The 115,343-nt window shown below is 37.6% G+C and carries 94 protein-coding genes and 1 tRNA gene (2 of these 95 only partly in view); 68 read left to right on the top strand and 27 right to left on the bottom strand.

Annotated elements, in window-relative coordinates; translation table 11 throughout:
* The 13 genes from ACZZZK_RS18850 to ACZZZK_RS18790 form a co-directional block, all read left to right on the top strand.
* Positions 1-371: the 3' portion of a transketolase gene (locus tag ACZZZK_RS18850; protein ID WP_056851842.1), read on the top strand. It extends 475 nt beyond the left edge of the window; 371 of the gene's 846 nt are visible here — the last part of the coding sequence; its start codon lies off the left edge, out of view; the stop codon is at positions 369-371.
* Positions 372-443: 72 nt separating this feature from the next.
* Complete coding sequence (locus tag ACZZZK_RS18845; RefSeq protein ID WP_056851843.1) at positions 444-1,403, top strand: transketolase family protein; 960 nt, start codon at positions 444-446, stop codon at positions 1,401-1,403.
* 166 nt (positions 1,404-1,569) lie between these two features.
* A complete protein-coding gene (locus ACZZZK_RS18840; RefSeq protein WP_056851844.1) occupies positions 1,570-2,130 on the top strand; it encodes an RNA polymerase sigma factor in 561 nt (186 codons plus the stop codon).
* Between the two features lie 33 nt (positions 2,131-2,163).
* A complete protein-coding gene (locus tag ACZZZK_RS18835; RefSeq protein WP_463485473.1) occupies positions 2,164-2,814 on the top strand; it encodes a hypothetical protein in 651 nt (216 codons plus the stop codon).
* A gap of 6 nt (positions 2,815-2,820) precedes the next feature.
* On the top strand, positions 2,821-3,261 hold the full coding sequence (locus ACZZZK_RS18830) for a hypothetical protein (RefSeq protein ID WP_265800948.1): 441 nt from the start codon (positions 2,821-2,823) through the stop codon (positions 3,259-3,261).
* 69 nt (positions 3,262-3,330) lie between these two features.
* On the top strand, positions 3,331-4,530 hold the full coding sequence (locus ACZZZK_RS18825; RefSeq protein ID WP_463485472.1) for an aspartate aminotransferase family protein: 1,200 nt from the start codon (positions 3,331-3,333) through the stop codon (positions 4,528-4,530).
* A 116-nt stretch (positions 4,531-4,646) separates the two neighbouring features.
* Complete coding sequence (locus tag ACZZZK_RS18820; protein WP_265800950.1) at positions 4,647-5,324, top strand: response regulator transcription factor; 678 nt, start codon at positions 4,647-4,649, stop codon at positions 5,322-5,324.
* A 110-nt stretch (positions 5,325-5,434) separates the two neighbouring features.
* Positions 5,435-6,739, top strand: a complete 1,305-nt coding sequence (locus ACZZZK_RS18815) for a sensor histidine kinase (RefSeq protein ID WP_463485471.1) — start codon at positions 5,435-5,437, stop codon at positions 6,737-6,739.
* A 61-nt stretch (positions 6,740-6,800) separates the two neighbouring features.
* Complete coding sequence (locus ACZZZK_RS18810; RefSeq protein ID WP_463485470.1) at positions 6,801-8,702, top strand: 7TM diverse intracellular signaling domain-containing protein; 1,902 nt, start codon at positions 6,801-6,803, stop codon at positions 8,700-8,702.
* 292 nt (positions 8,703-8,994) lie between these two features.
* Positions 8,995-11,907, top strand: coding sequence for a SusC/RagA family TonB-linked outer membrane protein (locus ACZZZK_RS18805; RefSeq protein WP_463485469.1), 2,913 nt, complete (start codon positions 8,995-8,997; stop codon positions 11,905-11,907).
* An 11-nt stretch (positions 11,908-11,918) separates the two neighbouring features.
* Positions 11,919-13,343 (top strand): RagB/SusD family nutrient uptake outer membrane protein, encoded by a 1,425-nt coding sequence (locus ACZZZK_RS18800; protein WP_463485468.1) that lies wholly within the window; start codon positions 11,919-11,921, stop codon positions 13,341-13,343.
* 152 nt (positions 13,344-13,495) lie between these two features.
* Complete coding sequence (locus ACZZZK_RS18795; RefSeq protein ID WP_463485467.1) at positions 13,496-14,938, top strand: glycoside hydrolase family 30 protein; 1,443 nt, start codon at positions 13,496-13,498, stop codon at positions 14,936-14,938.
* A 120-nt stretch (positions 14,939-15,058) separates the two neighbouring features.
* Positions 15,059-15,523: a hypothetical protein gene (locus ACZZZK_RS18790; protein WP_463485466.1), complete on the top strand. Its 465-nt coding sequence runs from the start codon at positions 15,059-15,061 to the stop codon at positions 15,521-15,523.
* A 47-nt stretch (positions 15,524-15,570) separates the two neighbouring features.
* On the opposite strand, the gene ACZZZK_RS18785 is transcribed toward ACZZZK_RS18790, so the two are convergent.
* The 3 genes from ACZZZK_RS18785 to panB all read right to left on the bottom strand — a co-directional run bounded on the left by ACZZZK_RS18785 (position 15,571) and on the right by panB (position 17,712).
* On the bottom strand, positions 15,571-15,987 hold the full coding sequence (locus ACZZZK_RS18785; RefSeq protein ID WP_463485465.1) for a hypothetical protein: 417 nt from the start codon (positions 15,985-15,987) through the stop codon (positions 15,571-15,573).
* Between the two features lie 152 nt (positions 15,988-16,139).
* A complete protein-coding gene (locus ACZZZK_RS18780) occupies positions 16,140-16,826 on the bottom strand; it encodes an RluA family pseudouridine synthase (protein WP_463485464.1) in 687 nt (228 codons plus the stop codon).
* Positions 16,827-16,896: 70 nt separating this feature from the next.
* Entirely contained in the window at positions 16,897-17,712 is an 816-nt protein-coding gene (gene panB / locus ACZZZK_RS18775; protein WP_056851862.1) for a 3-methyl-2-oxobutanoate hydroxymethyltransferase, read from the bottom strand.
* Between the two features lie 309 nt (positions 17,713-18,021).
* Between panB and carA the strand changes: the two genes are divergently transcribed.
* The 3 genes from carA to ACZZZK_RS18760 all read left to right on the top strand — a co-directional run bounded on the left by carA (position 18,022) and on the right by ACZZZK_RS18760 (position 21,319).
* Complete coding sequence (gene carA, locus ACZZZK_RS18770) at positions 18,022-19,134, top strand: glutamine-hydrolyzing carbamoyl-phosphate synthase small subunit (protein WP_056851863.1); 1,113 nt, start codon at positions 18,022-18,024, stop codon at positions 19,132-19,134.
* A gap of 201 nt (positions 19,135-19,335) precedes the next feature.
* On the top strand, positions 19,336-20,100 hold the full coding sequence (locus ACZZZK_RS18765; RefSeq protein WP_056851864.1) for an ABC transporter ATP-binding protein: 765 nt from the start codon (positions 19,336-19,338) through the stop codon (positions 20,098-20,100).
* 142 nt (positions 20,101-20,242) lie between these two features.
* Positions 20,243-21,319, top strand: coding sequence for an ABC transporter permease (locus ACZZZK_RS18760; RefSeq protein ID WP_463485463.1), 1,077 nt, complete (start codon positions 20,243-20,245; stop codon positions 21,317-21,319).
* A 3-nt stretch (positions 21,320-21,322) separates the two neighbouring features.
* Here the strand turns inward: ACZZZK_RS18760 and ACZZZK_RS18755 are convergent, their stop codons facing one another.
* Entirely contained in the window at positions 21,323-22,153 is an 831-nt protein-coding gene (locus ACZZZK_RS18755; protein WP_463485462.1) for a DUF3667 domain-containing protein, read from the bottom strand.
* A gap of 498 nt (positions 22,154-22,651) precedes the next feature.
* Between ACZZZK_RS18755 and ACZZZK_RS18750 the strand changes: the two genes are divergently transcribed.
* A complete protein-coding gene (locus ACZZZK_RS18750) occupies positions 22,652-23,608 on the top strand; it encodes a Fic family protein (protein WP_463485461.1) in 957 nt (318 codons plus the stop codon).
* 55 nt (positions 23,609-23,663) lie between these two features.
* On the top strand, positions 23,664-24,347 hold the full coding sequence (locus tag ACZZZK_RS18745) for an XAC2610-related protein (RefSeq protein ID WP_463485460.1): 684 nt from the start codon (positions 23,664-23,666) through the stop codon (positions 24,345-24,347).
* On the opposite strand, the gene ACZZZK_RS18740 is transcribed toward ACZZZK_RS18745, so the two are convergent.
* From ACZZZK_RS18740 to kbl, 4 genes are all read right to left on the bottom strand, one after another.
* Complete coding sequence (locus tag ACZZZK_RS18740; RefSeq protein WP_056851867.1) at positions 24,344-24,919, bottom strand: TetR/AcrR family transcriptional regulator; 576 nt, start codon at positions 24,917-24,919, stop codon at positions 24,344-24,346. The two genes, ACZZZK_RS18745 and ACZZZK_RS18740, sit on opposite strands and share 4 nt — an antisense overlap.
* The gene (locus ACZZZK_RS18735) at positions 24,919-25,326 is read right to left on the bottom strand and encodes a Rieske (2Fe-2S) protein (protein WP_463485459.1); all 408 of its coding nucleotides are present in this window, start codon (positions 25,324-25,326) and stop codon (positions 24,919-24,921) included. The genes ACZZZK_RS18740 and ACZZZK_RS18735 overlap by 1 nt, the downstream gene beginning before the upstream one ends.
* Before the next feature lie 2 nt (positions 25,327-25,328).
* A complete protein-coding gene (pheS, locus tag ACZZZK_RS18730) occupies positions 25,329-26,369 on the bottom strand; it encodes a phenylalanine--tRNA ligase subunit alpha (protein WP_056851869.1) in 1,041 nt (346 codons plus the stop codon).
* 149 nt (positions 26,370-26,518) lie between these two features.
* Positions 26,519-27,706 (bottom strand): glycine C-acetyltransferase, encoded by a 1,188-nt coding sequence (kbl, locus tag ACZZZK_RS18725; protein ID WP_463485458.1) that lies wholly within the window; start codon positions 27,704-27,706, stop codon positions 26,519-26,521.
* 251 nt (positions 27,707-27,957) lie between these two features.
* Here kbl and ACZZZK_RS18720 point away from each other — a divergent pair, with 251 nt between their 5' ends.
* The 42 genes from ACZZZK_RS18720 (at position 27,958) to ACZZZK_RS18515 (ending at position 72,143) form a co-directional block, all read left to right on the top strand.
* The gene (locus tag ACZZZK_RS18720) at positions 27,958-30,405 is read left to right on the top strand and encodes a DUF5686 and carboxypeptidase regulatory-like domain-containing protein (RefSeq protein ID WP_463485457.1); all 2,448 of its coding nucleotides are present in this window, start codon (positions 27,958-27,960) and stop codon (positions 30,403-30,405) included.
* Between the two features lie 125 nt (positions 30,406-30,530).
* Positions 30,531-31,484, top strand: a complete 954-nt coding sequence (gene trhO / locus ACZZZK_RS18715; protein WP_463485456.1) for an oxygen-dependent tRNA uridine(34) hydroxylase TrhO — start codon at positions 30,531-30,533, stop codon at positions 31,482-31,484.
* Between the two features lie 325 nt (positions 31,485-31,809).
* Complete coding sequence (locus ACZZZK_RS18710) at positions 31,810-34,209, top strand: GumC family protein (protein ID WP_463485455.1); 2,400 nt, start codon at positions 31,810-31,812, stop codon at positions 34,207-34,209.
* 477 nt (positions 34,210-34,686) lie between these two features.
* On the top strand, positions 34,687-35,190 hold the full coding sequence (locus ACZZZK_RS18705) for a UpxY family transcription antiterminator (RefSeq protein ID WP_463485454.1): 504 nt from the start codon (positions 34,687-34,689) through the stop codon (positions 35,188-35,190).
* 461 nt (positions 35,191-35,651) lie between these two features.
* Positions 35,652-37,442, top strand: a complete 1,791-nt coding sequence (asnB, locus tag ACZZZK_RS18700) for an asparagine synthase (glutamine-hydrolyzing) (protein WP_463485453.1) — start codon at positions 35,652-35,654, stop codon at positions 37,440-37,442.
* On the top strand, positions 37,439-38,545 hold the full coding sequence (locus ACZZZK_RS18695; protein ID WP_463485452.1) for a glycosyltransferase family 4 protein: 1,107 nt from the start codon (positions 37,439-37,441) through the stop codon (positions 38,543-38,545). The genes asnB and ACZZZK_RS18695 overlap by 4 nt, the downstream gene beginning before the upstream one ends.
* 137 nt (positions 38,546-38,682) lie before the next feature.
* Complete coding sequence (locus ACZZZK_RS18690; RefSeq protein ID WP_463485451.1) at positions 38,683-39,543, top strand: ABC transporter permease; 861 nt, start codon at positions 38,683-38,685, stop codon at positions 39,541-39,543.
* A 146-nt stretch (positions 39,544-39,689) separates the two neighbouring features.
* A complete protein-coding gene (locus tag ACZZZK_RS18685) occupies positions 39,690-40,055 on the top strand; it encodes a four helix bundle protein (RefSeq protein ID WP_463485450.1) in 366 nt (121 codons plus the stop codon).
* A 28-nt stretch (positions 40,056-40,083) separates the two neighbouring features.
* A complete protein-coding gene (locus tag ACZZZK_RS18680) occupies positions 40,084-41,328 on the top strand; it encodes an ABC transporter ATP-binding protein (protein WP_463485449.1) in 1,245 nt (414 codons plus the stop codon).
* A 4-nt stretch (positions 41,329-41,332) separates the two neighbouring features.
* Positions 41,333-42,055, top strand: a complete 723-nt coding sequence (locus ACZZZK_RS18675; RefSeq protein WP_463485448.1) for a TylF/MycF/NovP-related O-methyltransferase — start codon at positions 41,333-41,335, stop codon at positions 42,053-42,055.
* Positions 42,042-42,767, top strand: coding sequence for a class I SAM-dependent methyltransferase (locus tag ACZZZK_RS18670; RefSeq protein WP_463485447.1), 726 nt, complete (start codon positions 42,042-42,044; stop codon positions 42,765-42,767). Before ACZZZK_RS18675 ends, ACZZZK_RS18670 begins: the two co-directional genes overlap by 14 nt.
* Complete coding sequence (locus ACZZZK_RS18665) at positions 42,764-43,750, top strand: glycosyltransferase (RefSeq protein WP_463485446.1); 987 nt, start codon at positions 42,764-42,766, stop codon at positions 43,748-43,750. The genes ACZZZK_RS18670 and ACZZZK_RS18665 overlap by 4 nt, the downstream gene beginning before the upstream one ends.
* 30 nt (positions 43,751-43,780) lie before the next feature.
* Positions 43,781-44,524, top strand: coding sequence for a glycosyltransferase family 2 protein (locus tag ACZZZK_RS18660; protein ID WP_463485445.1), 744 nt, complete (start codon positions 43,781-43,783; stop codon positions 44,522-44,524).
* On the top strand, positions 44,517-45,461 hold the full coding sequence (locus ACZZZK_RS18655) for a hypothetical protein (RefSeq protein WP_463485444.1): 945 nt from the start codon (positions 44,517-44,519) through the stop codon (positions 45,459-45,461). The genes ACZZZK_RS18660 and ACZZZK_RS18655 overlap by 8 nt, the downstream gene beginning before the upstream one ends.
* The gene (locus tag ACZZZK_RS18650) at positions 45,439-46,212 is read left to right on the top strand and encodes a glycosyltransferase (protein WP_463485443.1); all 774 of its coding nucleotides are present in this window, start codon (positions 45,439-45,441) and stop codon (positions 46,210-46,212) included. Before ACZZZK_RS18655 ends, ACZZZK_RS18650 begins: the two co-directional genes overlap by 23 nt.
* Before the next feature lie 5 nt (positions 46,213-46,217).
* Positions 46,218-46,904 (top strand): glycosyltransferase family 25 protein, encoded by a 687-nt coding sequence (locus tag ACZZZK_RS18645; RefSeq protein WP_463485442.1) that lies wholly within the window; start codon positions 46,218-46,220, stop codon positions 46,902-46,904.
* 2 nt (positions 46,905-46,906) lie between these two features.
* On the top strand, positions 46,907-47,914 hold the full coding sequence (locus tag ACZZZK_RS18640) for a class I SAM-dependent methyltransferase (protein WP_463485441.1): 1,008 nt from the start codon (positions 46,907-46,909) through the stop codon (positions 47,912-47,914).
* 1 nt (position 47,915) lies between these two features.
* Complete coding sequence (locus ACZZZK_RS18635) at positions 47,916-49,235, top strand: glycosyltransferase family 4 protein (RefSeq protein WP_463485440.1); 1,320 nt, start codon at positions 47,916-47,918, stop codon at positions 49,233-49,235.
* The gene (locus ACZZZK_RS18630; protein WP_463485439.1) at positions 49,232-50,170 is read left to right on the top strand and encodes a glycosyltransferase family 2 protein; all 939 of its coding nucleotides are present in this window, start codon (positions 49,232-49,234) and stop codon (positions 50,168-50,170) included. Before ACZZZK_RS18635 ends, ACZZZK_RS18630 begins: the two co-directional genes overlap by 4 nt.
* Positions 50,163-51,122: a glycosyltransferase family 2 protein gene (locus ACZZZK_RS18625; RefSeq protein WP_463485438.1), complete on the top strand. Its 960-nt coding sequence runs from the start codon at positions 50,163-50,165 to the stop codon at positions 51,120-51,122. The genes ACZZZK_RS18630 and ACZZZK_RS18625 overlap by 8 nt, the downstream gene beginning before the upstream one ends.
* A 109-nt stretch (positions 51,123-51,231) precedes the next feature.
* Positions 51,232-51,720, top strand: coding sequence for a class I SAM-dependent methyltransferase (locus ACZZZK_RS18620; RefSeq protein ID WP_463485437.1), 489 nt, complete (start codon positions 51,232-51,234; stop codon positions 51,718-51,720).
* Positions 51,721-51,938: 218 nt separating this feature from the next.
* Positions 51,939-52,904, top strand: a complete 966-nt coding sequence (locus ACZZZK_RS18615; protein ID WP_463485436.1) for a hypothetical protein — start codon at positions 51,939-51,941, stop codon at positions 52,902-52,904.
* A 17-nt stretch (positions 52,905-52,921) separates the two neighbouring features.
* A complete protein-coding gene (locus tag ACZZZK_RS18610; protein ID WP_463485435.1) occupies positions 52,922-53,869 on the top strand; it encodes a glycosyltransferase family 2 protein in 948 nt (315 codons plus the stop codon).
* Entirely contained in the window at positions 53,862-54,866 is a 1,005-nt protein-coding gene (locus tag ACZZZK_RS18605; RefSeq protein ID WP_463485434.1) for a glycosyltransferase, read from the top strand. Before ACZZZK_RS18610 ends, ACZZZK_RS18605 begins: the two co-directional genes overlap by 8 nt.
* Positions 54,844-55,863 carry a glycosyltransferase gene (locus ACZZZK_RS18600; RefSeq protein WP_463485433.1) on the top strand — a complete coding sequence of 340 codons (1,020 nt, stop codon included), beginning with the start codon at positions 54,844-54,846 and terminating at the stop codon, positions 55,861-55,863. The genes ACZZZK_RS18605 and ACZZZK_RS18600 overlap by 23 nt, the downstream gene beginning before the upstream one ends.
* Before the next feature lie 19 nt (positions 55,864-55,882).
* Complete coding sequence (locus ACZZZK_RS18595; RefSeq protein ID WP_463485432.1) at positions 55,883-56,881, top strand: glycosyltransferase; 999 nt, start codon at positions 55,883-55,885, stop codon at positions 56,879-56,881.
* A 21-nt stretch (positions 56,882-56,902) separates the two neighbouring features.
* Entirely contained in the window at positions 56,903-58,138 is a 1,236-nt protein-coding gene (locus tag ACZZZK_RS18590; protein WP_463485431.1) for a glycosyltransferase family protein, read from the top strand.
* The gene (locus tag ACZZZK_RS18585; protein ID WP_463485430.1) at positions 58,135-59,415 is read left to right on the top strand and encodes a glycosyltransferase family protein; all 1,281 of its coding nucleotides are present in this window, start codon (positions 58,135-58,137) and stop codon (positions 59,413-59,415) included. Before ACZZZK_RS18590 ends, ACZZZK_RS18585 begins: the two co-directional genes overlap by 4 nt.
* Before the next feature lie 206 nt (positions 59,416-59,621).
* Positions 59,622-60,245, top strand: a complete 624-nt coding sequence (locus ACZZZK_RS18580) for an FkbM family methyltransferase (protein ID WP_463485429.1) — start codon at positions 59,622-59,624, stop codon at positions 60,243-60,245.
* A gap of 30 nt (positions 60,246-60,275) precedes the next feature.
* Positions 60,276-61,436, top strand: coding sequence for a glycosyltransferase family 4 protein (locus tag ACZZZK_RS18575; RefSeq protein WP_463485428.1), 1,161 nt, complete (start codon positions 60,276-60,278; stop codon positions 61,434-61,436).
* Positions 61,423-62,835: an exosortase Y-associated Wzy-like protein gene (locus ACZZZK_RS18570; protein ID WP_463485427.1), complete on the top strand. Its 1,413-nt coding sequence runs from the start codon at positions 61,423-61,425 to the stop codon at positions 62,833-62,835. Before ACZZZK_RS18575 ends, ACZZZK_RS18570 begins: the two co-directional genes overlap by 14 nt.
* Positions 62,836-62,850: 15 nt before the next feature.
* Entirely contained in the window at positions 62,851-64,044 is a 1,194-nt protein-coding gene (locus ACZZZK_RS18565) for an XrtY-associated glycosyltransferase XYAG1 (RefSeq protein ID WP_463485426.1), read from the top strand.
* Entirely contained in the window at positions 64,034-64,891 is an 858-nt protein-coding gene (locus tag ACZZZK_RS18560; RefSeq protein ID WP_463485425.1) for a glycosyltransferase family 2 protein, read from the top strand. The genes ACZZZK_RS18565 and ACZZZK_RS18560 overlap by 11 nt, the downstream gene beginning before the upstream one ends.
* Before the next feature lie 74 nt (positions 64,892-64,965).
* The gene (gene xrtY / locus ACZZZK_RS18555) at positions 64,966-65,586 is read left to right on the top strand and encodes an exosortase Y (protein WP_463485424.1); all 621 of its coding nucleotides are present in this window, start codon (positions 64,966-64,968) and stop codon (positions 65,584-65,586) included.
* Between the two features lie 24 nt (positions 65,587-65,610).
* Positions 65,611-66,162, top strand: a complete 552-nt coding sequence (locus ACZZZK_RS18550) for a WcaF family extracellular polysaccharide biosynthesis acetyltransferase (RefSeq protein WP_463485423.1) — start codon at positions 65,611-65,613, stop codon at positions 66,160-66,162.
* A 223-nt stretch (positions 66,163-66,385) separates the two neighbouring features.
* Positions 66,386-67,573 carry a helix-turn-helix domain-containing protein gene (locus ACZZZK_RS18545; RefSeq protein ID WP_463485422.1) on the top strand — a complete coding sequence of 396 codons (1,188 nt, stop codon included), beginning with the start codon at positions 66,386-66,388 and terminating at the stop codon, positions 67,571-67,573.
* Between the two features lie 138 nt (positions 67,574-67,711).
* Positions 67,712-68,332, top strand: coding sequence for a Crp/Fnr family transcriptional regulator (locus ACZZZK_RS18540; protein WP_463485421.1), 621 nt, complete (start codon positions 67,712-67,714; stop codon positions 68,330-68,332).
* Positions 68,333-68,420: 88 nt separating this feature from the next.
* The gene (gene pepE / locus ACZZZK_RS18535) at positions 68,421-69,113 is read left to right on the top strand and encodes a dipeptidase PepE (RefSeq protein ID WP_463485420.1); all 693 of its coding nucleotides are present in this window, start codon (positions 68,421-68,423) and stop codon (positions 69,111-69,113) included.
* A 62-nt stretch (positions 69,114-69,175) separates the two neighbouring features.
* Positions 69,176-69,610 carry a DoxX family protein gene (locus ACZZZK_RS18530; RefSeq protein ID WP_463485419.1) on the top strand — a complete coding sequence of 145 codons (435 nt, stop codon included), beginning with the start codon at positions 69,176-69,178 and terminating at the stop codon, positions 69,608-69,610.
* 127 nt (positions 69,611-69,737) lie between these two features.
* A tRNA-Ser gene (locus ACZZZK_RS18525) sits at positions 69,738-69,822 on the top strand.
* A gap of 387 nt (positions 69,823-70,209) precedes the next feature.
* Positions 70,210-71,628 carry an MDR family MFS transporter gene (locus ACZZZK_RS18520; protein WP_463485418.1) on the top strand — a complete coding sequence of 473 codons (1,419 nt, stop codon included), beginning with the start codon at positions 70,210-70,212 and terminating at the stop codon, positions 71,626-71,628.
* 284 nt (positions 71,629-71,912) lie between these two features.
* Positions 71,913-72,143 (top strand): response regulator transcription factor, encoded by a 231-nt coding sequence (locus ACZZZK_RS18515; protein WP_056851915.1) that lies wholly within the window; start codon positions 71,913-71,915, stop codon positions 72,141-72,143.
* Positions 72,144-72,284: 141 nt separating this feature from the next.
* Here ACZZZK_RS18515 and ACZZZK_RS18510 read toward each other — a convergent pair whose 3' ends face one another.
* The 15 genes from ACZZZK_RS18510 to ACZZZK_RS18440 all read right to left on the bottom strand — a co-directional run bounded on the left by ACZZZK_RS18510 (position 72,285) and on the right by ACZZZK_RS18440 (position 97,208).
* On the bottom strand, positions 72,285-73,997 hold the full coding sequence (locus ACZZZK_RS18510) for a RagB/SusD family nutrient uptake outer membrane protein (RefSeq protein WP_463485417.1): 1,713 nt from the start codon (positions 73,995-73,997) through the stop codon (positions 72,285-72,287).
* A 10-nt stretch (positions 73,998-74,007) separates the two neighbouring features.
* Positions 74,008-77,160 carry a SusC/RagA family TonB-linked outer membrane protein gene (locus ACZZZK_RS18505; protein WP_463485416.1) on the bottom strand — a complete coding sequence of 1,051 codons (3,153 nt, stop codon included), beginning with the start codon at positions 77,158-77,160 and terminating at the stop codon, positions 74,008-74,010.
* A gap of 61 nt (positions 77,161-77,221) precedes the next feature.
* Entirely contained in the window at positions 77,222-78,319 is a 1,098-nt protein-coding gene (locus ACZZZK_RS18500) for a phosphotransferase enzyme family protein (protein WP_463485415.1), read from the bottom strand.
* Between the two features lie 50 nt (positions 78,320-78,369).
* Positions 78,370-79,722, bottom strand: coding sequence for a Gfo/Idh/MocA family protein (locus ACZZZK_RS18495; protein WP_463485414.1), 1,353 nt, complete (start codon positions 79,720-79,722; stop codon positions 78,370-78,372).
* 239 nt (positions 79,723-79,961) lie between these two features.
* A complete protein-coding gene (locus tag ACZZZK_RS18490; protein ID WP_463485413.1) occupies positions 79,962-81,281 on the bottom strand; it encodes a hypothetical protein in 1,320 nt (439 codons plus the stop codon).
* A gap of 485 nt (positions 81,282-81,766) precedes the next feature.
* The gene (locus ACZZZK_RS18485; protein WP_463485412.1) at positions 81,767-82,069 is read right to left on the bottom strand and encodes a GNAT family N-acetyltransferase; all 303 of its coding nucleotides are present in this window, start codon (positions 82,067-82,069) and stop codon (positions 81,767-81,769) included.
* Positions 82,070-82,156: 87 nt separating this feature from the next.
* Positions 82,157-83,326 carry a mannonate dehydratase gene (gene uxuA / locus ACZZZK_RS18480; protein ID WP_265800099.1) on the bottom strand — a complete coding sequence of 390 codons (1,170 nt, stop codon included), beginning with the start codon at positions 83,324-83,326 and terminating at the stop codon, positions 82,157-82,159.
* A 9-nt stretch (positions 83,327-83,335) separates the two neighbouring features.
* Positions 83,336-84,160: an SDR family oxidoreductase gene (locus tag ACZZZK_RS18475; RefSeq protein WP_463485411.1), complete on the bottom strand. Its 825-nt coding sequence runs from the start codon at positions 84,158-84,160 to the stop codon at positions 83,336-83,338.
* Positions 84,161-84,244: 84 nt separating this feature from the next.
* Positions 84,245-85,411 carry a glycoside hydrolase family 88 protein gene (locus ACZZZK_RS18470; protein WP_463485410.1) on the bottom strand — a complete coding sequence of 389 codons (1,167 nt, stop codon included), beginning with the start codon at positions 85,409-85,411 and terminating at the stop codon, positions 84,245-84,247.
* Position 85,412: 1 nt separating this feature from the next.
* Positions 85,413-86,609 (bottom strand): alginate lyase family protein, encoded by a 1,197-nt coding sequence (locus tag ACZZZK_RS18465; RefSeq protein ID WP_463485409.1) that lies wholly within the window; start codon positions 86,607-86,609, stop codon positions 85,413-85,415.
* On the bottom strand, positions 86,610-89,072 hold the full coding sequence (locus ACZZZK_RS18460) for a glycoside hydrolase family 2 TIM barrel-domain containing protein (protein ID WP_463485408.1): 2,463 nt from the start codon (positions 89,070-89,072) through the stop codon (positions 86,610-86,612).
* Positions 89,073-89,079: 7 nt separating this feature from the next.
* Positions 89,080-91,719, bottom strand: a complete 2,640-nt coding sequence (locus ACZZZK_RS18455; RefSeq protein ID WP_463485407.1) for a glycoside hydrolase family 2 TIM barrel-domain containing protein — start codon at positions 91,717-91,719, stop codon at positions 89,080-89,082.
* A 126-nt stretch (positions 91,720-91,845) separates the two neighbouring features.
* Positions 91,846-92,373 carry a hypothetical protein gene (locus ACZZZK_RS18450; RefSeq protein WP_463485406.1) on the bottom strand — a complete coding sequence of 176 codons (528 nt, stop codon included), beginning with the start codon at positions 92,371-92,373 and terminating at the stop codon, positions 91,846-91,848.
* A 10-nt stretch (positions 92,374-92,383) separates the two neighbouring features.
* Positions 92,384-94,039 carry a RagB/SusD family nutrient uptake outer membrane protein gene (locus tag ACZZZK_RS18445; protein ID WP_463485405.1) on the bottom strand — a complete coding sequence of 552 codons (1,656 nt, stop codon included), beginning with the start codon at positions 94,037-94,039 and terminating at the stop codon, positions 92,384-92,386.
* A gap of 10 nt (positions 94,040-94,049) precedes the next feature.
* A complete protein-coding gene (locus tag ACZZZK_RS18440) occupies positions 94,050-97,208 on the bottom strand; it encodes a SusC/RagA family TonB-linked outer membrane protein (protein WP_463485404.1) in 3,159 nt (1,052 codons plus the stop codon).
* Between the two features lie 440 nt (positions 97,209-97,648).
* On the opposite strand from ACZZZK_RS18440, the gene ACZZZK_RS18435 reads away from it, so the two are divergent.
* A complete protein-coding gene (locus tag ACZZZK_RS18435; protein ID WP_056848753.1) occupies positions 97,649-98,662 on the top strand; it encodes a LacI family DNA-binding transcriptional regulator in 1,014 nt (337 codons plus the stop codon).
* A 3-nt stretch (positions 98,663-98,665) separates the two neighbouring features.
* Here ACZZZK_RS18435 and ACZZZK_RS18430 read toward each other — a convergent pair whose 3' ends face one another.
* From ACZZZK_RS18430 to ACZZZK_RS18415, 4 genes are all read right to left on the bottom strand, one after another.
* Positions 98,666-99,784: an alginate lyase family protein gene (locus ACZZZK_RS18430; RefSeq protein ID WP_463485403.1), complete on the bottom strand. Its 1,119-nt coding sequence runs from the start codon at positions 99,782-99,784 to the stop codon at positions 98,666-98,668.
* Between the two features lie 88 nt (positions 99,785-99,872).
* On the bottom strand, positions 99,873-100,727 hold the full coding sequence (locus tag ACZZZK_RS18425) for a hypothetical protein (RefSeq protein ID WP_463485402.1): 855 nt from the start codon (positions 100,725-100,727) through the stop codon (positions 99,873-99,875).
* A 14-nt stretch (positions 100,728-100,741) separates the two neighbouring features.
* Positions 100,742-102,358 (bottom strand): RagB/SusD family nutrient uptake outer membrane protein, encoded by a 1,617-nt coding sequence (locus tag ACZZZK_RS18420; RefSeq protein ID WP_463485401.1) that lies wholly within the window; start codon positions 102,356-102,358, stop codon positions 100,742-100,744.
* A gap of 9 nt (positions 102,359-102,367) precedes the next feature.
* Entirely contained in the window at positions 102,368-105,559 is a 3,192-nt protein-coding gene (locus ACZZZK_RS18415) for a SusC/RagA family TonB-linked outer membrane protein (RefSeq protein ID WP_463485400.1), read from the bottom strand.
* Positions 105,560-106,129: 570 nt separating this feature from the next.
* Here ACZZZK_RS18415 and ACZZZK_RS18410 point away from each other — a divergent pair.
* The 7 genes from ACZZZK_RS18410 to ACZZZK_RS18380 all read left to right on the top strand — a co-directional run.
* Positions 106,130-106,927, top strand: a complete 798-nt coding sequence (locus ACZZZK_RS18410) for an alpha/beta fold hydrolase (protein WP_463485399.1) — start codon at positions 106,130-106,132, stop codon at positions 106,925-106,927.
* Between the two features lies 1 nt (position 106,928).
* Positions 106,929-108,404: a sensor histidine kinase gene (locus ACZZZK_RS18405; RefSeq protein WP_463485398.1), complete on the top strand. Its 1,476-nt coding sequence runs from the start codon at positions 106,929-106,931 to the stop codon at positions 108,402-108,404.
* Positions 108,405-108,743: 339 nt separating this feature from the next.
* Entirely contained in the window at positions 108,744-109,403 is a 660-nt protein-coding gene (locus ACZZZK_RS18400) for a DUF4136 domain-containing protein (protein ID WP_463485397.1), read from the top strand.
* 14 nt (positions 109,404-109,417) lie between these two features.
* Positions 109,418-112,657 (top strand): SusC/RagA family TonB-linked outer membrane protein, encoded by a 3,240-nt coding sequence (locus tag ACZZZK_RS18395; RefSeq protein ID WP_463485396.1) that lies wholly within the window; start codon positions 109,418-109,420, stop codon positions 112,655-112,657.
* Between the two features lie 10 nt (positions 112,658-112,667).
* Positions 112,668-114,128 carry a SusD/RagB family nutrient-binding outer membrane lipoprotein gene (locus ACZZZK_RS18390; RefSeq protein WP_463485395.1) on the top strand — a complete coding sequence of 487 codons (1,461 nt, stop codon included), beginning with the start codon at positions 112,668-112,670 and terminating at the stop codon, positions 114,126-114,128.
* Between the two features lie 258 nt (positions 114,129-114,386).
* The gene (locus ACZZZK_RS18385; RefSeq protein WP_463485394.1) at positions 114,387-114,713 is read left to right on the top strand and encodes a hypothetical protein; all 327 of its coding nucleotides are present in this window, start codon (positions 114,387-114,389) and stop codon (positions 114,711-114,713) included.
* Between the two features lie 370 nt (positions 114,714-115,083).
* Positions 115,084-115,343: the 5' end (the start) of a YciE/YciF ferroxidase family protein gene (locus ACZZZK_RS18380; protein WP_463485393.1), read on the top strand. 277 nt of this gene lie beyond the right edge of the window; 260 of the gene's 537 nt are visible here — the first part of the coding sequence; the start codon lies at positions 115,084-115,086; its stop codon lies off the right edge, out of view.

Genomic DNA, 115,343 nt, shown 5'->3' with positions numbered 1-115,343 from the left:
GGGAAGCTGCGATGTTTGCCCCTTTCAACAAAGTTGATCATTTAATTGCTTCGGTAGATTACAATGGCCAGCAAATTGACGGACCAACAAGTAAAGTTTTGGCTTTAGATGATTTACAAGCAAAATTCGAAGCTTTTGGATGGCATGTAATTAATACTGATGGTAACGATATGCAAGCCATTGTTGAAGGTTTACATTATGCAAAAACATTAACCGGAAAAGGCAAACCAATTTTAAATTTAATGAGCACGCAAATGGGTGCAGGTGTAGATTATATGGTTGGCTCACATAAATGGCATGGTACGGCTCCAAATGATGAGCAATTGGCTTCAGCTTTAGCGCAATTACCAGAAACTTTAGGGGATTATTAAATCAGATTGGAGATGTGAGTTGTGAGATGTAAGTCTCATATCTGATGTCTAAAATCTCATATCTAAGATATAATGAAAAAATACACTTATACAGAAAAAAAAGATACACGTTCGGGATTTGGTGCTGGCTTACATGAGGCAGGAAAAAAGAACGAAAACGTTGTAGCATTGTGTGCTGATTTAGTCGGATCGCTTAAAATGGATGCTTTTATCAAAGATTTTCCAGAGCGTTTTACTCAGGTTGGTATTGCCGAAGCAAACATGATTGGTATAGCAGCAGGTATGACAATTGGCGGCAAAATTCCTTTTACCGGAACTTTCGCTAACTTTTCTACAGGTCGTGTTTACGATCAGATCCGTCAATCGGTAGCTTATTCTAATAAAAACGTTAAAATTTGTGCATCTCACGCTGGTTTAACTTTGGGTGAAGATGGTGCAACACACCAAATTTTAGAAGACATCGGTTTAATGAAAATGTTGCCAGGCATGGTAGTAATCAATCCTTGCGATTATAACCAGACCAAAGCGGCAACTATGGCCATAGCGGAATATGAAGGTCCTGTTTACTTGCGTTTCGGTCGCCCGGTAATTCCAGTATTTACAGATCCTGATCAAAAATTTGAGATTGGTAAAGCCTGGATGGTTAACGAAGGAACTGATGTAACCATTATTGCAACTGGCCACATGGTTTGGAAAGCAATCGAAGCTGGTGAAAAATTAGCAGAATTAGGTATCGATGCGGAAATTATCAATATCCACACCATTAAACCTTTGGATGATGAAGCGATCTTAAAATCAGTAAAGAAAACAGGTTGCGTGGTGACTTGCGAGGAGCACAATAAATTTGGTGGTTTGGGCGAAAGTGTTGCCCGCTTATTGACTACTGAATTACCTACACCACAGGAATTTGTAGCTACGAACGATACTTTCGGCGAAAGCGGAACACCAGATCAATTGATGTCGAAATATGGCTTAGATGCTGTAAACATTGTTGAAGCGGTTCAAAAAGTAATCGGCAGAAAAAAAGCATAATGTTTTTAGTATAAAAAAGGAAATAGAGAATGGGGAACAGGAAATAGATAATCTGCTAATGCAGCGTAATTTCTGAACACCTATTCCCTACTTCTATTTCCTATTTACCATTTCCTCTTATACAATTCTTACCTTCCTTCAAAAAAAACCTCTCCTAGAAAAATAGATGAAACAAGTTGAAGATTCAGAAATTCTTGCCCTTTTTGCCGTCGAGAAAACCCGAAATGAAGCTTTTAACTTGTTATTAAAAAAATATCAGCAGAAAATTTATTGGCACATTCGCAGGTTAGTGCTCAACCACGATGATTGTGATGATCTATTACAGGAAGTTTTCGTAAAGGTTTGGAAAAACCTCGATAAATTTAGAAGTGATTCTCAACTTTATACCTGGATCTATCGCATCGCTACCAATGAATCCATTACATTTTTAAATAAGCAAAAGCAAAGAAACAACACGCCATTGGATGAAGTATCATCGGAATTGGCTGATAATCTGGTTGCCTCTTCCTATTTTAATGGTGATAAATTGGAGCTTAAGCTACAAAAAGCTATTCTTACCCTTCCCGAAAAACAACGGATCATTTTCAACATGAAATATTTTGATGATATGAAATATGAAGAAATTTCGGAAGTTTTAGGCACGTCAGTTGGCGCCTTAAAAGCATCATTTCATATCGCAGCAAAAAAAATTGAAGCGATTATCACAAATGATGAAATTGATTTTTAAACCTTTTCATCTTAATTCAATCATATATCTGTGATGAACGAAAATATAGAAGATAACGATTGGAAAAAGGATGCACCAAGCTTAGCAGCAAGGGGCAAAAAGAATCCTTTTACTGTTCCGAATAACTATTTCAATAGTGTAGAGGAGATAGTGCATTCAAACATTTTTTTAGATGGATTGAAAGAAAAGGCCAATAATCGCGACTTTGCAGTTCCGCAGGATTACTTTGAAGATTTAACGGAACGTATTGAAACAAATATCAGATTAACGGAACTGCCCAAAGCAGCAAACACCTTCGCTGTCCCCGAAAATTATTTTGACACTTTACAAAACAGAATTTCGGATAAAATTGCAGCTGAAGCACCACAAAAAACTGCGAAAATTGTTCCGCTTTGGAGAAGAAGCCTGGTTAAATATGCAAGTGCAGCCTGCTTCGTTTTAATTGCTTCATTTGGTGCTTACTTTTATCAAAACAGCAGTTCTATTCCTGTTGCTCAAACCCAACCGGCCGATTTTGCAAGCGAGCAAATGTTGTATGACATAGATGAAAGTACAATTATTGAACATTTAGAAGCACAAAATACGACAGCTTCAAAAACTACTTCTGCCTCAGATACAGAAATGGAAAACTATATATTGAGTAATTTCTCTTCGAGTGATTTAACTCATGAATTAAATAATTAATTAGAAATGAAGAATTTATTATTCGTTGCTTTAATGTTTTTATTACCCACTACCCTTTTGGCACAAAGGCCAAAAAATGAGGAGATAGAATCATTGAAAATTGCCTTTTTTACCCAAAAACTTGATTTATCGCCAGAAGAAGCTAAAATATTCTGGCCGATTTATAACGATATGCAAGCAGAGCAAAATGCTTTACGTAAGGAAAGGATGCAAAAAATGATCTCTTACAGGAAAACTACTGAAATTGACAATTTAAGCGACGCCCAGGTACAAAGTTTAATTACCAGCGAGTTTGATTTTAAACAAAGAGATCTTAACCTTGATAAAAAATACTACAACCGTTTAAAGTCTAATCTACCGATCAAAGTGGTTGGAAAATTTTACAGAGCTCAGGAAGGCTTCAAGCGAGAATTGCTCAATCGCTTTAAAGGCGGACCGAGAAACTAATTGAAAGACTTGCTTAAATGCAAGTCTTTTTTTGTTCTAAAGCCTACTGCAAATCCGTACTTTTGTGCCATGCTTACCCAACGTCAGTTGTTTTTACAACACAATGCACAAACCTCTCCAGAACCTTTAATGCTCGAATTTGTAAGGGCTAAAGGCGTGTATATTTACGATTCATCTGATAAAAAACACCTCGATCTTATTGCCGGTATTGGCGTAAGTAATGTGGGCCATTGCCATCCAGCGGTGGTTAAAGCCATACAAAAGCAAGCCGAAACCTATATGCACTTAATGGTGTATGGAGAATATATACAAACGCCACAGGTAAATTTTGCAAAGGCATTAGCCGATATTTTACCCCCAAGTTTAAGCTGTACTTACTTTTTAAATTCAGGAACAGAAGCGGTTGAGGGCGCCATGAAATTGGCTAAACGTTATACGGGCAGGACTGGATTTATTGCCTGTAAAAATGCTTATCATGGCAGTACACAAGGAGCTGAAAGTTTAATGGAAAGCGATTTCTACTCTTCAGGATATGGACCGTTTTTACCAAATGTAAGTTTCATTGAACACAATAACTTAGCTAATCTTGATAAAATAACAGAAGAAATAGCCGCTGTTTTTATAGAACCCATTCAGGGTGAGGCTGGAATTCGCGTTGCCGATTTAAGTTACATGCTGGCATTAAGAGCAAAATGTACCGAAACCAAAACGCTGTTGATTTTCGATGAAATTCAATCTGGTTTTGGCAGAAGCGGAAAAATGTTTGCTTTCGAACATTATAATGTTGTTCCTGATGTTTTACTTTTAGCCAAAGGAATTGGTGGGGGAATGCCCATTGCTGCATTCATCAGTTCGTTGGAAATCATGTCGGTACTATCGCACACACCAATATTAGGCCACATGACAACCTTTGGCGGCCATCCGGTTTGCTGTGCAGCGGGCTTGGCTACCTTAAGAACATTGGTAGACAATAATATAGTAGAGACAGTAGAAGAAAAGGGTCAACTTTTTAAGTCGTTGCTGAAACATAAAGCTATTAAAGAAATAAGAGGCAAAGGTTTAATGCTTGCGGTAGAATTTGAAAGCTTCGAAATCAACAAAAAAATTATAGATGCCTGTATTTTAGATGGCATATTATCGGATTGGTTTTTACATTGCAGCAACTCCATGCGCATCGCTCCTCCTTTGATCATCACCAAAGAGGAAATAGAAGAAGCCTGCCAGATCATTTTAAAAAATATTAACTTAGTTGTTGAGCTGAAAAACTAAAGCTTAATGATCAAAGAAAAAACTTGGTTTAAAACTGACTTGTAAATTCGAAAGCAATAAAACATATATTCTTTACACCCAATCTTGATACTTGCTACTAAATACTTAATACTCATATGAACGTACTCATAGTTGAAGATGAAAAAGGCCTGGCGCTCGAAATGGATGAATTTCTAAGCAAAGAGGGTTTCATTGTAGAGCATGCCTGGAAAAAGTCCTCCGCCGAGGAAAAGATTTTTGTAAACAATTATGACTTCATTTTACTTGACTTAGGCTTGCCTGATGGTGATGGTTTTGAGGTTTTAAAACAGTTAAAAGGGTTAAAAGACCGTGATGACGCAGTGATAATTTTGACCGCCAGAAGCGCAGTAGACGACCGCATTAAAGGTTTAGATGAAGGGGCAGATGATTATTTACCAAAGCCCTTCTCGCTGAATGAGCTATTAGCCCGCATGCATGCCATTACCCGGAGAAAGCACAAGTTAGAAAAAAATGAAATCAACATTCACGATTTCTTGCTGAATATTCAAAATAGAACGGTCTCTTTTGGCGAAGAAAGGCTAAACCTCACCAAAAAGGAATTCGAAATTTTCAATTATCTGGTGCTAAATAAAAATCGGGTAGTTTCAAGGATGAGTTTAACTGAGCATGTTTGGGGCGATATTTTAGAAGTCAATTCTGATTCGAACTTTGTGGATGTGCATGTAAAAAACCTAAGAAAAAAGCTGACTGCGATTAGCCCGATAGATTGGTTTGAAACCGTGAGAAGTATCGGTTATAGGATCAATTGTTGATCAAGTCGGAAGAGTGAAATTCGACGAAGGAAGTTTGAAGCATATTTGAAGCCTATTCCACAAGTACACCAATGAAACAAATGAGTCATTGAACTATTTGAACCAACCAAATGAAGTTACAGGTTAAGTTTTCTTTGTATAATGCCATCACTAAAATTGCAATCATTGTGGTATTGGGAGGGATTATACTATTCTCCCTAGATAACATTGCCTTTAACCAACTTGATAACCGGTTAGTAAAAAAGAAGAATCGAATTATTGAGCACCTCAACGAAAACGAGATTGACAGCCTGCTAAACAAAGAACAATCGTTTACAGATTATAATATTTTAAAAGAAGAATTCATCGTTTTAACAGATATATCTGATAATCAAAAAAAAGCTTCAGCTACAATTATTACTGAAAAACGTGAAATTGAAGGCGATGTTGAGGTATACAGAATTCTCAATTATAAATTTTCATACCACACCAATTGGTACAATTTAGAGATCGGCGAATCGATGACTGCGCTCTCGTCGATTAAAAATACCATTAGATTTTATATGTTGATGGTTTTGTTCGCTGCGTTAATCATCACTTTAATGACCGATTATTTCTTTTCCAATTATTTGCTGAAACCTTTTTATACCATTATCGATAAAAAGATAAACCTCGTTAACGACCCTGCTCATTACAATTACGATAACATTCCAACCAGCACGGATGATTTTAAAATTTTAGACAATAGTATAAATTCTTTGATGAGAAAAATTAGTACGCTGTTTGCACTAGAAAAGCAGTTTATAGCCAATGTTTCTCATGAATTATTGACCCCAATCTCTGTTTTAAGCACTCGTTTCGAGAATATGCTAAATACACCAGATATTCCGGAAGAGCATGAAAACAAAATTTACGCTTCCCTGAAAACGCTAAATAGATTAAAGGTTATTATCAACAGTCTGCTATTGATATCCAAAGTGGAGAATAATCAATATTTGAAAACTGAAGAAATTAGTCTGAAACAAGAGATAAATGATATTTATGAAGATCTGGAAGATAGAATTTTAGATAAGAACATCCGCTATGATTTATCCATTACAAAAGATTTCAAGTTTTTGGGGAATAAAGCACTCATCCATATATTATTGAACAACCTAATTAATAATGCAATAAAATATAATGTGGCCGGCAGTTTCATCAACATTACAGGGCAAACTGTGCAGCATCATTACAAACTGACCATAAGTGATGGCGGCGTGGGCATGAATAAAGAACTATTGACAAATGCCTTCGACCGCTTTAAACGGGGAAATACGGAGGAGAATGGTTTCGGCTTAGGCTTGGCAATTGTACAAAGTATAGCCAAATTTCACAATATTGAAGTCGAAATTCAATCTGAAGAAAATAAAGGCACAAGCATTTCTCTTATTTTTTAAAATGAAATTGCACTGATACGCTTATTGCTAACTGCTTAAGCAAATCGTTACCTTTGTATTAATGCAATTATCGTTTCTGAAGAAAATATTTTTATTATCCTTTACCACTTTGCTGCTGGCCATTTCCGGATTAAAAGCGCAAAAAATTGTGGAGGTAAATGACAGCATTCCGCAGCATATATTCACGTTTAACGAAATAGAATTTTTTGAAGATGCAAAAAACGAGTTTACGTTTGAACAGATAAAAAGTAAAAATTTCGATCAAAAATTCAAAGGAAGCATATCCAGCACACCACAAACTAAAAATCTAAACAAAACTTATTGGTTCAGGATTAAAATCAAGAACAATGAAAAGGCAAGGAAGCCATTTTTGTTAGAATTTTTCGATCAAACGATTGATCAGATTACGGCATATATCCCTCAAAGCGATCAGCGTTATAAAATCGAAATTCTTGGTGATGCAAACGCTTTTAATAAACGCCTGATCCACCATAAAAATTTTGAAATCCCCGTTCAAAATGAGGGTAACGACGCTCAAGTTTATTATTTCAAGATCAGTTCTTCCCAGATTGCGGACGTAATTATCGTGTTAAGATCAGCCGAATGGTTTATATCTTATGCCCTGGATGAATATTTCTATTTTGGAATATTTTATGGGATGATTTTGGTCTTTAGCTTTTATAACCTCATTATGTTTATCGCCATTCGGCAGAAACAGTATTTATATTATGTTCTTTATAATTTAAGTGTTGGCTTTTTCGAAATGAGCAGTGATGGCATTGCCTATCAGTACTTATGGCCAAATTCTCCGGTGTGGAATCAGGTGGCTTATGCGTTCGCACTATGTGCAACCAGCATTTTTGCCTTATTATTTACACGAGAATTGTTGTTTGTTAAAGCCAAAGCACCGAAATTAAATCAGCTCATTGTTGGTGTAATTGTAGTTCGGTTAATCTTTTTTGCTTACTGTTACCTCTTCGACCAAACGCTTTTCAGCTTCAAATTTATCGAGGCTATTCCATTGGCTGTTGCATTTTTTACTGGTATCTACATTTATAAAAATGGTTATCAGCCAGCACGTTTTTTTGTATTGGGCTATACCTTTTTGTTTCTTGGCTTTGCAATGAAATTTCTGATCATGCTAGGTTTTAGCTGGCTGAACTTTGGAGTAGTAAGCTATTATAGTTTGAGCTTTTGTTTCGTATTGGAAATGGTTTTTCTATCGTTTGCCATTGGCGATAAAGTTCGATTGCTGAAGCTAAAGAAAGATAAAGCACAGCAGAAAATCATCAAACAGATGGCAATTAATGCAAAGTTGAAAGACACTGTTAACCAGGAACTAGAAACCAAAGTAGAAGAACGCACGCGGGAGGTTTACCATAAATCGATCATTATCGAGAGTAAAAACCAGGCTTTAGAAGAAGCGAACGCTTTACTGCAAAAACAGGCTGAAGAAATTTCGAGAATGAACGTACTGCTGGAACAGGATAATGAAGAACTTCAAACCAGTGTAGAGAAAGTAACGCGTGATCGGGTGATGAATACCGAGGTCGACTTTGAGGAATTCAGCAAGATCTATCCTGACAAGGAAACCTGTTACCAATTTTTAGCGGAACTGAAATGGAACAAAGGCTATCATTGCCGTAAATGCAGTAACGACCATTATTTTTCCGGCCATATTTTACACAGTCGCCGCTGTAGCAAATGCGGCTATGAAGAATCGGTTACTACTTACACCATTTTTCACAACACAAGAATTCCGATCAATAAAGCCTTCTACATGATCTTCCTGATCTATTCTTCAAAAGGAAAAATCTCCTCGCATAAGCTTTCCGAATTGCTTTCCATTAGGCAAAGCACCTGCTGGACGTTTGGCACCAGAATCAAAAAAGTGATGGATGACCGTAAGAAAACGCTAAAAAAAGGTGGGAAAAATGGGTGGAGCCAATTGGTGATCGAGTAAATCGACATCGAATTCCGCTATTTTCAAGCTGGATTAGCAACAAAATCTTAACAAATAGTTAAGGTATTTAAGCGTATCATTTTCCCACTGGCAGCATGCTTAGTTTAATTGCTTAAGTGCTGATAATCAATGCAAAAACCTAAATTTTAACTGTGGTACTTAAGCGTATCAAAAACAACACAAAGAACTAATTATCAGTAACTTACATCAAATTTAATCTATCAAAAACTTGTTTTTAACATTAAATGAGTAGTAACTTTACATCCTATAACAATTAACAAGAGCAAAAATTATGAGAAAAAAGTTTACATTGCTTATGGTATGTATTCTATGCGGAATCTCTTTGAGTATGGCACAGAATGTAACTATAAAAGGGCTGGTAAAAGATCAAAAAGGTCTGCCCCTGCCTGGAGTTTCTGTAAAAGTTAAAGGAACTAACCAAGGTGCTTCAACCGCAGATAATGGAACATACACCATATCTGCTCCACAAAATTCAACATTAGAATTTTCTTTTATCGGTTTTAAAGCCGTTGAAGAAACAGTAAATAACCGTACAACAATTAATGTGACGTTATCTGATGATAACCAACAATTAAACGAAGTTGTAGTAATTGGTTATGGTACTACTACAAAGAAAGATTTAACCACCGCTGTTGTTTCGGTATCATCAAAAGATCTCGAAAATCAGCCAATTACCAACCCGTTGCAAGCCATTCAAGGTCGTGCGGCTGGTGTACAGGTAAGTTCTCAGTCTGGTAAACCCGGTGCAGGAATTTCCATCAGCATCAGGGGAAATACTTCAATTACTGCATCCAATAGCCCGCTATATGTTATTGACGGAGTAACTTCAAGAGATGCAAGTTTTGTAAATGCAAACGACATTGAGTCGATGACGATTTTGAAAGACGCATCTGCTGCAGCCATTTATGGTTCAAGCGGTGCAAATGGTGTGGTTTTGATTACCACCAAAAAAGGTTCTGCAGGTAAATTAAAAGTAGCGTTCAATGCTTTTACAGGTTTTTCTAACTTCTGGCAAGAACAAGAAGTGTTAAACAGCGATCAATACGTTGGTTTAATGAGAGAATTAGGTTACACCTCTTTTGGAGGCACCAATAATACCGATTGGCAAAAAGAAACCTTTGGAACGGGCAAACAAAATCAATATCAGGTTTCACTTTCTGGCGGTACTAAAAGTGGTCAATACTATTTCTCTACTGGCTACCAGCAAGATCAGGGTGTTGTTGCACCAGCGAAATTAGATCGTTTGACGGCTAACTTCAACGGTACGCAAAACATTACGCCCTGGTTAAAATTAACCGGAAATGCAGTATTGACATCCAGCAACTCTATCGATGTTGGCGATAATAGCAGTGTTTCTCGTGGTGGTGTTATCTTGGGTGCATTAACAACCCCTCCTACCATTGGTATTTTTGCACCTAACGGTCAATACACTACTATTCCGAATGCAGGTGGTTGGGACAATCCTCTGGCTTTAGCATTCGGTTCTGATAACAGAAATAGAAACTTTAGATTTATTGGAGCTTTCGGTGCACAATTGAATTTCACTAAAGATTTATATTTGAAATCTACTATCAGCACTAATAATAACAGAAACTTCTACCGTTATTTTACAGATAATTTCCTGACTACTTATGGTCGCCAGGAAAGAGGTGTTGTACGTGATAACACGACTAGAGAAGGTGTTTGGTTGAATGAAAACATCTTAAACTACACTAAGAATGTAGGCAAAAATGCTTTCACAGCAACAGGTGGTTATACGATTCAATCATCAGATTGGAAATACAACAACAATGAATCTACCCGCTTTTATGATGCAGCAGGCAATCCAACAGCACCATCCGTAGCCTTAACTATTCCACAACGTGCGCAATGGAGCAAGCAATCTTATTTGGCACGTGTAACTTATGCTTACGATAGTAAATACTTGTTCAGTTCAAATTTTAGGGCCGATGGTTCATCAAGATTTGCTAAAGAAAACCGTTTCGGTTATTTCCCTTCAGTTTCTGCTGGATGGAGAATTTCTGGCGAAAACTTTATGAAAGAAAGCAAAACCATTGATGATTTAAAACTTCGTGGTAGTTGGGGTAAAGTGGGTAACGATGAAGGTATTGGAGATTACGCTTACTTAAAACTATACAGCGTAAATGCACAAGGCGAATACAATCTTCAAAATCCGGCTAATAATGCATTAACTTGGGAAAAAACGACCCAAACCAATATTGGTTTGGATTTAACCATGTTTAAAAGCAGAATTACTTTCAGCGCTGATGCTTACTTGAAAAAGACAAATGATTTATTGATCAACGTCCAACTGCCTCCATCGTCGGGTTTTGGAAGCCAGGCTTATAACGTTGGCTCAATGGAAAATAAGGGTTTAGAGTTTACTTTATCCACCAAAAACTTCGATCGTGAAAAATTCAAATGGACTACCGATTTAAACTTCTCACTTAACCGTAACAAGGTTACCGATTTAGGTTCTACAACACAATCGTTGGATTTTGCGGGTATTTATGAGCGTGATGCAGCTGTAAGAGTGGTTACAGGAATGCCATTAGGAAGCTTTTACGGATATCAATTTACTGGTGTTAATCCAGCTACCGGTGCGGCGATGTATGCTGACACGAATAACAATGGTGTAACTGGTTCTGCTGATCCAGGTGATAGAACTTTTATCGGTTCTGCTCAGCCTAAGTTTATCTACGGAGTGACCAATAATTTAACTTACGGGAATTGGAATTTGAATATCTTTTTCCAGGGTGTTCAAGGAAGCCAATTGTTTAATGCAACCAGAATTGACTTAGAGGGAATGTTTGATTCTAAAAATCAATCTGCTGTGGTATTGAACAGATGGACTACCCCAGGCCAGATTACCAATATTCCAAAAGCGCTAAGAAGCAGTTCAGAAAATTCATTAACGTCTAGCCGCTTTGTAGAAGATGCCTCCTACTTACGTTTAAAAACGGCTACGCTCTCTTACAGCTTTGGTCAGTCAGTTTTAGAAAAATTAAAAATGAGCAAAATTACCTTGTTTGCAACAGGTTACAACTTGCTTACTTTCACTAACTATTCTGGTCTAGATCCAGAGGTAAATGTGAGCGATGCAAATGGTCCAAACATGGGCGTTGATTTTGGAACTTATCCTCAATCTAGAAGTATATTATTCGGTGTTAATATTGGATTTTAAGAATTAAGAAAATGAAACTAAAAATATATTCATTAGTAGCCGCAGCAGTATTGACTATTACGATGCAAAGCGGTTGCAAAAAAGATTTCCTTGATAAACAACCATTTAACCAGGTTACTGGCGATGTGGCGTTTACAACAGCTGCTGGAGCAGAGAAACTAATTTCGGGTACTTATGGAGGCATGTATAATGACTACCATATTTGGGATTACATGGTAAATGGCGACGTAACCTCTGATAATGCTTATGCAGGCGGCGATAACCCTGCAAATATTCAAATAGATTTATTCACCACAAACTCCACTAATGGAAACGTTGGCCGGGATTGGAGTGGATTATATTCGAACATTAAAAATGCAAATGAGGTACTGGAAAATGTACCTAACATTCAGGATCCAGCTTTAGATGCCAGTGGTAGAAGAGGTCAGATTTTGGGAGAAGCAGCTACCTTGCGGGCTTATTTTTACTTCCATTTAGTACGTTTATGGGGCGGTGTTCCTTTAGTACTAAAATCGCCAACTACTTTGGAAGAAATGCAAAAATCCCGTTCTTCTGTTGATGAAGTGTATGCTCAAATCATTAAAGATTTAGAATATGCCTTGCCACTGGTACGCACAAGCGCTCCAAACAAAGGAATCATTACAAAAGGTATCGTAAACGCATTATTAGCTAAAGTTTACGCTTCAAAACCTAATCCAGATTGGACAAAGGTGCAGCAATATGCTGATGCAACCATCAATGGAGGTTATTCATTAATTGGTTCTTTTGATCAACTGTTTGATGGCGCACATAAAAACAATAGCGAATCGATATGGGAAATGCAGTACGATGGCTGGGGTGGTCCTTCTGGTCGTGGTAACTGGATGACTGGTGTTATTGTCGGCACAGGATGGAAACGTTTTTGTACACCAACAAATGATTTAGTGGCTGCGTTTGATTCCGAAGGTGATGTGATCCGTAAAAATACGAGTATTAGTTTTAAAAACGTATCTACAGAGGGATGGTCTGATGATTATTGGTCGAAGTCCAATTATCCTTTCATTAACAAATACAGAAATGATGATTTGGCTAACTCTTATATTATTCGTTTGGCCGACATTAAATTATTAAAGGCAGAAGCTTTAAATGAGTTAAGCGCATCAGGATGGTCAGCAGCAGCTCCAATTGTAAATGAAATTCGCGGACGTGTGAAGTTAGGTATTACTCCAGCTGCAAATCAAGCTGATATGCGTTTAGCAATCGAAAAAGAAAGACGTTTAGAATTAGCTTTTGAAGGTCATCGCTGGTTCGATTTATTAAGAACAAATAGAGCGGTTGCAGTGATGAACAACCAAAAAAATGGCAGCGGCGCTAACCTAAATTATAATGTTACTGCGGGAAAATTATTGTTCCCGATCCCTCAGGCAGAATGGGATAGAAATCCGAATATTCGCTAGACGAAAGGTGACGCATTTGATCAGTTCAATCCTACGGATAAGCGTTGATCATAAAATTTTATCACACACAAATCAAATTTAAAGGGCGGAGCTTATAAAAGCTTCGCTCCTTTATATCATCCTACCCTATTTTATAAAAACCGAAAAAGCTAATGAAATCTATCTACAATATTAGCCTTGCTGTAAGTCTATTCTTCGCAGCTTGTGCCTGTAGAAAAAATACCACTACAGCCAATCAAGAAAAGCCAACCAATTCCGATCCCATTAAAACCGAAGTGGGTTTTTGGCTGACCAAGGGAGACCAGTCTCAGCTCTTGAGCAAACAGAATGTGGCGCTAAACTTCAGCGAATCCACAAATTCTAATCCCACGATTGAAGTAGATCAGAATACAACTTTCCAGGAAATTGATGGGTTTGGCTATACCTTAACCGGTGGAAGTGCAACTTTAATTAATGCATTGCCCGCAGCCGAGAAAGATAAACTACTACATGAACTTTTCGCCTCAGCTGATGATGCAATTTCTGTAAACTATATCCGGGTAAGCATCGGTGCATCCGATTTGAGTGCCTACCCTTTTACCTATAACGATTTGGGTGATGGCGAAACCGACGAAGCCTTGGCAAAATTTACCATTGCGAAAGAACAAACGGATTTAATTCCAGTTTTGAAAAAAATTGTAGCCATTAATCCGAAGATTAAGATTTTGGGTTCTCCGTGGACTGCTCCTACCTGGATGAAAACCAATAAAAGTTATATTGGAGGTAATCTAAAACCAGAATACTATCAAGCTTACGCGAAGTATCTGGTGAAATATATCCAGGCAATGAAAGCCGAAGGCATTACAATTGATGCCATTACGCCACAAAATGAACCCCTACATCCTGGGAATAACCCAAGTATGTACATGTCGGCAGAAGAGCAAGCCAGCTTTATTAAAACAGCCTTAGGACCGATATTCAAAAGCAGTGGTATTGCTACAAAAATCATTATTTATGATCACAATGCCGATAAGCCAGAATACCCGATTACTGTTTTAAACGATGCTGAGGCCAAGAAGTATATCGACGGTTCGGCATTTCATTTATATGCGGGGCCAATCTCTGCGCTAACACAAGTTCATAATGCGCATCCAGATAAGAATGTTTATTTTACAGAGCAATGGGTTGGTGGACCAAGTAATTTTGGAGAGGATTTGAAATGGCATGTTTCAACCTTAATAATCGGCGCTACCCGTAACTGGAGCAGGAATGTTTTAGAATGGAATTTGGCTGCCGATCCGAATTACAATCCACATACCGATAAGGGCGGCTGTACATCTTGTTTAGGGGCGATTACCATTGCACCTGCAATTAGCAGAAATGTTGCTTACTATGTTATTGCTCATGCGGCTAAATTTGTTCCGGCTGGTTCTGTTCGGATAGCTTCAAACATTACAAATAACCTTCAAAACGTAGCCTTTAAAACACCAGATGGCAAAAAAGTCTTGATCGTTTGTAATAACAATAGTAACGAAACAAACTTTAATATTCGTTTTGATGGAAAAATAGTAACGAGTACTTTGGATAAAGGTGCCGTTGGAACTTATAAATGGTAAAAATTTTGTTTAATTGTTTAGATGGCCCCGCTAAAGCGGGGTTTTCTATTTAGTGGATATTTATTTCTCATCAAATCTTGGCAGGCTGTTTGCGTTAACTTGTTCATCAATCCTTAAGAAATGAAAAAATTAATCCCTACCCTCAGCATTGCTGTTTGTTTAATGGCGGCTTGCCAATCTAAAAATACCGATTCCGATGCTGGAGATTCAACTTCGGCCAATTCTAAAGAAATTGACCAGTCAAAGCAATGTTATCAATCCATAAAAAACAGAGATACGGCAAATCTATCTTTAAATATGGAAGATGAAAAAGTAACCGGATCGCTATCATATAATCTATTCGAAAAGGATAAAAATAACGGAGTAATCTCTGGAATAGTGAAAGGTGATACCATCATTGCGGATTATACATTTCAATCTGAAGGTACTACCTCTACCCGTCAGGTGGTATGGTTAAAACAAAATGACCAGTTAGTTGAAGGTTTTGGAGATGTAGAAGAAGTGGATGGAAAAACTCAATTTAAAGACTTAGGAAAACTCGGCTTTGGTAAGTCTCTTGTTTTTAATAAAATCGATTGTAAATAAAAAATGGGCTTGTAAAAACAAGCCCATTTTTTATTTCGGAAAGTCGTTTATTTTACTGCTTCTTGTGCTGCAGCTCCCCATTCTTTGCTAACTTTAGTCATGTAGTCGGTATATTTTTGAACTTCATCGGGTTTCAGTTTGGTTGCCCAAGTAGATGCTGTTTGAGCCCAGGTAGAATATTTTGTAGTCAAAGCCTTAACCTGGGTTTCGTTTTTGCTTTTTAATGCGGCAAGATATTCATCTTTCAGCTTCGCATATTCCGCTAAACCCTTATTCACTTCATCACTCGAAAAGGATGGAACATCAGATTTTACTTCTTCAGTCTTAACTGTTGTTTTTACTGTTGTATCTCCACTAACAATCGTAGTATCGCTGCTCTTCGTTGTTTTTGTGGTGTTTTCGCATGAAACAAGCGCAGCAGCTAATAGGCCCACTGCCGCAACTGATAAAATTGTTTTTTTCATAAAATTTGGTTTTGCTTTGCATAACCTATGCAAAAAACAATGCCAAACATTTAAAACTTCCTAAGGCAGCTTTGACTAGCTATTGGCAATGACAATAAAATATCATGGGGATTTGGTGACGTTAATTGGGGAAAAAAAATACCAATACTGAATTACATATTTTCGAAACGCTCCCAAAATCCGTCAATAGGTAATTTGGCAAAAATGTTTACCGGCTCCTTTTTTACAGGGTGCAAAAACTGTAACCTGCGTGCATGAAGGCAGATGCTTCCTTTGCGACTACCTCGTGGATAACCGTATTTATTATCCCCTACAATCGGGCAGTCCATCGACGATAACTGAACCCTGATTTGGTGCGATCGGCCCGTAATTGGATCAACTTCTAAAAGATAATAACCATCTAAATTTCCAATTAAGCGGTAAGAAAGTTCTGCTCTTTGGCTATTGGCTACTTCATTTTTATAATAAGTAACCACATTTTTCTGCGGATTTTTAATTAGCCAGTGAATTAGCGTAGCAGCTTCCTTTTCGGGTTTGTTTCTTACAACGGCCCAATAAGTTTTTTTTACTTCGCGATTTTTAAAAGCAGCATTCATGCGCTCTAAAGCCTTACTGGTTTTGGCAAATAAGATTACGCCGCTAACCGGTCTATCCAAACGATGCACCACGCCTAAAAAGGCGCCGTTCGGCTTATTATATTTTTTAGCAATGTATTTCTTTACCTGTTCATCTAAAGGTTCATCGCCGGTTTCATCCACCTGAACGATATCTCCCGCTCTTTTATTAATGGCAATGAGATGGTTATCTTCAAAAAGTATGTCTTTTTCAGTGATTGGCATAAATCAGTTGTGAGTTATAAGTTTCAAGTTATAAGTCATGTTCCCATAACCTACAACCCATAACCTGTAACTAGTATTGTTCTTTATCGTTAGGGAAATCGTTAGCTTTTACATCACGGATATAGGATTGGGCGGCACCCAAAATTTCTTCGTATAGATTTAGATACTGACGCAGGAAACGTGGTTTAAAACCTTTTGTTAAACCAATCATATCGTTAACGACCAAAACTTGGCCATCGCAATGCGAACCTGCACCAATACCAATAGTAGGAATATGTAAACTTTCAGAAACCTCCTTACCAAGTGCAGCGGGAATTTTTTCTAAAACAATACTAAAACAACCAGCTGCTTGAAGCGCCAATACATCAGATTTTAATTTGTTTGCTTCCTCCTCTTCTTTGGCTCTAACAGTGTAAGTTCCGAATTTATAAATAGATTGAGGCGTTAAACCCAGGTGCCCCATAACCGGAATCCCGGCTGTAATAATGCGTTGAACGGATTCGATAATTTCTTCGCCACCTTCCAGCTTCACACCGTGTGCACCCGACTCTTTCATAATTCTGATCGCAGAATTTAAGGCTTCTTTAGAATTGCCCTGGTAAGAGCCAAAAGGAAGATCGACTACTACGAAAGCACGTTTAACAGCCCTGATAACCGACGCAGCATGATAAATCATTTGATCTAACGTAATTGGTAAAGTTGTTTCATGCCCGGCCATTACATTAGAAGCAGAATCTCCAACCAGTAGTACGTCCAATCCGGCATCATCTAAGATGGTAGCCATGGAATAATCATAAGCCGTAAGCATTGATATTTTTTCACCACGCTGTTTCATTTCCTGCAAAATGTGCGTGGTTATTCTTTTGATTTCTTTATGTACTGACATTGGTTTTATTTTGCTGTTTCAAAAGTATCGTTTTTTCTTTAAAAAGAGGCCGAAGCGCAAAGCTAAAAGACCAAAGCTGCGAGAAATGAAAGCTGGCCAGCAGTTCTGCCTTAAGCTTTACGTTCTCAACTTTATACCTCAAACCTATTTCATATTTTTCTTTACATTTACAATGTTAAACCCTATCTTTGTACCCCGAAATGAAAGGGATTTATTCATCTTTTTTTGCCCCAAGCAAATACGGCTCAATTGCCGAGAGACATCCTTTTTTCAACTCTTTTTTAAATCAAAATCCATATTGTAATTACCATGACTAACTACACCAAGTTACCTGCGATTTTATTACTGGCCGATGGCACAGTTTTTTACGGCAAAGCTGCTGGAAAAATTGGCACCACTACTGGCGAAATTTGTTTTAACACCGGGATGACAGGATACCAGGAGATTTTTACTGATCCAAGTTACTTTGGCCAGATCATGGTAACCACTAATTCCCACATTGGTAATTACGGCATCCAAAGAGAGGAAATTGAATCTGACTCTATTAAAATAGCAGGTTTGGTTTGTAAAAACTATAACATTGTTTACAGTCGTAAACAAGCTACAGAATCTATTCAGGATTATTTCCAGAACGACAATTTAGTCGCTATTTCTGATATTGACACCCGTGCTTTGGTTCGCCACATTCGTGATAAAGGTGCAATGAATGCCATCATCTCATCAGAAATTACTGATCTTGATGAATTAAAAAAGAAATTATCGGAAGTACCTTCTATGGAAGGTTTAGAGCTTTCCTCTCAGGTAAGTACAAAAGAGCCATACTTCTACGGAAATCCAGAGGCCAGCTTAAAAGTTGCTGCTCTTGATCTTGGTATTAAGAAAAACATTCTTCGCAGCTTCGAAAACCGTGATATTTATGTTCAGGTTTTCCCTGCTAAAACTAAGTTTGCTGAAATGGAAAAATTCAATCCGGATGGTTATTTTATTTCAAACGGCCCTGGCGATCCATCGGTAATGCCTTATGCGGTAGAAACAATTCAGGAAATATTAACAGAAGATAAACCATTGTTCGGCATTTGTTTAGGTCACCAATTGCTGGCTGAAGCGAACGGAATCGGTACCATGAAAATGTTTAACGGCCACCGTGGCTTAAACCACCCGGTTAAAAACATTATTAAAAATCACTGCGAGGTGACTTCTCAAAACCATGGTTTCGGTGTAATTCCGGATGAAGTGAGAAACTCAGATAAAGTAGAAATTACACACGTAAACCTGAACGATAAATCTATTGAGGGTATTCGCGTGAAAGGGAAGAAAGCATTTTCGGTACAATATCACCCTGAATCTTCTCCAGGCCCACATGATTCTCGCTACTTATTTGATGATTTTGTAAACGTAATGAAAGGTGAGTTAACCTGGTAGCTTCAAGCTGAAAGATAAAAGCTTAAAGACTAGAGCGAAATATTAAAAATCTGCGAATCTGCGGCTCAAATCAAAGCTGAAGATTCGCAGATTTGCTTTTAACGGATCCCGCATTGGGTTGTTCCATCATCCTGAAAACATTTTACAAAAAGTTCTTAAAAATTCATTTCTAATTCATTTAAAGCTCCTTACATTCGCAACATGGAAACAAAAAAAGCCATCATCACGGTCACAGACCTGGTAAAAAAGTATGATGATTTCGTGGCCGTTCAGGGATTAAGTTTTGAAGTTTATGAAAACGAAATATTTGGTTTGCTTGGACCAAACGGTGCTGGTAAAACAACAACGCTGGAAATCATTGAAACCTTAAGACCTAAAACCTCAGGAGAAATTGTAGTTGATGGCTTTTCAGTTGATAAAAATCCACAGGAAATAAAGCAGATTATTGGTGTGCAGTTACAGGCGGCAGGTTATTACCCAAATCTTAACCTTATTGAGCTGATCGAGCTTTTTGCTGGTTTGTATGGCGCAAATATTAAACCAATGGAAATGCTTGAAAAAGTAAACCTTCAGGATAAGGCAAAGGCAAAATACAAAGCTTTATCCGGTGGCCAAAAGCAAAGGTTTTCCATTGCAACAACGCTGATCAATCAGCCAAAAATTATTTTTCTTGATGAGCCTACCACGGGCTTGGATCCGCAGGCCAGGAGAAATCTTTGGGATTTGATAACGGAAATCAGAGATGCCGGAACTACAGTAGTCATCACCACCCATTATATGGATGAGGCCGAGCAACTTTGCGATCGTGTGGCTTTTGTAGAACGAGGGCAGATAATCGCTTTGGATACACCAGATAATTTAATTGACCAATTGGTGAATAGTGGTTTTGAGCGTAAAAAGGAAGTTAAGAAAGCCAATCTGGAAGATGTTTTTATCAACCTGACTGGAAAAGAATGGAGAGAATAAAAATATTTTTTTTGTAAAGAAATTACAGCAATCAAATTAATGTTACTACCCCTTTACGTTTTAGTCCGGATTTTCATCGGGAGCTGCCACTTAAATCGGGTTTAAGAAAAATAGTAAAATCACTATTAATCATAAATAGTAAATGAAAAAATACAGCAATACTACTGCCACCTTAGCATTAGCAAAAGCAAGTTTCCGTTCTATTATGCGGAGTCCATCTGCGGTGGTTTTTACCCTTGCCTTCCCTTTAATTTTTATTTTGGTATTTGGATTTTTAGGCGGTGGTGGAACCAGAATAGATGTCGGCGTCAATCCAGGGTCGGACGTAAATAATCCGGTTATTGCAATGCTTGCAAAGACGGGCATGATCAGATTGGTGAAAGATAAATCGAAAGAAGATTTTGATAAATTACTGGAGAAGGGAAATATCGATGCCATGATTGATGTTCACAGAAAAGTGAACAGCGCAGCATACTCCGTGAATGTGGTATATACATCAGCTTCAAGAGATAAAGGTGGCATTTTAAAATCGGTACTGAATAGTGTTTTTTATGATAAAACTTTAAAGCCTACCGTTGCCGAAATAAAAGAAAGCACCATCACCGGGCGTGAATATAAAACCATCGATTTTATTTTGCCGGGTCAGTTAGGCTTTTCATTGTTAAGCACAGGAGTTTTCGGAACGGCGTTTGTGTTTTTAAGTTTACGCCAAACACTTGTAATTAAACGTTTCTTTGCTACGCCGGTAAAAAGATCGAGCATTGTTATTGGCGAAGGGATTGCAAGGATAGGTTTTGCGCTAATTGGTGCAGTTTTTATCATACTACTGGGCCATTTCTTTTTTGGCTTCACCCTGGTTCATGGTGCGGTCACGGTCGTCAATATGCTCATATTGGCTACCATGGGCATCATTGTATTTATGGGTTTTGGTTTTATCATTTCAGGCATTGCCAAAAGCGAAAGCATGGTCCCTCCTATTTCTAACATTGTCACCCTTCCCCAATTTTTGTTATCAGGAACATTTTTTTCCATCGAAGCCTTCCCAACATGGCTGCAACCCATCAGCAGAGCGCTGCCTTTAACATATCTGAATGATGCAATGAGAAAGGTGGCTTTTGAAGGCGCTGGTCTTTGGGATGTGAAATTCCAGATTATGATTCTTTTTATTTGGGGAATTGTAATTTATGCAATAGCAGTGAAGGTATTTAAGTGGGAATAGCAATCATTTCATTCTGCTAAAGAACTCAATAAAATGGCTGTTTTGGTAAATGTAAATGGCCATCGCCATCATGGTTAAAGCTACCCAAAGTACTACGGCTATAAACGATTGAAGAAATACTTTTGTTGTGCCAACAACTCCGCTTTGTTGCATAAAACCTTTGTAAGCATAGGTATAGTAGATAATTTGAATAGCTAGACCAATGGAGGGCACAATAGGTAACCAAGGCGTATTTTTAGCCAATGCTTCTAACGGGAAAGCCAGGAAAGTGAAAGCCAGGTTCGAAAAACTAACGAAAAATACATTTGCAACAAAGTGCTCTGCATAATTATACTGCCTTTTATAGTAAATAAGCCAGAAAAATAGTGCAAAAAACGGCACCGCAATCATGGCGAGGATGTTTCCGTACTTCGAAGTAAAATAGCGAACATTAGCACCTCTTTTGATCATCTCTATTACCTCAGCCTTTTTTACTGGATCTGGTATATTTTGAACGCTGACTGGTATCTCAGGATTGTGGCTAACACTTACAGGACTAAAAAAAGTATTTGATAAAACGAAAAGACCAGCAAGAATTAAAAAGAAAGTGAATGGATTAAAGTATTTCTTTCGCTTACCCCCAATATATTCTCTAGCTACTGTACCGGGTTTTACCAGCAACTCTTTCAACAGATAAAAAATTCCCTTATCGGCATGGGTAAAGGCATGAAAGAATTCATGGAAAATATGCCCCAACGTAAACCGATGCACATGAATTTCTTGCCCACATTTACTGCAATACTTATCATCAGTTCTAGCTAAGGCATTACAATTGGAACAATGGCTTACCTTCATCTTCAGTTTAGTTTTGTTTGATAACCTAAACTAGCAAATTTATATCCAAACTTCAAATCAAGAAAAATGCTGATAATCGTTAATAAATTAGAATAGACATTTATACACATTAGTGTCTGATAAAAATAGAACGAGATAACCTAAGCCATCCCTTATTTTAAACCGTTAGTTAATACACAAAAAAGTATGTTTAAAGATATAAATTTTCTGAACAACCGGTATTTTCCCAATTGCTAGGCTCGATCAGCCGCTCGCCTTTTACCACCTTAGTTAATGCTCACGATGCGGATTGTTATAGCTAGCGATGTAAATCGTGGGAACACTTGAAAACGCAATTGCAATAATTAAGCACATAATATTGTATTATTTAAATAGGGCTTTTAAAGCCAGCTTGAAACAATGTGATTAGCTACTGCTGTTTTAAAATACATAATGAACAAAACAATAAATATCGGATAGATTAATTTTTTATAACAAACGATATTAGTATCTTTGTGTGTGTGGAATATTGATTTAACAGATCTCGAGGAATTAAAACCTCATGCTGACAGGCTATTTGAAAAAAAAAGACGTCTGGATGAGTCACGTCCGCTACCTAATAGCGCCTTAACTAGAATAAGAACTGATCTAAGTTTAGAATGGACATATAACTCAAATAGTATTGAGGGTAATACACTAAGTTTAAGGGAAACCCGAATGGTTTTGCAAGAAGGCATCACAATAAAAGGTAAATCACTCGTAGAACATTTCGAAGCACATAATCATGAAAAAGCGATTGATTATCTATACAGCCTTGTCAATAAAAATTACACCTTAAGAAGCATTGATATACTTTCTCTTCACGGCTTGGTTCTTCGCAGTATTGAAGACGATTATGCTGGTCGAATAAGAAATGGTGGTGTTCGCATCCTTGGCGCTAATTTTACACCACCAAATGCTAATAAAGTTTCTGATTTATTAGATGAACTTATCTATTTTGTAAATGAAAATAAAGATGGTTTAAACGACATTTTATTATCCACAATTTTTCACCACAAATTAGTTTGGATTCATCCATTTTTTGATGGTAATGGCCGAACCGTTAGGCTCGCCATGAACTTGCTTTTAATGCGAAATGGCTTTCCTCCGGCAATTATTTTAAAAAATGATAGAAAAAAATATTACGAAGCTTTAAACCAAGCAAACAAAGGTAGTTATCACAAACTTTATTTGCTTATGCTACAAGCTTCAGAACGCTCATTAAATATTTACCTTAATGCTATGCCTGATAGCCTTTATGGTGAATACGAACCAATATCCCAAATCGTTTCCGAGCCCGAGTTTAAGTATGGGCAAGAATATGTAAGTTTATTGGCTCGACAAGGCAAAATTGACGCCTACAAAGAAGGCAGAAATTGGTTAACCACTAGAGATGCCATTAACAACTATATAAAAGCCAGAAAACGTGATCGTTAACGTTTTTTAACTTTTGATGATTAGTTATTAAGGTAATTTTAACGAAAATTATTTAATGAAAAATCTATCTATTTTCTGCATTCTTATTTCATTTACTTTTTCGGCAAAAGCTCAATATAAATTTCTATCTAACAATAGTTCAAACCAGTACAATGTCAAAATTTTTGTTGCCGATTGCGCAGATGGCTTGTGTGGAGGTAAGGCAACCATCATTCTATATGATAAAATATCAGATAAAGAATTGGAAACATTCCACTCTCCTGATTTAGATTTTAGCCTCAATGGCAACCAAGACGCAAAAATAGGCTGGCTCGATTTGGGAAAGTATCAGAGTCCGCTGATTTTTGGTGATTTTAATTTCGACGGCATTGAAGATTTAGCAATACGAAATGGAAGTAAAGGGCTGTACATGAGTCCATCTTATGATATTTATCTGGCGACCAACAACAAATTCTTGTTAAGTAAAGAATTAACCAAGCTGGCAAGTGAAAACCTGGGGATGTTTGGTATTGATAAGAAAAATAAGCTACTCAGCGTTGAGCAGAAAAACGGTTGCTGCTACCAGCAAACGATCAGTTACCGCATTGATAAAAAGAATGTTCTTGCTGAAGTTTCGTCGGTAATTGAAGATTCCAGCATCGGCGATGACGTTACCGTGATTATAACAAAAGTGGTGAATGGCAAAACGCAACGCACTGTGCAAAAATATAAGACCAAGGATTACTATTCAGAAAACTAAAGCGCTGCCTTAACCAAAAACGGAAGTATTTCTTTTTGAAAACTAACAAAGTTTTTGCGAACATCAGAATCGCTTACCGAGGTAAAAGCGAAAGAGAAAACAATGCTTTTACTGGCTTTAAGTAGAAATGCCAAACCTTCTCTCCTTGCGGGATTGTTTTTAAAGGTCTCGAGCTCCAGGTAGGCTGCCAATAAAAGTGCCTCAAGCTGATCAGATAAATGTTTTAAAAACTCTTGTGAGTTGGCATTTTCCCGTACAAAATCCCAACCGATAAATTCATTACAGGCAGTGAAAGAAAGTCTGCTGGTTTTCATCACCAACGCTTTAAGATGCTCCTCCTCCGAGCCGTAGCTTACCTTATTGTTAATTATTTCATGCAGGTTCTGATCCAGATAATCCATTAAGATGCTATCTAAAACCTGTTCCTTACTTTCAAAATATTTATAAATGGTTGCTTTTGCTATCCTTGCTTTTTTTGCAATTTCGTTAACACTTGTTTTGTGATAACCATATTTTCTAAAAAGTTCTTTGGCAGCTTTTTTTACTGTTTCTTTAATTTTTTCAGCTTCCATTAATTCCTGACGTTTATTGTAGTATTGCCTTGTAAAGACACACTATATGTTTTTAAAGTTCTTTCTGCAGGTGCTTTCTGCGGCGTACCATCGAGAAGAGAAAATTTTGCACCCGAACACGGATCTGTAGCCGTTAAACCGCTATCATCGGGAACAATTTTGCATTTGCTATCTGGATTCACGGTGCTGCAGCGATCGAAAGCTACAAAACCACCAAGTGGCGTTCTAACGATCACCAAACCTGCTATTCCATTATTTGGAACCAATAATACATTGTTTACCGCTTTTATTCCGAATTCTACCAAGGTAACATTATAATTAACCGGTACATCTGGAATAAAGTTTTCTTCTTTGCCGCAGCTAACAAACAGAAAACACACGAACAGAATACTAAAGAGATACCTCATGATTAAATCAAGGCAGATTTATACTGGTTCAAAAAGCGAACATCGTTTTCTGAGAAAAGACGTAAATCTTTAATCACATATTTAAGATTTGTAATTCTTTCTATTCCCATACCAAAGGCAAAACCACTGTATTTTTTCGAGTCGATGCCACAGTTTTCCAATACATTTGGATCTACCATTCCACAACCTAAAATTTCTACCCAACCGCTGTACTTACACATGTTACAACCTGCACCTTTACAAATGGTACAAGAGATATCCATTTCGGCAGATGGCTCAGTAAATGGGAAATATGACGGACGGAAACGCACCTGAGTACCTTCACCGTACAATTCCTGAACAAAATAAAATAAGGTTTGCTTTAAATCCGCAAACGACACATTCTCATCTACATACAAACCTTCAATCTGGTGAAAAAAGCAATGTGCTCTTGCAGAAATGGCTTCGTTGCGGTAAACTCTTCCCGGCATAATGGCACGGAAAGGCGGTTGCCCTTGTTCCATCATACGTACCTGAACAGATGAAGTATGTGTACGCAAAGCGATATCACCTTTTTCGCCGCCTTTTTTAATGAAGAATGTATCCTGCATATCTCTCGCAGGGTGTTCCTCAGGGAAGTTTAAGGCAGAGAAATTGTGCCAGTCATCCTCAATTTCCGGCCCCTCGGCAACAGTAAAACCCAGTTTAGCAAAAATCTCCACAATCTCCCTACGCACCAAAGCCAGCGGGTGACGGGATCCGATTTCAAATCCTTCACCTGGTAACGTCAAATCAAGACTAACATCTTCAGTTTTTGAGCTATTACTTTCTGTAGATTCTTTTAAGGTTTGATATTTAGATTCGGCAAGTTGTTTAAACTCATTTAAAACTTTACCTAATGATCTTTTTTCTTCAGTTGAGACAGTTTTGAATTCTTCAAAAATTTCTTTGATAATTCCTTTACTGCCTAAATATTTGATACGGAATTGCTCCAGTTCGTCAGCTTTTTCTGTTACGAAAGCATTTATCTTTTCCGAGTATTGTGTGATTTTATCCTGCAACATGGCTTCAAATATACGGCAAATAATCTAAAATTTTAAGTGATAACGGGTTCAAATAATCAGTTTACAATATCATTATAAAAGAAAATGAACTCAAAACGAAAAAAGCCGCAATTAAGCAGCTTTCTTAAATCATATAAAACTTATAGAAGTTAAATCACTCCTAATTCTTTACCAACTTTTGTAAAAGCAGCAATGGCTTTATCCAAGTGGTGTTGCTCATGACCTGCTGAGAGCTGCACACGGATCCGGGCTTTACCTTGCGGAACTACAGGATAGAAAAATCCGATCACATAAATACCTTCATCTAGCATTTTTGCCGCAAACTCCTGCGCTATTTTAGCATCGTAAAGCATTACCGGTACAATTGGGTGAAAGCCTGGTTTGATATCAAAGCCAGCTTCAGTCATTTTTTGACGGAAATATTTGGTGTTGCTTTCCAGCTTATCCCTAAGCGATGTAGTTTCGCTCAACATATCCAATACCGCGATTGATGCTCCAGCGATAGCAGGCGCTAAAGTATTGGAGAATAAATATGGACGAGAACGCTGACGCAACATATCGATAATTTCTTTTTTACCAGAAGTGAAACCGCCAGAAGCGCCTCCCAATGCTTTTCCTAAGGTACCGGTGATGATATCAATCCGATCCATTACATTGAAATGCTCGTGAGTACCTCTACCCGTTTTACCAATAAAGCCAGAGCAGTGCGATTCATCAATCATGATCAGCGCTTCATATTGATCAGCCAGGTCAGCGATTTTGTCAAGCGGCGCTACTGATCCATCCATAGAAAAAGCACCATCAGTAACAATGATCCTATGTCTGCAATCTTTGGCAGCAATCAGTTGCTTTTCCAAATCTTCCATATCGGCATTTTTATAACGGAAACGCTGTGCTTTACACAAACGAACGCCATCAATAATAGAAGCGTGGTTTAATTCATCAGAAATAATTGCATCTTCAGCATTAAACAAAGGTTCAAAAACGCCCCCATTGGCATCAAAGGCAGCAGCATATAAAATGGTATCTTCCGTACCTAAAAATTGAGATATTTTCGCTTCCAATTCCTTATGAACATCCTGCGTTCCGCAGATAAAACGAACCGAAGACATTCCATAGCCATGATCATCAATCGCTTTTTTTGCCGCCTCGATTACTTTAGGATGCGAAGAAAGACCCAGGTAATTATTTGCACAAAAATTGATCACCTCTGCACCGCCGCTTACTTTAATATCTGCACCTTGTGGTGTTATGATTATGCGTTCGCGTTTAAATAACCCAGCGTTTTCTATTTCTTCAAGTTCTTTTTGGAGAACAGGTTTAAGTGTTTTATACATGGCTTTTTTAATATTTTTTCTTTTTCCAAAGTTATAAAAAAAACTTCTTGGCAACTTAAAACCACCTTGATTGCTTGTAACTATTTAAGCGCAAACGTTTGATATTTTATCAAAATGCGCTTTTGAATCCTTTATAAAAGATATCAAACGGCTAAAAGCTTATTTTTTATTCAACTTAACAAACTTTAACACACCACTATGTGTATAGTGTTAAAACTTATTCGATATTTATAGCTTACTAACTAATAAACATGACCCGACTCTGCGCACTCATCCTTCTTTGTTGTTTAACCCAGCTGGCAATAGCACAACAATATACGGTTAGCGGAACAATTAAGGATACAGGCGGACAACCAGTTCCTTTTGCATCAGTTTACATTAAAAATACCACTACCGGAACATCGGCAAATGTTGATGGGAAATACGCTATTAAACTTGAAAAAGGTGATCATATCATAAGCTACCGGGCAGTTGGTTATAAACAACAGGATTATAAGGTAAAGTTATCGGAAACCATTAACCACGACGTGATCCTGGCATCTGAAAGTTATACCCTTGAAAATGTAACCATTAAAGGCAATGCCGAAGACCCTGCATTTGAGATTATTAGAAAAGCCATAAAGCAGCGCAAAACACATTTAGAAGAGGTAAATGCCTTTACCTGCGATGTTTATATCAAGGGCGTACAAAGGTTAAAAGGCGCACCCAAGAAATTTATGGGCAGAGATATTCAAAAGGTTATGGAATTGGATTCGAACCGACAAGGGATTCTTTACCTTTCTGAATCAAACAGTAAATTTAGTTTCCGCAGACCTAACGATGTTCATGAAGAAATGATTTCTTCGAAAGTGGCCGGAAGAAATAATGCTTTCAGTTTTAATAAGGCTTCTGATTTAATTATCAATTTTTATGATAATTATCTACTGGAAAACAAGCTCAGTGCAAGAGGTTTTATTTCGCCTATTGCTGATAATGCCCTTTTTTACTACAAATATAAGTTGGTTGGCGAATCCAAAGAAAACGGCGAATTGATTCATAAAATTCAAGTGATTCCCCGAAGGGAAAACGATCCTGTTTTTAGAGGCTACATTTATATTATAGATGAAAGCTGGAGAATTTACAATACGGATGTTTACCTGACGGAGAAATCAGGTATCAATTTTATTGACACGCTAAATATTAATCAGCAATTCACGAAAGTTAAAGACACTTATATGCCAACGAACATCAATTTTCAGTTCGCCGGCAGCGTTTTAGGGTTTAAATTTGCGGGCTATTTTGTCGGCGTTTACAGCAATTATGATCTCGACCCTAAGTTTCCTAAAGACCGCTTCAATGGAGAAATATTGAAGATTACCAAAGCGGTGAATAAGAAAGATTCCCTTTACTGGATCAATAATCGCCCTATTCCCTTGACCCCGGATGAGCAGCTAAACTATATCAAAAAAGACAGTATTGCTAAGCGGAAAGAGTCGAAAGTTTATTTGGATTCGTTAGAGAAAGAGAACAATGAGTTTAAGATCACTAAATTATTACTCAGGGGCTATAGTAAAAACGATCGCTACGATAAGCACTATTTAAATTTTGATCCTGTTTTAAAATCCATCTTTTATAATACCGTGGAGGGATTTGCCATTAAATATGGGGTAACTTATCGCCAGGATTTCGAAAATAGACGCTCCTATTCCATCAGACCGGAGCTGAGATACGGTTTTGCCAACAAAAAGTTAACCGGAAGCTTAACCGGAAATTATTATTACGATCCATTGAAACGTGCCTCTTTTGGCGGCTCTTTCGGTAATGGAATTTTTGATTTAAATAACCTGGGTTCGATGACCCCTCTGGGAAATACCATTAACTCTTTACTTTATGAAAAGAATTTCCCGAAATTTTACGAAAAAAGCTTTGTGAGTTTATATACCACAAGAGAGTTGGCCAGCGGTTTGCAGGCCAGTTTAAGTGCAGATTATAGTAAAAGCAACACCTTAACCAACAGTACAAATTTTAAGTTTTTTGATGCGAAAGACAGGGAGTTTACCTCAAACAATCCATTCTCTCCAAATGCAGAAATACCACTTTTTCCTACCTATAAATCATTTAGCGCAACGGCAAGTTTAACCTATACCATCGGGCAAAAATACATTACCCGCCCTGATGGAAAGTTTTATACCGAATCTAACTTCCCTAAAATTACAGTGCTGTATAAAAAAGGATTTAATGGTGTTTTGGGTAGCGATATTGATTATGATTTTGCTAAAGTTGAAATAGCGCAAGACCGGATAGGTTTAGGCTTATGGGGTTATACTTCCTTCCTTGTTGGTGCCGGAAAATTTCTAAATAATGACAAGGTTTACTACCCGGAATACAAACATTTTTCCGGTAACATTTCTACTATCTTCCCACCAAACTTAAGGAAGTTTCAGTACCTCGATTTCTATCAGTTTAGCACCAATCAACAATATTTTGAGGCCCATGTTGAGCACAATTTTGCAGGCTTTTTCTTAAATAAAGTACCATTATTACGCAAAGCGAAGCTTGAGGAATTTATTGGTGGAGGCTATTTATCATCACCTGAAAAAAGAAATTATAAGGAATTTTATTTCGGTATACAACGATTGGTACTAAGAGTGAGTTATGGTTTTGCTTATGATGGCCCAACAAAATTGACTCAAGGATTTAGAATAGCGTACGGTTTTTAAAAGGTAAAAGGTTGAAAGTAGTAAGGTTGATGGTTTTCCTTCAATCTTTTGCCTTTTTACCTTCTGCCTTTTTTTATTATCTTTGCCCCGCTTTAAACGCCGTTTGCAACGGTATCAATAGCGTTATGAAAAAATATCAAACACTTCTTTACTATTGCTATAGTTACATAGCAGAGGCAGAACAATTTGCTGCCGATCACCTAAAATTTTGTAAATCATTGAATTTAGTTGGCCGTATTATAGTGGCTGATGAAGGTTTGAATGGCACTGTTTCTGGTAGCCCCGAATCATGTGAGGCTTACATGAAAGCCATCCATGCAGATGAGCGTTTTGCAAAAACAGAATTTAAAATTGATGAGGTGGAAGAACCATCGTTTCTGAAAATGCATTGCCGTTATAAATCGGAGATTGTTCATTCTGGCTTACGGGATACTTCAATCATCAATCCGAATGAGAAAACAGGAAAACATTTGGAGCCTACAGAATTCATGAAAATGAAAGATGATGAAGACGTCGTGATTCTAGATGTTCGCTCAAATTATGAGCATAATTTAGGGAAGTTTAAAAATGCCATCACCCTTGATATTGAAAATTTCAGAGATTTTCCGGAGCAGATTAACCAGCTCGCCCAATATAAAGACAAGAAGATTTTAACCTATTGCACTGGCGGTATTAAGTGCGAAAAAGCTTCTGCGCTATTGCTTCACCATGGTTTTAACGATGTGTATCAATTGCATGGTGGCATTATCAAATATGGCAAAGAAGCTGGCGGAAAGGATTTTGAAGGCAAATGTTATGTTTTCGATAACCGTATTGCCGTTGACGTTAATGAGGTTAATCCAACTGTGGTTTCAGTTTGTTATAACTGTGGAAAAACCACACCTAAAATGATCAACTGTGCTAATCCAGAGTGTAATGAGCACATTACGCAATGCGATGAATGCGGCGAAGAGTTACAAGGATGCTGTTCCACAGCTTGTACTACAAATCCGCGTAAACGCCCATATGATGGAACCGGATACTATGTAAAAGTGCCACAGCCTGTTGCTAGAAAGACAGCGGAAACATCAGTTGTATAGCTTACCTGTTCATTATTCTGTAGTTGATTATTAATCGATCATAAACTTTGTTTCCATTTTTTTTTGCTTTATCATAGGTAAGATATGTCATTCTGAACCTGTCGAAGGACGCATTGAATTGCCTGCAATAGCGCTTCGACAAGCTCACCGTGACAATGTCTGTGGCAAATTATTTTATAATACAACCTCCCAAAACGACGTTGCGCTTGTCGCAATATCAAATTTAATTTGCTGTTAAATTTGCAGCAACATCACTTCTTTTAAAAAATACCGCTTATCTTTATCACATTATCTTTTTGTCCCAAACAATCTAAAACAGTATACATTGACAGAGTTAGTGCCAGAGAAAAAGGCTGTAAGCCAAAGTATTGATTTCTATAAAATCTTCAGGGTATTTTTAAGTCGCTGGTATTGGGTTGCTTTTACCGTAACCGTTGCGCTTTGCGGCGCATGGCTTTATTTATGGTACACCCCTCCCATTTATCAAACCAGTGCATCATTAAAATTAGAAGATAGCAATCCTGCTATTAGCACAGGTGGCCAGGCAGCCATGCAAAATTATAACTACACCGACAAAATTCAGGCAGAGAGTTTTACCATTCGCAGTAATGAAGTGATTGCAAATGCTGTTAAAACGCTTGATTATAAAATCAGCTATTACTTAAAAGGCCGCGTGAGAACCACGGAGCTTTACCCAAATGTGCCTTTCGTTATCGAAATTATTAAGCAAGACAGCGTAAATTTTGGCAGATCACTATATTCGGTCAAAGGAATTGACAATCAAAGTTTTCAAATTTCTTCAGCTGATAATGAGGATGCCAAATCGACCATAAAGTACGGACAGAGCATAGATATGGGAAATATGACCTTTCGGATTAAAGACAAAATCCCGATTAACAGCACCTACCAATTCAAATTTAATAGCAAAGAAGATTTTATAGGCCGTGCAATGGGCGGCTTAAACATAGGTGAGGCTGCCCGTTTTACCAACGTAATGAGCTTGAGCCAAACGGATGCCAATGCCGTTTTTGCTGCAGATATTCTAAATGCGATCATGAAGGAATACGTGAAGTATGATGTGATTCAGCGAAGAAGATCGGCCAGGCAAACGGTAGATTTTATTGATAATCAACTCGGTTTTATCAATACCGAGGCAGGAAAGTCAGGCAGTACCCTAGCCAATTATAAAACACAAAATAAAATGGTCGACATGAGTTCCTCTACTGCGATGACAGTAGGGAAACTTGCAGACTTTGAAAAACAGAAAACAGAACTCAATCTTAAATTGCTGGGCATTAAACAGTTGGAGGAACAGATCAACAACAACCGAAATAAAGTAGAAATTGGGGTTGATTTAGAAGGCGATTTAAGTACAGGCTTGGGCGCACTGGTTACGCAGCTCAATACATTACTAGCTAATAGGGAAATAAAGCTTAATCAATTTAACCCCGAATCGCAACCCGTTAAACAGGTGGAGCAACAGATCGCTAATGTAAAATCGGGCATTAGAAGCAGCATTCAGGGCATGCGTAAAAATAACGAGGCCACTATCCGCTACATCGATAATCAAATTGCAGGGGTTACCCAAAGCATGAGCACTATCCCGGTAAAGGAGCAAAACTTTGTGAAACTGCAAACCAACTTCGAAGTAAACAATAAAGTAAGATCATATTTATCAGAAAAGAAACTCGAAGCGGAGATGAACGCCGCAGCTATTGTTCCGGGTGCATCCATTGTAAACCCGGCCTACCCTTCTTACTATGCCATTTCTCCAAACAGCAGCAAAGCTTACAGCACAGCACTTATGCTAGGTTTGGCCTCAGGTTTTGGCTTGATTTTATTGGTTCGTTTTTTAAACCCATACATTTACGATAAGGAAACTGTTGAAGGATTGACGCATACGCCTATCATTGGTGTGATCCGCAAATTTCCAGATTATATAGACCAGGATAGCAGACAAGCACTTTCGTTATCAAAACCCAAATCTGTTTTTGCAGAATCGGTGAGATCAGTTCGAACGAACTTAAGTTTTCTGGCAAACCACAAGGCCAGCAAGGTCATTTGTATCACTTCAGAAATTTCAGGAGAAGGGAAATCATTTGTTACGATTAACCTTGCCAGTACTTTGGCCTTGATAGAGAAAAGAGTGATCCTGGTTGCAGCCGATTTGCGTAAATCTAAATTGCACAAGGCTTTTGGGAGTGACAATAAAAAAGGATTGAGTTCATTGCTTTCCGGTCAGGCTAGCTTAGAAGAGGTGATGATTCATGATGAAGTTCATCATATCGATTTTATCCCTTCCGGACCTGTTCCTCCAAATCCTTCAGAATTACTGCACACTGCGGCGATGAAAGATTTACTAAAAAAACTGGAAGCCGATTATGATTATGTTTTGGTAGATACCGCACCAGTTGGTTTGGTTTCTGATGCCATTCCATTAATCCGGTCTTCTGATATTAACTTGTTTGTGATTCGTTCTGGAGTTTCACAACAAAGAGCCGCTAACATTCCCGAGCGTTTATCGAGAGAATATGGATTGAGTAATTTAGCGATCATTTTGAATGCATTCGGCGATGATGCGCTTTATGCTAACTATTATACAACAGATTATTCTCGTGGCGGCGGCAACAGTACCTACTATTATTCTGATTATTCTGGATATTCAGGTTCTGGATATTACGATGACGAAAATAGAAAGTGGTGGATGTTTTGGAAGAAAAAGTAGTTTGAGATCTAATGAAGATTTTGGCAACCAGACCAATTGGAATTGCACAATAGAAAACATTCCGTGGTAGATAAATGACATCAAAGCACTGTCTATGCACACCGATCTATTGGCGTTTTTTCAGCAAGCCCTATTTCTTTAAAATTCGTTTCATTTGATTTTAAAGAAATCGATCAACAATCCAGAAATATTAATTGACATTTCGCAATAATTTAAGAAGAAAAAAAACGGTTTTAACATTAGAATTGAGTAGTTTTGATTCTATATTGCTCCTGACAAATTAAAATTTATAAACCACAATCTCATTGATGATTGCTCGTCCCATTTGGTTAAATTTTTCTTATATCTACAAATTAAGAACCCTTGTAGTTTTCTTACAAGGACAATCTTTGATCTATTCTGTTTTTTTTATCGTAGCTTCCAGTAATCGGGATCAACTCTCCACGATGATCGGAACTTTCAATCTAGATTTCGCTTATGATTGATCAAAACTATAAATGGTTTCCTGTTTATACGCGATCAAGAGCTGAGAAAAAAGCTTATGATGAATTGCTGCGCAAAGGCATTAAGGCTTATCTGCCACTAAAAAAAACATTAAAACAATGGAGCGACCGGAAAAAAATCATAGAAGAGCCTTTAATTAAATCCTATCTCTTCGTCCATATCTCAACTAAAGAGCATAGCGAAGTTTTAATGACGAACGGGATTTCAAGGTTTCTCTATTTTTCTGGAAAAATAGCTTCTATGCCCGACCAGCAAATCGATCAACTGAAGTTATTATTGGCTACCGACGAAGAGTTGGAAGTTTTCGACCATGAGATTAAACCAGGGCAGAAAGTGCTGATTAAAGCTGGACCTTTTAAAGATATGATTGCAGAAATGGTTTCAGTACACAATAAACAACGTATTATTTTACGTTTAGATAATATCGGATATTCCATTGAAATTAATACCTCGATGGCATTTGTGGAACCGATTTAAGTATAGAAAATGTTAAAAGTCGTTATTGCGAGGAGGAACGACGCGGCAATCTGTCTTTTACGCCGTATAACCCTTGAGGGAAAGAAAAAAAACCTCATCCCCCGCTCCCGAAGAAATGTCGGGACAGTCCTCTCCTGAAAAAGAGGGAGCTAGAATGAAGGGCTTTCTGTTAGGTAAAATGCAGACGAGGCTGATGGAATTATTCGTAGTAGAAACAGTGGAAGGCATCGCAGGGCAGTAGATATAAAATCAATAAATTGAACAGTTAGCATAAACTGTTTGGTTTTAGAAAACATAAAAAGATGTTGCGCTTAAGTGAGACAGCATCTTAGCTTAATCAGTTCCTTTTTACAAAAAAAAAATGTGACTGAGAGGGCGAAGCTGTGTTCGGCCATCATCTTTCGTGGTTTTAAGAATAAGCTTAACTCAATCTAAAATCGTCATTCGTACATCGTAATTTAATGTGTCGTATCGCTGGTATAATTGATCAAAACCAAAATCCTGAACAACTTTTTAGAGATGTTCAGCTGATGTGCGACAGCATGAAACATGGCGGGCCAGATGATGAAGGTTTTTTTGCAGCGCCTGCATTGGGTTTGCAGTTTGGCCATCGACGATTGGCCTTGATAGACCTTACCACAAATGGCCATCAGCCGATGAGTGACCCGGATAAAAATTTAACCATCACTTTTAATGGGGAAATTTATAACTATCTCGAATTAAAAAAGGAATTAACCGCTGAGGGATTAATTTTCAATACCCAAAGCGATACAGAAGTAATCCTGGCTGCATATCAATTTTGGGGAGTGGAAAGCTTCAAAAAGTTCGCTGGAATGTTTGCTTTTGCCATTTACGATAAAGTTAAGCAAATCACTTTTTTGGTGAGAGATCAAATCGGGATCAAGCCACTTTATTATACAGCGGCTGACAATCGTTTAATTTTCGCCTCTGAAGTAAAAGCATTCAAAGCATGCTCCTATCCTTTTGAAGAAAACCCTGATTGGAAAATTTATTTCCTGGCTTTCGGTCACATCCCGCATCCCTTCACTACCCTGCAGGAAGTGGAATCACTAGATCCTGGACATTTCTTAAAATGGGATCATCAAGGAAATAACTTCTTTATAGCTTCATTTAAAGAAGACCTCAAGCCGAAAACGGTTTTTGATCAGCAGAAAGCAAGCCAATTGATCGCACAGAAATTGGAACATGCTGTAAAGCAAACTTTGATTGCAGATGCGCCACTTGGTGTATTTTTGAGCGGAGGAATTGACTCCAGTATTATCACCCTTTTGGCAGATCAAAGCATTGGAAAAAACTTAAAAAGTTTGTCTATTAATTTTGAAGAGGAAGCTTATTCGGAGGAACGTTTTCAAAAAATAATTGCCGATCAAATTAATGGAGCGCATCATAGTTACCAGGTTAAGGAAGCAGATTTATCAGCAAACTTTGATCAAATTTTGGAAGCCATGGATCAGCCGACAAATGACGGCATTAATTCCTGGTTTGTTACGCAATATGCAAAAGCTGATGGTTTAAAAGCGGTGCTCTCTGGAATTGGTGCGGATGAACTTTTAGGTGGATATCCTTCTTTCAAAAGAGTGAAATTAATCAAAAGGTTAAAACGCACCCCTCGTTCTCTTTTGAGATTATCGGCATATATCCCTCATGATAAACTCAAGCGAATTTCCTATTTAAGTTACCAAAACCCAATTGGGGAGTATCTTTTTTTAAGGGGATTTTTCACGCCTCAAGCCATTGCCAAAATATTAAATATTGATCAAAAAAGAATTGATCAGTTGTTGGAAGATTTCCCGATTAACAAGTCGATTGATTTATTGGAAGGAGAAGAAAGAATTGCGTGGATGGAAACCCACCTATTTATGCAGAATCAACTCTTAAAAGACACCGATTTTATGAGCATGCATCATGGCATAGAAGTTCGGGTACCGTTTTTAGATCAGGATTTTTTAGCAACAATACACAACATTGCAAATCAACAAAGGTTTCCAGTCCGCCCAAAAGGATTGTTGATCGATGCTTTTAAATATATACTTCCAGAATCCATTTGGAACCGACCTAAAATGGGTTTTACTTTCCCTTTGCAACAATGGTTTTTAAAGAACGAAAAAATTGTAAATGAAAAAAGTTATGATGGGCATACCCTTCAATTGATCAGAAAATTCAAAGCAGGGAAATTGCATTGGTCGAAAGCTTTTGCATTGTACCAGATAGCCAAAAGCGATAATAATTGAAAAACGAAAAGATTCTTTTTTTAAGCTTGTATACCTATAGTTTAACAGGTGGCATTGAAAAGGTCTGCAGAACATTTATCGAGGTTATGGAGGAACTGAAAAGTATCCATAAAATCAAAGGTCATTTGACTTTATCACTGCACGACTTAAAAAATGTTAGCAATCATAAAGGCCTTAACGGCAACAAATTTTTACTTGGATTAGCAATATTAAAAAACGCTTTTACCGCCGATACCATTATATTAAGTCACGTTCACCTTCTACCCTTTGCCAAGCTGATCAGAAAATTGAGCCCTAGAAAACGGATTATTTTGTTTGCGCATGGCATTGAAGTTTGGAAACCCTTAGCAAAATGGAAACGGGAATTTTTAAACGGAATTGAAATTTGGGCAGTAAGTCGATATACAGCGGAACAGCTTCAAAAAATAAACCATGTTCAAAATAAAGACATCAAAATTTTGAATAACAGTTTACCGCGGAGCTATTCTTATTCTTCGACGGAAAGCTTAAAGGCCAATACGCAGGATCGATATCGGATTTCCACAGATGATCAAGTGGTGCTAACCGTTTGCAGATTATCATCATTGGAACAATACAAAGGCTATGACATGGTTTTATTGGCTTTAAAGGATGTAATCAAAACATCTCCAAAGGTAAAATACATTATTGCTGGCAAAGCCGATGAAACAGAAAAACAAAGAGTTTTACAGCTTATTCAAGATTGCAAACTGCAAGACCATGTTATTTTAGCAGGCTATATAAATGATCAAGAATTAAAGGATCTCTATCAACTGGCTGATGTTTTTGCCATGCCGAGCAAGGGTGAAGGCTTCGGGTTGGTTTATTTAGAAGCAATTGCCAGTGGATGTAAGGTTTTAGCAGGTAATGCAGATGGCAGCAGAGATGCTTTATTAGATGGAGAATTAGGCTTATTAGTAGATCCTGAAGATAGCGACGCAATTTATCAGGAATTAATTCAGCTTTTGGCACAACCACTGACTGAAGATGAGATTGCTCAAAGACAGCAAATGGTTGAAACACATTTTGGCTTTGAAAGGTATGTAGAGCAAGTGGAGGAATTGCTGACCTCAGCCCCTGCATAAACTCATTGGTAAACCCGTCATCTCGAACGAGGCACAGGAGAGATCTTTGAAAGACAAATTGCAAAATGAGATCTCTCCAACATAAAAAATGTTGTTCGAGAGGACGACGGAAACAAAAATAGAATTAGATATTAATTTTGGATCATAAAGAAGAACATAGTTGGACCATTGAAGCAAAAGCTTCTTTATTTGATTTGAAATTGAATGAGGTTTGGGCTTACCGAGATTTGTTGTGGCTATTGGTAAGAAGAGATTTTGTTTCTTTTTATAAACAGACCATTTTAGGCCCGCTTTGGTTTTTTATCCAGCCGCTGTTTACCACGATTATTTTCACGTTTATTTTTGGAAACCTCGCTGGTATCTCCACAGATGGATTACCCAAACCTTTATTCTACATGGCGGGTATAACGGCATGGAATTACTTTGCAGACTGCTTAACCAAAACATCTACGGTGTTTAAAGATAATGCGGGGATATTTGGCAAAGTATACTTTCCAAGACTCATTATGCCGCTCAGTATTGTGGTAAGCAACTTAGTTCGTTTTGGGGTGCAAATGCTATTATTCCTTTTAATGATGGGTTATTATCATTTTGTTGTAGGTGCAGCATTCAATGTGACTTGGGCAATTTCCTTATTTCCCATCATTGTAGCATTGATGGCTTTATTGGGTTTAGGCGCAGGAATGATTATTTCCGCCATGACCACTAAATACCGTGATCTGGCTTTCTTAGTTACGTTTGGAGTACAGCTCTTGATGTATGCGACGACGGTAATCTATCCCCTATCCGAAGCTTTTAAAAAATACCCAGCCTACGCATGGATTATAGAATATAACCCCATGACCCCCATCATCGAAACTTTTCGCTATGGCTTTTTGGGAGAAGGAAGTCTTAGCTGGGGGAGTATAGGCTATGCTTGCGGAGTTACGTTTGCATTGCTTCTAATAGGTGTTGTGGTATTTAATAAAGTAGAACGGAATTTTGTGGATACGGTTTAATGAGGTTGAGATCGAGGTTGAGGCCTAATTGAGATTGAGACCAAGGCTGAAATTAAATTTTAAGATTGGTAAACATAAAGCCTACACCGCAACATTAAACTTAACCTTAACCTAAGCCTTAGTCTAAATCTTAACCTTCAACCTCAATGTATTACGATTTCACTGAAATGCCTGTTTGGAAACTATCTATGGAGTATGCTGTTGAAATATTTAAATTAACGGTTGATCTACCTAAGCAAGAAGATTACGCACTAACTTCCCAAATCAGAAGATCTTCCGTTTCAGTTTCGGATAATTTAGCTGAAGGTTTTGGAAGGGAGACAAATCTCGATAAAAAAAGATTTTATGTAACGTCTAGAGGATCTTTATTAGAATCAAAAAACCAACTTATTTATGGACAAAAAGTAGGGCATTTTGATGTACAAAAAGTTAGCAGTTTAATCGTACTTAATGAACAAATACATTTTGAACTTAACAAGCTGATTAAAAGTTTAAGAACTATTTATCCTTAATTTAGTCCTTAACCTCAACCTCATAACCTTGTCAAACATCGCAATAAAAGTAGAAAATTTAAGCAAAGCTTATCAGCTGGGCCAGATTGGAACTGGAACGATCAGTCGTGATTTGGAGCGCTGGTATGCCCGCATGCGGGGCAAAGAAGATCCATTTTTAAGGATTGGTGAAAGCAACAATCAGAATACCAAAAGTGAAAGTGATGTGGTTTGGAGTTTAAAAGACATCAACTTCGAAATCGAACAAGGTGATGCTGTAGGGATTATTGGTCGGAATGGAGCTGGCAAGAGTACACTGTTAAAAATTTTAAGTAAGGTTACCGCTCCTACTACAGGAAGGATTTCTGGGAAAGGTAGAATTGCCAGTTTACTGGAAGTGGGAACGGGTTTCCATCCTGAACTTTCTGGACGAGAAAATATCTTTCTCAATGGTGCCATTTTAGGCATGCGCAAAAAAGAGATCCAACGCAAATTGGAGGAGATTGTGGATTTCGCAGGCATCGAACGTTATTTAGATACACCCGTTAAAAGATATTCATCTGGCATGTATGTAAGGCTGGCTTTTGCTGTGGCGGCTCATCTAGAATCTGAAATTTTAATTGTTGACGAGGTGTTAGCAGTCGGTGATGCGGAGTTTCAGAAAAAGTGCTTGGGAAAGATGGGTGAAGTGAGCAAAGGCGAAGGGAGGACGGTGTTATTTGTGAGCCATAATATGGGAAGTATTATTGAGCTATGTAAATCTGCAATTGTTTTACAAAACGGATTCGTTAATTATAGAGGTAAAGTAACCGGGGCAGTTCAGAAATATTCTCAAAGTTATATTAGTGAAACAAATAATATTTGGAAAAGTGAAACCATTAAAAAGAATCCACATATATATGAAGTTCAAATACAGCTATTGGGTAGCCAGCCTTATCATAAACTTGTAATGGATGTTACAACTGGTTCTGACGGGAATTTTGCATCTGCATTTATTGCATTTGACATTCAGAATGGATTTGGAACAACTATTTTACAAGCAATACCTAAACTTGACCCCTTTATAGACTTTGATGAAAAAAATAAAAAAAAATCCTATGAAATTGAATTAAATGGTTTGATACCTGACAATTATAGCCTGTCAATTTGGATTGGCCCACACAACGACCATACCTATGATTGGCAAAGAGAAATTGTTTCTTTCGAAATAATAAATTCTCCCCAGTCAAAAAGAACTTTTCCTCACAGCACAAGCAATGGATCTATAATCGCCAATAGTACTATAATTAATTAAAGAAATGAAAAAATGGACAAAAAAATTTATTAATAAACTTGGTTTCTCAATACACAGAATTAATGATGTTCAATTCAATTTAGTGCAATCATTTCAAAAAATTTATACGAAATACCAGTCATACACCATGATTCCAGAAAATTTATATACCGAAAATCTAGTTCTGTGCAATCAATTTTTATCAATTGAAGGCAATATTGTAGAATGTGGAGTTTGGCGAGGTGGAATGATGGCGGGCTTAGCTGAAATGGCTGGAAAGCACAAAAAATATTATCTATTTGATAGTTTTGAAGGCTTACCAAAAGCAAAAGAAATTGATGGGAAAGCAGCAATAGAATGGCAAAGAAATATCAACGGAGAAAACTACTTTAATAATTGTACCGCTGAAATTGAATTTGCCACTGAAGCGATGAATTTAGCTGGTGTTGAGTTCAAACTAGTTAAGGGTTGGTTTAACGAAACATTGCCTACTTATAAAATGGAAGAGCCTATTGCGATATTAAGGCTAGATGGAGACTGGTACGAATCAACAATGGATTGTCTTAAATATTTATATCCAAAAGTAAATACACATGGTGTAATTATTTTAGATGATTATTTTGCTTGGGATGGATGTAGTAGAGCTGTACATGATTATTTATCTTCAATCTCATCAACCAGCAGAATATATACCAGCGCACAAGGCATTTGTTATATCATAAAAAATGATGGATATGGAACAACCTAATTACATCCATACACCAGATATACATAATACCAAAGCTGCTGAAGAAGTTTTACCTTTTCTTTTTGAATTTTTTAATTGTAAATCGGTAATAGATATTGGTTGCGGTACCGGAACATGGCTTTCAGTCGCTAAAGATTTAGGTGCAACAGTTATAGGTTTAGATGGAAACTTAACTCAGGATAAGCTCTTCATTAATGAAGAAGAATTCAGATTACATGATCTAACATTACCAATTAGTTTTAATCAAAAATACGATTTAGCAATCTCTTTAGAAGTAGTAGAACATTTACCTTTAGAAGCAGCGGAAACTATAGTACAAACTTTAGCAAATGCCAGCGACATTATATTGTTTTCTGCCGCAATACCAAATCAAGGAGGACAAAATCATATTAATGAACAATGGCCTGCCTATTGGAAAAACCTTTTCGAGAAAAAAGAATTTTATCCAATAGATTTATTAAGGCCAATATTCTGGGATAATATGAATGTGGAATGGTGGTATAAGCAAAATATGTTAATCTATGCAACAAGAGATAAAATAAAACAATTTAGCTTGAATGAAAATAACACAGTAAACGCCTACGTTCATCCTGAACTTTTTAACAGTAAAGTAAATCAACTTAACGGGTTAGAAGAAACAATTATCCGTGAACAGAAACAGCCAAAATTTCTTCCATCACTTAAAAAGGTTTTAAAATCATTGATAAGATGATTGAATATCTAAAAGGAATTTCTGTTGTCGTGTGTTGCTACAATAGCGCAGAACGTCTACCCGAAACCATAAAACATTTGGCATTACAGAAAGTTGATAAAGCTATACAATGGGAGATTATTCTAGTAGATAATGCCTCTACTGATAATCTAATAATTGTAGCTAGAAATGAATGGGAAAGGAATAATATCTCTGCGGTTAGTTTTAGAATAATTAATGAAGAACAACCAGGGTTAAGCAATGCAAGAAACAAAGGTGTTATTGAAGCAAAATATGAATACATTCTTTTTTGTGATGATGATAACTGGTTACATAAAGATTACTTAAATAATGCATACAAAATCATAAGTACTAATAGTGCTATTGGTGCATTAGGTGGCCAGAGTAATTTTGTTTCAGATATTGATATGTTGCCAAGCTGGTTTGATAATTATAAAAGTGGTTATGCAATAGGATCACAAGCAGAATGTTCAGGTTTTGTAACTAATAGGCACTTTTTGTGGGGTAGTGGTTTAGTACTTAAAAAAAAAATTTACTTACAAGCTTTCAAAAACTTGCCTTCACTACTATCAGATAGAAAGGGGAAACTACTGAGTTCTGGTGGCGATTCAGAAATTTGCATGAGATTTATATTGCTTGGTTATGAACTATATTATTCATCAGATTTAAAATTTACTCATTTCATCCCTAAATCTAGATTAACAGAGGAATATCGAGATAAATTGCTTATCGGATTTGATGAATGCCAAGAAATTTTAAGTAAATACATGCTTGTAATACGCTACTCATTAATATCTAATAAAGTTCGATTGATTGTATTCATTAAAAGTTTTTTAAAATTTTTGTTGGCAAAAACAAATTTGTCAAAAAAATGGGACACTAAATATGAAGCGAATGTGATATATATAATAAGTGGGTTTAGATTATTTCCAATTGATAATATCATTATACCTATTAAAGATTTGATAAAACTAAAAAGCTAAATTCTGTGAATAAAATTTTTAAAGCCTAATATGGAATTAAAAAGTACTTTCTTCTCCATTATAATTCCCACATTAAACTCAGAAAAAACTATAGATAAATGTTTAGCAAGCATATTAACTCAAAAGTTTGAAGATTTTGAAATTCTGATAATTGATGGGTTGTCAAAAGATGAAACATTAAATATCGCAATTGCTTATAATGATCCAAGAATTAAAATTCATAGTGAAATTGACAATGGCATTTATGATGCCATGAATAAAGGAATTGCTTTAGCAAAAGGAGAATGGCTTTATTTTATGGGTAGTGATGACTATTTATTGTGGGATATATTATATCAAATTTTTAAAACTACAAAAAAAAATAAAAATTATAAATTGATTTATGGAAATATTCAGTTTCAGGGTGAGTTAATAACTAAAAAACTAAATATCAAAAAATATGATATAATTAGAGGTACTATTTGCCACCAAGCTGTATTCTACAAAGCTGTTTTGTTTAAGGATCTAGGAATATATTCTGTTGAGTATCTATATATATCTGATTGGATTTTCAACATAAAAGTATTTCTATCTTCTCATAAAGTTAAATATATTGACTTACCTGTAGCAGTATTTGGTACGAGTGGAAAAAGCAATGAAAACATGGAGATTACCATAGCAGAATATAACCATTATCGCAAAAGAATTGTTTCTGAACTAAGCATACAACAATATATTTGTTATAAACTTCATAATCTTTCAAGAAAAATTTTAAAAGCATATTATAATGTTTAATAATTTTCTTTACCTATTGTCAAACCACTATAATTATTCTAAAATGATTTGTGATGATGCTGGACCAGGCTATGCCGCTAGCCGTAACTGGGCTACCACTCACATTAAAACTGACCTCCCAGTCGATAAAATTCTTATTGTCGATAATAGAATATCAGCTAGTGATTTTACCCTGCTTAATAAAATAATCGATTTAAATTGTCATACAATCATATTTAGAGTTGGAGATGGTATGGAAGAAGCAATAGACAATGCTAACATCCAATATTTATTATCTCTGCAACCAGATAAAAATCTCTTTTTCTACAGCACCTATAGTGAAGACTATGTTCAATATCTACTTAAACAAAAACATGGTAATGACAAAATTTTTACAATTCCATATGCTTATAATAAAGATAAAGAGACAGAGATTGACTTTGTTAATCGGAAAAAAAAGATTTTGATAAGTGGAAGCCTTGCCCCTGAAGCTTATCCGCTTCGATGGTATTTTCATATAAACACTTATCATAAGTTGTGGGCATATGGAAAAGTTAAATATCTCAAGCATCCAGGATATCCTGATGTTGGTCAAAGGTTACAGCACTCAATGATTGGAAAAAATTATCTTGATTACTTAACTCAGTTCAGATTCATGTTAGTAACACCAAATAAAATTGACTATGAATTGTTAAAATTCCGGGAATGTGCATATGCTGGTTGCTGCTTAGTTGGTGATTTGGCTAGCTCCATAAATATTTCAAAAGAACTATTGCCAGGATTGATTTCCTTAGATAAACCTATCAAAGATCAAGTCAACTTATTAATGAAACTGAACGACTATGATATACTTAAAAGTATAAATGACTATCGTAGATGGTTCCATATTAATCGCGATGAAAAAACACTAAATGTGGGTTTACTAGAAAGAATTAATGCAAGCAGATATACACAATAGACCTATACAGTCTTTATGGATAGGTAATAAACTATCTGTGAGTGAACAACTATGTATTAAATCATTTTTAAAAAACGGGCACGAGTTTCATTTATATACTTATGAAGAAGTCGCTGGTATACCTGATGGAACAATTGTTATGAATGCAAGTGATATCATGGCCTTAAGTAATAAATATGAAATTAAAAAAGGCTTTGGGGCAAATTCCAAAGCTCCATTTTCAGACATCTTTAGACTAAATCTTTTACACAAAAAAGGTGGATGGTGGGTTGACATGGATGTGATTTGCCTAAAAAACTTTAATACACTTCCACTAGAGATTATTACTACTAGTTTAGAAATCCCGGAAGGTGACTATGCCAATATAAATGTTTTATCCTTTCCTCCAAATCACCCATTTATAAAAGAATGCTTGAATAAATGGGAAGAATTTAACATTAATAACCTTTATTACGCAGTTGGAGTTGACCTTGTAAAAAGTGTAGTTGAGATAAATAATAATAAGAAATTCACAGTTAACCATTCATTGTTTAACCCAATTAGCTATAGATTAAGTAGATACATTTTCACAGTCTCTGTGTATCAGATACCTTTAATAAATTTATATAAAAAACTAAAGAAACAGGAGATAATAGAACTTCCAAGTGAAAACAGTTTTGCTATTCATTTATGGAACGAAAGCTTAAAATCGTTAAATAGAAAACATTCTAGATTCAGTCTTTTTGAACAATTAAAAAGAAAATACTTATAAGTTGAATGAAATTTAAAAATAAAAAATTGCAAACCAATTTAAATTATGAATTTGATGCTGCATATTATATCAATCTAGATTATCGATCAGATCGGCGTGCAAAATTTGAATCTAAAACAAAGTATTTAGGGATTGAGAAAATATTAAGAATAAAAGCCATTGAAGGAATAGATGTTGATTTATTAAATTGGCCAGGAACGGCAGGTGAATTAGCGATAAGAGAGAGCCATATTTATACTCTTGAACATGCACAAAGAAATAAATTTAATAAATTTATAATCTTCGAGGATGATGCTATTATACCCAAAAATTTTAAACTGGCATTTTCAGATTTTTTAAGAATGGTACCAACTAATTGGGATATGCTGTATTTATATGCAGAGAATCATTACCTAGCTCCTGAAGATATTGGTAATGACATATTAAAATTAAAAAATACATTAGGGCTAGTGGCTATTGTTTATAACTCAAAATCCTTAGAACGAATTATCTACAAATTAAAAAACGATCTTCGATGGGTTGATTCTGTTATGGCAGACCTTCATATAGAATTGAATGTTTATGCACCTCGAAAATCTATAGTAAAACATTCCTTTGGATATAGCGATAACATTGGTAAATATATTGACTATAAGAATCGAAGGTTAACTCGATATTTGGCTAAAGCACTAAACTTTATTAACGGTAAATAAAAATGTCCCATAATCCATATAAAGCACTTTTTCCTCTATTCAAAGAAAAATCAAACTTGCTGTCAATAGAAGAGTTCCATTCTAAAATCAACCTAGTATTTCATAATATTGAATCTAAATATTATGATTCTCTTCAACAAGGGATGTGGAAAAATCTTCCTGAACAATTAGCACTTCTACTAAAAAGTCTAGATAATGTAATTATTGGAAATAATCTAACAGCATTAGATGTTGGATGTGGTACTGGTTTAGCGACTGCAATCCTCTTGGAAGCAAATCTAGGCAATTACATAAGTAAAGTAACGCTATTAGATACGTCACCAGGCATGATTAAACAAGCAATAAAACGATCAAAAAAATGGGGTAAAAATGTTAAGGCATTTTGTGGTCATTTAAGTGAATTAGATGAAAAATTCGATTTAATTATTGTGAGTTCCGTTCTACATCACATTCCGAACTTAGAAGTTTTTTTTAATGAATTGAATGAAAAGTTGAATGAAAATGGTATACTAATCACACTTCAAGATCCTTTGTCTGAATCTGTAAACTCTAATAAATACCAAAATCGCTGTGAATTACTTAGTGATACTGTTTTTGTTAAAGAACCATATACGGTAAAAAAAATATGGAAAGGTTTGTTCAGAAGAATTAAGGCATTTTTCAATCCAATTCATTATATGGAAGAAGTTAATAATGAATTAATAAAACAAAATATTGTCCATACTAAATTAGAGCCTGGAGAAATGTGGAGTGTAACAGATATTCATGTTGAAGGATTACCATATTCTAATAAAAAAGGAATATCTATAAAAGCACTTGAAAAATTTAATAAAGAGCTTCAGCTTTTAAATTATGTAACTTATTGTTTTTTTGGACCATTGAAGCATTACTTGCCAGAGAAATTTAAAGTTATGGAAAAAGAACTTACTGACTCAAATGATAAGTACGGTAGAAATTTTGGAAGTATCTGGATTAAAAAGAACTTGAATAAAAATAATCTTAGTTTATAAATTGAATATTCTTTTTATCCTCCCAGAATTTTATCCACATTCAGGTGCTGGGATTTCTACATATTACTTACATTATCTAAATGCTTTAAAAAATTCTATACATAATATTAAAGTAATTGTGGGAAGCGGTTATGTACAAATCAATGAAAATTATATCTACAATGGAATAACTGTAGAATATTTAAAACCTCACATATATGATTTGTATTTCCAAAAATTTCAAAAGTATGAATTATTCCCAGAGTACAGAAGTAATATAGCTTCAGCATGGGCGATGTGGGAACAATCAAATGAAGGTGCAGGATTTGATATTATTGAATGTACCGATTTTGGGTTAGGTTTTATACCGTGGTTAATAAACCGTAATAAACCTGTTATAACAAGACTACATGGTAGTGCTGGGCAAATAGATTTGCATGAACCTAAGCTAAAACAAGGTTTAGAGGGGGATTTAAATAGATATACTGAGTTAACATTATTAAATTTTTCGGATAGACTTATTACTCACAGCCAAACTAATTTAAATTATTGGCAACAAATACTACCTAATAAGAAAATATATTTTTTGAAACCAGTTTTTATAGCTGCCGAAAACAAGTCTTCAAACGTTAATAAAGAAAATTATGGTATAGTTTGTGGACGCGTTCAAGAATGGAAAGGTCCAGATATTTTGTGCGACGCATTGTTACAATTAGAAGATGATATAGTAATAAAATGGTGCGGCCGCGACACAAAATTTGAAGATAAAATTTCCAAATCAGCTAATTTGAGAAAAAATTATCCAAATATTTGGGGGAAAAAAATTATTGAGGTGGGTTCTATTGAAAATAGTAGCATTTTTGAGATTCAAAAAAAAGCTAGTTATGCTATAATACCTTCAATTTGGGATGTTTATAATTTTACAGGCTTAGAATATATGAATTTTGGTACAATTTTAATATGCTCAGATGGTGCAGGAATTTCTGAATTAATAGTACATGGTGTTAATGGATATAAATTCGCAAAAAATGATGCTAAGGATTTGGCAGAGTGTATTAAACTAGTTTTATCACTTGATAAAAAAACATCTAATTTAATTATTGAGAATGCCTATCAAACATTAAAATCTGAACTCTGCACAGAAGAATTGATTGCATTAAATTTATTTCACTATAATGAAGTGATAGATTGTTTTTCACTACAAAAATCGAATATTTACACAAATACCATCTATGAGCCATCTGATGAAATCCTTTCTATTGATATTATTTTAAACAAACTGCCGTTAAAGAAGCTTATACGTTATTTAATAAGAAGAATTAAGTACAAATACATTTCATGAATACAATTGCCCTTTGTATTCCAGCTTATAATGCCGCGTGGTGCTTGCCTCGTTTATTAAAGTCTGCATTAAATCAAGCAATACCTTTTGATGAGATTTTAGTTTACAATGATTGCAGTACCGATAATACTTCTGAGATAGCATTAAGTTTTGGAGCAATAGTTTTATCCGGCACTGTAAATAAAGGATGTTCGTTTGGAAAAAATGAGCTAGCCAAGATTTCAAAATCTGAATGGTTGCATTTCCATGATGCAGATGATGAACTTTTGCCAAATTTCACTAACCTATCCCATAGATGGATAAATAAACAGGAATGCCCCGATGTTATCTTATTTGACTACGAATATAGAGATAATGACACTAATAAACTGTTAGGGATAAGAAAATTCGATAATTTTTTATTAGAAAAGGATGCAGTTAAGTATTCAATTATGGAACAAATAAATCCATTCTGTGGCTTATACAACAAGAGAGCCTTTCTGGATGCTGGTGGTTATGATACCGATTCAAAAGTGTTATACAATGAAGATTGTGCTATGCATATTTCTCTTGCAATAAATGGATTATCTTTTTGTAGTGAGCCAGAACTTAGCATAATTAATTATTACGTAAAAAATTCAATGTCACAAGATAATGCGCAAAAATGTGCTATCGCTAGATACCATGTATTAAAAAAAATCAGCGTAAGCCATGGTAATCAATATGCTGAAGAAATATCAAACCAACTTTGGTTATGTATATCATCATTATCGATGTTTGAAGAATGGGGTTATATAAAACAAGCATTGGCAATAAGTAAACACCTAGATTACCCTAGTTCGACAACGGGCAGTAAATTATTTAATAGTTTAACCAAAATTAATCCTTTTTTTGCAGTTTGGTTAAGGGAGAAGCTCATTAGACTTTTCAAACCACAAATCAGAAATCATGGATAATCCGCTTGTTTCAATAATTATCCCGGTGTACAATGCTGAGAAATACTTGAGGGAATGCATTGAATCCGCTATTAGTCAAACATGGAATAATAAAGAAATCATAATAATTGATGATTGTTCCTCAGATAATTCTTTAGAAATAGCTATGTCTTATGAATCACAAGTAATTCGAGTATACAGGCGCAATGAAAATAGAGGCCAATGTTCTGCAAGTAATTTTGGAATATTGAAATCAAAAGGAGACTTTATAAAATTTTTAGATGCTGATGATATTTTAGATCATGATTTTATAAGTAAATGCTTTAGCGAAACCATTGACAATACACTAATGTATTTTTCCGGATGCAGTGATTTTCATAGTCCATTCAATAAAAGTAATTCGGTTCCATACAAATATGAATTCTGGAAGACAATGCAGCCAATTGATTTTCTTTTAAGTCCAATAAGTAATATGAGGCAAGGGGGGCGTTGGATTATCCCTAAAAAAATTATTGATGATGGAGGTTTATGGAACGAATCATTAAGTTTAATTAATGATTATGAATATTTCACTAGGCTATGTCTTAAAGCAAAAGAAATAAAATTTATTCCCGAAGCCATTTTATATTACCGCCAAACTGAGAATTCCTTATCAGGCTTGCGTTCAAAAAAATCGTTTCGTTCCGCAATTAAGGCCATTGATCTATCCACTGATCTTCTTTTGAATAAAGAAAATACAAAACGAGTAAAACTCTATTCTGCTAATATGTATCAAGCTTATATACATACGATGTATCCGGAGTATAAAACACTTCGCTACGAAACTCAAATTAAAATCAATAAGTTAGGTGGGTCTAATATAAAATTTTACTCGGCTGGAAAAACCAAATTAATAAGTGCTTTATTTGGCTGGAAGATAGCCTCTATTTTTCGACATACCTATCAAAAATTAGTGAGTAACTTACTGTTTTAACAAAATTATTAGTAAGTAATTGAGTATATCAAAATTTAACATTAAATGCAAATTTGCAGTTTAAGTTCTAATTATTTATCTAAATTATATAGCTGAAAATTAACTAGAAATGTATCTCAAAAACATCCCATTTATCTATACAACAGGTTTAAAAATTAAGCATTACTTTTTAAATCGAGCAACAAGAAAGTATATAAAATTATATTTAAATGAGGCAAAAAAATCCAAATTGCAATTAGGAACTGGACAAAATTATTTATTAGATTGGCTTAATACGGATTATTTTCCTAGAAATCAGATATACTTTTTAGATGTAACTAAAGCTTTTGCCATTCCTTCAGATAGTTTTGATTTTGTATTTAGTGAGCATCAAATAGAACACATTCACTACAAAGACGCTCGTTTTATGTTGCATGAAGTATTTAGGGTATTAAAAAAAGGTGGGGTTCTAAGAATATGCACACCTGATCTAAAAGCTTATTTATCAAGCTATTTTAAGGACAAGGGATATAAAAAACCTTATACAAAGGATATAACTGATAACTGGATAAGAACTGGTTTTCATGATGCTAAAAATTATGTGCCGTCAATGCATTAGGAAAATATATCATTCTTTGTAAATGATTTATTCTATAATTATGAGCACAAATTTATTTTTGACAGCATTACCTTGATGAGCCTTTTAATTGAAGTTGGATTCACAAAGGTTGTACAAGTTAAACCAACAATTTCTAAGTTTAAAGAACTAAACAACATAGAGTCACACAAAGGTATTTCCATTCCATTTACGTTAGCTGTTGAAACTATAAGATAAGAATGAAAAAAAATATTTTAACGATTGCTACAGGTAAAACTATTTATATTGACATGGCAGTTAATCTTATTCGTTCTTTTTTATGGTGGCATCCTCATACCTCAATAAGCTTCCAGCTTGTTACAGATCAACCTCAGCATTTGCCGGCTGATATAATAAATAAAATAGAAATTATACAAATTCAAGTTAACCAATATGGCATTGGTTTTTCAACTAAATTATATTTAGATAAATTTGCAAAAGATGGGCAGACTTTATTTATTGATAGCGATTGCTTGATATTTGGCTCCTTAGAATCACTCTTCGAAAAATTTAAAGGCCATTCTGTATCAGTAGTAGGTGGTTATATTTTCGATGGCGAATGGTTTGGAGACATTAAAAAGATATGTGCAAATAACAAAATTGACAAATTACCAAAATTTAACGGGGGTATTTATTATTTAGAAAAAGGAGATTTAGCAACAAAACTCTATAAAGATGCTAGGAAGATTGAAAAACGATATGATGAAATTGGCTTTATTAGATTACGAAACCAACCCAATGACGAAGTAATAATGGCTTTATCAATGCAGTTAAATGACCAAAAACCCATTGTTGATGATGGAAGTATTATGAGTGATTTACAAGCTTGTCAAGGACCATATAAATTGGATGTTATCAATGGAAAAGCAAATCTACACAACCCTCCATACCCTAACCCTAAACATCAAAAGTGGTATCCCTTTGAGAGAGTTTCTCCTTCAATAGTCCATTTTTTAGGCGATTGTACGTCAGACTATCCTTATAAATTAGAAAGTTATAAATTAAATCTAGCACTAGCTAAAAAGCTTAGTCCATTAAGTATATTGAGTATCAACTTAAAAATGAAATACTCTAATCAATTTAGAATTTTTCTGAAAAATACATTCCGCCCTATTTACAGAAAACTATTTGGGCTTAGAGCAATAAAAAAATCTGAAAGAAATTGAATTCCAATATTAAAGAGTTGAAAAGTAATATTGATGTATCTATTGTGATTCCAACATATAATAGGTTATGGTGTTTACCAAAAGCTATAAATAGTTGTCGAAATACTAGGTGTATAACTGAAATTATCATTGTTGATGATGGAAGTACTGATGGGACTTGGGATTGGCTTAACCAACAAAATGATCTAAAAATTTTGTATCAACAAAACCAAGGTCAAACCTATGCCATCAACGCAGGAACTAATATTGCCGAAGGCAAATACATTAGGTTTTTAGATAGTGACGATTTTTTAAATAGTGAATATATTGATAAACAATTTGAAGCTGCAGAACTGCAAAATGCTGATTTAGTATATTCTGATGTATCTATATATATTAATAAAGACAACAGTACAATAAATAACAGCACAAGTAAAGAGTGGAAAGATTTTATGAGCATACAACTTGGCAACGGCTATGGTAGCCATTTTCTGGCTATGTTATTTAAAACTGAATTAGTTAAAAAAACACCTCGAAGGCCTGACTTCGCATTTAGAGAAGATAGACTCTTTTTATTGGAATATGGATTGTTAGACCCAAAGATTTCGTTTGTTCCTGGTTGCGCAGGTTATTGGGTAAAGCATGAGAATCAAATGCAATCTAATTATTATGGAATAAAGGCGCAAGTTGTAAATTGGCAACATTTAGGCATTTACAAAAAAATCTTAAAAATGTTAAATGATTCGAACAAACTTAAGCAATGTTATAAAGATTCTAGTTGCACAGTATTATGGCCTTTAGCACATTGGATAGCAATATATGATTTAAAAGAAGCCAAAGAGGTTGTAAATTGGATATTTGAGTTAAACCCAAATTTTACTAATCCAGAGAAAGGAATTTTAGGCTTTCTTTACAGAAAAATAGGTTTTATTAAAACTGAAAAGTTATTACGATTAAGAAGAATATTGCTATTGCGAAATGGATAAAGTTTTAAATCTTTTTTATGAAGAACCAGAATTAGATCGATGGTTCAAATTTGACAAATATCCCAGAAAAATTATTAGAAGAATAATCAGAGGAAAAGCAAAGCCTGGTGGAGTAATGATGATTGCTCTGGAATTAATGAAAGGATTAGATCTGTTAAAAATACCTTATCGATTTAATGATTATAAGTATGCAAAGTCAAATGAAAGTGAATTAGTTTGTGTTATAGGAAAACCACATATTATATTTGAAAAAAGGTTAAAAAATCCAATTCTTTTTGGAGCAGGAGTATTCTCACACCCAGTAGATTGCATTGATTTTTTTTTAAGATATCCTAATGTAAAAAAAATGCTCGTGCCTGGTGAATGGATGCGCAAAATGTGTGAGCCTTTTTACAGTAATAAAGTAGAATCTTGGCCAGTTGGAATAAATACTGAAAAATGGTCTCCAAGTATTAAAAAAAATGAGCTTACCATAGACTTTTTAATTTATGATAAAATTAGATGGGAACGTCAGTTTTACGAGAAAGAAATTATTAATCCAATAATTAAGAAATTGGAGAGACATGGCTTAACTTACAGTATTATCCATTATGGAGAATACAATCATCGTGATTTAATAAATGAACTGAGTTTGGCAAAAGCCGTGATTTTCCTTTGCGAACATGAAACACAAGGTATTGCTTATCAACAGATATTAGCAACCAACACACCGATTTTAGCTTGGGACAGAGGTGGATTTTGGCAAGATCCTTATTATTATCCCCATCAAGTCAAATATCAACCAGTAAGCTCAGTACCATATTGGGATGAACGTTGTGGAATGAAGTTTAAAGACTTTAACGATTTCACTTACACATTACTACTATTTTATAAAAATTTAGGGAATAGAAACTTTAAGCCACGAAAATTTATCTTAGAAAATTTAACGCTTGAAATTTCTGCCCAAAAATATCTAAATATAATTAATTCCATTAATGAAGATATTGCAAATAGTTAATCCCTCACTCCCCTTTCCTGTACAAACTTCTGGTGGCACAGAAAGAGTTGTTGAATATTTGATAGAAGAGTTGTTAAATAATAAACATGAGATTACCTTAATGGGACATAACGACTCCCAAGCAGATTCGAGAATCAAGTTTATACCGATTGGCACATATTTGAGTAAGAAGACAACAATTTTAAAGATATGGTTTCATCTGCTGACGAATAAATATGATGTTGTACACAATCATGGTCGATTAGTTTATTTCCTACCAATCATGTACAGTCACGTTAGAAAACTTCATACTTTCCATACAGCAGAACTAGATGGAAAAAGCTTTCGGGATTTTATAGATGCAAAACCTGCAAATTTGACCTACACCCCTTGTGCTAAATGGATACAGGACAAATATGAATCTATAGGAGGAAACTGGAACTACGTTAACAATAGTCTTCCACTTGCAAAATACACTTTCTCCTCTTCAGAAATAACTGATGATTTACCCTTGGTTATCATTTGCAGAATGGGTCCAACCAAAGGAGTTACCGATGCGATTGAGATAGCCAGGTTAGGAAATAGAAAACTTGTTATTGCCGGTATTGTTGGTGATTATCCGCACGAGATTGAATGGTTTAATCAAGCTGTGGCGGCTGAATGCGATGACAAAATAAGTTTTATCGGACCAGTAGATGACCAGCAAAAGAATGAACTTTTAAAAAATGCTGCTGCTCTCCTTATGCTAAGTAATACTCCCGATGCATTCAATCTTACACTTTTGGAAGCAAATGCATGTGGGTGTCCTGTAATTAGTTTTGATAGGTATTTTGCCCCAACTTTCATCGTAAATGGATTTAATGGATTTATGGGAAAAAGCATTGAAGAACTTGTAGAATTTTTGCCTAGACTAAAAGATATTAACAGAAACAATTGCCGTAAACACTTCGAAGATTTATACACTTCAACCACTATGACAAAAAAATATCTAGAACTATATAAGCAAAAAGTTACGTAATTTGAAAATACTCCTGATTATGGATCCTGGTATTCCGGTACCTCCTCCATTATACGGTGGACATGAACGTTTGGTTTATATGTTTGCAGAAGAATACACCAAATTGGGCCACGAAGTTATTTTGCTGGCCGGTCCTGATTCTAAAATATCAGGCAATGTATTCTCTTTCGGGAAAAATGATCTAGAAAGAAACAAATGGCAAAAATTTAAAGAACTATTGTTTACTTGGTTTTTTCTTTTTAAAAATAGAAAAAAAATTGATCTCATTCATAACTTTGGTCGTTTAGCTTATTTATTACCTATATTAAATTCTGATGCAACTAAAATTATGACTTATGGTAGAGCTGTAAATCAAAAAGGTATCAAAATTATTATGGCGCTTCCAAATAAAAATCTAATTTATACGGCTTGTAGCAATTACTGTGTATCAACCGGTAATATTGCTGGTAATTGGAAAACCGTTTATAATGCAATAGATTTTTCTAAATATCAAGTAAATATTACAGTTTCAGATAAGGCTCCATTAATATTTTTAGGTAGATTAGATAAAATCAAAGGCTTGCACACGGCAATACAAGTAGCTAAAGAAACAGGAAATAGACTTTTAATTGGAGGAAACATCCCAACTACCAAAGACAATCTATCATATTTTGATGAAGTACTTAGACCACAATTTGATGACAAACAAATTATTTATTTAGGTGCTTTAAATGATGATGAAAAAAACAAGTATTTAGGGCAAGCAAAAGCACTACTCTTTCCAATTGAATGGGACGAGCCTTTTGGAATGGTAATGGCAGAAGCTATGGCTTGTGGTACTCCAGTAATTGCCTTTAATCGAGGTTCGGTACCAGAAGTTGTAATTGATGGTTTAAATGGTTATTGTTGTGACACAGTAGATCAAATGATTTACTCCTTATCTAAAATTAATAAAATAGATAGAAGCCAAGTTAGGAAAGATGCTGAGAGTAGGTTTTCATCAAAATTAATTGCAAAACAATATCTTGCATTAAAATAAACTTAAATATTATATAATTTCTTGCAAAAACTATTATTAATTTCTTCTGGTCAGCCAAGTTTAAATCCACGTTTAGTAAAAGAAGCGGATGCCTTAGCGGATGAAGGATATTATGTTGCTGTCATGTACCAATATTGGAACGAATGGGGAACTGAACTAGATTTAGAACTCCTAAAAAATAAAAAATGGAAAGCAATAAGAATAGGAGGCTCCCCTAATACACAAAGAACTATTTATTGGCTAACTAGATTAAATTTTAAATTTTTCATCTTTTTAGCAAATAAATTCAACTATAAATTTAATATTGGAGAGAATGCTATTGGTCGTTGTTCTAATCTTTTATTGAAGAATGCCTCTAAAGTTAAAGTAGATTTATATATAGCACACAATTTAGGTGCTTTACCCTCAGCAGTAAAAGCCGCAAAAAAAAACAATGCCAAATGTGGTTTCGATGCTGAAGATTTCCACAGGCAAGAAATAAACGATGATAGTAATTCGAAGCCATTTCAACTTGCTAAATTTATTGAAGACAAATATGTTAGTGAAGTAGATTACTTTACTGCCGCTAGTCCGTTGATTGCAGCAGAATATCAAAAGCTTTATCGAAGTTTAAAACCAATTGTGATAAACAATGTTTTCTCAAATGATTTTTTACAAAATGTTAATCAAAATAAACAAACCAATGAATTAAAATTGTTTTGGTTTTCACAAACTATTGGGAAGGGTCGAGGTATTGAAGATGCCATTCTGGCTATTGGCTCTTTAAAACGAAGCCATATCAATTTAACACTCTTAGGGAATATTGATACAGTACATCTATCATATTTTTATAATTTAGCATTAAAGCATGGTCTATCAAAAGATCAATTAATTTTTAAAAAACCAATTTCTCCAGATACAATTTTCAATTTAGCTAACAATTATGATATTGGTTTAGCATTAGAGCCCGGTTTTTGTTTAAATAATAATATTGCATTATCTAATAAGATATATACATACCTTACCTCTGGATTAGCAGTAATCGCTTCAGAAACAACTGCTCAAAAAGAATTTATAATAGCAAACCCGAACATTGGCAAATCGTATCCCAATGGTGATATAAATGCGTTGGCTTCGATAATCACTCAATATGATAATGACAGAGATTTATTATATCAAACAAGATTAGCCTCTTCTACTTTAGCCAAAGAAAAAATGAATTGGGAAATTGAAAGTAAAAAATTCATCGAACTTATTGAAATGACTTTAAAGGATTGAAAAAACTCCTCATCATTTCCCCTTACTTCCCCCCTGTTAATGCTGCAGATATGCATCGAGTACGTATGAGCTTACCGTATTTTGCAGAAAACGGCTGGGAGGTAGAAGTTGTAACTATTGACCCAAAGTTTAGTGAGTTCGATAAAGACGATTTTTTAACTCGAAACCTGCCAGATAATTTATTAATCCATCAAGTAAAAGCTTTACCAAAAACATTGACCAGCAAAGTTGGTTTAGGCAGTATTGCGATGAGATCGCTTTGGCATTATAAAAAGTATGTTGATCAATTATTAAAAAAGCAACATTTTGATTTAATCTATTTCTCTACCACACAATTCCCTTTGCTAATTCTGGGTCATCATTGGAAAAAAAAGTTTAACATAAGTTATGTTATTGACATGCAAGATCCATGGCATTCTGAGTATTACCAAGGTAAACCAAAATCAGAAAGGCCACCAAAATATTGGTTTTCATACAAACTTAATAAGTATTTAGAACCAATTGCGATGAGAAATGTAAGCGGATTGATTAGTGTTTCACAAGGATATATTGATACTTTACTAGCAAGCTATCCTCATTTGAAATATATACCAAATAAGGTTATTACTTTTGGTGCTTTTCAACCAGATTTTGATTTTGTCAATGCAAATACAAAACTATTCAACTTGCCATTTCAAAAGCAATACAGTTTAATTGATATCGTATATGTTGGTAGAGGAGGCCATGATATGCATAAGGCAGCTAGTCTACTATTTGCTGCATTTGGAAGAGGTTTAAGTTCTGATCCAAAACATTTCGAAAGGTTACGGTTTCATTTTATAGGCACTAGTTATGCTCCGAAAGGTCAAGGATCCGCAAGTATAAAACCGATAGCGGATGAAATGGGGCTAGATGAATTTGTGAATGAACAAACCGATCGCATACCTTACTACGAGGGTATCAATTGTCTTACTCAGGCTGATGCATTAGTTATTTTAGGTTCTGATGATTGCAATTATACCGCCTCGAAACTTTATCCCTACATTTTAGCAGACAAACCACTTTTAGCGATTTTACATCCAAACAGCAGTGTTAATACAATTATTAAAACTTGCAATTCTGGTAAATCGGTATCGCTCGTTGAAGAAGAAAACACAATGGATCAAATTCACAACGAACTTTTAAGCTTTATTACCAAAGGGAAAGTGAGAAATACAGATTGGGAAGCATTTAAAGTTTATGATGCTAGAAATATGACTAAATCTCAATGTGAATTATTTAATGAAATTGTGAATTGAAGAATTTAATTGCGAGGTTAATTTTAAGAAGGAAATTATTTAAAGGCCAGTTTAGATTATTTTTATGGCTATTCAGAAAGAATTTTTTTCTGAGAAAAAAAACCAATACAAAACCTATCATTGGCAATTTTCGCATCAACGTTGATATCAAAAACTTCATTGATGCCTGCATTTATTTTACCGGTGATTATGAGCCCTATTTAAAAATGCATTTTACTAAATTAATAACACCTGGTATGGTTGTTTTGGATGTGGGTGCTAATATTGGCTTTCATACTTTATACTTTGCAGAATTGACAGGAAAAACCGGTAAAGTAATTGCGTTTGAGCCTATCGCAGTAAATTTTAAAGCTTTACAAAAAAATTTAGCACTAAATAATGTGCCACAGGTTATGCCGGTTAATAAAGCACTTGGTAGCGAGAATTCATTTTTAAATCTTCATATTGATGAAAATGCGATTAATCCTGGGGCATTTAACTTATTCGAAGAAGGCGATAAAAACACTAAAATAGAATGTGTTAAAGGGGATGATTACTTGTCAGAATATAAGATTGATAATGTTGATTTCATAAAAATTGATGTTGAAGGCTTCGAACTTGAGGTTTTGAAAGGTTTGATAAAAATAATTAAAAATTCCAAACCCATTATTATTTTTGAATACGATGAAAACTATCAGGCTAAGCTAAATGAAGATCCTAAAGCAATCATTCACTTTCTAGCAAATTTTCGTTATCAGTTTTTTTGTATTGATGGTTATGGCATCTTGAAGTCACTGCATGTTGATGATGAAATTAAAAGTTCAGAAATTTTGGCCTTACCAATAAATTAAAGCTTAACCTAGCTCTCAATCTCGATCTTTTTGAATAAACTAGCCATCATCATTACCCACCCTATACAATACTATGTGCCTGTGCTACAGCTATTAGCAAAACAATGCCAGCTAAAAGTATTTTACACTTGGGGAAAAGATGGAGTAATGGCCAAGCAAGACCCTGGGTTTGGCAAAACCATCGCGTGGGATTTGCCCTTATTGGAGAATTATGATTATGAAATACTAGAAAACATTTCAAAAAACCCAGGTTCTCATCATGGTAAAGGGATTATCAATCCAAATATTATTAACAAAATTGAAAAATTCTCTCCAAATGCCATTTTAATTTATGGCTATATTTACTATAGTCATTTTAAAGTGATGCGCCATTTTAAAGGCAAAACTCCTATATGGTTTAGGGGCGATTCTACATTATTAGATGAAAAAACAGGAGTTAAAAGTTGGTTAAAAAAAAGTTATCTCAAATGGGTATATCGACATGTTGATAGGGCTTTTTACGTAGGTTCGGCCAATAAAGCTTATTTCAAAGCATTCGGATTAAAGGAAGAGCAATTGGTATTTGCGCCACATGCTGTAGACAATGATCGCTTTGCTATGGATAGAAATCAAGAAGCATCAGAATTACGACAAAAATTTAACATTGCTGCCAATGAGATTTTAATTTTATTTGCTGGTAAGCTAGAGACCAAGAAAAATCCTGAGTTTTTGCTAAGGGCTTTTATTGAATTGAGCATGAAAGATGCGCATTTGCTATTTGTAGGGAATGGTCATCTCGAAAAGCGTCTCAAATCTCAGGTGTCAAATCTCAAATATCAAAACATTCATTTTCTAGACTTTCAAAATCAGACACAAATGCCTGTTGTCTATCAGGCTTGTGGCCTTTTTGTTCTACCTTCGCAAGGCCCAGGTGAGACTTGGGGTTTAGCTGTTAATGAAGCCATGGCTTGTGGCAAAGCTCTACTAATATCAGATAAAGTAGGTTGCGCTGCCGACTTAGTTCAAGTAGGTATCAATGGAGAAATCTTTCAGGCTAATAATGAAAATGATCTCAAAAAAAAGCTGTTTTATATGGTAAATGATCCAATAAAATTGATGGAGATGGGCAAAGTAAGTAGAAAACTCATACAAGATTGGTCATTTGAGAAACAGGCTAAACAAATTTTAAATTTGCTTGATGAAACCCACTAAACATATCTTTTATTTGCTTTTGTATTTGCCTTTCATTCTGGCCTGGATATGTCAGTCATTACCTCACACCTCTTATCTTATGGCTTGGTTGGGATCATTTTTTATTTTCTTGGTTTCCTATAAAGGTTGGATCAAAAAATTACCCGATGACTTGCCCTTATTTGAACAGTTATTAAGACCCATATTCTTCCTTCAGATTGTATTTGCGGGCTACATGGCCTGTACCTCCATATTTTATTACGCAAATGCACTGGGCTATGAGTATTTAACATACGTAGGCAATCCTCATCTCATCTCTGGCAACATTTACGAATCTATTGCAAAATGTCAGCGATATTATGTGCTAGGCCATGCCGCTTTGGCTCATGGCATAATTGCCAACATGAACTATCCTATAGAAAAAAAATATAAGATATACGCACCTTCTATGAGTAATCTATTGTTAGGGATTTCATTTTTATGCCTACCATTAGGTTATTTATTTTCTAAAATTGGCGCACTAAGTCAATTTAGCGTTCAACTAAGTGGATTAAGCTTTGTGGCTGGATCTATTGCACTTGCTTTCGCCATAAGGGAAAACAAGCGAGTAAATTTATGGGCAGCCGGAGGATTGTTTGTATTGAACCTTCTTGCCGCCTTAAGTTCAGGTTTTAAAGAACCTATTATCATTTGTGTTTTGCTTTTGGGCATATTCCTTCTACCTGTTTATGGGAAAAAAGTGTTACCGGTTTTATTTTCTGTCCTTCTGATCCTATTTTTTGTTCTACCTACATTTATTGGAAATTTCAGAAAAATGGTTTCTGAAGGAGCTGATGTGATCACCGCCAGAGATAAGAGCTTAGACCGAATTGTTAGCGGTGATAACCTGATGGAAGATTTGAGTGACGACAACTGGTTATTTTTAGTTGGCCGCTTCTCAGAGATTGATATGTTTATAAAGTATACTCAATCAATCCCCTACTTTGTGCCCTATTATAAAACGACTTTGGTACAAAATGGTATTCTAACAATCATACCACGTTTTCTTTGGTCAGGCAAACCTGATGTGGAGCAAATGGTTATGAATAGAGTTTACACCGCTGGAGTGGTTGACCGGATGTCGATCGTATCGGCAAAGCCGGCCTTCATTGTAGATTGTTATCTTTCTTATGGGATCATCGGTATTTGGATAGGTTTGTTTCTGTATGGATATAGTGCTCAATGGATATCTAATCTCGCTGAAAAAATGTTTGGAGGATATTTCCTCGGCACAGCAGTAATGTTTGCTGGCTTATTTCAAATTTTATGGAGAGGGAATAGTTTGGAGTTTTTATTTAATGCAATCTTTTGGAGTTTGGTGACGATGTTTATATTCCAGATGATTTTTAAGGCAAGAGGAATTTTATACCAAGTGGATTAATTTCTGTTGATTGGCATGGCATTAAAAATAATACACATTACCGCTTCTTATAAACCCGCATATATTTATGGTGGACCGATTCAGAGTGTTGGAAAGCTATGTGAGGAACTTTGCAAGAACAAGGAACAAGGAGCAAAGTGCAAAGATGGTTTCCAAGTTTTCACCACCACTGCCAATGGTAACAGGGAACTGAATGTTGGAACTGGAAAACAACAAATTGTTGATGGAGTTCCTGTAACCTATTTTAAACGTTTGACTAAAGATCATATTCATTTTTCTCCAACGCTATTGAAACGCTTGCGAAGGGAAATTCTACGTTGCGCTCCGGATGACAATCTAGTTATTCATATCCATGCCTGGTGGAATTTAGTCTCGGTTTTAAGTTGTTTGGTTGCAAAATGGTATCAGATTCCGGTTATTTTATCTCCTAGAGGGATGTTAACTGCCTACACGCAAGCGAACAGAAATTCCATTGCAAAAAAAATCATTCATAACTCATTTGGAAAACGACTGCTGCAATACTGCCACATTCATGCCACCAGCAACCAGGAACAGGCCAACATTTTAAAAATCGTTCAACCAAAAAGTATTTCGGTGATTCCAAATCTGGTAAATCTGGCAAAGGGCATAGAGCGAAAAGCCAAGAGTGAAGACGGTGATTTCCTCAAGTTAATCTTCTTATCACGCATTGAAGAAAAAAAAGGATTAGAGCTATTGTTTGATGCTTTAAGTTCTATAGAGATTCCTTGGATGCTAACTATTGCAGGTAGTGGGGACAAAAATTATGTTGAAAGTTTAAAGTTAAAAGTTGAAAGCTTAAAGCTGAGTGATCAAACCCAATGGATTGGCCACGTTGATAATGAGCATAAGTTTGAATTAATGGCTGATCATGACTTGCTTGTGCTTACATCTTATAATGAGAATTTCGCCAATGTGGTTGTCGAAAGCTTAAGCGTCGGTACACCTGTGCTCGTGAGTGAAAATGTCGGACTTGCTGATTATGTAAAAACCCGTGAACTTGGTTGGGTGTGTAGCCTCACTTCTGGAAGCATTAAAAATAATCTGGTGGAATCATTAAATGATTACCAAAAAAGGGACAGGATTAGAAATTCCGCACCTATGATCATCGCGAAAGACTTCAACGATGAAACATTAGTAGAAAAGTACTTAGAGTTGTATCAAGGCATTCTAAACAAAAATGTTGAGTAAAAACTTCAGCATCATCATCCTCACCTTCAACGAAGAAATTCATTTACCCAGATTATTAGAATCAATTAAGGGGTTGAATGCACCTATCTTTATTTTGGATAGCGGCAGTACGGATAATACCCTTTCAATAGCTAATCAATATAAGGCCGGGGTTAAAGTTAATGAGTTTATTAATCACCCTCAACAATGGGATTTCGCACTAAAAAATTTTGATATTGAAACGCCTTGGACTATTGGGTTAGATGCTGATCAGATCGTAACGCCAGAACTTTACAAAATGCTCTCCGAATTCGATAATGAACAGTTCAAAAATATTAATGGCATTTATTTCAATCGCAAAAACTATTTCCAAGGCGATTGGATTCGCTATGGAGGCTATTACCCTATTTACCTGCTGAAAATGTTTAGGACTGGGATTGGTTATTCTGATCTTAACGAAAATATGGATCACCGCTTCATTGCTCCAGGCGAAACAGTGATTTGGAAAGCAGGACATCTAATAGAAGAAAACTTAAAAGAAAACGACATTGATTTTTGGTTTAAAAAACACGAGCGCTACAGCGATTTAATTGCCCAGGAAGAGATAGAAAGAATGCAAAACTTGAGGATTCAATCGATTAAACCAAATCTTTTCGGAAATCCTGATGAAAAAAAGGCCTGGCTAAAACGCTTATGGTGGAGATTACCTTTAGGTTTACGACCATATTTGTACTACACCTATCGAATGGTTTTTCAGCTTGGCTTTTTGGATAATAAAACAGCTCGTCACTTTCATTATCTACAAGGATTATGGTTTAGAAAGCTTGTCGATCGGAAAATTAAGGAGAAGATTAATGCTACTGAATAATATCTATTTAATTAAACTCTAAACCTCATTCTTAACGTCAACCTTAAACATTATATTTAAATTTACTTTTCTTTATGGACGAAATACAGATTAGATTAGCCAAGAAACAAGCAGACAAAAAAGCAATTAAATTTGTTGTTGCACTATTCGTACTTTACATCCTTTTTAGTCAGGGGAATATTTTTATGAACAGTGTGATGACGCCAACTGGTCGCTATTACAACCCCTACATTGCTGAGCATTTTGATTACATCCAAGGCTTGAAAACAGCCTTGATTAAACCAGCTGTTTGGATTATTAAGTTATTTGGTTTTTACGCCATTCACAATGAAATGGATGTAATGGTGGTGAATGGCCCCTATCTGCGAATCAATTATTCTTGTTTAGGTTTAGGGGTAATGAGCTTCCTTGCTGCTTTCGTATTGGCTTTTCCAGCATCCTGGAAATCGACCTTTAAAATGCTCATCATAGGAATTATATCGATCTATCTCTTGAATATTGGTAGAATAGCAGGCCTGGGCTTACTTTTCGGCTTTTTCCAAAGTCAGAGAAACTATTTCGAATATCACCATGAGATTTTTAATGTTCTGGTATATATCGTCATTTTCATTATGCTTTACATCTGGATCAGGAAAAACACAAAGGTGAAAGGAATCGAGAAGAATGAGGAGGCAATTGTTGAAACTAAGAGCTAAAAAATTTTAAATCCACAAAAGGTTTTGTCAGAAACACAACTACATAAAAACTTTAATACTGGTGATTTTAAGATTGGTGCTTCCAAGCTGAAGCAGCTTCTATGGTATTACACTGATGTTTTTTTTTTCAAAAGTAAATTAATACCTGTAAGCGGAATACTTGTGATGTTGTTGAGGTTGTTTGGTGCAAAGATTGGTAAAGAAGTACGCATCAAACCAGGCATTCATATTAAATACCCATGGAAACTAGAGGTTGGTAATTACAGTTGGTTAGCAGACTGTTATATAGAAAATCTGGAATTGGTAAAAATAGGACAAAACTGCTGCATATCGCAACAAGCTGTATTGATTACCGGGAACCATAATTACAAAAAACCAGCTTTTGATCTTATTACCTCACCCATCCTATTGGAAAGTGGTGTGTGGATTGGCGCAACTGCTAAAGTTTGTCCGGGCGTAAAATTATCATCCCATGCAGTTCTAACTATGGGTAGCGTAGCAACTTCTAATTTAGCTTCTTACGGTATTTATCAAGGTAATCCAGCGGTAAAAATTAAAGATCGAATAATCACTTAGTTGGAAAAATTAGCTTTTGATTAGCCACTTCTTGTGGCTTTTTTTATGCCCAAAATATCCTAAATAAATTACCCACCACCATCACCTCAATCTTAATAAACATAATAATCATATTGCCTTCATTCTAAATTAAAAACAAAGCGCTACCTTGGGTGGAAATATGCAGCTCTTAACCATCCTAGTTAGCATTACTTGCTTTTTCCTACTTTTATTTTCGCTCAATTTGTTCTTTGCAAAACGCGGTATTAGAAGGCAGAACATCTTACTGTCGCTGGTATTTTTCGCCCGTTTCGGCCAGATTTTTACTGCCATACTAATGAATTCGGGACAAACGAATGCTCTGAGATTATTTTTTCAGGGCTTCACTCCATTATATTTCGCTGCTCCTGCATGTTTTTACCTGTATATCAGCGGTTTCTTACGTCGCAAGCGTCAGTTAACAAAGTGGGACTGGCTTCACTTCATTCCCGCCCTTGTGGCAATTATACATGTTATTCCATGGCAGGGTGGGGCAAACTTTAACTGGAAAGCAATCGGCGATCAATTAGGCGAAAACGGCTACCTCTCCCTACAATTAAGGAGCGGTTTATTTCCAGCATATTTTCACAATTTACTTAGGCCAATACTGATTATAGTCTATATGTGTTTGTGCTGGCGAGCTGTATTGACTACGAAAAGTCATAGTCCCGACCTTGAAAAAGAAGAAAAAGATTGGCTCTTGTTTTTATTAAGCGCTGCTACTTTTTTTCAGACGGCCGGGTTACTTCCCCTCCTATTTAGATCGATGCAAATTCCGCTATACAACCATTTCTTCATCGCTTTAAATTGCTCGGTACTATTACTCATCCTTATTTATGCGCTTCATCGCCCGCGGATTTTTTATGGGTATTTGCTTATAGCCATAAATGGTGAACAGCGGAAAACGGAATCCGAAACTGATTCAATACTCGATCAAGCTATTATTCTCCAGAATGACGACACCGTAGATGGTAAGCAGATTACGCTGCATTCAAATAGAAAAAATAATATACCGCTGCAGCAAATTTCATTGTATTCGGTTCTGATGAAAGATGCATTAGAAAATGAACAGCTCTATTTAAATTCCCAGCTACAAATAATCGATGTGGCCAATAAAATTAACATCCCCGTTCACCACTGTTCCTTTGTACTGAACAAACACATTGGCAAAAACTTCCGCGATTGGATCAATGGGTATCGCGTTTCTCATTTCCTGCTGCACTATCCGCTGCAATCGGAAAAAATGACGATTGAAGCCATCGCTCAAGAATCAGGATTTAAAAACCAAGCCACATTTTACAATGCGTTCAAAAAGGAAAAAGGACTGATGCCAAAAGCCTACTTTCAGAAAAAAGCCTCGGAAAAAGACATGGAAGGTGATCTTTTAGCCTAACGATTGAATCGTTAGATATCAATACGGTCATAAACCTGGTTTCTTTCTTGCAGAGGAGATACATTTGAACAAGTAATCAACCATCGTTTATTGATGGTTGATTACGCAATTTGTCTATCCCTATTAGTCCTGAACCAAATGATCACAACTTCTGTAAGCCGTGAATTTCTACAGCCTTTTTTTAATTATTTAACGGAATTTAATTCCTTATCCCGAGAGTTTATCTCCCAATTGGAACGAGAATGTCAGCTCCTTCAGATCAGAAAAAACAAGTATATTCTTTCTCCAATTGATACTAACAATGCCATGTATTTCTTACTAAACGGAAGTGTAAGAGGGTTCATTAAAGAGCAAGGCAAAGACATCAGTACCAGATTTGCTTTTGAAAATGAACTGATTGAAGCCATCAAACATCCGATGGATCAATCTCATTATTCCGTCGAATATTTGCAGGCCATTGAAGATTGCCAACTTATCAGAATCCCCTATCAGCTGAGCGACTTTCTTTACTCGAGCTATCCAGAAGCCAATTTAATCGGGAGGAAAATTCTCCAAAAACAATATCACGATGCAGCCGAGCGATCTATGCTGGCACGGATTTCTACCGCGATAGGACGATATGCAAAAATTGAAAGAACTAAATTAAACTCCCTTCGCGTTCCACAACGTTATCTAGCCAGTTATCTCGGCATGCGTTTGGAAACACTGAGTAGAATCAAAAATAAATGTACTGACATAAAAATGTCCAATACGGCTTGATGGAACCCATGAACAATTGAAACACTTTGGTTAATAATGTTGATAATTAGCGGAATTAAAACGATTTTGTCTCCACATATCATTTTTTATGAACCTTATTTTAGCATCAACCTCAACACTGTATGGAGGTAACTATTTAGAATATCTTAAGGACGAACTAATCAGCTTATATGCTGGTGTGACCGAGATTATCTTTATTCCGTTTGCCCGACCAGGAGGCATTTCACACGACGATTATACACAGAAGGCCTTTGACTTTTTCGCGGAACTGAATATAAAAGTTGTCGGCTTGCATGAATTTGACGACAAAAAAGCGGCACTAAATCATGCTCAAGGTTTTTTCACTGGTGGCGGCAATACCTTTCTGCTGGTTAAAATGCTTCACGATTTGGCGCTAATGCCGGTATTAAAAAAAAACATCGTTAACGGAAAACCTTATTTAGGTTGCAGCGCAGGCAGCAATATCGGTGGAATTAACATGAAAACTACCAACGACATGCCCATTGTTTATCCATCTTCATTCGATTGCATGAGTCTGGTTCCTTTCAATATCAACCCCCATTATCTTGATCCAAATCCTGATTCGAAGCACAATGGCGAAACCAGGGAAACCAGAATTGCTGAGTTTTTAACTCAAAATACACAAAAAGTAGTCGGACTGAGAGAAGGGAATTGGATTAGAAGGCTTGGTGATAAAATCACGGTAGAAGGATCTGAACAAACCAGAATTTTCGAACAAGGAAAAGCGCCTTATGAATTAGCTCCTGGCAGCTTGCTATAATGTTAAATTGTTGCATCATTCCCTTATTTTCTGTAAATTGAATTAACCAAAATATAGAAGTTATGAAACTACTACAGAAAATTCAAGCTTGGGGAGATCAGCATCATCCAAAATGGTTAGATTATTTTAGAATTTTGTTGGGTCTCATTTTAGTATGGAAAGGAATTTCGTTCTATACCGATATGGAAGCCTTTAGCTATTTAATGAGAGGCGCCGTATTGGGAACAGCAGTAAGCATAAGTTTGCTAGCCCACTTGATTGTCGTATTGCACATTTTAGGCGGTATTTGCATTGCATTAGGTACCCATACCAGGCTGTTTTGCCTATTAAATCTGCCTATTCTTATTGGGGCGGTATTTTTTATCAATATATCAGGTGGAATTTTTAAACCCTATTCAGAATTCTGGTTCTCCTCTCTAGTACTAATTGGATTGATTTGTTTCATTGTTGAAGGCAACGGAATCTTATCTGTTGAGCGAGAACGAGCCATGAGTTAAGGTATTTTTGAGGCTGATGGAAAATATAAATAAGGCTAACTAAATGATTAACAAGCGCTAATATTTAAACTATAATATTAAAGCGAAAATCATTTGCAGATTAGCGCCAAGTTCGTACTTTTGCAGCGGAGAGCTGGCAGAGTGGTCGAATGCGGCAGTCTTGAAAACTGTTGACTGTAACAGGTCCGGGGGTTCGAATCCCTCGCTCTCCGCATTAACGCAAAAGGAGTCCTTAGGGGCTCCTTTTGTTGTTTCAGGACAATTCGGGGACAAAAGAAAACCCAATCCAACCATCAGCATTTTAAAGAAAAATAGTCTTTTAATTCTTAACGAGATGAGGTGTATTTATTAGCGCTAAACAAATCCGTTAATTTTGAAGTTATTTATCGCCAAGTCTATCTTAAGAGAAAAATGTGAAGCCAGCCTTTATCGAAATATATCCACTTCCTAACGATTCGATCGGTCTGTTTGACGATCATTCCAAACAGAATTGTGATATCTGTCGGAAATTTGGGATGTCAATGAGGATAATAATTTTATGATTTCCTATCTTAATAAGAATTAAACAAGCAAATCCTCAGATCATAAAATTAATATAGATGAAAAACCGGATAGCCGTCTTAATCACCCTTATGCTTGGAACAGCTATGGCTGCACTCGATAGCAGCATTGTCAACGTTTCGCTACCTGTTATCCAGAAACAGTTCGGAGCAAGTATTAATGGCATAGAATGGGTTATTCTTGGTTATATGATATCTTTTTGCCTTTTTATTCCTTTAACCAACTGGCTGAAAAATAGAATCGGATATTATAATCTTTTCATCGCAAGCGTTATCATATTTACTACCGGCTCATTGCTTTGTAGTTTATCCACCAACTTATCTTTTTTAATCGCTGCAAGGATATTTCAAGCGATTGGAGGTGGGGCAATCACGCCAACATCATTGGCCATTTTAACCGATAGCTTTCCAAAAGAACAACGGGGTTCTGCGATTGGCTGGTGGGGCATAGGAAATGTTATGGGGCCGGCGATTGGTCCAACGTTGGGTGGTGTACTTACTTACTATTTCGAATGGCCATCGATATTCTACATTAATATTCCAATCGGAATTATTACAATAATCATGAGCGTATTTTTTTTAGGATTTCTTAAAAAGCAACCTAAGCTCAAACCTTCATTCGACCTGGGCGGCTATGCATATTTCGGAATATTTATCATATTGCTGCAATTAAGCCTTACCATGATCACTGATCCTGATATCGCATCCTGGCAATATGGAGTAGGTCTGGCTGTTTCCATCGTATTTTTATTTTTATTTATCCGTTCATCCAAAAAAGATAATCCTCTTATTGACCTCACCGTTTTCAAGTCTGCAACATTCATCAATTGTTCCATAATTATTCTGATCCGCTCGCTCGCATTATATGGCGGATTATTTTTTCTTCCATTTCTCTTACAGGGATTGATGGGCTATTCGGAGATTGAAACGGGCCTATTGTTGTTACCAAACGCATTGATGATGCTGTTATTGAGACCATACGCTGGTAAACTTGCCGACAGAGGGGTAATCAGAAATCCTTCGGTAGTGGGCATCGTTATGATAGCAATTTCGATGGCTGAATTTGCTTTCATGAATTCGGACAGCCACATCTGGTTTATCATACTGGCTATGGCGGTACGTGGCTTTGGCATGAGTTTATTGGTTTCACCTGTTTCAACATCACTCTTAAATTCTATAAATGCCGGGCAAACGGCTACGGCAACATCAATAAACAGTCTCTTACAGCAAGTTGGGGGCTCTGTCGGAATTGCCATTAGTGGTATAATGCATACTTATATCAATAAGTACTATCTACAACTCGGTAGAACTACGGAAATTGCAGAGCATTTTGCATTGCAGGATGGATTTCTTATTTCTGCAGTCATCATTGCATTCGCGATCATCCCGGCCTTAAAATTACCGAATCGAAATAAAGTAGATAAGCTTACTGCGGTGAAGCTAACGAGCTTGAGGTAGCTTAGCATATATACACAATTAATAAGAAAATTGATATTACTGATATCAATTTTTTAGAAAACAATGCAGTAGTATCCTCCTATTCCGGTAAATAAGAATTGAAATTCTCGAAAGCTTGGATATCCTCCAGTTCCATATTCAAGACTTTTTAAAGCTCACCATGTGAGATGCAGTAACTATCGTTCAAGCCCGCTGAAAGCTCTTGTTAGATACAAAACCCAAGAATAGCCCTTTTGTACCATTCCAATTGATAAAGTTCTTAACTAATTTTATTGATAATCTCTATGGAAAAGAATCACGTTTATGCACCAAGTTTTATGGGCCTGACACAGGTAGATCATAAAACACTAGAACTTATCGCTCTCGGTTATTCCTACAAAGAAATTGCAGATAAGCTCTCCCTGTCGGAAAAAGCAGTTGAAAAAATTAAACTGGAAATGCTGTCGAAAACCAAATCCCGAAACAGTGCTTCGCTAATTTCATTTGCCTATAAATACGGCTTGTTGAAAGTGTAATTAATAGTTGCAGAAATTTTTATGCATCAATATGTATTTAAACATCAAAAGCCCGATAAAATATCAGGCTTTTGATGTTTACTAGATAAATTCAACTAAACACACTTCGACAAGCACCGAAGCATGTTTTTATCATCCGCTTTACTGCGTTGGATTTTGTGTCAACTTACCAGGATAAGAGTTGATTGCACTTTGAGGGATATAATAAACAACTCTAAAATCGCTTGCCTGTACATCAACCGTCTGATTTTGAGGCCCTGGATATCTGCGTACCAAAGGTTTACCATTACGAAATACATCAAAGCTTCTTTCGGCCTGATATGCCAATTCAAGTTGTCTCTCTTTATCGATCAAATCGCCAGCGTTGGCCGATGTTAATGCACTATAGCCGCCATTAACAATCGAACGCGTTCTGATCAGATTTAAATCTACAAGGGCATCACTATAACGCTGCAATTTAGCGTAAGCTTCTGCCCGGTTTAAATATATTTCTCCAAGCCTGCTGATCACTGGTGAGTGTAGGTGTGAATTTTCTCCCTCTCGAGAATCCTTTACGATATAGAATTGTGGATATACCCTGTTTAAGCTGATAAAGAAATCGATCACTCCGGTATAAGTTTTACCGTTTTTGTAATTGATACTGTAAATTTCCTGAGCAGCATCTACCGGTGTTAAAGTATAAACATCCGTCCCTTCGGTGCAGGTAATTGTGCTTCCGTTTCGGGTAATATTTGCCTGAACATAATTTAAGGTATTGGCCGCATCATCTTTAATAAACCTAAAAACTTCTGTGTAAGCGCCTGAGGCATTGGTAGCATAAGTGGGCTCGATAAAAGCTGCTCTTGCATCTACAATTTTATATTTAGTTGGTCGCCAGTCGTTTCTACCGGTTTCATTTAACAAATCGATATATTTTGCACTGGCATACATTTCGCCCCAACCCTGACCACCGATATTGGCATACATGCCGCCAATGCCATAAAAATGATCTGATCCAGAAAATTCAGAAGCTACCCTTTTAATTGCGAAGATGGTTTCTCTATTGTTTTCTGGCAAAAAGGTATTGTATTTCATAAAATCTGCTCTAGGCAAAAGGCTATATCGGCTGGTCGCGTTAATCACTTTTGTGGCATAATCTACCGACAATTGTGCATAAGTTTGATTGGGACTTTGATAGGTTCCACTCATGTACAAATAAACCCTGGATAGCAAAGCCTGAGCAGCCTCTTTGGAAGCAAAAATAGATCCTTTATTGATATTGATCAGTTCTTCTGCCTTTTTCAAATCTGCAATAACCTGCTCGTAAGTAGCTTTAACCGTCGATCTGTCGGGCAAAGTTAAGTTAATCACATCCGGAGGAGTTCCGTTTACAATTGGCACACCCAGGTTGGTTTCTGGATTTTGGTAATATGGTCGGCCATAAGCCCGCACAAGGTAAAAATATACCATGCCCCGAATAAAATAACATTCGCCTAGCTTACTATCTAAAGTTGTGCTTTTGCCTTGAGGGATGATATTAATAATATTTGAAGCTTGGGCGATAGCTTTGTATCCACTATCCCAAAAAGTGGATAACCTTGTATTATTGGGCGTTCTGGCAAAGGAGATAAATTCATAAAAAGGATCAGTAGAAGAACCCCTGATCATGATGTTGTCTCCAGCATATTCACCTAAACGGTGCATCGGATCAGACCAGGCCTTTAACTGAGCGTAGGTTCCGTTAAGTAATGCGTCTATCGACTCTTCTGGATTATTATTTATCTTTTCTGACTGCAAGGAACCAAAAGGTTCTCTATCGATTTTGCAGGATGAGATGGCAATCACTGCCAACAATATGATTATGATCTTTTTCATTTTATAATGATTAGAATGAAACATTAATACCAAACATGAATTTCCTGGTCATTGGGTAAACCGAAGGCCCCGCGGTAAACAAAACGCTTCCGTCAGATTCACTAACAGGTATCTCTGGATCTACACCTGAATATTTTGTGATGACGAACAGGTTTTCTCCGGAAATAAAAGCTCTTAGATTTTTGATCTTGTACTTCTTCAAATCAAAATTATAACCCAAAGCCAACGAGCGCATTCTGAAAAAATCATTGCTTTCGATATACCTTGACGACACTAAATTTCCTTTATCCTGATTGTTGTAACGGGCAACCGGATGTGTGGCGATGTCTCCCGGTTTTTGCCATCTCGACCAACCTTCCATCAAAACCATTTGGTTTCTATCTGTATAAGTACCATCAGCATCATATTCCTGACGGGAATAGTTATAAACCTTACCGCCCAATGAGTAACCAAAAACTGCATTTAAATCAAAGTTTTTATATTTCAGATAAGTAGTAATTCCCCCGAATAAATCAGGAGAAGCCTTATCCAATTTTTCATCAGTAGCTTTTGAATAATCTGAAGTGGTGGTTCTGGAAAGCTCGTTTCCTTCAGCATCTCTTGTTACCGTATACCAGGTTGGCTTACCATCAGCCGGATTTACGCCCGCCCATTCTTTCATATAATAAGTATCAACTGGCAGGCCAATCTGAATTACCCTGTTTGCTGAACCTGCAATACCAGCACCATCACCTACTATTAGCGGTTTTGCTGTATAGCTTCCGTCTGCGTTGCGGGTTTTATAAATATCAGTCAGTTTGTTTTTATTGTGACCAAGATTTACATCCAAGCTCCAGGTAAAATCTTTAGTTCTGAAAATGTCTCCTCCCAGGGCAACCTCAATACCTTTGTTGCTCATTTTACCGATATTCTGTGTGATACTGGTAATACCTGTCAATCCAGAGATGGGCACGTTGTATAAAATGTTGTCTGTTTTCTTGATGTAGTAATCTACCGTTAGTCTAGCTCTATTGTTAAAAGCATTCACATCCAATCCCAAGCCACTGGTATACGTTTCTTCCCAGGTTAAATTTTGATTACCTATCTGACTAATTAACAACCCGGGAACACCATTATAACCAGCTGCTGGATTTACGGCATACAAATCAAACTGCGGATACAAACTGGCCGGACGATTACCCACCGAGCCGTAGGCAGCACGAATTTTCAGCATGTCGATGTATTTCGCTTTGAACCATTCCTCTCTACTGATGTTCCATCCACCACTTACGGAGAAGAAATTGCCGTATTTCTTTCCAAAATTTGAAGCACCATCTCTACGAAGTGATACCTGTGCCAAATACCTGCCATCATAATCATAATTGGAATTAAACAACATAGACTGTACCGCCCACTGACTGATTCCTCCTCTGGTTCGCTCTGGTTTTGCGGTTACATCCAGCACTTCAAATCCAGGAACAATACCTGTACCATAGGCATCCAAAGTTTTACTGCTGAAATCGTTAAACTCATAGCCTGCCAATGCATTTAGGTTATGCTTTCCCCAGTTATTGGTGTAGCGCAAAATCTGGTTGGTATATCTGCGTGTGTATTCCGAACGGTAATCGGTTACCCTTCCGTTTACACTTAAACCACCATTAGATCGTGGATCGGTATAACCTGCGGCAGCATAACTGTTGTAGCGGTAATTATTAACCGATGCAAAAGTAAGGTTCTTGGTAATTTTGACATCGAAATCTAAATTCCCCATGAATTCATAATTTACATTAGATCCTTTATTCCATTGCAAATCGTATAAATAGTTTGTGCTGGCAGTGTTTACCCATAGTGGTGAACGGTGAGGTACTAAATTTCCGTTAGCATCGAAGGCACTATCCCAAGGTAAATTCGAGTAAATAGAGGTTACCGAATATTGCCGATCAGAAACGCTACGTCTTGATCCTACCAGAGACGGCTTTACCGTTAGCCATGAAAAAGGCATATAGGTGGTATTTAATCTGAAATTATACCGTTCATAATCGTAACCTCTGATTGCCCCAGATTCATCGTAATAACCTACAGACAAAAACGACTGCAGCTTTTCTGTTCCTCCCTGAAGCGAAACATTATGATTTTGGTTGAAGCCTGTCTTTGTAGCTAAATCCCACCAATCAAAATTACTGTCACGCAAATCGGGTTTCCATCGCGGAAAGCTGATGGTATTCGCATTTGCGAAAGAGGCAAAATAATCATACAGTTCTGCTCCATCCATCATTTTCAGGTTCCCGTTGGTTAACTGGTTTACCCCTGTTCGAGAACTTACATCAACTGTCATCTGACCAGATTTAGCTCTTTTTGTAGTAACTACAATAACGCCGTTAGCGCCCTGGGATCCATAAATTGCTGTTGACGCAGCATCTTTTAGAACCGTGATCGATTCGATATCTTCCGGGTTAAGTTCTCCTGGGCTTGAGCCAACAATAACTCCATCGAGTACCCATAATGGATTGGTTGTTCCATTCAAGGTGGCCTGACCGCGAATAATTACCGCAGCTGTTGCTCCCGGCTTACCAGAACCTGGTGCAACAAATAAACCGGGCGCTTTCCCGGCTAACAGGTTTTGTACATTCGGAGAAGTCACATTTTTTAGTTTGTCGGCACTGATGGTACTTAATGCGCCCGTTAAACTTTGGCGTTTCTGTACGCTATACCCTACCACTACAAGCTCGCTAAGTGTTTCCGCAGATTCCGAAAGCGTAACTACACCAACAGAGGTTCCACTGATGGTTACTTCTTTGGTGGTAAAACCAATTGAGCTGATTACCAGTATTTCCCCAGCTTTTGCTTCGATGCTGAAAACCCCTAAATTATTTGATGAGGTTACACGGTTTGTTCCTTTTACTGTAATACTTGCGCCTGGGATGACTCCTCCTTTTGCATCTTTCACCGTTCCGGTGATGGCTTCAAATGCCGAAGTTTCAATGGAATTGGTTAAGGTATGGCCTAAATCATTTGGTGCTTTGTTCAGCGCAAAATGATGCGATATGCTCGCTGGATTTAATTTTGCAGATAGTGGCGTTTCTGCATGAACGGTAATGGACGTACCCAATTCAAAGAGGGTCAGTATCACCACTATGGCAAAAAATCGCGTTTTGTCTGGTTTCTGGTTAGTTGTTAATTTCATTTAGTTGAGGTTTTGTTGGAATGGTTTAATCAATTTTTAGGTTTACATTTCATTTTTAGGTTTAATTTTTTTCATCATGATTTCCATTAATGTTTTGCTGACTGAGGTTTTTATCTTGAATAATCTCTTCGAACCGAGGAATGCTGTCGATGTATCGATTCAATAAATGGATCTGGTTTTGTGCCCTGTTCAGGTTATGATTTGGATAAGCGGCACCATAATAAATATCCCCGTTTAAGAAGTCGGTTAAGAAGCGTAGTGCCTGCATGAAAATCATAAACTGACCTGAATAGATGAATAACTGCTGCTCTGAAGGCGTTAATACAGTGCCCATTTCGCTCATGTATCCACTATAAATCGCTTCGAAAATGTCAACGCGAACAGCGATCAGGTTAAAATCGGTTTCTTCTTCAGTTACCGGTGAGAGATAGGTTCGCATCATATCTCCTACATCGCTTATAAAATAGCCTGGCATTAGCGTATCTAAATCAATAATGCACATTCCAAGTCCGGTATCTTCGTGTAGCAATACATTGCTTATTTTGGTATCATGATGGAATGTTCTGATTTTGAGAACATCAGCTTTTAGGATATCATTATATAGATTAGCAATATCCATGTGCCTATTAATTTCTGCAATTGCACCTGCTGCCAATGATAATCTTGTCTCATCGGCAAGTTCTACAGCTTTTTGATACTGACTCACCCGCAGATTTAAATTATGGAAGTCTGGAAGAGAAACACTTAAACTCGAGGCATCAAAATCGTTCAGCAGGCAGGTAAATTTCCCAAACTGCTTCGCTGCCTCATAGGCTTGTTTAGGATGCTCTACTTTCTCAATAGTGATTGATTTCTGAATGAAAGGGAAACACCTGAAAGCAAATCCATCAATGTGCAGCACAGATTGGCCGGCAGTAGTTTTAACTGGCCCCACGAATAAATATTCTGGTGCCTTTTCTTCCAGATAATGCTGCAAACGAACAATGTTATCGATGATTTTTTCGGGTGCAGCAAAAATATCAGTATTGATTTGCTGAAGAATAAAATCTCCATCAGCGGTACTAACCTTCCAGGTGTTATTAATTAAACCTCCGCCGAACAGACGGTACTTTGTTTCAGATCCGTCCAGACCAAACGCCTTGAGAACTTCTAGTATCATATTATGTATTACTGATTTTTTATTATTGACTGAAAGACCGGTTTAAGCGACTAAAAACCACTATCATCTAATGCGAAAACATTTTTTCGATCTTTCCATTTTCCTTTTGTGAAATCAGGAAATTTTTGAGGCATATTACCTTCTTTTAAAGATTTGGTAGAGAGTGGGGTAATTACGCTCATGGTTACGGAGTCGTAAACATCAATTGGCGTTTGCCTTTTTTGTTTTACCGCCTGAATAAATCCATTGAACACAAACCAATCCATCCCTCCGTGGCCAGCGCCAACTGCTTCTTTCTCATATTTTTTCCAAAGTGGATGATCATATTTTTCAAACCATTCTTTTACTGGTTCCCATTTATGATTGCCTTTGGAGTTTCTTTCTATATAGATCGACTTGTTCACATCCATCCAAATTCCATCTGTACCCTGTACCCTAAAACCGATAGAATATGGGCGAGGCAGGTGCACATCATGGCTAAGCATTACGGTTTCGCCATTGGCGCAGTTGATGAGCGTGGTGGTAACATCTCCATTTTTGTAATTAATTTTAGCGTTTGGATGCCCCGGAGACATATCTTCAACATAAGCAGCTAAACCTCTGGCTTTTGAACTGAATGACACCAGATTGGTGAAGCGATTACCGCGGTTGATATCTGCATACTGGATTATTGGACCAGCGCCATGGGTTGGATAGAGATCTCCATCCTGATCGATATTAAATTGGGTACGCCATTGGGCTTCACTTCTGGCATTAGGTCCAAACTCCACTCCACCGCCATAATAGTCTTTTCCATTATTGAAAAGCACATTTCTAAGGTTATGTTGATAACCCCCTTCTAGGTGAACCAGTTCTCCAAAAATTCCCTGCCTAACCATGTTCAAAGCAGCCATTACATCACGCCTGTAACACACGTTTTCCAGGGTCATGTATGGCATCCCCGTTTTTTCTGATATATTTACAATGTCCCAATGGTCTTGCACTGTTAGGCCTGCAATTACTTCGCAACCTACATATTTACCAGTCTTCATTGCATCAACCGCCTGGTCTTTATGAAACTGCCAAGGGGTAGCAATAATTACTGCATCGATATCTTTTATCTCCAGAAGTTTTTTATAAGCATCAACACCGCCTGTAAATTCTTTGGCTGCGGGCCTTCCTGCTTTAGCAATTGCAGATCTACATATTTTCAGTGAGCTTTCCTGTGTATCGCAGATTGCTACAATCTCTACATCGTCGCGTAAAAGTCCTTCAGAAATGTGACTCATTCCCCTGGCCCCAACACCAATGTAACCAAGCTTTACCTTGTTGTTATCTGATTTTGCAAAAAGTGTTCCGCCTGGTAAAATCGTAAGCCCAGCGGCAGTTAAAGTGCTGTTTTTAATAAAATCTCTACGCTCCATTTTTTCTTGTTATGTGTTATTTTAAATACTTGCTCTGTGAAGTATTTATAAAACTAGAAGCTATTGAAGCGAAAAGCTAGAAAGTGAACATACAAAGCTTAGGACAAAAGAATGTACAGATAAGCCGTTTAAAAACAAATAGTTACCTCAGCATATTTAATAAAATGTACACCGAACAATCAGCTTAAAATGGAAAAAATTGATTAAATGGAACTAATTTGTCTGTAGCAGGAGATGAATTAATAAGAAACACCGGTTTTGAGATCGAACAATTGTGGAGACTTTGCGATTCCCACCCCGTTAAATAGAATTTTAATGCCGAGTATTTTACCAATTGACTGATTATAAGCACTGTTGAGCATCAGCTTATTGTTGATAAATAACGAGACTTTCTTATTTTTTACTAAAAGCCTTACATTTCCACCTTTGGCAAAATCGTAAGTCATTTTATTCAGATTTTTAGAACTCCCCATGGCTTTAACTTCAGAAAAGTGATACTCAGAAAAAGCCGCACAACTGGGTTTGACCATTAACACCCTGTGCCGGCCTTCACTTCCAAGAATGAGAATGCTCGTCTGCATACAGGCTATGCCTGGTCTGCTTTCTTCAGTTCGTAAATAGGTACTAAAGGAGAAGTTATCGCCATCCACTTCACTGGTATGAATATTACTAAAACCTATTAAAAATGGTTTAGAAAGGTTGAGGCCTGCAGAATCTAATTGGCTAGTGGAAACATAGAGACTATCTTTCGGCAACGGCCTGAGCTTGGCAATTGGAAAAGCACTCAACGAGTCATTTCCCGAATTTGCCACCCAACCCTTAGTTTGCATAGAAACGGTGATGGTATCAATCGCTTTATTATGGTGCAAAAGGCGCACATGAACGACTCCGGGATTTTTGAAAAACTGCACCACCTCTTGGTTTACTTTTATCGGCGTGATGGGTCCCTCATCCATAAAATCTATGGCAAACTGGTTATCCTCGCTTAATGTTCCCTTATGCGATAATTTAAACACAGCCGTATGCGGTACTTCTCCATTCGGATTTTCACAAAACAGCTTCACCTCTCCAGGTTTAATTTCCTCACTTTTGGTATAATATAGGAGAGCAATAGTTAAACATACCGTTAGCAGGACAGCTAGGCTAAGATAAAACCGAAATCTTTGTGTAGTAAATTTGTTATGCGATGTGGCTTCAACAGCCTTGGTATCTACGTTAAGCGTTGCCTTAGCTGCTGGCGTTTCCAACGGGGAGAAACGATTAATCAGCTCAAACTCCTGCCAATCTCTGTAGCCAATAAATTGTGCAAGGGCATCACGAGTGGCTTTTTGAGGATAGTACCGTGTTGGTGTTTTTAACCTTCCGAAGATTCTTTTGAGTGTATTTTCGCTTAAGTAAACTTTGGTTTGCCGGCCTAACTGACTATTTAAATTATTGTAATCTGCAGATCGCCAATCTGCGATTGGTTTTGAACCCATTTTCTCTTCGATCTTCTTACAGCATAAATCTAAGACTTCGAAGAAACGCTTGTCGTCAACCTGTTTAGGGATAGGTGTCATCTTTTAAGTTTTATTTGAAGCTGTTTCAAATACCTTAATAGGGTCTGAATATTTGAAACCAGCACCCAACGACTTACCTGCTCAATGACGCCAGTAAACCTGTTTACAAAAAGCCAAAGCTAGGGATTACCGCAAATTTCAAATAAATACGCTTCACTCCAATCAACAATGCTGATCGAGAAAAAGCGGATGATTTAGGTTTTTGAAATAACTTGTTGTAAGATGGTAAAAAGATCTGAAGAAAATCAACGCAAACGTTTGTCTGTTTTTCAAAAACACCTTTAACGGTATGGAATTGATTGATGCGGGTTCGCATTAGAATATGTGCAAGACGTTTTGATAAACCTGGGGACGACCACCATAAATTATGAAAAATAAGATATCCTCATGATGAGGATATCCCTACGCTGCCGCCCCTGCCGTGAATTTAATCCTGGCTTTTTGCCCAGTTAGGGCTTCTTTCGGTTTTTATTATTCGATTAATTTTACTCTTCTTTAATTTTATTCCAGATATCCTTGTACAAATCTTCATGTCGTTTAAACTGAGCATGCACATAAGGGCACATTGGGATAATCATCAATCCGTTTTCCCTAACATAGGCTACCATTGCATCGAGCAACATTTTGGCATAGCCCATTCCCTCTTTTTCTGGCTCAACCTCTGTATGGTAAACGGTCAGATCTTTTCCGGTAATATCGAAGATCATCTCCCCAACCTTCCCATCCTCATCATAGATATCGAATGAACTTGGTTCGCCTTGCTGGATATTTAATTTTACTTCTGCCATTTTTTATTAATTAATTTTCGAGGTAATTTATGTAAATCTTCGTGTAAATTCTCTTGTTAAAATGCGTTCCAAATTCATTAACTGCTACTAATAATTTCCGGTTACTCCTACTTCCAAACCTCTCAGTTCTGCAAGTCCGCGTAAACGCCCAATGGCCGAATAACCTGGGTTGGTCTGCTTTGCAAGATCATCCAGCATCTGGTGCCCATGATCCGGACGGAAAGGAATAGGTTGTTCCCTTTTGGCATTTTCTTCCGTCAATGCCTTCATTATCTCGAACATGTTTACATCGCCGCCCAAATGGTCAGCTTCGTAAAAACTGCCGTCATCATCTTTTTTAACGTTGCGCAGATGCGCAAAATAAACCCGCTCTTTAACTGCGTTAAAAATCGCCAAGGTGTCGTTTTTCATTCCCGCACCCAAAGATCCGGTACAAAAACAAACGCCGTTAAAAGCCTGATTTACCTCGTTGATGATATATTCAAAATCTTCCAGCGTACTCGCTATCCGTGGCAGACCTAAAATTGGATAAGGCGGGTCATCAGGATGGATCGTCATCTTTATCCCTTCTTCGGTACAAACTCCGGCAATGGCGTTAAGGAAAAATTTCAGGTTTTCTTTCAGTCCCTGCGTACCGATTGCCGCGTATTCGTTTATGCTGGCTCTCAGGGTTTCCAGCTCAATTTCTTTTTCGTTGGGAATGCCCATCAGCACATTGATGCGCAGATCCTGCAGTTCCGCTTCGTTCAACGTGGCGAATTTTTCGTTTGCTCTTTTCAGGATGGATGAATTGTAATCAGCCTCCGCATTTTCTCTCTTCAAGATATGCAGATCAAAGATGGCCAGATCGATCCAGTCGAAATAAAGGGCCTTTGATCCGTCGGCCATTTCCAGATCGAGCTGGGTACGTGTCCAGTCCAGAACAGGCATAAAATTATAGCATACCGTTTTGATGCCGCACTGCGAAAGGTTGCGCAATGAAATCCGGTAATTTTCCAGGTAGTGTTCCGCATCATGTCTGCGGGTTTTTATCGCCTCGTGAACAGGTACGCTTTCCACTACCGACCAGGTTAAACCTGCAGCTTCAATAATCGCTTTGCGTTCCCTGATATCTTCCAACGGCCAAACCTCGCCATGTGGAATGTGGTGCAAAGCAGTTACAATTCCGGTGGCACCGGCCTGTTTGACATCCTGCAGACTTACCGGGTCATTCGGACCATACCAGCGCCAGGTTTGTTCCAGTTTTTTATATTTCATTTCCATAATTTAAACTCCCGAAAAAGCACCAAAACCACCATCAACGGTTATGTTTTCCCCATTTACAAATTTTGAGGCATCACTTAAAAGATAAATCAATGCCCCGATCAGTTCCTCGGGCGCACCAAACCTTTTGAAAGGTGTTTTTGAAAGAATCGCATTACCTCTGGCCGTTAACGAACCATCTTCATTGGTTAAAAGTGTTCTGTTCTGCTTGGTAATAAAAAAGCCCGGAACAATGGCGTTCATCCTGACCTTGTCGCCATAACGATTGGCCAACTCTACGGCCATCCATTTGGTATAACTGTCTATCGATGATTTTGCCAGTGAATAACCCAAAACCCTGGTTACCGCCTGTGTTGCTGAAACAGATGAAATATTCACGATGCTTCCGCCGTTCTTTGCTATTTCTCTACCAAAGATTTGTGTGGGTACCAGTGTTCCGAAAAGATTCAGATCGAAGGCCTGTTTCAAAGCTGAGATGTTCAAATTAAAGACATCGCTGCCGGGCTGGACTACGGCTTCTGCAATATTACCGCCTGCACCATTTACCAACGCATCTATACGACCAAAGGTGCTGATAATCTCTGCATTCGCATCGATCAGGTTCTGCTCATTAAGTACATCGGCAAGGATGTAAATTGCTTTGCCACCGGCATTTGTAACCGTTTCTGCCCTTAAACGGGCAACTTCCTCATTTCTGCCGATGATTGCAATGGTTGCTCCTGCGGAGGCAATTCCGTTTATAAATGCTTCGCCCAAAACCCCGGTTGCCCCGGTTACCACCACAACTTTATTTTTGAGCGAAAACAGATGCTCGATATTTTCTGCCATTCTTTATTCGTTTATTTTCATTGGCCTCATTCGGACCAGATAAATTGGATATTTATATATGTAATTAGTTGAAATACGACAAGCCTATTTACTTCTAAGCAGTGCCTCTAAATAATAATAGTCAGCATAATTAATTGGCACATCGATTTCTGATTTAGCTGGTCGATGCCCGGTACTATGCTCCAAAATAAAACCATAGTTGTCACCAATTTTACTGATATATTTTGTACTCAGCGAATATAGAATTTTATCTGCTGCAGCTTTATATTTTTTTGCATTTCCACTGTATTTCGCCAATTCGTACAGCGCAGAAGCCGTTATAGCTGCCGCAGAAGCATCTCTCGAAACATTTGGAATATTCGGATCATTGTAATCCCAATAAGGAATGCCATCAGCTGGGGTAACTTTGCTATTGAGGATAAAACCAGCGATTCCATCCGCCTGAGCCAGATAAGCCTTATTTTTGGTTTCTCTAAAGCAAAGTGTGTATCCATATAGCGCCCAAGCTTGTCCACGAGCCCAGGCAGACTCATTGGCGTAACCTTGTGCAGTCAACTTTTGAAGAATGTTTCCGCTTTTAAGTGTATCATAATCAATTACGTGATAAGAACTGAAATCGGGGCGGAAATGATTTTTAATGGTATGATCCGCATGAGATACAGCAATTTTGTAAAATGATGAATCGCCGGTCATTTTCGTGGCTTCAAAAAGCAGTTCCAGGTTCATCATGTTGTCGATAATTACTGGATATTTCCACTTGTCGCCATTGTGATCCCATGATTTTAGCACTCCGGCAGTTTTGTTAAAACGGGTGGAAAGAGATTTTGCAGCCTGAATGATTACCGCTTTATAGGCAGTATCGCCAGTTAAGCGGTACCCATTTCCAAAGGGACCATAAATCATAAATCCTAGATCATGTGTTCCTCGGTTATATTGCTCTTTTTTGATATCCTCCGTATATTTTCTAGCCAAATTTAACCACTTTTTATCTTTCGTATACTGATAGAAATACCACAATTCAGCGGGAAAAAATCCACTTGTCCAATCTCTGGAAACCACCATTTTAAATTGCCCTTTCTCCACTGTTCGTGGTGAAACCAGGTTTGGTTTTATCAGGCGGGCTGAATCAACATTTTTAATTAATATATCGGTTTGTTTTGCAGCAGAGGCGAAAGCCTGCTTCACATTAACTTTCTGAGCTTTTGCCAAATTGAATGACAAAGCACATAATAACATCATCTTAATTTTCATACTATAACCAAATTAAAGGATTGCGGATAGGCAGGTTTCGGATGACCTCTTCTACCTGCGGTTTGTGATCTAATTTTTTCCATGCTGAATACCACGATGATTGATTGTACTGAACCGCACCAACCAACAAAAATGGTTGTGCAACCGGCCAATTTTCCCAGTACATTACATCGGGTTTTAAAGGCCATTTGCTTTTATCTACAATAAACGGATAAAAATATTCAATACCTTTTTTGATTGATTTTCCATCAGCCGTTTCAAAGTTAAAAAGATTGTCTTTCGGCGTTGATAAAATCTGACAAATCATCGTCATGGCATCCAGATTAAAAATGGAATAGCCATAGGCTTTAGTTCTGGCAATTTCTAATGGAAAACTTCCGTCATTCCCCATTTGATTGGGCAGCAGGATAGTTTTGTATCTCACCCGCAAAGAGTCGAGCATATTTTCATCGCCACATAGCTTTGCAAATGATGCCACTTGCATGGCCCAACATGTAGCATGGTTATTTTTGACAGTTTTTTCCTGGATTCCGGGTACAGAGGTATTGAGCCACAGGGTATAATCTGCAAACCATTTTTTGACTCCCGACAAAGTTGCTTTATCGAAAGATTTTGCTTTTTGCATCACCAAAGCACCCTGGGCCACTTCCATCAGGTGGATAGTATCGATAATACCATAATTGCGGCCGGTAAATCTACCTTTCACTGCCTGAGCAAAAAGTAAGTTCGGATTCATTAACGTATTGCTATCAATAAACCAGGCTTGAAAATGTTTGATGGCATGTTTAACATATTTCTCATCACCTGTAATTTTATAAGCTGATGCCAAAGCGCCAATAATTTTGCTGAATCTGATCATCACTTTGCGGTGCTCCACAAAGTTATCCGGATTGGTTAGACCATCTTTACTGATGTATGGTCCATCAGGATTTTTGGGATCAGGCCACCAATAATCGGCTTCTGAAAAGAAATCATGTTTCCCACCTGAACTTCGGGGAGAAGATGAAGCTGTGATGGTTATCGGAGCCTGAGTTAATGCCCAGGCAGATTCCGCTAAAACTTGTTTTTTAAGTAATAGTTCCGCTTGTTTTGCCAGATCGGAAGCACCATTTTCCAGATGCTGATCAGCCACGGAAAACGCCGTTCCGATAACATAAGAAACGGTGATTAGTAATATAAAATAGATCTTCTTCATCATTTATAATTCTTGAAAAACTGTAGGAATGCCATCTGAAACGACAGAAGCGATACTTTTCCCTTTATTTAATTTGACTTTTATCGTTGCTCTTCCGTTATAGGCCTGCACTTTTCTAGCGCCTGAAGATGTGCCCAGGTTATCAAGTAATTTACCATCGCCGGTGAGGCCGAAATTAATCCAGTTCATGGCATCCAGACATTGCACACCATTACTATCAAACAGCTTTACTTCCAATGTAGCCACATCATCTTGCTGACTAATTTTTGTAAGGGTCATCTTTGCAGGTTTACTCCATTTTTCTGTCTGATAATTGAATTTAATCTCATCTGTTACCATAACGTTACCCTTTTTCGCGATCACTTTTACCGTATTTTCTCCTTTGATAAAAGGAAGATTCCATCGCAGGCCGGCCGCAGGGAAATCCTGACTATTGCGTTTTTTGATTCCAAAACTTCTGCCATTGAGGAAAATTTCGGCTTCATTACAGTTTGAATATACTTTTACCATTTTTTCTTCGCCCTCATCGCCCCAACGTACAGGCCAGCTGTGTCCATAAATATGCGCCATTGGTTTCTGGATCCAGTAAGACTGAAAAACATAGTATGACTCTTTTTTAGTGAAATCTCTTTCCACTACCCCTTTTTGATTCATGTAGGGTACAGGGTTTTCAGGACGGACAGGTGTAGAAAAATCTTTGAACGGCCAATACGCAGTACCGCTAAGCCATGGCATATTTTCCTGTTCTTTTAGATGCCAATCAATCAGGTTAGTGATGTACGATTCACTCCAATCTCCATCCTTGGAAATTCTGGCTCCGCCCCCATACAAAGAGGCATCGCCAGCCCTTTCATCAGCTTTGCCTCCGGTTTTGATTTTGCTCAGCGCTTTATCCGGGTTTTCCGAATGGCGCCCTGCATGGCTATCGCCGCCCCATTCTACATGTAAAAAGCGTTTGACTTTGGCAAATTCATCTTCAGATGCTTTTTTGTAATCCGTGTAAACACCACGATACCAGCCCGCCCAGATAGAAGGCGAATACACATCTACAATGTCGGCACAGAAGTCGCACCTTCTGATTGCGGTATATCTGGAAGCATCCATTTCATGAGAAATGTTATTAAGTTCCTTCATAAATGTTCTGATCTTTTCCTTATCAAATTCCGGAAAATCGCCTGGCCAGTCGTTTTCATTTCCCAAACCCCAGATCATTATAGAAGGATGATTGTGGTGCTGTTCGATCATGTTTTTCAACATCGTTCGGGCTTGTTGCTTGTAAACATCACCACCCAAACCGCCTCTGCACCACGGGATCTCTTCCCAAACCAAAATGCCAAGACTATCGCAAAGATTAAGCACAATTTTAGATTGCTGGTAGTGGCCCAAACGGATAAAGTTAACGCCCATATCCTTCATCATTTGCATTTCCGTGCGAATCATATCCTCTGTCATCGCCGCAGCTACACCAGCATGATCTTCGTGGCGATGGGTTCCGCGTAATAACAAGCGCCTTCCGTTTAATTGAAAAGGCCCTTTTTCAACAAAATTAATATGCCTGAAACCCACCTTTTCTTCACCCTTATAAGTTCCGGCAGAAGAAGTGATTTCGTAGCTAAGGGTGTATTGAAGTGGATCATCAACAGTCCAGAGTTGAGGTTTGTTAAACTGGAAAGTCCACAGATCGAGGTCGCTACCCAAGTTATTCAACTTCTTATCCTGTTTTGCGATAACTTTACCCAGTGGATTTATTAATTTTAGTTGAACGGTTGCATCCGATAAGCCTGTTGGATTGTAAAATCTGCCTTTTACATTCAGCTTTGCTACTTTTCCCTGTGCATCAGTTTCTGCCTTGACAAACATTTTATCAACGGAAAGTGCAGGCGTGTAAACCAGATTTAGGTAGCGGTAAATGCCGCCATAAATATTAAAATCAGATAGATCGGACGGAATCATCTCCAGATCTCTGGAATTATCAGTGCGAATAGAAACCGGAATTTTCCCTTTAAACTGCTTTTGATAGGCCTCACTTTTTTTGAAAGCCGCAACCGCATCGGTAATATCAGCGGTCCACTCATCATAGCCACCTACATGTGAAGCCACTTTTGTAGTGTGTACGTACACATCAGTCTTTTGTCCAGCGCCTTCAAAATGCAGAATGGTTCTGCCATTTTTGTATGGATTTTCTACTAAAAGCTGCGTACGATACCATGCCGGGCCCTGATAGTAATTCACATCCGGGTCAACCGCATCGGTTGCATTAACGCAATGTGGTAAGTTCACTTTTTGCCAAAGTGGAACAGATTCAGGATTCCCTACCCCTACGGGGCGAACGGCTTCCCAGATTCCACCCAAATCTTGTTTCAGAAATTCCCAGTTTTGGTTTAGGCGAACTGACTTTTGCGCCCAAGTAATGTTACTAGATAAAAGTAAAGCAACGACAACTGAATATTTTAAGTACTTATACATTTTATAATTAATAAATTTTTCTGAGTTGAATAGCATTTAAAACCGCTTTACCCGTGATGGCATTGAAACTAATGGTAATACCCTTATTTCCTTGAACTGAAATTCGTGTTTTCTTTTTAACTGCAGTAGCATAACCATAATCGGTTGCTAAATTTACATGCGGCATAAACATATCGCCATTAATCAGCACGTTAAAAGTTCTATATTCTTCAATTTCTTTTTTGTGGTTATTATCCAGGTTGTAAGCTAAAGCTTCTTTTGTTGCTCCTCCTAATAATTCTGCAAAGTGGATTGTGAGTTCATACTCCCCATCTGGCACATCGAACTTAAATTCTTTGATACCAACCTGTTGGGTTTGATAAACCGGATCATCGTTAGTATCCAGAACATTTTTGTCGCTGCCATAACTTATTCTGTTATTGGTTCCTTTAAAAGCTTCTCCACCGATATATCCCCATGATCCTTTTCTATAAGGCTGATCTGGCATCCAAACCTGGTGTTCCTGATCATCAAGATAAATTCTTTTCGAACCTAACAGCACATTCATCTGCTGGAAAGAAATTTTATCCGTAAAAGAATAAGGTTGCAATTGAAAGTTGATTTCCGCCTGATCGCTCAGATTACCTGAAACTACCCGTGCCTGATTCAGGCCGTTAACAAATGGAACTTTCCAATCTATAATATGATCTACAGCTTCTTTGATCCCAAGGCTTACTCCATTCAAAAATAATTCAGCTGATTTTAAATTGGTAGCGACTTGTACATTCTGCGTACTCACTGCTTTACCAGAATCAGCAAGGGCAGTACGGTCTTTCCAATGAGCCGATGTTATTGTTAAATATGGCTTTTTTGAAAGATAAGCCTGATAAAGAAAGTAGGTGTCTTTCGGTTTTCTTCCAATGGTTAACAAACCCTTGTTATTGATATGCGGCATGGTTTCTTCACGGGTTTCCGAATTGAAATCAGCCAGATTCCAGGCCATTCCACCGGCCACGAAGGGTCTGCTTAACATGGCATTGAGATAAACCTGATTGAATTTTATGGCATACTCCACACTTTTGTCGAACCTGACAGGATCTGTCGATCTGATTCTTGGATCTGCATCAGCGCCATATTCAGTTACCATGAAAGGCGTGTTTGGCAATTCTTTATGATGACGGTCGAGAAATTTAGCAAAATCTGCCGGCACACCCGAGTACCATCCTGAATATAAATTCCAGCCGACAATCATAGGTATTTTGGTAAGGCCAACTTTATTGTAAAGATCCCAGGCGCCGTGATTTACCAGTAGCGTATATCGTGATGGATCGAGCTTACGCGTTAAACTATCCAGCTTTTCGGCCAGTTCTCTGATGTGATCGAAATAGATTTGCTGTCGAGGCTTATCATCTGCAAACTTTGGCCGCAATAGAATTTCGTTCATATAAGCCCAGATGATTACGCTAGGGTGGTTAAAATTCTGACTGATCATTTCCCGCTGCATATCCAGACAGTTCTTGGTAAAGGCTGCTGATTCGGTAATGGTATTTACTACCGGAATTTCTACAGAGGCGAGAATTCCAAGCCGATCGCAGGCCTCCAAAATAACTGGGTCTTGTGGATAATGGGCCACCCGCAAAAAATTTCCGCCCATTTCTTTTAGTAACTCCACATCCCTGATTTGAAGTGCATCGGGAACAGCATTTCCCAGGTTTTCGTAATCCTGATGACGACTTGCCCCAATCAACTTAAGCGGTTTACCATTCAAAAAGAATCCTTCGTTGGCATCAAACTTGAACCACCGAAAGCCAATCGGGTTCGAAACCTGATCAATCGGTTTTTTTGTTTTTGCATCTAAAATCTGGGAAACCAAACGGTAGCGATATGGCTTTTCTGGAGACCACAAAAGAGGGCCTTTAATAGATTTCAGGTTTTGAACAATAGATTTATTCTCGCCTTTTTTTAAATTGACCTCTACTACTTCTTTGGTAATAAGTCTACCCTCATTATCGTAAAGTTGTTGTAAAACCCTTATCTTTTTATCTGTTGCAGCATCATTTTTAACATAAGTATTTACTTTAACGGTTGCAGAGTTGGTAGTTACCTGCGGCGTATTAATGAAAACGCCGGAACTACCGCTCTCGCTTTGCGAAAAATGTATTGCATCGGTCATCAGCAGATTAACATTCCTGTAAACCCCTCCAAAAAAGGTAAAATCAGCAGTGAGGGGCGGAATATCTTCGTTGAAGCGGTTGGTAACCCGTACTTCCAACAAATCGTTTTTAAAATTTAAGAAACCTGTAATGGCTACAACAAATCTGTTGTAGCTACCGATATGCTTACCTGCCGATTTTCCATTGACTAATACTTCTGCTTCCTGGCCAACACCATTGAAGATTAAAAAAATCTGTTTCCCTTTCGCCGATTCGTCAAATTTTAAATTTCTAGTGTAAATTCCCAATCCCCTGTAATAACCGGGCTCATCATCCAGTACATCTTGCACATTCCAGGTATGGGGAATGTTTATATTTTGATTTGGCCCTTCATCTTTACGAAATTGCCATTGATCATTCAGGCTTATTAGTTTTCTTCCACCCATTTGAGCAGAGGAAAAGGAAGCAAAAAAGAGCAATGAGGCAAGTAAATAAAGAAATTTTAATTTTAGCATAAACAGGATCGGATTGATTTCAATAGAAAGGGAATGGTTTTAAATTGTCTGCGCTAAATTTAATTTACCTCCCTGCCGAAACCGGCATGGGAGGTATTATTATAAGCTTCTAAATTGTTTAAAGTACTAACGGATTTCAATAAATCGCTTGAATGCCTGAGTGAAAGTACCAACCGTATATTGTTGTGTGGTGTTGGTAACCAGATTAATTTCAATTCTTCGTGTACCAGGTGCCTGATTATTCAGCACCTTAAAATAAAGCGTGTCAATCTTAGTTTCGGCCTTTGGAAATACCAAAGAATAAACTCCGTTAGGCGAAGTAATTTTGTTTCCGCTTCTATCAACTACTTCAAAATCTTGCCCTACAACAGCAGGGTTGGTAATTCCGGTGGTAACAAGTGCATATTGTGCGGCAGGATCATAATCACGCAGGTAGGAAGAATGGAACTTCACCGGAAATTTGATCAGAGCAGTTTGGTTTCTAAGTACAGATGCTGTAGCGGTATTGTTCCAGGGGATAGAAAAAAAGCCTGCATAATAATAATTCTCTAGTTCAGGTACGCCAACAGGATCTGTTTCTAATTTATCGCAACTTGAAAACAATGCAGTGCTAAACAAGATTGCTGTCAAAAACTTGATGTGTAATAATTTCATAATTATATTTTTAATTCCAGTTTGGGTTTTGCTTAATGTTGTTTCCACTCAAACTAATTTCCTGTAAGGGAACGGGATATAAATAATCTCTGAGTGGATTAAATGCCCTGTTGTTGGCGGCTTCTACTACTAAAACACCATCGGCATTTAAAACTAAGGTTGCCGGAAGCGTTCCTACCCATTCAACAGCATTGTATTTGGCACCGAGCAATGCTTTTGGCAACACGGTTTCTGCGGTTTTCCACCTGATTAAATCTCCGTATCTAAAACCTTCTAATGACAGTTCGACTGTTCTTTCTCTTCTGATCTCTTCACGCATACTCAGTCCGTTTGCTGCAACAAAAGCATTTGTTAAGCGCACATTTAAACCAGCCCTAGTTCTGATCAGGTTAATAGATAAATCCAGATCAGCATCAGAAATGGTTTCATTTAACTCATATTTAGCTTCTGCGTAGGTTAATAAAACTTCCGCGTAGCGAATAAGTGGTTTGTGCACTGTTGAATTATTATTGGTGGTCCAATCTTGAGCATTAAACCCTTTTTTGGCGGCAAATGCCGATCTTGAGCCTAAGGAAGTACCTGGAACCCATGGGCGCTGGTAAGCTTGTTCTCCACTTCTGAACACTAACGTTGTAATCCGCGGATCACGATTATCCAAAATCGTGTTGTATGATGTTTCTGCTGCTTCATTAACAAACAATGGAGATCTGGATGCTGATGGAGAATTATCGGTATTAAAAGCAGGCAACCCATCTCTGTATAAAAACATGCGGATCAGGTTTCTTGTGGGTGCAATTCTACCGTTTTCCAAATCACGGGAAGTGTTATGCACCAAACCGATAGCCGATGTACCTCCGTATAATTTTACAAAAACATTTTCAGTATTGGCTGCTCCTTCACCATCGTGGGTAAACATGCCCTGATAGCTGGCAAAAAGACGGTGACCCTGCCCCATTACCTGTGTAGAGGCATCAACTGCGATTTGAAGGTGCTTTTGATAATCGGCAATTCCGAAGAACTTCATACGCGTACCTTCATTTAAAGCAATACGTGCTTTTAAGGCCCAGGCAGCGCTTTTGGTCACCCGGCCATATTGTAATGCAGGTAATGCGGCCCGTGTTGGCAACCAGGTTGCTGCGAAATCCAAATCATCATACATCGCCTGTACAACCAGTAAACGTTCTGTACTTGGCATTGATAATTCTGGCGCATCAACGCCAAGTGTTTTCAAAATTAAGGGCACATTGCCATATTTTTGAACAAGGTTAAAATAAGCATAAGCTCTGAAAAACCTGGCTTCGGCAAAATAACGGTTTTTAATGGCATCACTAACCTGTGCTTTTGTGCCTTTCTCTAAAATATTGTTGGCCGTAAAAATATGCTGGTAAGGTACTCTCCAGTCATCACTCGTGCCCGGTACGCCGCGGTTTCCGTTGCTCACCTGGTTAAGGCCACCTTGGTTAACATTGTCATCTGCCCGGTTATCTATGGTGTATCCTGCCAATTGCTGGTACATCCGGTTTGCGGCATTCATTAAATCACTTTCGGTGTTCCAGAAGGTATTATCAGTCAATTCTGTTTCTGGTAACCGATCTAGCTTATTGCATGCATTAAATGTCGACACAATTAATATGGCTGCAAAAAATACTTTATATGTTGTTTTCATATCAATCATTTTATAAGGTAATATTTAATCCGAACGATACAGAACGGTAGAAAGGGTATGCTTGTGCACTTACATCATTTCCAACTTCCGGATCGAAAACACTTAGCACATCTGTTTTCTCAAACAAATCCTGCCCTGCTACATAAACCCTTAAGTTTTGGAAAATTTTATTTTGTGGTTTGAAGTTATACCCTAGTGTTAGGTTTTTCAAGCGGATATAATTTCCATTCTGCACCCATTTATCTGATGGCCTGAAGTTATGGGCACTGGTTTGAAACATACGTGGAAAAAACGCATTGGGGTTTTCTGGCGACCATCGATCCAGGTGAATCGACCACGGCATATTCGCAGTGCCTAAAATCGGAGAAAGTGTATTTTCATCGATCAAGAAAGCTCTTTTTGCAACGCCCTGGAAAAATACAGTGATATCAAATCCTTTCCAGGATGCGCCCAAATCCAGGCCAAAAGTGTATCTGGCGTTAGTGGTACCAAGGTTTACCAAATCTCCTGAATTGGTTGGCGTACCACCACCCGCATCAATCACTCCGTTCCCGTCTAAATCCAGGTATTTCACATCACCTGCAGCAGGATTGGCAAAGAACGGATATCTCACCCTTGCTTTATAAGCATCTGCTTCTGCTTGTGTTTGAAAGTATCCATCAGTTTTATAACCCCAAACGGTATTTAGCGGATAGCCCTGTAAAATTTCTACCACACCGGCATTCGCTACTGAGTTTCGGCCATCATATTTAGTTACCTCGTTTTGATTATCAGCAACGTTAAATCCTATTCTATAATCACCATTTTTAAAGGTATCTCTCCATTTTAATTCAAGCTCCCAACCCCAGCTTTTAAGTTCGCCCACATTTAATTTTGGCACATTTACACCGATGGTACTTGGCAGAAATAAATCGGCCAACATATCTTTATTATATTTTACATAATAATCTGCTGTTAAGGTTAGCTTGTTTTTGAAAAGACCGGCATCAATCCCGATATTGCTCGACTGAACGGTTTCCCAGGTTTTATTAGCCGAAGCCAATTGGTTTTGATAGAGATACTGGGTTTTCAAACCGTTAAAGATTACTCTGTTCTGGTTATCAATCCCGATGCCGCTGGTGATCAAAGGAAAATAATCGTAGAAACCTAACACCGCACCATTACCAACCTGTCCCCAGGAGCCTCTAAGTTTTAAATTGCTTACAAAAGGCACATTGTCTTTAAAGAATTGTTCTTCGCTGATTCTCCATCCAGCTGAAAATGCCGGGAAGACTTGGAAACGATTTTCAGGCGCCAACCTAGAGCTTCCATCGTAACGAACTACGGCTTCAAATAAATATTTTTCATCGTAATTGTAGTTGAATCGGCCGAAAATAGAACCAAAAGCCCAGGTTTCAACCTTGTCTTTATTGGTTTTAGTTGCAGCATCACCAAAATTTAAACTAAAGAAATCGTTCGTTACCATTCCAGTTGCACTGGCAGAAAATTCGTCTTTTCTATACTGTTCAAAAGAAGCACCCCCTAAAATTTTAAAGCTGTGTTTATTAAGCTGTAAATCGTACGAAATTTGGCCGGTTAAATTATCCTGATAGCTTTTATTTTTGGTCAAATCAAGCTGATTTAACGCATTGAGCGTATTACGAACCGTATTGGTACTTCTTCCATACCAGTTTAAAGTTCTTTTATTCGATTCATAATTATAGAAACCGTAATTACGGGAGGCGTTTAAATCTACAGTAAGGCCTTTAACGAAATTTTTGGCCGTGATATTTATTTTTCCAACGAAGTTATCGAAGTCACTTCTTTGAAAGCCTGCATTTTTTTCAATATCAACAGGGTTTAATTGTAAATCGCCATTGTAAATATTCCCTGTTACATCTTCTTTTGGCACATACAGCGATTGTCTGGTACGTACACGGTAAAGCAAATCGATAATATTGCCAGTACTGTAAGAGTTTTCGTTCACCTGAGATCCGGCATAACTTAAAATCGCTCCAACAGATAAATATTTGTTGATCTCCGAGTTTACAGAAAGGCGCATTGTTTTAACAGAGTTGTCATCAGGACCGAAACGCATGACACCGTCTCTTTTAAAATAACTGCCTGACAATAGATAATTTAACTCTTGCTTTCCTCCTCCAATTGATAAATTATATTTCTGTGAGGCATTAACCTTATCCATACCTTCTTTAATCCAGTTGGTATTATCGTAGTAATCCCAGCGATCGGCGGTTTGGTTTTCGCGATAATTAAAATTAGGATTTTTAAGCCACTCAATTTGCTCGGGAGTGAACTCTCTGGCGCCAGTTGCATTTAACCGTGCCTCATCAATTAAAGTTTGTTCATCCCATGAGTTAAGCCTTTGCGGTTGCCTTGCGGTAATGTTTAAACTGTAGTTATTACTAAAGTTGATGCGTGTTTTGCCACTTGCACCCTTTTTTGTGGTCACCAGAATTACACCACCGGCCGCACGTGCGCCGTAAATTGAGGCGGCAGCAGCATCTTTTAACACCGAAATATTCTCGATATCATCAGGATTGATTAAGGCCAGATCCATTTCCACACCATCAACCAAGGTTAGTGCTGCTGTAGTATTTGCAGAAGAAAAGCCCCTGATTCTAATCCCCAATCCTTCAGCACCAGGTTTACCACTACCCCGGGTAATGGTAACTCCTGGCGATATCCCTTGTAATGCCGCAATTGCATTTGGCACCGGACGATCTTGAAGTTGTTTTCCATCAACCTGTGCTACTGCACCGGTTAAGTTTACTTTTTTCTGCGTTCCATAACCTATTACCACAACATCATTTAGGCCTTGCGAATCATCAGCAAGGCTCACATTAATTGTGGTTTTCCCTGCTACGGCGACTTCTTTGCTTGCGAAACCAATGTATGCGAATACCAGCACAGCACCTGGGGAAGTCGTTCTAATGGTATATCTCCCGCTTTCATCTGTAACCGCACCAATTTGAGATCCCTTTACTTTAACGCTTACACCAGGCATGGTGATGCCTTTTTCATCTCTAACTGTCCCTGTCACAGTGCTTTGAGCAAAAGCTGTACTATTAATAAGTAGCGTAAATGCAATAATAGCTATAATCTTTGCCTGTGGGAAAGGCTTAATCATATTAGCTGCTAAAGCGCTCAAAAGAAAATAAAATCTCTTCATAATTTATATCGATATTAATCTGTTTAGTGAAACCTAATGCATACCAATGCCACTCTTACTATGGCAATAGCCTAATAAGTTTTTATGGAATAAATTTGATTGCATGAGCTTTAGGCTATTTAATTGCGCCTAAATAATCTGCTTTTTAAAATGAATGGATACGACTGGAATGGCATATACCAGAGATTTTGATGCTCTTTTTTTTGTTGAAACTCTTGCATTTCAAAGAAAAGCAAGGCGACAGCTGATGCTGAGTAGAGTAATTTTTTTTCATGTTTATTTGGTTAGTTTTCTTTAATAAATCTAATTTATGGAAGCAAATAAGAAATTCTCAAGCCTGATTAACAATAAACGCTTAAAATGGGTTTAAACTATATTTCAAACGTTTGAAATAATAGCTGATTTTTGCTTAACTATGTAGTACCCTATTATTAAGTTATATGCAGAATACCCCGGTAACCTTAAAATATTTGGCAGAAAAATTAAAGATGTCAATATCAACAGTGTCTAAGGCATTAAATAATTATCCTACTATAAACGAATTTACTAAAAAGCGTGTTCAGGATCTGGCTACTGAATTACACTTTACGCCAAATAAATCGGCCATTAACCTTAAACAGGGACGATCGAAAATTATTGGTATTATTTTACCAAATCTGCTTGACCACTTTTTTACCAGAAGTGTTTACGGTCTGGAACAATTTGCTTCAAAACACGGATATAACGTAATTATCAGCCAGTCGCACGATAGTTTAGAAAAAGAAATCCAATCTGCAAACATGTTGCTGCAAACCCGTGTTGATGGATTAATTGTAGCCATTTCGAAGCACACTCAAGATTTCTCTCATTTTAACGAGTTTGAAAAAATGGGCACCCCTGTGGTTTACTACACCCGGAATCCTAGTTTTAACCTCAGTTGCCACAAAGTATTGTGCAATACTTTTCAGGGTGCCTATCAAGCTACCAAATTTCTAATCGAGCGGGGGCATCAAAATATCGCCTATTTAGGTGGACCAAAAATGATCAGCTTTACCCATGATAGGTTTAATGGTTACATTCATGCGCTTAAAGACCATGGCATTCCCTTTTCCGCAGAACTAGTGGCTTATACTGATTTTGATAAAGAAAGTACCATTACCGCAATCAAAAATTTGTTTTCATCTGAAGATAAAATACCCACTGCACTCGTGGCCTTTAAAGAGCCGATTTTGTTTGATGCGATGAAATATCTTCGTTCGGTTAACCATCCAAACTTTCAACAATTGGAATGCATCGGTTTTGGCAACACCTCATTTATCAGCTATTTTAATTCGCCTCCGGTTGCTTCTATTGAAGAAAATCCTGAATCTGTAGGCGAAAATGCAATGAAACTTCTTTTGCAGCTTTTAAACAGAAATATTGAAACAAACGATTATCAGAAGATATTGGTTGATTGTAAGCTAGTTGTTCATTAGTAATTATTTTAGTGAAGGATATACTTTTGCTGCTCTTTGAACAATGGACAATGCCTGATCTTTGTTGAACTTATTTAACTGCTGATATGGCCATTTTTTCTTTTCTTCCAAATATGGGATGAGCCATTCTACAGCTTTCTGCAAACCAACATTATTCTTGTTTTTTGTATGGTACAGGTCTACGCCAACATGCTGAGCCAGCTTGGCTATCTTCATCCATGCATCAAGATTCATATTTACATAATCCCAGGAGTTAGTCCGGGCAGTTTCTAAAGGCTGTCGACCATCGGTATCAAATTGCACATCGAGTCTGGGAATGGTGAGGGAGGTAAGTGTTCTTTCAGCCAATTCTTTGTTATCCAAAAACAAGGCAAAATCGATTACCTGCAAATCATAATTGGTACCATGATTATTTTTCTCCAACCTTTCGCTTTTGCCGTTCGCACTATCGCTTAACCACTTTAAATAAGCACTGAACCATTTCTTCACGCCGCTTACCGTCTCCGGATTCAGAGATTTACTCTCTTGCATCAGCGCAATGGCTTCTGGAATATCTATCAAGCCTCGGGTTTCAATAATGCCAATTCCACGGCCATCATTTAATCCTGGAACATACTGTGCAAAGGTAAGGCTGGGATTCATCCGTGTTGCGGTATCAACAAAAAAAACGGTTAACAACTCATTGGCTCTTTTAGCATATTTCTCTTCACCAGAAAGATAATAACCCATGGCCAGGTCGTTTAGTGTAGAAGTCAAATCTCCAATTTGTGCCCGATCATTGAGTTTATAAATCTCCGGGTTTCTACGTCCATCTTTTCTGATGTAAGGCTCTCCGTTAGCTTTTGATGGATCGGGCCACCAATAAGGTGCCTGACTTAAATAATCGTGAATATCGCCAGAAGGCGCAATTTTAGTTTTTTTGAAGGTAACTGAATACGGCCCTTTTAGCAGGGCACGATCAGCACGGCTGATTTGTTCATTGCCTGATTTTGAAATGAATTGTTCTTTCAAAACTTGCAAGGTTGATTCGTCATTAATTAAGAGTTTAAATTTTTCTTGTCCCGTTGCTGTTGATGAAAACAAGAATGCAGTTGCAAAGAGAAAAATAATTGATCTGATCATTAGCACTAAATGAATTTAATAATTTTGTTAACTGATGATTTAGATTTGATGCCTGTCCGAGCTAACAGGCATCAAATTTAAATTCATATTAATATCTCCACGGATAGATAAGCGCCCCGAATACATGGATTTGGCCATTGGTGGCGAGTAAACCGGCAGTGGCTGCATTTGTAGCATCGTTATACCTTAATGGAGAAAAATCGCTGCTCACGATTCTAAAATTCAGGCGGCTTTCCGGATCGAAACCATAAACCTGACCTGGTGTTAAGCTATTTACGCGGTTGAGTATCCGATCGCCGGAAACATTTAAGTTTGGTGTAGTGCCGGCAAGGTACCATCCAAGCAGCGACTTATCTGTAGCACTAGTGCCAGATGGCAAAAGTGTAGGCAATGAAGAATTAGTGGTTGTACCGTTTTCAAACCCATAATTTTCGAGTGCGATAAGTGATAAGAAAAAATTTCTCACATCTTCTTTGGGATAATCTGACCAGTTTTTAACCGGAACCCCATCTACAGAACCATCGGTTTTTAATTTCAAAGTGCCATCGGTGTTTTTACTAACTAAAGGAAACGAAAACCACATGCCGGCAGTTGGAACATTACTGGTAGTCACTACCACTCCGTTTGTTGTGCGTGTAGGCAACACGCGGATGGCTTCGTTTTTTAGGAAAACAAAGGTACGGCCCGGTTTTTCGTATTCGGCCAGATCAATACTTGCGTACTCCAAACCAAGTTGCATCCACTTAAAAATGGTATCGTTGGGTACAATCGGATTTTTACCCCGATCTAACAAATATTGTTTCGCCGATTTATTGATATGCGCATCAAGTATATTTTTTTGAAACTCATAATCTACTTGTTTATCCAAGCCAAACATCGAACATCCTGAAATGATGGTGGCCACGGTTAAGAAACCGATTAATAATAAATTTATCTTTTTCATTTTCAATTCTCTAATTAATAAGGTTGGCTTTGAACCAGTAAACTATTTGAATACAGCACCCTTGTTGCCAATGGCCAGTAATATCTTCTTTTATCGCTACCCCAACCTACTGCCGGATTGCCTCTTGAGCTTTGGCGGGCAATTAAAATAGGATCCATTACTTCTTTAACACGATCTGTTCTAACCAGATCAAACCAACGTACCCCTTCGCCAAAAAGTTCATACTGTCTTTCCTGCAAAATTTCCATCTCGAGCGTACTCTCCGTAAAAGAGGTAGCCACCACCTGTGGTACCCCAGCTCTGGCTTTTATTAAATTCAAGTATTTTACTGCATTTGCTCTATCACCGATTTTATTAAGCGATTCAGCATAAAGAAGATACATTCCGCTCAAGCGGTACATTGGTGCATAAACATTGGTTTCCCTGGTACCTGGTAAACTGCTGTTGTAAATTGTTGGGGTAAAATTGTATCCGGCTGTTGCTGTTGGGGCCACATAATTTCCGGCGTATAGCTTCCAAACACTCCTATCCCTGATCGGCTGGTTTGTTGCTGAAGTAATATTGTATGTTTGTTTTACCCGTAAATCTGTCGTGGCCGAAACTGTGCCATAGAGTTGAACTGACTTACGAGGCCAATCGGTCCACAAGGGGTCGGCCATCCTGATGAAAGGCTCATTATCGGTTCTTGATGTTCCGGCCATACAGGCGCATCCATTTGCAAGAAAATCCCAGTTGATATAAAAGATCGTTTCCACGCTGGTGGCAGGATTTACGAATTGTGTGTTCCATGTAGTTCCTGGCTGAAGATCAGTTAAGGCCCCACCAGAACCATCCGCTCCGATACCCGATGCATTATAAACTTTGCCCGTCGGCGCTTTAGCTGCGAACAAACGTTTAAACCAGATATTGGCATTGGCATAGTCTTTTCTCCACATGTATAAGTCGGCCATAATGGAACATATTGCACCTTCGCCCAAATACCAGGTAACCGGGGTTTGATTTTTAAGGGTAAGGTCGTATGCAGTTGTTAAATCTTTAATACATTGATCAAGTATTTTTGCCTGCGGATCTTTAGCTTGTTCGGCCTGGTCGCCCAGTTTTTCATAAGGCTCCAAACGTAATGGCGCATCGCCCCAAACCCGGGCAATCCAGAAATAACAAAGTGCCCTCATGGCATAAGATTGTGCCATATAACTGGCTTCTTTGGCCTGTGTTAAAGCGCCAATGGTACCAATGGGTGCATAATTTTTAACTTCGGGAATCTTTTTGATTAATAAATTGGCTCTGGAAATGGTACTGTATAAAAAAGTCCAGTCAGCCCAGGTATTCAATGCCGTGAGTCCGTTTAAGTGAATTTCATCTGTAGAGTTTACGCTATAGGTATCACGCCTTTCCCAGTTATCCGATCTGGATTCTCCCCACCACATCTGGCGGTTTTGATATTGTCCGTCGCCCATCATTGTTTGTTGAAACTCGCCGTACATACCCGCCAAAGCTGCATCTGCTTCGAGTGAACTTCTCAGGAACGTACTCAAAGTGCCCTCCGAAATTGGCTGCTCATCTATTGCTTTTTTACATCCTCCAAAAGCCATTAATAAGCTTAAGAATGTTATTGTAAATATCTTTTTCATTGTATAAAATTAAAATCCGATGTTAATACCAAAACCCAACTCTCTTCTCTTAGGATATTTGCCTGTGTCATCTCCGGGAGTCAAACCTGAGGATGCGGAAAATTCAGGATCATAACCCGTATAATTGGTGTAGGTAAGCAAATTAACACCGTAAACATATGCCGAAAGGCTTCTTGTAAATAGTTTTTTAGCAATTTTTGAATCAAGCCTGTAGGTAAATCTGGCGTTAGACAACCTGATGAAACTGGCGTCTTCTAAAAAGTAACTGTTTCCTCCAGATCGCTGGCTTCCCCTGATATTTTTATCTAGATAATAAGGATAAGTGGATTGATCTCCCTGTTTGGTCCAGGCACCATAAATCGCCTCTGGTAAAGATGGATTGCCATTATTTGCAAAATTGGTTAGATTTTGTTTAAACTGGTTATACACCTGGCCACCAATTGTAGCGTTGATGATGAAGGAAAGAGACAGGTTTTTGTAGGTAAAGTTATTTACAAAACCCAGGTAAAAATCTGGTTGCGCATTCCCAATCACATGCCGATCGCCCTCATTGATAAAGCCATCATTATTGGTATCTTCCCATTCGGTATCTCCTCCAAGCAGTACTGCTCCATCACTGTTTTTTTTCTGCACAATTGTACCTGCATAGCGCTGCCCGTCGAGCTCGTAATAACTTGCGGTCGATGCTACAGGATCTGCCGCTGTACCGCGAACAGGATATTTAACGGTTATCCCAACGGGAGTTAATCTTCGTCCATCAGGTGTGTAGGCATTCGAAGCGTCATATTCATATACCCCAAGATTTTTCCACCCGTAAAAATCACCAATTTTACCACCTTCTCTCACCAGATAATTTGCGTTACCGCCACTTACTCCGCCCAAACCTACAGCTATAAATTGTTCGCCGTTGTAAAGTGATTTAATACGGCCACGTTCTATTGAAACGTTGGCGTTCACCGTCCAATTGAAGTTTTTCGAAGCTACAGGAGACCCAGAAACAGCAAACTCAAGGCCTTTATTCTGAATATTGCCCACGTTTACTTTGATGGTATTATAACCAGTTTCTTTTGGCATTTGCCTGTCGTACAACAGGTCTTTTGTATCTCTGAGGTATGCATCAACAGTTAATGAGAGCCTGCCTTTTAAAAAACTTAAATCAAGACCCAAGTTTTTGGTAATCGTTGTTTCCCATTTTAGTGCTGTGTTACTAAAGGTTGGTGTTGTCGAAATTCCGCTCACGCCGTTGTAACTGTTCCCTCCGATTTCTACTCTTGGAATAGATTCATAAGGACTAATTGCATCGTTACCCAAGCTGCCATAACTGAATCTTAACTTACCGTCGTATAAAATCTTTTTCAGCGAAGAGAATATTTTTTCATCACTAAATCTCCATGCTGCCGAACCGGCAAGGAAATTCCCTGCCCTGTTATCGACCCCAAATCTTGATGAAGCATCATTGCGATATACCCCCTGAAGAATGTACCGGCTTTTGTAATTATAATTCGCTCTTGCAAAATAAGAACCAGTGGAAACCGCTGAAGCAGAAACCCGTTGGGCACTCAACACCGAGATGTTTGAGCCAGTGATTGTGTTTACATTTTCCAGTACGAAATTAGTACCGCTTAAAGTAATATCATCAAACCGAACCCGGTCTCTTGATACACCCAGAGTTGCTGCGAAATTATGATCCTTAATGCTTTTGTTATAGTTTAAATAAGCTTGTCCTTCGTAATAGAAGCGCTTACTTGTAGCATTGGTTGCGGCGTTGTTATCTCCATTTTGATTGGTTACATACCGTGGCGAAAAGAATACGCGTTGCCCATTATCCAGCTGCGTATTTAAGGCGGCGGTAAACCTTAGGTTTTTAAGGATATCATAGTTTAGCGTACTTACAAATTGAGCCTTGTAATCCTCCCGGGTATTAACTTCCAGTAAAGCATTGGCAATAGGGTTTCTCTTGTTATTGATGAAACTGGTTAGCGTACCATTGGGATAATAAATCAGATAACTCGAGGGTCGGTCGAAAACAGGCCGAATGGAGTTTCCTATGTTGGCATAATTTCCAGTCTGCCTGTAAAAAGAAATATTGGTCGAAATTTTAAGTTTTTTCGATGCCTGATATTCCACATTCGTTCTAGACTGGATTCTTTTGTTGTATGTATTTAAAGCAATCCCCTGATCGTCGAGATAATTTAAGCTGGTAGAATAAGTAAGCCCTTTTGACCCGCCGCTTAATGACAGGCGGACATCGTGCTTTTTGGCCAGGTTACCCAATAATAATTTCTGCAGATCATTTGCAGAATTTAAGCCAGGATTCAAGGAATCTGTTAAAACAGCTAACTGACCTTGCAATTGACGATAATACCGAATATCAGCAGAATTTGACTGCTGTATCTCATGAGCGATGCGGCCCATTGTAAATACATACTGCAGATCTATTCGTGGACTCCCTTCCAAGCCTCTTTTAGTCGTAATCAAAATTACTCCGTTTGCTGCCCTCGAACCATAAATGGAAGCAGAAGCTGCATCCTTAAGTACTTCAATATTTTGGATATCATTAGGATTGATGGCTGCTGCATTGGGCGTAATCACACCATCTATTACATATAGAGGCGCTGTACCCTGGCCTTCAGATGAAAAGGTAGAAGGACCACGAATGGTAATGGAACCTTCAGCCCCTGGTTCTCCGTTATCATTAACTACCAGCACTCCGGCGGCCTGGCCTTGCAAGGCATCGAACAAATTTAGTGGCTGCCTTTCTTCGATCTCCTTAGCCGTAATGGTAGAAGTTGAAGAAGCCAGGTCTTTCTTTCTGGAAGTTCCGCCATAGCCAGTGACTACAACTTCGTCAAGCTCACCTACATTTTCAGCAAGCGTTACGTTAACAACGGTTTTATTGCCAACAGGAATTTCCTTTTGACCGTAGCCCACATAACTGAATACCAATATTGCCTGTGCATTGGGCACCGTTATGGTGTACTTGCCGTTTGGATCTGTGCTGGCTGCAGTATTTGTATTTTTTACTTGAACGCTTACACCTGGCAATCCGGCAGTTTTATCAGATACTGTACCTGATATTTTAATCTGCGCATAGGCTGATTGTAGACCTGTAATGCAGATCCCTATCAATACAAGAAGTAAAACTGTTAAAGTACGGGTGAGGTAGGTCCGATGATGGTGATGGGTAAAGGGTTTTCTCATAATTATCTATTTTGGTTAGTTATGCATTAAATGCTGCAGATTACGATGGGCATAACAATTTCACACAGGCAAAATCGCTGTTATAGCATACCGCATTTTCTACAGTAAAAAATTAAAATTCCGGCTTAAAAATCTAGCTGTCTTTTTTGGCGAAAGAAGTGTTAATGAGTTTTGGCGTTTTTATGTATTTGGTTAGTTATGAATTAAAAGTACAATGAAAAAGAAAAAATTTATTTCAAGAAATCTAAAAACATTGCTTAAACCGCTCTGAGAACAATTTCAAACGATTGAAGATTATTTCAACCGATTAAAATTGAAGGTAAAAACACTTGTAAAAAATCAACTGTTAAGGCAATTAACTTGTAAATATTCGCAGTATTCCGGATCAGCATGAGTTCATAGTTCTAGTCGCTTCAAGCTTATTATCTACGGCTAGACAGTAGAAATAAAGTTACATTTTGACAATAATCGCAAGCATTCTATACTTACCTCATACCCGTGTAAATACTTGTCCGTTTATTTGCAAATACTATATTTTCCATATCTTTATCGAATCAATTCCTATTCTACATGCAACAGTCAGTCTTAATCCGTAACAATGTAAATGTTATTGGAAAAGGAAATCAGGTTATGCTATTCGCACATGGTTTTGGTTGCGATCAAAATGCCTGGCAATTTATTATAGATGGCTTTTCAGCAGATTATAAAGTTGTACTATTCGATTATACCGGTTCGGGTAAATCGGATATTGGACAGTACGACTCTTATAAATACAGCAAGCTAGATGGTTATGCACAAGATGTGCTTGAAATTTGCGAGGCCTTAACATTAAAGGACGTTATTTTTGTAGGGCACTCTGTGAGCTGTATGATCGGACTTCTAGCCGCCAACCAAAAGCCTGAATACTTTTCGAAGTTAGTTTTTGTGGGTCCCTCGGCCAGATACCTAAACGAAGGGGATTATTTCGGCGGCTTTGAAAAAGCTGACCTGGAAAATCTTTTTGATTTTATGGATAGCAATTACCTGGGTTGGTCAAGTAAAATGGCTCCAGCCATCATGGGCAATCCTGACCGACCTGCACTCGGAGGATTTTTAACAGAGAGTTTTTGTTCTACTGATCCAAAAGTGGCCAGAGACTTCGCCAGGGTTACTTTTTTCTCTGATAATCGGGCAGATCTGTCGAAATTAAAAATTAAAAGTTTGACGCTGCAATGTGCCGACGATATTATAGCGCCTAATAGTGCTGGCGAATTTGTTTATCAGCATGTCCCTGGAAACGAGATCGTTTTCTTAGAGGCGACTGGCCACTGCCCACATATTAGTGAACCTGAAGAAACAATTCGGGCTATTAAAACGTTCATTACCTAACATGAGCTATCCTGACGAATCAATGAGCGGCAAAAATCATTTACTAGAAACCCTTATTAATTCAGATGAGTTATATCATACAGCACCATGTGGCTATTTTTCGCTCTCCACGAAGGGTGAAATTATCAAAATAAATCATACCCTACTTCATTGGTTAGGCTTTTCAGAACAGGATTTATTAGGAACAAAGTTCGCCGCTCTTTTACCAAAGGGTGGCCAAATGCATTTTGAGATGTTCTTTTTACCTATGGTAAAAGTAGATGGTGGAGTAAAAGAACTTAGTTACGAACTGCTAAAAAAGGATGGCAACTCCTTATCAACATTACTAAATGCGAACACCATCTGTGATAAAAATGGCGACATTAAAGCAGTTAACGTAGTGGTGGTTGATGTAACAGAACGCAAAAATTACGAAAGAGAACTGCTTAGCGCAAAGAGTTTAGCCGAAAACGAACAAAAACGGCTTGAATTTATGGCAGATCTTGCTCCAGAAATGATCTGGACGGCATCTTCTACTGGCCGGATTAGTTATGTTAATGCCCGCTTCTGCAAATATTTCAATTGTACAAAAAATGAGACCCGATCTTCGTTCGTCCTCTCAAAAATTCATCAACTAGATTTAAGAAAATTACTTACGAGTTGGTATACCTGCCAAACAGGTGGTTCAGATTTAAATGAAACGATTAGGTTAGTTAATCAGGAAGGCAATTATGAATGGCATCAAATCAAAGCTTCACTATTTGTAGATAATCACGGCGAACAAATCAATTGGTTCGGCTCGTGTACCAATGTAGAGGAGCATATTAGTCAGTTAAAAAAGAAAGACGAGTTTATCAATATCGCCAGTCACGAGTTGAAAACGCCACTTACCAGTTTGAAGGCCATTCTTCAGCTCATGCAACGGATGAAGGGTGAAACCAGCGAACGCATGTTGAGCCTTATTGAAAAAGCCAATCACAATATTTCGAGAGTTACCGAAATGGTGGAGGATTTATTAAATACCAGCCAGATGAATGATGGCCAATTGCGATTAAGCAAGAGCAATTTCAATGTAGTGGAAATGATTGGCAGCTGTGTACATCACATTCGGGTTGAAGACCATTACAAAATCATCACCGAAGGCGATAAATCTATATCGGTGTATGCAGATGAAAGCCGGATAGAGCAAGTGGTAACTAACTTTATTACGAATGCGATGAAATATGCTCCAGAAAGTTATCTCATCAAAATCAATATTGAAAATGTTGAAGGCTTTGTGCGCATCACAGTAAGTGATGAAGGGCCAGGAATACCTGCAGAGAAAACGCCACACCTTTTCGACCGCTATTACCAGATTAATACAACTGGCGGGAAATATTCGGGCCTTGGGTTAGGACTATTTATATGCGCCGAAATTGTAAAGCAACATGGAGGAGAGATAGGCGTAGAAAGCACCGTTGGTAGCGGAAGTTCTTTTTGGTTTACCTTACCTCTTTGATAGAAAACCATCAAATCAAACCGCAGTAGCCTCTCCATTATACCTTTCTTGGTCTTTCTAAAGGGGATTTTAGCGCTAGCTGGCCAATTTTTTATTACCACTGTAATATCTTTGGATGCTCAGCTCATCTAGCAATGCATCCTTACCTACTTCAACTGAATATCATCAGCCTTATTTTTTGAAGAAGATACTTCTCCAGATAGCGCAATCACCTTCGATATCTCTGCATCAAATACCGTTATATTTCGGGTACTCGTATGCTCAAAAACAGGTATTTATCAATAAACCTTTCGTTTTCCATGGCGGTTTTTTCAATGATTAATCATTATCAAATCGTTTATGAAAAAACAACTTTACACCTTATTAGTATCTACTCTTTTGTGCGGCACTATAGCTACATTAACTGGTTGTAGCCCAAGCACTCGGGTTACCGGTTCGTGGATTAATCCGAATGCAAAAGGGAAACCAGTTTCTGGGAAAAGCGTGTTTATTGCATCTCTAAGCAGAAATATAGAGGTAAGAAACACGATAGAGGATGCCCTTGCAAGTGCCGCAGCAGAAAGAAACATTCCAGCGTTAAAAAGTACCTCCTACTTTATTCCAGATTTCTACCAAACTACACCCTCCCGGGAAGTTTTGCTTTCCCGGATTTCAAAAACAGGTGCCGGAACGATTATGACGGTCGCCCTTATTGATAAAGAAAGCGAGACCCGATATGTTCAGGGCAGCGTAGGCTACGCACCTTTTGCATCCTATCGTTGGTATGGTGGGTTTTATTCTTACTACAACTATTGGCGGGGCGCCTTTTACGACCCAGGTTACTACGTTACCGATAAAACCTATTTCATGGAAACCAACATTTATGATGTTGCGACAGATGAATTGGTATGGTCGGCACAATCCGAAACCGTTAATCCAGGTTCCATCCAACAATTTGCAAAAGAATATCCGAAAATACTTATTGAAAGGATGATTAGCGATGGACTCTTAACACCCTAATTGGCTTACGTTTTATGAAAAATTTCTATTTAATCTTCATCCTGCTCTTAACTGCAGCAACGGATAGTTTTGCCCAACTTAGGGATATTACCGGGGTAGTAACCGATAAAACTGACAACGGACCGATCCCGGGCGTGAGTGTTAGAATTCGTGGTGGTTCCACTGGAGTGGCTACCGATGCTGACGGGCGATATCGTTTACGGGCATCAACTGGAGCAGTCATCGAATTTAGTTCAATTGGCTATACCACCGCTTCAGTTACGGTAGGCGAACAAAGTGTAATTAATGTATCCCTTACGGCAAACGATCGGCAACTATCCGAAGTTGTGGTGACTGCAAATGCCATTAGGCGTGAAAAAAGAACTTTAGGTTATTCTGCACCCACTATCGATAACGCAGAGTTAAGGCAAGGACAAACTCCTAATCTCATTAATTCGTTAACCGGAAGAGTAGCCGGCGTAAACATTACCACCACCTCCAATACCCCAGGTGCTTCATCGAGGGTAGTACTCAGGGGCGGATCATCCATCACCGGAAATAATCAGGCACTCCTGGTTGTTGATGGAGTTCCAATCGATAATTCAAGTGTTATTGGAGGAGGCTCATCCCTGTCGAGTGTCGATTTCGGAAATCGTGGGAACGATATCAATCCCGAAGACATTGCCTCCGTAACGGTTTTAAAAGGACCAGCTGCTGCTGCATTGTATGGATCGCGGGCTTCAAACGGTGCCTTAATCATCACTACAAAAACAGGTACACAAGGTGCAAAAAAGATGGAAATTACCTTTAGTTCGTCCAACAGCTTTTCATCGATATTGAAGTTACCTGATTTACAAAATGAATATGGGCAAGGCTATTACACGAATATTGATGCACAGGGCAATGCAAGCTATGAAAACGACCCGAAAGAAAACTGGAGTTGGGGAGCGCCATTTACCGGAGCAATACAACCTTGGGGACAGGAGATTGATGGCGTTCGTTTAACCAAGCCTTATGAAGCGATCCCCAATAATATCCGCGATTTTTTTACTACTGGGTTTAGCACCGACAATAACCTTTCTTTTTCTGGCGGAGGGGAGAAAACCACTTTCTTTTTAGGTTTGAATGCTTTGAATTCCAACAGCATCTTTCCGGGAAACAAAGATGTTTACAATCGGTATAATGTCCGCTTTAATGGTACCGCAGCATTTAACAATCATTTTACAGCGGGCATAGCTTTCAACTATTCAAAAATAAACAGCAACCAGGTAGCTGGAGGACAAGGGGGATCCTCGGTTTATAACAACGTACTTCAAACCCCAAGAGACATTCCGTTGCAGGATTTACGGGATTTAAACAACAAATATTATGGTTATGGGTACACCGATTTGAACGGCGTTCGCCGGGCAGATCGTTACGGCTACTACGGTGCCTACACCATGAATCCGTATTGGGTTTTGGAAAACTACAACAATTTTGATGATGTAGACCGTGTTACCGGGAATTTTAATATCGGCTATAAACCTAATGACTGGCTTGATATTAAAGAGCGTGTCGGTATAGATTCATACACGGACAGACGAAGGCAACAGGCGCCGAAATATTCATTTATTCCAGCCGATGAAGCAGGCAACTACTCTGCTACAGCAAATGTGGCAAACAGTAATGGCCTTTATCAAATCGATCAGTTAAATGTGAATGAACTTGTACACGATTTGATGGCTACAGCAACCTTTAAGGTGAACGAAGATTTAAGTGGATCTTTGATGATCGGTAATAACATCCGGCAAAGAAATACCTCGACTAATAGCCAGGCAACCAACGCCAGCGGTGGTTTGGTTGTTCCAGGCTGGTATAACCTGGCCAATAGCAATGGCCCCGTAAATGTAATTACCGATTATATTAGTAAAAGAAGATTGGTTGGACTTTATGCGGATTTGAATTTATCCTATAAAGAGATGTTGTTTTTAGAAGCGACAGCCAGAAATGACTGGTCGTCGACTTTACCAGCCTCAAACCGTTCCTTTTTTTACCCAAGTATTAGTGGCTCATTTTTATTTTCAGAAATGCTGAAGAATAACGACCGCTTTGATTTTCTGAGCTATGGAAAATTGCGGGCAAGTTACGCACAGGTAGGAAATGACACTGATCCTTATCAATTAATGACTACATTTTTTAGGGGTGAGATTGCAGGCGGATTTGGCAGTACTACTTTCCCATTTGGTAACGTGGCGGCATTAATGTCGGGCTCTACCATTGGCAACCCAGATTTACGCCCGGAAAAAACAAACTCATTTGAAATAGGTACAGAGTTAGGACTCTTTCAAAACCGTTTATCACTTGATTTCAGTTACTATGCCAACCAATCGAAAAACCAGATTTTGAGTATTCCAATTCCAGCATCAACAGGTTATGGCTTTAGTGTAGTTAATGCCGGTGAGGTGAGAAATAACGGTATCGAACTGAGTTTGAGAGGAACTCCGGTTAAAACATCAGGCGGTTTTTCAGTTGAGTTGTTTGCCACTTACACCAAAAACAATAGCAAAGTAGTTTCTTTACTCCCAGGGATTGAGCAGGTTTCTATAGGTGGGTACTCAGGCATGTCAATCGTTGCCGCTGTTGGAAGGGCTTATGGCGAATTTTATGCGGTTGATAACTTAAAAGACAGCGAGGGCCGAACAATTGTCGATCAGGAAACCGGATTACCTATTCAAACCTCATCGGCGCAGTATTTAGGGAGTTATAATCCGAAATATCAAGCCTCAGTCGGCACAAATATCAAATATAAAAACTTCACTTTAAACGCACTTTTTGATACCAAATATGGTGGTGTATTTTATTCCAGAACAAGAGATATTACTGGTTTCAATGGTACATCTGAAGAAAGTGGCGGACAACGAATCGGAGCTATTTTTCCAAATTCTGTTTATTTAGATGCAAATGGAAACAGCGTTGTTAATACTAGTGCAACTTATAATAAGCAAGATTATTATTCTGATCTGGTAGCAGGACAACATATTGTAGATGCCACTTTTGTTAAATTAAGAACTTTATCGCTCTCCTATCAATTTGGCAAAGATCTACTTAAAGCTAGTCCGTTTGGTTCAGTAAGCGTAGGCCTATTTGGCAATAATCTTTTCATCTGGACACCAAAATCAAATCAGTTTGCAGACCCAGAGGTCAATTCGGCCGGGGCCGGAAATGCTCAAGGTTTCGATTATACGGCACAGCCATCGGTGCGTAATTACGGGATAAATATCAGGGCTTCATTTTAAAAACATCAGCATGAAAACAAATTCGAAAAATTCATTAAAAAAGTTTCTTATAGGAATGCTTTTAATCCTGGCACTTCCCTATTACGGATGTAAAAAATTTCTTGATGTAAATGAAAACCCCAATAATCCTGTAAGTGCCTCACCAGAACTTTTGCTTCCTGTTGTCGAAGCCGCAATCGGACAGGTTGTGGGCAACAACTTCCAAATTTATGGGAACTTTTGGGCCCAGTATTGGACGCAAAGCCCTTCAGCTTCACAATACAGAACTATCGATCAGTATCGTTTAAGCAACACCACGTTTGATAGACCGTGGGCAATAATTTACCGGAATGCTTTAAATAACGCGGAGTTAATTATTAATAGCGAGACCCCAAATGCTGAACATATGAAAGGCATGGCTTATGTATTAAAGGCCTATACTTTTCAAATAGCTACCGATGCCTTCGGCTATATTCCGCTGGCCGAAGCGTTGAGGGGAAATCAGATAGGAAGTCCTCATTACGAAGCCCAAAGGGTGGTTTATGATAGCATATTTAATTATATCGATAGGGGAATAAATCTTTTAAAAGTAACTACTGCCATTTCTCCAGGTGCACAGGATTTAATTTTTCAAGGCGATACCGAACAATGGATCTTATTTGCCAGGACGTTAAAACTTCGGGCGTATCTCCGTTTATCGCAGGTGGAACCTGTACTTGCACAGCAAGGAATTAGCAATTTATACAACGAAAGCAATGCATTTCTATCGCAGGATGCGGCAATTCAATATTCAACCATCGGTGGAAATGAAAATCCGTTATTTAATGAAATGGTGGGCTTAGGGCGAACACAAAATATTGTAGCAAGTGGTACCGTGGTAAATGCTTATCTAAGAAATACTGATCCACGGTTGTTCCGGTTCTTCGAGGTCCTTCCAGGTCAGGATAGTATTTCATTTATCAGCCAGGGCAGTTACAGTAGCAATACAGATAAAGAAGTATCGCCACCATCTGCGCTTGTAGGTGCCAATGCAAATAATAACGCTTCCGCTACCGCCCCAGTGCGGTTCATTTCTGCCCCAGAAAGTAATTTTCTACAGGCAGAAGCCATTGCCAGAGGCTGGGCGCAAGGGAATGCCCAGACGCTTTATAGGCAAGGTGTTACCAGTAGCTTTGTAGCCGCAGGCTTGCCAAATGCAGCCGAAAATTACCTAAACACCGCCCCTGATGCGCAATGGACAGGTAACCTTCAAGGGAATTTGCGGGCTATTATTATTCAAAAATACTATGCATTGTGCGGATCGCAGGGATTTGAAGCCTGGACAGAATGGCGGCGAACAGGCTACCCCGAGTTTCTAACTACGTCTGCTGCATCAACGCTTGGCGCCAATAGAATGCCTTTACGGTTTTTATATCCAAGTAGTGAAATTACGACCAACCAGAATTTCCCGGGAACGGCATTGATTTACGAGCCTGTTTGGTGGGATAGGTAGTGGAAAGCTCCAAACGGTTGTTATTACACTCAAACTAGCGGATACTACCGAAATGTATCTGATTAATACCTGAATGAAGAATCTGGCACTTTATTTTGCTATCAATTGGCTAGTTTGCTTAAAATTATTGTCCGGATGGATAAGGTTTACAGTTAATGTGGGCAGGATGCCAAAAGGTATCCTTGCCTCTTTTTCCAATGTATATAGGACTATCTCTTAAAAACAAAAAGATTTTAAAACGATAAATTGATACCAAACATGAATATTTCACCAGATATGGTAATTGAGGTTCCATTAAAAGGAATAGCAAAAAAACTTTCACCGACAATATTTAAATATGAAAATAGCTTTTGCGTGCTCTACGGCGAAGATGCTCAAACAGGCATATATGGTTGCGGTGTTTCCGTTGAAGATGCCTTGATCGATTGGGAGCATCAGCTTAACAAAGCATTGAGTAACGACGTAGACGTTAAGCGTTTAATTGCAAATGTTAATCCACCTGAAAACGTACAACATTTCTTAGAAACTTATAGAAGTAACGCCAAAAAGGATAATTCAGCTTATAATCCAAAGCGCAATTTTTAGCATCAATCCTGACTAACGCTGGGGCTCAACTTTCAATTCAGGCGATAAATACATCTTCATCCTTTTCAGGTGATGCCTGCCAAGATCGCAAACCTGACACTTGCTAATTCTTGATCCATATAGCCTATTTATCAGAATTTATTAAGCAAGAAGATAAATCAACCGACAACAAATACCGTAGTAAATTACGTACTATTTCTATGCAAAGCGGGTAGTTTTCGCCAAACTTCAATTATTTTTTATTGTTTTTTATATGGAGCCCAGGGCTAGTAAAATAGCTGACATCACTGAAAAATGTAAATGAACTGGCAAGCCAACAATAAAATTAAACAGTTAAAAACTAATAAATAATAACAATAAAATCGATACTATGGCAAAACAAAGCAACAGTGCAACGATGCCGAACGGGCATTTGCACGAATTATTTGTAGATGAATTAAGAGATATTTTAGGCGCAGAAAAACAACTGTTAAAAGGACTTAAAAAACTATCGGATGCCGCTGGAAGTGAAAAACTGAAACAGGCGTTTGATACACATTACGAACAAACTGAAGGGCAAATTGAACGACTTAAAAATGTCTTCAGTTCAATAGATTTGACTGCCAGAGCAAAAAAATGTAAAGCAATGGC

This window comes from Pedobacter sp. AC163, assembly GCF_979258665.1.
The sequence above is the reverse complement of the archived record's forward strand: the minus strand, read 5'-3'. Positions and strand labels throughout refer to the sequence as shown.

What these genes read in the sequence shown, in the direction of transcription:
- ACZZZK_RS18845 (WP_056851843.1), top strand. Translation starts at nt 444, where the DNA reads ATGAAAAAATACACTTATACAGAAAAAAAAGATACACGTTCGGGATTT.
- ACZZZK_RS18840 (WP_056851844.1), top strand. Translation starts at nt 1,570, where the DNA reads ATGAAACAAGTTGAAGATTCAGAAATTCTTGCCCTTTTTGCCGTCGAG.
- ACZZZK_RS18835 (WP_463485473.1), top strand. Translation starts at nt 2,164, where the DNA reads ATGAACGAAAATATAGAAGATAACGATTGGAAAAAGGATGCACCAAGC.
- ACZZZK_RS18830 (WP_265800948.1), top strand. Translation starts at nt 2,821, where the DNA reads ATGAAGAATTTATTATTCGTTGCTTTAATGTTTTTATTACCCACTACC.
- ACZZZK_RS18825 (WP_463485472.1), top strand. Translation starts at nt 3,331, where the DNA reads ATGCTTACCCAACGTCAGTTGTTTTTACAACACAATGCACAAACCTCT.
- ACZZZK_RS18820 (WP_265800950.1), top strand. Translation starts at nt 4,647, where the DNA reads ATGAACGTACTCATAGTTGAAGATGAAAAAGGCCTGGCGCTCGAAATG.
- ACZZZK_RS18815 (WP_463485471.1), top strand. Translation starts at nt 5,435, where the DNA reads ATGAAGTTACAGGTTAAGTTTTCTTTGTATAATGCCATCACTAAAATT.
- ACZZZK_RS18810 (WP_463485470.1), top strand. Translation starts at nt 6,801, where the DNA reads ATGCAATTATCGTTTCTGAAGAAAATATTTTTATTATCCTTTACCACT.
- ACZZZK_RS18805 (WP_463485469.1), top strand. Translation starts at nt 8,995, where the DNA reads ATGAGAAAAAAGTTTACATTGCTTATGGTATGTATTCTATGCGGAATC.
- ACZZZK_RS18800 (WP_463485468.1), top strand. Translation starts at nt 11,919, where the DNA reads ATGAAACTAAAAATATATTCATTAGTAGCCGCAGCAGTATTGACTATT.
- ACZZZK_RS18795 (WP_463485467.1), top strand. Translation starts at nt 13,496, where the DNA reads ATGAAATCTATCTACAATATTAGCCTTGCTGTAAGTCTATTCTTCGCA.
- ACZZZK_RS18790 (WP_463485466.1), top strand. Translation starts at nt 15,059, where the DNA reads ATGAAAAAATTAATCCCTACCCTCAGCATTGCTGTTTGTTTAATGGCG.
- ACZZZK_RS18785 (WP_463485465.1), bottom strand. Translation starts at nt 15,987, where the DNA reads ATGAAAAAAACAATTTTATCAGTTGCGGCAGTGGGCCTATTAGCTGCT.
- ACZZZK_RS18780 (WP_463485464.1), bottom strand. Translation starts at nt 16,826, where the DNA reads ATGCCAATCACTGAAAAAGACATACTTTTTGAAGATAACCATCTCATT.
- panB (WP_056851862.1), bottom strand. Translation starts at nt 17,712, where the DNA reads ATGTCAGTACATAAAGAAATCAAAAGAATAACCACGCACATTTTGCAG.
- carA (WP_056851863.1), top strand. Translation starts at nt 18,022, where the DNA reads ATGACTAACTACACCAAGTTACCTGCGATTTTATTACTGGCCGATGGC.
- ACZZZK_RS18765 (WP_056851864.1), top strand. Translation starts at nt 19,336, where the DNA reads ATGGAAACAAAAAAAGCCATCATCACGGTCACAGACCTGGTAAAAAAG.
- ACZZZK_RS18760 (WP_463485463.1), top strand. Translation starts at nt 20,243, where the DNA reads ATGAAAAAATACAGCAATACTACTGCCACCTTAGCATTAGCAAAAGCA.
- ACZZZK_RS18755 (WP_463485462.1), bottom strand. Translation starts at nt 22,153, where the DNA reads ATGAAGGTAAGCCATTGTTCCAATTGTAATGCCTTAGCTAGAACTGAT.
- ACZZZK_RS18745 (WP_463485460.1), top strand. Translation starts at nt 23,664, where the DNA reads ATGAAAAATCTATCTATTTTCTGCATTCTTATTTCATTTACTTTTTCG.
- ACZZZK_RS18740 (WP_056851867.1), bottom strand. Translation starts at nt 24,919, where the DNA reads ATGGAAGCTGAAAAAATTAAAGAAACAGTAAAAAAAGCTGCCAAAGAA.
- ACZZZK_RS18735 (WP_463485459.1), bottom strand. Translation starts at nt 25,326, where the DNA reads ATGAGGTATCTCTTTAGTATTCTGTTCGTGTGTTTTCTGTTTGTTAGC.
- pheS (WP_056851869.1), bottom strand. Translation starts at nt 26,369, where the DNA reads ATGTTGCAGGATAAAATCACACAATACTCGGAAAAGATAAATGCTTTC.
- kbl (WP_463485458.1), bottom strand. Translation starts at nt 27,706, where the DNA reads ATGTATAAAACACTTAAACCTGTTCTCCAAAAAGAACTTGAAGAAATA.
- ACZZZK_RS18720 (WP_463485457.1), top strand. Translation starts at nt 27,958, where the DNA reads ATGACCCGACTCTGCGCACTCATCCTTCTTTGTTGTTTAACCCAGCTG.
- trhO (WP_463485456.1), top strand. Translation starts at nt 30,531, where the DNA reads ATGAAAAAATATCAAACACTTCTTTACTATTGCTATAGTTACATAGCA.
- ACZZZK_RS18705 (WP_463485454.1), top strand. Translation starts at nt 34,687, where the DNA reads ATGATTGATCAAAACTATAAATGGTTTCCTGTTTATACGCGATCAAGA.
- asnB (WP_463485453.1), top strand. Translation starts at nt 35,652, where the DNA reads ATGTGTCGTATCGCTGGTATAATTGATCAAAACCAAAATCCTGAACAA.
- ACZZZK_RS18685 (WP_463485450.1), top strand. Translation starts at nt 39,690, where the DNA reads ATGTATTACGATTTCACTGAAATGCCTGTTTGGAAACTATCTATGGAG.
- ACZZZK_RS18675 (WP_463485448.1), top strand. Translation starts at nt 41,333, where the DNA reads ATGAAAAAATGGACAAAAAAATTTATTAATAAACTTGGTTTCTCAATA.
- ACZZZK_RS18670 (WP_463485447.1), top strand. Translation starts at nt 42,042, where the DNA reads ATGGAACAACCTAATTACATCCATACACCAGATATACATAATACCAAA.
- ACZZZK_RS18665 (WP_463485446.1), top strand. Translation starts at nt 42,764, where the DNA reads ATGATTGAATATCTAAAAGGAATTTCTGTTGTCGTGTGTTGCTACAAT.
- ACZZZK_RS18660 (WP_463485445.1), top strand. Translation starts at nt 43,781, where the DNA reads ATGGAATTAAAAAGTACTTTCTTCTCCATTATAATTCCCACATTAAAC.
- ACZZZK_RS18655 (WP_463485444.1), top strand. Translation starts at nt 44,517, where the DNA reads ATGTTTAATAATTTTCTTTACCTATTGTCAAACCACTATAATTATTCT.
- ACZZZK_RS18650 (WP_463485443.1), top strand. Translation starts at nt 45,439, where the DNA reads ATGCAAGCAGATATACACAATAGACCTATACAGTCTTTATGGATAGGT.
- ACZZZK_RS18645 (WP_463485442.1), top strand. Translation starts at nt 46,218, where the DNA reads ATGAAATTTAAAAATAAAAAATTGCAAACCAATTTAAATTATGAATTT.
- ACZZZK_RS18640 (WP_463485441.1), top strand. Translation starts at nt 46,907, where the DNA reads ATGTCCCATAATCCATATAAAGCACTTTTTCCTCTATTCAAAGAAAAA.
- ACZZZK_RS18630 (WP_463485439.1), top strand. Translation starts at nt 49,232, where the DNA reads ATGAATACAATTGCCCTTTGTATTCCAGCTTATAATGCCGCGTGGTGC.
- ACZZZK_RS18625 (WP_463485438.1), top strand. Translation starts at nt 50,163, where the DNA reads ATGGATAATCCGCTTGTTTCAATAATTATCCCGGTGTACAATGCTGAG.
- ACZZZK_RS18620 (WP_463485437.1), top strand. Translation starts at nt 51,232, where the DNA reads ATGTATCTCAAAAACATCCCATTTATCTATACAACAGGTTTAAAAATT.
- ACZZZK_RS18615 (WP_463485436.1), top strand. Translation starts at nt 51,939, where the DNA reads ATGAAAAAAAATATTTTAACGATTGCTACAGGTAAAACTATTTATATT.
- ACZZZK_RS18605 (WP_463485434.1), top strand. Translation starts at nt 53,862, where the DNA reads ATGGATAAAGTTTTAAATCTTTTTTATGAAGAACCAGAATTAGATCGA.
- ACZZZK_RS18600 (WP_463485433.1), top strand. Translation starts at nt 54,844, where the DNA reads ATGAAGATATTGCAAATAGTTAATCCCTCACTCCCCTTTCCTGTACAA.
- ACZZZK_RS18595 (WP_463485432.1), top strand. Translation starts at nt 55,883, where the DNA reads ATGGATCCTGGTATTCCGGTACCTCCTCCATTATACGGTGGACATGAA.
- ACZZZK_RS18580 (WP_463485429.1), top strand. Translation starts at nt 59,622, where the DNA reads ATGCATTTTACTAAATTAATAACACCTGGTATGGTTGTTTTGGATGTG.
- ACZZZK_RS18570 (WP_463485427.1), top strand. Translation starts at nt 61,423, where the DNA reads ATGAAACCCACTAAACATATCTTTTATTTGCTTTTGTATTTGCCTTTC.
- ACZZZK_RS18565 (WP_463485426.1), top strand. Translation starts at nt 62,851, where the DNA reads ATGGCATTAAAAATAATACACATTACCGCTTCTTATAAACCCGCATAT.
- ACZZZK_RS18560 (WP_463485425.1), top strand. Translation starts at nt 64,034, where the DNA reads ATGTTGAGTAAAAACTTCAGCATCATCATCCTCACCTTCAACGAAGAA.
- xrtY (WP_463485424.1), top strand. Translation starts at nt 64,966, where the DNA reads ATGGACGAAATACAGATTAGATTAGCCAAGAAACAAGCAGACAAAAAA.
- ACZZZK_RS18540 (WP_463485421.1), top strand. Translation starts at nt 67,712, where the DNA reads ATGATCACAACTTCTGTAAGCCGTGAATTTCTACAGCCTTTTTTTAAT.
- pepE (WP_463485420.1), top strand. Translation starts at nt 68,421, where the DNA reads ATGAACCTTATTTTAGCATCAACCTCAACACTGTATGGAGGTAACTAT.
- ACZZZK_RS18530 (WP_463485419.1), top strand. Translation starts at nt 69,176, where the DNA reads ATGAAACTACTACAGAAAATTCAAGCTTGGGGAGATCAGCATCATCCA.
- ACZZZK_RS18520 (WP_463485418.1), top strand. Translation starts at nt 70,210, where the DNA reads ATGAAAAACCGGATAGCCGTCTTAATCACCCTTATGCTTGGAACAGCT.
- ACZZZK_RS18515 (WP_056851915.1), top strand. Translation starts at nt 71,913, where the DNA reads ATGGAAAAGAATCACGTTTATGCACCAAGTTTTATGGGCCTGACACAG.
- ACZZZK_RS18510 (WP_463485417.1), bottom strand. Translation starts at nt 73,997, where the DNA reads ATGAAAAAGATCATAATCATATTGTTGGCAGTGATTGCCATCTCATCC.
- ACZZZK_RS18505 (WP_463485416.1), bottom strand. Translation starts at nt 77,160, where the DNA reads ATGAAATTAACAACTAACCAGAAACCAGACAAAACGCGATTTTTTGCC.
- ACZZZK_RS18500 (WP_463485415.1), bottom strand. Translation starts at nt 78,319, where the DNA reads ATGATACTAGAAGTTCTCAAGGCGTTTGGTCTGGACGGATCTGAAACA.
- ACZZZK_RS18495 (WP_463485414.1), bottom strand. Translation starts at nt 79,722, where the DNA reads ATGGAGCGTAGAGATTTTATTAAAAACAGCACTTTAACTGCCGCTGGG.
- ACZZZK_RS18490 (WP_463485413.1), bottom strand. Translation starts at nt 81,281, where the DNA reads ATGACACCTATCCCTAAACAGGTTGACGACAAGCGTTTCTTCGAAGTC.
- ACZZZK_RS18485 (WP_463485412.1), bottom strand. Translation starts at nt 82,069, where the DNA reads ATGGCAGAAGTAAAATTAAATATCCAGCAAGGCGAACCAAGTTCATTC.
- uxuA (WP_265800099.1), bottom strand. Translation starts at nt 83,326, where the DNA reads ATGAAATATAAAAAACTGGAACAAACCTGGCGCTGGTATGGTCCGAAT.
- ACZZZK_RS18475 (WP_463485411.1), bottom strand. Translation starts at nt 84,160, where the DNA reads ATGGCAGAAAATATCGAGCATCTGTTTTCGCTCAAAAATAAAGTTGTG.
- ACZZZK_RS18470 (WP_463485410.1), bottom strand. Translation starts at nt 85,411, where the DNA reads ATGAAAATTAAGATGATGTTATTATGTGCTTTGTCATTCAATTTGGCA.
- ACZZZK_RS18465 (WP_463485409.1), bottom strand. Translation starts at nt 86,609, where the DNA reads ATGATGAAGAAGATCTATTTTATATTACTAATCACCGTTTCTTATGTT.
- ACZZZK_RS18460 (WP_463485408.1), bottom strand. Translation starts at nt 89,072, where the DNA reads ATGTATAAGTACTTAAAATATTCAGTTGTCGTTGCTTTACTTTTATCT.
- ACZZZK_RS18455 (WP_463485407.1), bottom strand. Translation starts at nt 91,719, where the DNA reads ATGCTAAAATTAAAATTTCTTTATTTACTTGCCTCATTGCTCTTTTTT.
- ACZZZK_RS18450 (WP_463485406.1), bottom strand. Translation starts at nt 92,373, where the DNA reads ATGAAATTATTACACATCAAGTTTTTGACAGCAATCTTGTTTAGCACT.
- ACZZZK_RS18445 (WP_463485405.1), bottom strand. Translation starts at nt 94,039, where the DNA reads ATGAAAACAACATATAAAGTATTTTTTGCAGCCATATTAATTGTGTCG.
- ACZZZK_RS18440 (WP_463485404.1), bottom strand. Translation starts at nt 97,208, where the DNA reads ATGAAGAGATTTTATTTTCTTTTGAGCGCTTTAGCAGCTAATATGATT.
- ACZZZK_RS18435 (WP_056848753.1), top strand. Translation starts at nt 97,649, where the DNA reads ATGCAGAATACCCCGGTAACCTTAAAATATTTGGCAGAAAAATTAAAG.
- ACZZZK_RS18430 (WP_463485403.1), bottom strand. Translation starts at nt 99,784, where the DNA reads ATGATCAGATCAATTATTTTTCTCTTTGCAACTGCATTCTTGTTTTCA.
- ACZZZK_RS18425 (WP_463485402.1), bottom strand. Translation starts at nt 100,727, where the DNA reads ATGAAAAAGATAAATTTATTATTAATCGGTTTCTTAACCGTGGCCACC.
- ACZZZK_RS18420 (WP_463485401.1), bottom strand. Translation starts at nt 102,358, where the DNA reads ATGAAAAAGATATTTACAATAACATTCTTAAGCTTATTAATGGCTTTT.
- ACZZZK_RS18415 (WP_463485400.1), bottom strand. Translation starts at nt 105,559, where the DNA reads ATGAGAAAACCCTTTACCCATCACCATCATCGGACCTACCTCACCCGT.
- ACZZZK_RS18410 (WP_463485399.1), top strand. Translation starts at nt 106,130, where the DNA reads ATGCAACAGTCAGTCTTAATCCGTAACAATGTAAATGTTATTGGAAAA.
- ACZZZK_RS18405 (WP_463485398.1), top strand. Translation starts at nt 106,929, where the DNA reads ATGAGCTATCCTGACGAATCAATGAGCGGCAAAAATCATTTACTAGAA.
- ACZZZK_RS18400 (WP_463485397.1), top strand. Translation starts at nt 108,744, where the DNA reads ATGAAAAAACAACTTTACACCTTATTAGTATCTACTCTTTTGTGCGGC.
- ACZZZK_RS18395 (WP_463485396.1), top strand. Translation starts at nt 109,418, where the DNA reads ATGAAAAATTTCTATTTAATCTTCATCCTGCTCTTAACTGCAGCAACG.
- ACZZZK_RS18390 (WP_463485395.1), top strand. Translation starts at nt 112,668, where the DNA reads ATGAAAACAAATTCGAAAAATTCATTAAAAAAGTTTCTTATAGGAATG.
- ACZZZK_RS18385 (WP_463485394.1), top strand. Translation starts at nt 114,387, where the DNA reads ATGAATATTTCACCAGATATGGTAATTGAGGTTCCATTAAAAGGAATA.